This window comes from Pseudomonas sp. P7759 (assembly GCF_013386445.1).
Taxonomy (GTDB): Bacteria; Pseudomonadota; Gammaproteobacteria; order Pseudomonadales; family Pseudomonadaceae; genus Aquipseudomonas; species Aquipseudomonas azotoformans_A.
Genome location: NZ_JACART010000016.1, coordinates 112035 through 205694, shown reverse-complemented (window position 1 = coordinate 205694; position 93660 = coordinate 112035). Strand labels below are relative to the sequence as shown.

85 protein-coding genes, 4 tRNA genes and 1 pseudogene (1 of these 90 cut by a window edge) are annotated in these 93660 nt (G+C 61.7%); 50 read left to right on the top strand and 40 right to left on the bottom strand.

Annotation, left to right across the window (positions count from 1 at the left end; translation table 11 throughout):
• Positions 1–189: hypothetical protein (locus tag HX823_RS31835; protein WP_218169813.1), on the top strand; the 189-nt coding region annotated here is incomplete at its 5' end.
• On the opposite strand, the gene HX823_RS15625 is transcribed toward HX823_RS31835, so the two are convergent.
• Positions 176–484: a DUF6124 family protein gene (locus tag HX823_RS15625; protein WP_038849084.1), complete on the bottom strand. Its 309-nt coding sequence runs from the start codon at positions 482–484 to the stop codon at positions 176–178. The two genes, HX823_RS31835 and HX823_RS15625, sit on opposite strands and share 14 nt — an antisense overlap.
• Positions 485–1168: 684 nt before the next feature.
• Between HX823_RS15625 and HX823_RS15620 the strand changes: the two genes are divergently transcribed.
• From HX823_RS15620 to HX823_RS15610, 3 genes are all read left to right on the top strand, one after another.
• A complete protein-coding gene (locus tag HX823_RS15620; protein ID WP_177075417.1) occupies positions 1169–2098 on the top strand; it encodes an ATP-binding cassette domain-containing protein in 930 nt (309 codons plus the stop codon).
• A gap of 63 nt (positions 2099–2161) precedes the next feature.
• Complete coding sequence (locus HX823_RS15615) at positions 2162–2719, top strand: helix-turn-helix transcriptional regulator (RefSeq protein WP_177075416.1); 558 nt, start codon at positions 2162–2164, stop codon at positions 2717–2719.
• 105 nt (positions 2720–2824) lie between these two features.
• Positions 2825–3400 (top strand): HD domain-containing protein, encoded by a 576-nt coding sequence (locus HX823_RS15610; protein WP_038849079.1) that lies wholly within the window; start codon positions 2825–2827, stop codon positions 3398–3400.
• A gap of 9 nt (positions 3401–3409) precedes the next feature.
• Here HX823_RS15610 and HX823_RS15605 read toward each other — a convergent pair whose 3' ends face one another.
• The 3 genes from HX823_RS15605 to HX823_RS15595 form a co-directional block, all read right to left on the bottom strand.
• Positions 3410–4930 (bottom strand): glycosyltransferase family 39 protein, encoded by a 1521-nt coding sequence (locus HX823_RS15605; protein WP_177075415.1) that lies wholly within the window; start codon positions 4928–4930, stop codon positions 3410–3412.
• Complete coding sequence (gene arnT / locus HX823_RS15600) at positions 4930–6585, bottom strand: lipid IV(A) 4-amino-4-deoxy-L-arabinosyltransferase (protein WP_177075414.1); 1656 nt, start codon at positions 6583–6585, stop codon at positions 4930–4932. Before arnT ends, HX823_RS15605 begins: the two co-directional genes overlap by 1 nt.
• 177 nt (positions 6586–6762) lie before the next feature.
• Positions 6763–7437: a histidine phosphatase family protein gene (locus HX823_RS15595; RefSeq protein WP_038849073.1), complete on the bottom strand. Its 675-nt coding sequence runs from the start codon at positions 7435–7437 to the stop codon at positions 6763–6765.
• Positions 7438–7712: 275 nt separating this feature from the next.
• On the opposite strand from HX823_RS15595, the gene HX823_RS15590 reads away from it, so the two are divergent.
• From HX823_RS15590 to HX823_RS15565, 6 genes are all read left to right on the top strand, one after another.
• Entirely contained in the window at positions 7713–8381 is a 669-nt protein-coding gene (locus HX823_RS15590; protein WP_177075413.1) for an ABC transporter ATP-binding protein, read from the top strand.
• Between the two features lies 1 nt (position 8382).
• Entirely contained in the window at positions 8383–10845 is a 2463-nt protein-coding gene (locus HX823_RS15585; protein ID WP_177075412.1) for an ABC transporter permease, read from the top strand.
• On the top strand, positions 10835–11896 hold the full coding sequence (locus HX823_RS15580) for a lipocalin-like domain-containing protein (protein ID WP_177075411.1): 1062 nt from the start codon (positions 10835–10837) through the stop codon (positions 11894–11896). The genes HX823_RS15585 and HX823_RS15580 overlap by 11 nt, the downstream gene beginning before the upstream one ends.
• Positions 11897–12033: 137 nt before the next feature.
• The gene (locus HX823_RS15575; protein ID WP_177075409.1) at positions 12034–13029 is read left to right on the top strand and encodes a hypothetical protein; all 996 of its coding nucleotides are present in this window, start codon (positions 12034–12036) and stop codon (positions 13027–13029) included.
• 2 nt (positions 13030–13031) lie between these two features.
• A complete protein-coding gene (locus HX823_RS15570) occupies positions 13032–13412 on the top strand; it encodes a hypothetical protein (RefSeq protein WP_177075407.1) in 381 nt (126 codons plus the stop codon).
• Between the two features lie 113 nt (positions 13413–13525).
• Entirely contained in the window at positions 13526–14968 is a 1443-nt protein-coding gene (locus tag HX823_RS15565) for a hypothetical protein (protein WP_177075405.1), read from the top strand.
• A gap of 48 nt (positions 14969–15016) precedes the next feature.
• On the opposite strand, the gene HX823_RS15560 is transcribed toward HX823_RS15565, so the two are convergent.
• Together HX823_RS15560 and HX823_RS15555 are read right to left on the bottom strand one after the other, a co-directional pair.
• On the bottom strand, positions 15017–16117 hold the full coding sequence (locus tag HX823_RS15560) for an SMP-30/gluconolactonase/LRE family protein (protein WP_177075403.1): 1101 nt from the start codon (positions 16115–16117) through the stop codon (positions 15017–15019).
• Positions 16114–16791 (bottom strand): sterol desaturase family protein, encoded by a 678-nt coding sequence (locus tag HX823_RS15555; protein WP_177075401.1) that lies wholly within the window; start codon positions 16789–16791, stop codon positions 16114–16116. Before HX823_RS15555 ends, HX823_RS15560 begins: the two co-directional genes overlap by 4 nt.
• A 193-nt stretch (positions 16792–16984) precedes the next feature.
• Between HX823_RS15555 and HX823_RS15550 the strand changes: the two genes are divergently transcribed.
• From HX823_RS15550 to HX823_RS15525, 6 genes are all read left to right on the top strand, one after another.
• Positions 16985–17908, top strand: coding sequence for a substrate-binding domain-containing protein (locus HX823_RS15550; RefSeq protein WP_038849054.1), 924 nt, complete (start codon positions 16985–16987; stop codon positions 17906–17908).
• A 63-nt stretch (positions 17909–17971) separates the two neighbouring features.
• Entirely contained in the window at positions 17972–19480 is a 1509-nt protein-coding gene (locus HX823_RS15545; RefSeq protein ID WP_177075399.1) for a sugar ABC transporter ATP-binding protein, read from the top strand.
• Positions 19446–20438 (top strand): ABC transporter permease, encoded by a 993-nt coding sequence (locus HX823_RS15540; protein WP_177075397.1) that lies wholly within the window; start codon positions 19446–19448, stop codon positions 20436–20438. Before HX823_RS15545 ends, HX823_RS15540 begins: the two co-directional genes overlap by 35 nt.
• Before the next feature lie 28 nt (positions 20439–20466).
• Positions 20467–21546: an alcohol dehydrogenase catalytic domain-containing protein gene (locus tag HX823_RS15535; protein ID WP_038849047.1), complete on the top strand. Its 1080-nt coding sequence runs from the start codon at positions 20467–20469 to the stop codon at positions 21544–21546.
• Between the two features lie 2 nt (positions 21547–21548).
• Positions 21549–23081, top strand: a complete 1533-nt coding sequence (locus HX823_RS15530; protein WP_177075395.1) for an FGGY-family carbohydrate kinase — start codon at positions 21549–21551, stop codon at positions 23079–23081.
• The gene (locus HX823_RS15525) at positions 23082–23807 is read left to right on the top strand and encodes an SDR family oxidoreductase (RefSeq protein ID WP_177075393.1); all 726 of its coding nucleotides are present in this window, start codon (positions 23082–23084) and stop codon (positions 23805–23807) included.
• Here HX823_RS15525 and HX823_RS15520 read toward each other — a convergent pair.
• From HX823_RS15520 to HX823_RS15455, 14 genes are all read right to left on the bottom strand, one after another.
• Positions 23804–24808: a LacI family DNA-binding transcriptional regulator gene (locus tag HX823_RS15520; protein ID WP_038849041.1), complete on the bottom strand. Its 1005-nt coding sequence runs from the start codon at positions 24806–24808 to the stop codon at positions 23804–23806. The two genes, HX823_RS15525 and HX823_RS15520, sit on opposite strands and share 4 nt — an antisense overlap.
• A gap of 58 nt (positions 24809–24866) precedes the next feature.
• The gene (locus tag HX823_RS15515) at positions 24867–25730 is read right to left on the bottom strand and encodes a LysR family transcriptional regulator (protein ID WP_177075391.1); all 864 of its coding nucleotides are present in this window, start codon (positions 25728–25730) and stop codon (positions 24867–24869) included.
• A gap of 169 nt (positions 25731–25899) precedes the next feature.
• On the bottom strand, positions 25900–27306 hold the full coding sequence (locus HX823_RS15510) for an amidase (protein WP_177075389.1): 1407 nt from the start codon (positions 27304–27306) through the stop codon (positions 25900–25902).
• Positions 27303–28571, bottom strand: coding sequence for a Zn-dependent hydrolase (locus tag HX823_RS15505; RefSeq protein ID WP_177075387.1), 1269 nt, complete (start codon positions 28569–28571; stop codon positions 27303–27305). The genes HX823_RS15510 and HX823_RS15505 overlap by 4 nt, the downstream gene beginning before the upstream one ends.
• A gap of 13 nt (positions 28572–28584) precedes the next feature.
• Positions 28585–29280, bottom strand: coding sequence for an ABC transporter ATP-binding protein (locus HX823_RS15500; protein WP_028617000.1), 696 nt, complete (start codon positions 29278–29280; stop codon positions 28585–28587).
• A complete protein-coding gene (locus HX823_RS15495) occupies positions 29280–30029 on the bottom strand; it encodes an ABC transporter ATP-binding protein (protein WP_038849033.1) in 750 nt (249 codons plus the stop codon). Before HX823_RS15495 ends, HX823_RS15500 begins: the two co-directional genes overlap by 1 nt.
• A complete protein-coding gene (locus HX823_RS15490) occupies positions 30026–31036 on the bottom strand; it encodes a branched-chain amino acid ABC transporter permease (RefSeq protein WP_177075385.1) in 1011 nt (336 codons plus the stop codon). Before HX823_RS15490 ends, HX823_RS15495 begins: the two co-directional genes overlap by 4 nt.
• A gap of 1 nt (position 31037) precedes the next feature.
• A complete protein-coding gene (locus HX823_RS15485; RefSeq protein ID WP_016974865.1) occupies positions 31038–31898 on the bottom strand; it encodes a branched-chain amino acid ABC transporter permease in 861 nt (286 codons plus the stop codon).
• A 58-nt stretch (positions 31899–31956) separates the two neighbouring features.
• Positions 31957–33159 carry an ABC transporter substrate-binding protein gene (locus HX823_RS15480; RefSeq protein WP_177075383.1) on the bottom strand — a complete coding sequence of 401 codons (1203 nt, stop codon included), beginning with the start codon at positions 33157–33159 and terminating at the stop codon, positions 31957–31959.
• 212 nt (positions 33160–33371) lie between these two features.
• Positions 33372–34139 carry a FadR/GntR family transcriptional regulator gene (locus HX823_RS15475; RefSeq protein ID WP_177075381.1) on the bottom strand — a complete coding sequence of 256 codons (768 nt, stop codon included), beginning with the start codon at positions 34137–34139 and terminating at the stop codon, positions 33372–33374.
• 107 nt (positions 34140–34246) lie between these two features.
• Positions 34247–34990: an alpha/beta fold hydrolase gene (locus HX823_RS15470; RefSeq protein ID WP_038847679.1), complete on the bottom strand. Its 744-nt coding sequence runs from the start codon at positions 34988–34990 to the stop codon at positions 34247–34249.
• 104 nt (positions 34991–35094) lie between these two features.
• Positions 35095–36498 (bottom strand): efflux transporter outer membrane subunit, encoded by a 1404-nt coding sequence (locus tag HX823_RS15465; RefSeq protein WP_177075379.1) that lies wholly within the window; start codon positions 36496–36498, stop codon positions 35095–35097.
• Positions 36491–38461, bottom strand: coding sequence for a MacB family efflux pump subunit (locus tag HX823_RS15460; RefSeq protein ID WP_177075377.1), 1971 nt, complete (start codon positions 38459–38461; stop codon positions 36491–36493). The genes HX823_RS15465 and HX823_RS15460 overlap by 8 nt, the downstream gene beginning before the upstream one ends.
• A 1-nt stretch (position 38462) precedes the next feature.
• Positions 38463–39632: an efflux RND transporter periplasmic adaptor subunit gene (locus HX823_RS15455; protein WP_038847676.1), complete on the bottom strand. Its 1170-nt coding sequence runs from the start codon at positions 39630–39632 to the stop codon at positions 38463–38465.
• 255 nt (positions 39633–39887) lie between these two features.
• Between HX823_RS15455 and HX823_RS15450 the strand changes: the two genes are divergently transcribed.
• The 4 genes from HX823_RS15450 to HX823_RS15435 all read left to right on the top strand — a co-directional run bounded on the left by HX823_RS15450 (position 39888) and on the right by HX823_RS15435 (position 43950).
• The gene (locus tag HX823_RS15450; RefSeq protein WP_033903279.1) at positions 39888–40370 is read left to right on the top strand and encodes a sigma-70 family RNA polymerase sigma factor; all 483 of its coding nucleotides are present in this window, start codon (positions 39888–39890) and stop codon (positions 40368–40370) included.
• A 119-nt stretch (positions 40371–40489) separates the two neighbouring features.
• On the top strand, positions 40490–41827 hold the full coding sequence (locus HX823_RS15445) for a lysine N(6)-hydroxylase/L-ornithine N(5)-oxygenase family protein (protein ID WP_016974872.1): 1338 nt from the start codon (positions 40490–40492) through the stop codon (positions 41825–41827).
• Between the two features lie 66 nt (positions 41828–41893).
• Entirely contained in the window at positions 41894–43114 is a 1221-nt protein-coding gene (locus HX823_RS15440; RefSeq protein ID WP_038847671.1) for a putative DNA modification/repair radical SAM protein, read from the top strand.
• Positions 43111–43950: a TIGR03915 family putative DNA repair protein gene (locus HX823_RS15435; protein ID WP_177075375.1), complete on the top strand. Its 840-nt coding sequence runs from the start codon at positions 43111–43113 to the stop codon at positions 43948–43950. The genes HX823_RS15440 and HX823_RS15435 overlap by 4 nt, the downstream gene beginning before the upstream one ends.
• Here HX823_RS15435 and HX823_RS15430 read toward each other — a convergent pair.
• From HX823_RS15430 to HX823_RS15420, 3 genes and pseudogenes are all read right to left on the bottom strand, one after another.
• A pseudogene (locus HX823_RS15430) lies at positions 43919–45331 on the bottom strand (efflux transporter outer membrane subunit); the annotation flags it as partial. The gene HX823_RS15435 and the pseudogene HX823_RS15430 sit on opposite strands and share 32 nt — an antisense overlap.
• Complete coding sequence (locus HX823_RS15425; protein ID WP_177075373.1) at positions 45315–46481, bottom strand: efflux RND transporter periplasmic adaptor subunit; 1167 nt, start codon at positions 46479–46481, stop codon at positions 45315–45317. The gene HX823_RS15425 and the pseudogene HX823_RS15430, both read right to left, overlap by 17 nt.
• On the bottom strand, positions 46471–49692 hold the full coding sequence (locus HX823_RS15420) for an efflux RND transporter permease subunit (protein ID WP_177075371.1): 3222 nt from the start codon (positions 49690–49692) through the stop codon (positions 46471–46473). The genes HX823_RS15425 and HX823_RS15420 overlap by 11 nt, the downstream gene beginning before the upstream one ends.
• 201 nt (positions 49693–49893) lie before the next feature.
• Between HX823_RS15420 and HX823_RS15415 the strand changes: the two genes are divergently transcribed.
• Entirely contained in the window at positions 49894–50304 is a 411-nt protein-coding gene (locus HX823_RS15415) for a hypothetical protein (RefSeq protein ID WP_038847668.1), read from the top strand.
• On the opposite strand, the gene HX823_RS15410 is transcribed toward HX823_RS15415, so the two are convergent.
• On the bottom strand, positions 50301–50462 hold the full coding sequence (locus HX823_RS15410; protein WP_177075369.1) for a hypothetical protein: 162 nt from the start codon (positions 50460–50462) through the stop codon (positions 50301–50303). The genes HX823_RS15415 and HX823_RS15410 overlap by 4 nt on opposite strands.
• Before the next feature lie 210 nt (positions 50463–50672).
• On the opposite strand from HX823_RS15410, the gene HX823_RS15405 reads away from it, so the two are divergent.
• On the top strand, positions 50673–51335 hold the full coding sequence (locus HX823_RS15405; protein ID WP_177075367.1) for a C39 family peptidase: 663 nt from the start codon (positions 50673–50675) through the stop codon (positions 51333–51335).
• A 123-nt stretch (positions 51336–51458) separates the two neighbouring features.
• Here HX823_RS15405 and pbpG read toward each other — a convergent pair whose 3' ends face one another.
• Both pbpG and folD read right to left on the bottom strand, forming a co-directional pair.
• Entirely contained in the window at positions 51459–52382 is a 924-nt protein-coding gene (pbpG, locus tag HX823_RS15400) for a D-alanyl-D-alanine endopeptidase (protein ID WP_038848413.1), read from the bottom strand.
• 207 nt (positions 52383–52589) lie between these two features.
• On the bottom strand, positions 52590–53444 hold the full coding sequence (gene folD / locus HX823_RS15395) for a bifunctional methylenetetrahydrofolate dehydrogenase/methenyltetrahydrofolate cyclohydrolase FolD (RefSeq protein WP_061448970.1): 855 nt from the start codon (positions 53442–53444) through the stop codon (positions 52590–52592).
• Between the two features lie 279 nt (positions 53445–53723).
• Here folD and HX823_RS15390 point away from each other — a divergent pair.
• From HX823_RS15390 to HX823_RS15340, 11 genes are all read left to right on the top strand, one after another.
• Positions 53724–53800, top strand: a tRNA-Arg gene (locus tag HX823_RS15390).
• Between the two features lie 32 nt (positions 53801–53832).
• Positions 53833–53908: transfer RNA gene (locus tag HX823_RS15385), tRNA-His, on the top strand.
• A 56-nt stretch (positions 53909–53964) separates the two neighbouring features.
• Positions 53965–54049, top strand: a tRNA-Leu gene (locus tag HX823_RS15380).
• 77 nt (positions 54050–54126) lie between these two features.
• Positions 54127–54202 (top strand) — tRNA-His (locus HX823_RS15375).
• Between the two features lie 401 nt (positions 54203–54603).
• Positions 54604–55914 carry a trigger factor gene (gene tig / locus HX823_RS15370; RefSeq protein WP_038848420.1) on the top strand — a complete coding sequence of 437 codons (1311 nt, stop codon included), beginning with the start codon at positions 54604–54606 and terminating at the stop codon, positions 55912–55914.
• A 91-nt stretch (positions 55915–56005) separates the two neighbouring features.
• On the top strand, positions 56006–56641 hold the full coding sequence (gene clpP / locus HX823_RS15365) for an ATP-dependent Clp endopeptidase proteolytic subunit ClpP (protein WP_033903269.1): 636 nt from the start codon (positions 56006–56008) through the stop codon (positions 56639–56641).
• Positions 56642–56753: 112 nt separating this feature from the next.
• Positions 56754–58037 carry an ATP-dependent Clp protease ATP-binding subunit ClpX gene (clpX, locus tag HX823_RS15360; protein ID WP_010209414.1) on the top strand — a complete coding sequence of 428 codons (1284 nt, stop codon included), beginning with the start codon at positions 56754–56756 and terminating at the stop codon, positions 58035–58037.
• A 174-nt stretch (positions 58038–58211) separates the two neighbouring features.
• Positions 58212–60608, top strand: a complete 2397-nt coding sequence (gene lon / locus HX823_RS15355) for an endopeptidase La (RefSeq protein WP_177075365.1) — start codon at positions 58212–58214, stop codon at positions 60606–60608.
• A gap of 149 nt (positions 60609–60757) precedes the next feature.
• Positions 60758–61030 carry an HU family DNA-binding protein gene (locus tag HX823_RS15350; RefSeq protein ID WP_003174819.1) on the top strand — a complete coding sequence of 91 codons (273 nt, stop codon included), beginning with the start codon at positions 60758–60760 and terminating at the stop codon, positions 61028–61030.
• A gap of 231 nt (positions 61031–61261) precedes the next feature.
• Positions 61262–63136: a SurA N-terminal domain-containing protein gene (locus tag HX823_RS15345; protein WP_038848425.1), complete on the top strand. Its 1875-nt coding sequence runs from the start codon at positions 61262–61264 to the stop codon at positions 63134–63136.
• 99 nt (positions 63137–63235) lie between these two features.
• On the top strand, positions 63236–63760 hold the full coding sequence (locus HX823_RS15340) for a GNAT family N-acetyltransferase (RefSeq protein ID WP_177075363.1): 525 nt from the start codon (positions 63236–63238) through the stop codon (positions 63758–63760).
• On the opposite strand, the gene HX823_RS15335 is transcribed toward HX823_RS15340, so the two are convergent.
• Positions 63707–64912 (bottom strand): MFS transporter, encoded by a 1206-nt coding sequence (locus HX823_RS15335; RefSeq protein WP_177075361.1) that lies wholly within the window; start codon positions 64910–64912, stop codon positions 63707–63709. The two genes, HX823_RS15340 and HX823_RS15335, sit on opposite strands and share 54 nt — an antisense overlap.
• A 119-nt stretch (positions 64913–65031) precedes the next feature.
• On the opposite strand from HX823_RS15335, the gene HX823_RS15330 reads away from it, so the two are divergent.
• Positions 65032–65931 (top strand): LysR substrate-binding domain-containing protein, encoded by a 900-nt coding sequence (locus HX823_RS15330; protein ID WP_177075359.1) that lies wholly within the window; start codon positions 65032–65034, stop codon positions 65929–65931.
• Positions 65932–66020: 89 nt separating this feature from the next.
• Positions 66021–66794 (top strand): DUF2242 domain-containing protein, encoded by a 774-nt coding sequence (locus HX823_RS15325; RefSeq protein ID WP_038844054.1) that lies wholly within the window; start codon positions 66021–66023, stop codon positions 66792–66794.
• A 247-nt stretch (positions 66795–67041) separates the two neighbouring features.
• Here the strand turns inward: HX823_RS15325 and HX823_RS15320 are convergent, their stop codons facing one another.
• The gene (locus HX823_RS15320; protein ID WP_033903258.1) at positions 67042–68070 is read right to left on the bottom strand and encodes an AraC family transcriptional regulator; all 1029 of its coding nucleotides are present in this window, start codon (positions 68068–68070) and stop codon (positions 67042–67044) included.
• Positions 68067–69197, bottom strand: coding sequence for a carbon-nitrogen hydrolase family protein (locus HX823_RS15315; protein ID WP_177075357.1), 1131 nt, complete (start codon positions 69195–69197; stop codon positions 68067–68069). Before HX823_RS15315 ends, HX823_RS15320 begins: the two co-directional genes overlap by 4 nt.
• A gap of 211 nt (positions 69198–69408) precedes the next feature.
• On the opposite strand from HX823_RS15315, the gene HX823_RS15310 reads away from it, so the two are divergent.
• Both HX823_RS15310 and HX823_RS15305 read left to right on the top strand, forming a co-directional pair.
• Entirely contained in the window at positions 69409–71448 is a 2040-nt protein-coding gene (locus HX823_RS15310; RefSeq protein WP_177075355.1) for an NADPH-dependent 2,4-dienoyl-CoA reductase, read from the top strand.
• A 57-nt stretch (positions 71449–71505) separates the two neighbouring features.
• Positions 71506–72390 (top strand): 1-aminocyclopropane-1-carboxylate deaminase/D-cysteine desulfhydrase, encoded by an 885-nt coding sequence (locus tag HX823_RS15305; RefSeq protein ID WP_177075353.1) that lies wholly within the window; start codon positions 71506–71508, stop codon positions 72388–72390.
• Between the two features lie 44 nt (positions 72391–72434).
• On the opposite strand, the gene HX823_RS15300 is transcribed toward HX823_RS15305, so the two are convergent.
• The 3 genes from HX823_RS15300 to HX823_RS15290 form a co-directional block, all read right to left on the bottom strand.
• Positions 72435–73028 (bottom strand): cytochrome b, encoded by a 594-nt coding sequence (locus HX823_RS15300; protein ID WP_177075351.1) that lies wholly within the window; start codon positions 73026–73028, stop codon positions 72435–72437.
• 114 nt (positions 73029–73142) lie between these two features.
• The gene (phnX, locus tag HX823_RS15295) at positions 73143–73970 is read right to left on the bottom strand and encodes a phosphonoacetaldehyde hydrolase (protein WP_177075349.1); all 828 of its coding nucleotides are present in this window, start codon (positions 73968–73970) and stop codon (positions 73143–73145) included.
• On the bottom strand, positions 73967–75088 hold the full coding sequence (locus tag HX823_RS15290) for a 2-aminoethylphosphonate--pyruvate transaminase (RefSeq protein WP_177075347.1): 1122 nt from the start codon (positions 75086–75088) through the stop codon (positions 73967–73969). Before HX823_RS15290 ends, phnX begins: the two co-directional genes overlap by 4 nt.
• A gap of 110 nt (positions 75089–75198) precedes the next feature.
• On the opposite strand from HX823_RS15290, the gene HX823_RS15285 reads away from it, so the two are divergent.
• A complete protein-coding gene (locus tag HX823_RS15285) occupies positions 75199–76056 on the top strand; it encodes a LysR substrate-binding domain-containing protein (protein ID WP_016976135.1) in 858 nt (285 codons plus the stop codon).
• Positions 76057–76155: 99 nt separating this feature from the next.
• Complete coding sequence (locus HX823_RS15280) at positions 76156–76863, top strand: YebC/PmpR family DNA-binding transcriptional regulator (RefSeq protein WP_016976136.1); 708 nt, start codon at positions 76156–76158, stop codon at positions 76861–76863.
• 33 nt (positions 76864–76896) lie between these two features.
• On the opposite strand, the gene HX823_RS15275 is transcribed toward HX823_RS15280, so the two are convergent.
• Complete coding sequence (locus HX823_RS15275; RefSeq protein ID WP_177075345.1) at positions 76897–78180, bottom strand: protein kinase; 1284 nt, start codon at positions 78178–78180, stop codon at positions 76897–76899.
• Positions 78181–78219: 39 nt separating this feature from the next.
• Positions 78220–79314, bottom strand: a complete 1095-nt coding sequence (zapE, locus tag HX823_RS15270; RefSeq protein WP_177075343.1) for a cell division protein ZapE — start codon at positions 79312–79314, stop codon at positions 78220–78222.
• Between the two features lie 224 nt (positions 79315–79538).
• Here zapE and HX823_RS15265 point away from each other — a divergent pair, with 224 nt between their 5' ends.
• The 7 genes from HX823_RS15265 to HX823_RS15235 all read left to right on the top strand — a co-directional run bounded on the left by HX823_RS15265 (position 79539) and on the right by HX823_RS15235 (position 85837).
• Entirely contained in the window at positions 79539–80027 is a 489-nt protein-coding gene (locus tag HX823_RS15265) for a spore coat U domain-containing protein (protein ID WP_177075423.1), read from the top strand.
• Positions 80021–80563 (top strand): spore coat protein U domain-containing protein, encoded by a 543-nt coding sequence (locus HX823_RS15260; RefSeq protein WP_038844070.1) that lies wholly within the window; start codon positions 80021–80023, stop codon positions 80561–80563. Before HX823_RS15265 ends, HX823_RS15260 begins: the two co-directional genes overlap by 7 nt.
• A gap of 18 nt (positions 80564–80581) precedes the next feature.
• Complete coding sequence (locus tag HX823_RS15255) at positions 80582–81124, top strand: spore coat protein U domain-containing protein (RefSeq protein ID WP_025999725.1); 543 nt, start codon at positions 80582–80584, stop codon at positions 81122–81124.
• A 2-nt stretch (positions 81125–81126) separates the two neighbouring features.
• Positions 81127–81615, top strand: a complete 489-nt coding sequence (locus HX823_RS15250; protein WP_038844073.1) for a spore coat U domain-containing protein — start codon at positions 81127–81129, stop codon at positions 81613–81615.
• Between the two features lie 25 nt (positions 81616–81640).
• Positions 81641–82429 carry a molecular chaperone gene (locus HX823_RS15245; protein WP_038844075.1) on the top strand — a complete coding sequence of 263 codons (789 nt, stop codon included), beginning with the start codon at positions 81641–81643 and terminating at the stop codon, positions 82427–82429.
• Positions 82430–82568: 139 nt separating this feature from the next.
• The gene (locus tag HX823_RS15240; protein WP_152514698.1) at positions 82569–84863 is read left to right on the top strand and encodes a fimbria/pilus outer membrane usher protein; all 2295 of its coding nucleotides are present in this window, start codon (positions 82569–82571) and stop codon (positions 84861–84863) included.
• The gene (locus tag HX823_RS15235; protein ID WP_038844079.1) at positions 84860–85837 is read left to right on the top strand and encodes a spore coat U domain-containing protein; all 978 of its coding nucleotides are present in this window, start codon (positions 84860–84862) and stop codon (positions 85835–85837) included. Before HX823_RS15240 ends, HX823_RS15235 begins: the two co-directional genes overlap by 4 nt.
• On the opposite strand, the gene HX823_RS15230 is transcribed toward HX823_RS15235, so the two are convergent.
• Together HX823_RS15230 and HX823_RS15225 are read right to left on the bottom strand one after the other, a co-directional pair.
• Entirely contained in the window at positions 85834–86571 is a 738-nt protein-coding gene (locus HX823_RS15230; protein WP_177075342.1) for an anti-sigma factor, read from the bottom strand. The two genes, HX823_RS15235 and HX823_RS15230, sit on opposite strands and share 4 nt — an antisense overlap.
• On the bottom strand, positions 86568–87074 hold the full coding sequence (locus HX823_RS15225) for an RNA polymerase sigma factor (protein WP_016976147.1): 507 nt from the start codon (positions 87072–87074) through the stop codon (positions 86568–86570). Before HX823_RS15225 ends, HX823_RS15230 begins: the two co-directional genes overlap by 4 nt.
• 168 nt (positions 87075–87242) lie before the next feature.
• Between HX823_RS15225 and HX823_RS15220 the strand changes: the two genes are divergently transcribed.
• Positions 87243–88325, top strand: coding sequence for a catalase family peroxidase (locus HX823_RS15220; protein WP_038844084.1), 1083 nt, complete (start codon positions 87243–87245; stop codon positions 88323–88325).
• A complete protein-coding gene (locus HX823_RS15215) occupies positions 88322–88861 on the top strand; it encodes a cytochrome b (protein ID WP_177075340.1) in 540 nt (179 codons plus the stop codon). The genes HX823_RS15220 and HX823_RS15215 overlap by 4 nt, the downstream gene beginning before the upstream one ends.
• Here HX823_RS15215 and HX823_RS15210 read toward each other — a convergent pair.
• Positions 88763–90034 carry an MFS transporter gene (locus HX823_RS15210; protein WP_177075338.1) on the bottom strand — a complete coding sequence of 424 codons (1272 nt, stop codon included), beginning with the start codon at positions 90032–90034 and terminating at the stop codon, positions 88763–88765. The two genes, HX823_RS15215 and HX823_RS15210, sit on opposite strands and share 99 nt — an antisense overlap.
• A gap of 98 nt (positions 90035–90132) precedes the next feature.
• Between HX823_RS15210 and HX823_RS15205 the strand changes: the two genes are divergently transcribed.
• Complete coding sequence (locus tag HX823_RS15205; RefSeq protein ID WP_033903238.1) at positions 90133–90585, top strand: helix-turn-helix domain-containing protein; 453 nt, start codon at positions 90133–90135, stop codon at positions 90583–90585.
• Here the strand turns inward: HX823_RS15205 and HX823_RS15200 are convergent.
• The gene (locus HX823_RS15200) at positions 90582–91733 is read right to left on the bottom strand and encodes a carboxypeptidase family protein (protein WP_177075336.1); all 1152 of its coding nucleotides are present in this window, start codon (positions 91731–91733) and stop codon (positions 90582–90584) included. The genes HX823_RS15205 and HX823_RS15200 overlap by 4 nt on opposite strands.
• A gap of 466 nt (positions 91734–92199) precedes the next feature.
• Positions 92200–92550, bottom strand: a complete 351-nt coding sequence (locus HX823_RS15195; RefSeq protein ID WP_177075334.1) for a DUF6124 family protein — start codon at positions 92548–92550, stop codon at positions 92200–92202.
• Positions 92551–92682: 132 nt separating this feature from the next.
• On the opposite strand from HX823_RS15195, the gene HX823_RS15190 reads away from it, so the two are divergent.
• A complete protein-coding gene (locus HX823_RS15190; RefSeq protein ID WP_177075333.1) occupies positions 92683–93315 on the top strand; it encodes a LexA family transcriptional regulator in 633 nt (210 codons plus the stop codon).
• Here HX823_RS15190 and HX823_RS15185 read toward each other — a convergent pair.
• Positions 93312–93660, bottom strand: partial view of an acetyl/propionyl/methylcrotonyl-CoA carboxylase subunit alpha gene (locus tag HX823_RS15185; RefSeq protein ID WP_038844093.1) — the 3' portion only. It continues 1577 nt past the right edge of the window; only the last 349 of its 1926 coding nucleotides appear in the window; its start codon lies beyond the right edge, outside the window; the stop codon is at positions 93312–93314. The two genes, HX823_RS15190 and HX823_RS15185, sit on opposite strands and share 4 nt — an antisense overlap.

The window sequence follows — 93660 nt, the reverse complement described above, 5'->3', positions numbered from 1 at the left end:
GCGGCTAAACCGGCATCCCTGCCGGTTTACCCCCCAAATCCCTGTCGAATTCCGGCCAGCGTGTTTGACGGGGCGCCTGAGATCAAAATCAAGAGCGACTCGCTTCGCATCGTGGATGCGCTTTTTGGTTTCTGTAGATACCGGCTTGCCGGCGAAAAACGTGAGGACGCCGTGTTCAGGCAGTGGTAGGCGAAGGTTTCAGGCACGCGATGGAGCGATCCACCGTCGTCTTGGCCATTTCCAGTAAATGCCACACCGCCAGGATCTTAGCCCGCTCGGGGCTGGGCAGCAGCTCGCCGCAATCCAATGCAGTCGCTGAAGCGCTGTCGAGCAAACTGGCGGTGTAGAGCAGGGCGTCTTCGAAGCTGAGGTCTTCGTTGATGACGTGGAAACCCTGTGAAGGCAGGTAATGGTCGATGGCGCGGTTGAACGCGGCGCGGTCTTTTGCGGGGTCACAGGGTGGGTCGGGTAGGGCTTTGTTCATGGTGCAACTCCTATTGAGCAAAGGAGCTACCGCCGACGCTGCTAAACGCGGGTGGCAGCTGTACGCGGGTTAGCAGACCGGTCAATAGGAAAACCAGCGCACCCGAAGGTGCCCCGCGCACAGCCACCATAAACGCAGATGTGAACCGTGTGCCCATTGAAGTCAGGCTGCTAAACCCGATCACTGAAGTTCAGCGACGGAGCGAAGACTAGCCACCGATCCCGGCAGGCACAAGGCGGCGAGGATTGTCTAGGAAACGTCCTGCAATTAAAAGCGACACGCCTTGCTGGCCCTTTACAAACCATGACCAAATGCCATCTACCGCACTCTGCGTTTAATAAATTCAAGATGCTTACGCGATATCCTGTGGCGAGCGGGCTTGTCGAATCGTCGCACCGCCCGCGTTGGGCTGCGCAGCAGACCCAAAACCAGGCAGCGCGGTCAGATATGTAAACGATGTCCCCGGTTTGTACCTTCGCTGAGCATTGCCGGATGCCACGCTGAATGCATTCATCTAACTGCCGACAATCGCCTTATAACTCAAAAAAATTCGGCTATGCGATTCAGCTATTGGATTGTTCATGAGGTAATGCATTTAATTCGGGACCTAACTCATTGTTGTTCGGAATAAATCAGCGCCGTTAAGCGTTGTAATGAGTCACCGTTCCGCCTTAGAGATGAGCCATGAGCAACCTCGTTGCCCCCGCGCCCCTGATTCGCTTGCTTGGTCTATGCAAAACCTATGGTGCCCAACGGGCGCTGGATCAGGTCAGTCTGGATATTTATCCGGGTGAGGGCGTGGCGTTGCTCGGCGCCACGGGGGCGGGCAAATCGACCCTGGTAAAGATCCTCAGCGGCAGCCTGGCGCCGGACGCTGGTGAACTGTGGGTCGATGGCCAGCGCCAACGTTTCACCTCGCCGTTGTCGGCGCGGCGGGTTGGCATCGTGGCGGTGCACCAACGCCCCGACGATGGGATCGCCCCCGGCCTGAGTGTGGCCGAGAACTTGTTGCTCGATGAGCTGGGCCAACCCGACGCCGACTTCTTGCTCAATCGCAAAAACCTTCTGCAACGTGCCGGAGCCATCGCCGCCGGGCTGGGCCTGGAGCTGCCGCTGCAACACCCGGTCGAACGCCTCGGCCAGGCGGACCGCCAATTGCTGGTGCTGGCCCGCGCCTTTGCCCAGCAACCCCGATTCCTGATCCTCGACGAACCCACTGCCGCCCTGTCGGAAACCGACGCCGAACGCCTGCTTGGCTTGATCGACTGCCAGCGCGCACGGGGTGTGGCGATCCTCTACATTTCCCAGCGCCTGTCCGACCTGCAACGGGTCACCAACCGCGCGATTGTGTTGCAGGAAGGACGGCTGACCAGTGACCTCAATACCCGGCACTTGCCAAATGCCGCGTATACCCTGTTCGGTGATGTGGACGAGCAGCCGGCAGTGATACCGGGCAAGACCTTGCCGGTGCCGTTTCTGGAGCGATTTACCCGCGTTGGGTTCATCCGCAATCGGGCAGAGGGACGGGCGGTGCAGGAGCAGGTCGCAGGGTTGCGAGTGGGCACGGACGAGGCCGGTGTGCCACGCAAAAGCGGGATCAATCCCGAGAGTTGATTTGCAGGCGTGGGTGAACATCCATCAAACTGACCCGCCCCGTCGCCTCTCGAGAATCTCGACATGTCTGACACATTGTTACCGCTGGCCTTGCCTGGCGTTGCGCTGAGGCGCTGGCGCCTGCTGCACCGCGTCAAGCAATCCCATGCCGCGCAGGTGTTCGGTGTGACCCAATCGACCATTTCCCGCTGGGAAAGCGGCGTGCAGGCCATGGACCCGGTGGCGCACAAAAAGCTTGAGCAACTGCTGGCCGCTCGCCTCGACGCCGCCGCCGATCACGTCCTGGCCCGGCTGGTCAGCGAGAGCCCCCGGCCCATGCACCTTGTCTGCGACCTGACCCACCGTCTGCTGGCGTGCTCTCCGAGCCGAGCCGCCGAGTTCACGCACCCGATCAGTGAGTTGATGGGCTGCTCTCTTTGGCGTTTCGCCACCCCCGAGATCATGCGCAAGGAGCTGGCACTCAACGCATCCGGATGGCGCGAAACCCTGGCACCGCCTGCCGTGGAGTTTTCCACGGGCGCCAATGACTCGCTGCTCGTACCCATCACGCAAGGTGTTTGCCGCTGGACCCGTATCCCCCTCTCGGACGGAACGGCCGCGCGCCTGGTCGAGACACTCTGACACGGGCGCACGCATATCTTATGCGTGGACGCCAGATAGCCCTGGACCTAGTCTGGCCGCCTGTGCAGTCGCGCAGCCTGTCAGTCGACCGAGCCAGAGAACACCATGGACACCGAAGAGATCAAAGCGCGCCTTGCCTTCATTCGCGAGGCGGAAAAACTCAAGGACGTACTCCGCAGCGCCCACACCACCTCAGGGCGCACCGAAAGCACAGCGGAACATAGCTGGCGCCTGTGTCTGATGGCGATGGTTTTCGAGGATCAATTCCGCCATCTAGACAGGCTCAAACTGCTCCAGATGTGCGTCATCCATGACCTGGGAGAGGCCATCCATGGCGACATCCCGGCCATCCACAAAGCGTCATTTCCCGACAAGAGCGAGCAAGAAAGAAAAGACCTTCTACACCTGACCCGCGCACTCGACGGACCATTGCAAACGCAGATAATGGCGCTCTGGGAGGACTATGAAACCGCACAGTCTGCCGAGGCCAAGGCCGTCAAGGCGCTGGACAAACTGGAGACTCTTCTCCAGCACAATCAGGGCAAGAACCCGCCCGATTTCGACTATGGATTCAACCTGACCTACGGCAAGGGCTACACGGATGCCGATCCTTTGTTTGAGCGGCTTCGCGGGCTTATTGATGAGGGGACGCGGGAGAAGATCGACCTGTTGAACCGGTGAAACCTCTGTCTATCGACGCTCTGGCACAAACGCCACGCTCCCATCCTCACGCTTGTGAAACCACCGCTCGCCATTATCCGGCTGGGTGCCAATCACCCGATGATCCTTGCCCAGATAAGCCAGTGGCGCGGGATCGTCCTTGGCGTACTGCGCGACAATAATGGTGCGTTGCGGGTCGAAGGTCTTGCCGCTGGTTTTTTCCAGCCAGGCCAGGAACGCCGCGCTATCGCCCTGGCGGGGAAAGTCCTGGGTTTCGGCCACGTAGTAGAACGGCTTGCCGCCGTTTTGCAGGTACATCGGCACTTTGTTGTCCGCTTCCACCAGCACGAGTTGCCATTGCTCCCACGGCGCGATTTGGGTCGCTTCGGTTCGCACGTCTTCGGCAAAGCGGGTCACGCCGCCGTTGCTGTTGCTCCAGGGGTAGGCCACGCCGAGTATCAACAGCATCAGCGCGGCGGCGATGGCGAAGCCTTTGAACCAGCGTGACTGGCTGGCTGGCCGTGCCCGCAGGCGTTCGCTGACCCACCAGGCGCCGAGCAGTTGGGCGAAGGGCACCAATGGCAGTACGTAGTAGCTGCGTCGACTGCCGCTGGCGGTGAAGAACACGAACAACAGGCCCAGGCCCCACACCAGCCACCGCACGTTCGGCGGCGTGTGGCGCCAGTGCCGCAGCGCCAGCCACAGGCCGAGCAGCCAGCACGGCACCCAGGGCAGGGTGTAGGCGGGCAGGTAGATCAGGTAGGTGTAGATCGGGCCCATATGGTCGAACGGGTCGAAAAAGCGCACCACGTTTTCGCGGAACACCAACGCCAGGCCGCTGCTGCCATAGCTAGGGGCACCGTAGACATGGGACAGCACGAAGGGCACGGCATACACCGCCGCAGCGATCAGCAAGGCACACACCAGGCGCAGGTTGAGGTGGCGCTTGTAGCGATGTTCCGCCAGCAGGTGTGGCAGCAGCACCAGGCCGGGCAGTACAAAGCCGATCAGCCCTTTGAACAGCGATGTCACGGCCAGCAGCAGGAAGAACACCGTGTAGCGACCCAACCGCGTGTCCTCCGGCCCGCGCCAGTACCACCACACCGCCGCCAGCACACCACACACCGTCAGCACGTCGGCCGTGGCCACACGCGCCCAGAACAGGAAGTAGAAGGTGGTGGTGAGCATCCAAGCGGCAATCAGCCCGGTGCCCTTGCGTAGCAGTTGTTCGCCGATCAGGTAGACCAGCCACACGCTCAGCCAGGCGCCGATCACGGACGGCAAGCGCAGTGACCAGGGACCGAGGCCACCCAGTAAGTGGGCGCTGGCGGTGATCAACCAGTAGGAGGGCAGGGGTTTGTCGTAATAGGGCGCGCCCTTGAGGTAGGGATCGAAATAGTCGCCGCTCTGCAGCATCTGCAAGGCGATGTTCGCCCAACGGGTTTCCGGGCCCCACAGGTCGCGTGCGCCCAGGCCGGTCAGCAGCAGCACGGCGGTGACGCCCAGCAACAGCAGCAGGGCGCCGCGTTCGGTCTTCCAGAAAGCCGCCATCACGGCGATTTCGGGTAGATGATCAGTTCGAGGGAACCCTTGTAGTAGCGTTTGCCTCCGGGCGGCAGTTGCCCGGCTTCGCGCATTTCACTGGTGCTGTTGACGCGCATCAGTACGCCCACCGAGCCGAGTTGGCGCTGTTCCTTGAGCCAGGCCTGCACCGCTTCCAATTCCACTTTGCGATGCACCGAACCTGCGTACTGCAAGCCATATCGCAGCTCACCCTCGGTGTCGTACAGCGCCACTTCCGGGCGTTTCAGGCGCCAGGCCAAGGCACTGGCATTCCCCAGTTCGTTGCTCAGCAGGGCTTTTGTCTGTTGCAGTTGTTCCAGGTGTTCGAGCACAAACTGGTCGGGCATTTCGTTGTCCGCGATCCACTCCGGCATGCTCGCCGGCAGCAGGATCACCAGCAGGCCGATGCCCAGCGCTGGCATCGCCCACAGCGTCAGCGGGCGGAAGGCTTGCAGCAGGTTGGTGAGGATCCACCCCAGCAACACGATAAACGCCAGGGACAGGCTGAACATCTCCGCATGGCTGTTGCTGTACAAGGGTCGGGCGATTTGCAGGTAGATCAGCACGATCATGGCCGCCATGCCGATCACGAAGTTGAGCAGGCCATTGAGGCAGATCGTGCGGGCTTTATGCCGGTTGATCAGGTCGACCAGCGTATGCCCCATCAACAAGGCCAGGGGTAGCAGGCACGGCATGATGTAGGTCGGCAGCTTGCCGTTGCTCAGGCTGAAGAAACCCAGTGGCAACAGCAGCCACAGGGCCAGGAAGGCGATGGCCGGTTGGCGCTTTTCCTGCCAGGTCTTGCGCAGGGTGCTCGGCAGCAACCCTGCCCAAGGCAGACACGCTACAGCGATGATCGGCAGGAAGAACCACCACGGCCGCACGTGTTGCGCGTTGTCGGCGCTGAAGCGGCGGATGTGTTCATTCCAGAAAAAGAAGCGCCAGAAGTCCGGTTCCTGCAGATGGATCGCCAGCGCCCAAGGCAGGCACACCAACAAGCACACCAGCATGGCCAGCGGGCCATAGCGCAGCAGTTCGCCCAGGCGGCGTTGCCAGAGCATGTAAGGCACGGCGATCAACACCGGCAACGCCAGGGCCAGGAAGCCCTTGGTCAGGAAACCCAGGGCGCAGGCCAGGCCCACGACGGTCCACGCCCAAAGGCGGCCGCGCACTGTGTGGCTGTCGAGGGCAAACCACAGGGCCACCAGGCTCAGGTTGACCCACAAGGTGAATTGCGGATCCAGGTTGGAGTAGCCCGCTTGCCCGGCCACCAGGCCGAAGCTCAGGTAGAGCAGGGCGCAGGCGTAGCTTTTGAGCGGGTCATTCCACAGGCGGCGGGCCATCAGGTAGGCCAACAGCACGCTCAAGCCGGTCGTAAGCGCCGAGGCGATGCGCACGCCGAACAGGTTCTGGCCGAACACCGCTTGGCCCAAGGCGATCAACCAATAACCGCCAGCGGGTTTTTCAAAATAGCGGATGCCCATGAAATGCGGCGCTACCCAGTTGCCGCTCTGGAGCATTTCCTGGCTGATCTGGGCGTAGCGGGTTTCGTCCGGGATCCACAAGCCGTGCAGGCCCAGGGGCAACAGGTAAAACGCGATAAAGGCCAGTAATAAAAGTGGCAGAGGTTTTAATCGAGTCATGCAAACGTCACTCCCTGACGTTTAGTTGTGGGGATTTCAAGTAATGAGGTAATAGAAGAAAAAGTCACAGCATTCACTGAATTACGGAAAATAGTCATGATGTCCTTAGTTAAAAGGCGCAACTAAACATGCCAGAGCAGGGCTGTCTTTTTGCTGAACAAATGGACAGGAAAGTGTTTAAAGTTGTTTTAACGCGGCCGGCCAGTCCGGGCCATTGACGATGCCCAGCGTCTTGAATTTACCGTTGGGCAATACCTGCACGAACAAGGCGCTGCCGTATTTGGGGAAGGCGGCATGGGGAAAGCCCAGGGTGCTTTCGAAGTCGGCAATGCAGCCGCTGTGAGTGACGAAGACCAGGTTGCGTCCGGGGGTTTTGTGGCTGAGTAATTCTTCGCCCATGGCTGCGCCGCAGACGGCTTGCTGGCCGGAGGTCAGTTCGTTTTTACCAAACATGAAGCGCAAGGTCTGGGCGGTGCGGATGGCCGGGCTGGCCAGCACGTCGCTGCCGTCCATGCCCAGTGTTTTAAAGGCTTTGCCCAGTGTTTCGGCGTTCTGGCTGCCGTTGATCGTCAGGCCCTCCACGGGGCCCAGGCAAGGGTTGGTCGAGCGGTCGCACCGCTCTTCGTGGCGCACCAGCACGATCAGGTCGCCGTCGCGCCAGAGGGGTAGCACGTGGGAAGTCAGCAGGCGGTTGCCGACGCCGAGGTCCTTGGGCGAAGCGTGCCAGAGCAGGCTGGCAGCCAACAGCAAACCGACCACGAACAGCCCCAGCCACAGTCGTCGCAGGCGCTTGATAAAGGCCCATCGCGAGCGCGGTTTGGTCAGGGTAAGGTCAACCACTTCATTCACCATGGGCAGTGTTGGCAATGTTTTATTAATTAGGTGCAACGTGTTGGCGTATGCCCACAGTGAAGCCAGAGGCTGTCACAGGGAGGCTGTCTTTTCGCTGAACATGTTGCGGTTAAAAAGTTGTCAGGCATGGCAACTAACAAGTTGCCGACGAATGACCCATGGCCGGTAATCTAGAGTGCGTGGGGTGGTTAGCCGGTGAAATCCATGTGAAAAATTTGCATGGCCTGGATCGCCAGCCGTTATTCTCGATTGCCACCCCTCAAACGAGTGTTCTCATGCTGCAAGTGCAAGGTGTGTTCAAAAGCTATGCCACCCCCCAAGGGCCGTTGGCGGTGTTGGCCGGAGTGGACCTGCACCTGGCCGAGCGCAGCAGCCTGGCGTTGATGGGCGAGTCGGGCAGCGGCAAGAGCACTTTGCTGCATCTGGTGGCCGGCCTGGACCGGGTGGACGGTGGCAGCATCCAGGTCGGCGAGCAGCGCCTCGACCAACTCAGCGAAGCGCAACTGGCCCATTGGCGGCGCACGGAGATCGGGCTGGTGTTCCAGCAGTTCAACCTGATCGGCAGCCTGCGGGTCGAGGACAACCTGGCGTTCCAGGCGCGGTTGGCCGGGCGGTTTGATCCGCAGTGGCAGGCACAGCTGGTGGCGCGCCTGGGCCTGGGTGGTCTGCTCAAGCGTTATCCGGAACAGCTTTCCGGCGGCCAGCAGCAACGGGTCGCGGTGGGGCGCGCGTTGGCGTCAAGGCCGCGCCTGTTATTGGCCGATGAACCCACCGGCAACCTCGACGAAGCCACCAGCGACGAGGTGTTGCAACTGCTGCTGGACTTGCTGCGCGAAAGTCCCACCAGCTTGTTGATGGTCACCCATAGCCCACGCATCGCCGCACGCCTGGACCGGCAGGTGGTGTTGCATCGCGGCCATGTCGTGCCCGCGAGTGCTGTCTGAAATGGCTGTTTTTTATTGGACCTTGCGCGCGCTGCTCAGCCATTGGCGGCGCCATCCGGTGCAGTTTTTCAGCGTGCTCACCGGTTTGTGGCTGGCCACCGCGCTGCTGATCGGCGTACAGGCCCTCAACAGCCAGGCACGCGACAGCTATGCCCGCGCCAGCCAGTTGATCGGCGGCGAACCCCAGGCCAGCCTCGGCGCGGCGGACGGCGCCAGTTTCCCCCAAGCAGTCTTCGCCCAGTTGCGTCGGGCCGGTTGGCCGGTGTCGCCGGTGGTTCAAGGGCGGGTGCAGCTCAAGGAGCGGGAGGAGGTGCGCCTGCAATTGATGGGCATCGACCCGGTGTCGTTGCCCGGCAGTGGCGCGGTGGCAGGGCAGCGTTTGAGCCAGGCACAAATGCTGGCGTTTTTCGAACCGCCGGGGCGTACGTGGATTGCACCGCAGACCTTGGAGGCCTTGGGGCTGCATGAAGGTCAACAGCCCACCACCCTGAGCGGACACACCCTGCCGCCGCTGCAAACCCAGGCCGATATGGCCCCCGGAGTGTTGCTCACCGACATCGGCTTTGCCCAGCCTGTGCTGGAGATGCCTGAGCGCCTGTCGCGGCTGTTGGTGGACAAGACTTTCGCCGCTGGCCAGCCCACGCCGCCCGCCGGGCTGCAACTCAAGCAAGGCGAGGACAATAACCTCGCGCGTCTCACCGCAAGCTTTCACCTGAACCTCGATGCATTGGGCTTTCTATCCTTTGTGGTCGGGCTGTTTATCGTGCACGCCGCCATTGGGCTAGCCCTGGAGCAACGGCGCGGGCTGTTGCGCACCTTGCGTGCCTGTGGCGTCAGTGTGCGTCTGTTGATCGTCAGCCTGGGCGTCGAACTCGGTGTGCTTTCGTTGCTGGGTGGCGTGCTCGGCGTGGCCAGCGGCTACCTGTTGGCCAGCCTGTTGCTGCCGGATGTCGCCGCCAGCCTGCGTGGTTTGTATGGCGCCGAGGTGCCGGGGCAGTTGAGCCTGAGCCCTTGGTGGTGGGGTGCCGGGTTGGGCTTGAGTTTGCTCGGCGCGTTGCTGGCCGGTGCCAGCAGCCTGTGGCGGGCGGCGCGCTTGCCCTTGTTGGCGCTGGCCAATGCGCAGGCCTGGCATGAGGCCCATGGGCGTTGGTTGCAGCGGCAAGGGTGGGTGGCCGCTGCCGCGCTGGTGATCGCCGTGCTGGCGCTGGGGTTCGGTCATAGCCTGGCTGCTGGCTTCGTGCTGATGGCTGCGTTACTGCTCGGTGCGGCCCTGGGTTTGCCGGTGGTGCTCAATGCTTTGCTCAAGGCCGTTCTGGGACGCAGCCGTTCGGTGCTGGGCCAGTGGTTTCTGGCTGATTGCCGTCAGCAATTGCCGGCGTTGAGCCTGGCCCTGATGGCGCTGCTGTTGGCCCTGGCCGCGAATATCGGGGCAGGCTCCATGACGTCGGGGTTTCGTCATACGTTCAACAACTGGCTGGAGCAGCGTCTGACTGCCGAGCTGTACCTCAACCCACAAAACCCGGCCCAGGCCGAGCAACTGAGCCGATGGTTGGCGCAACAACCGCGAGTGCAGGCGGTGTTGCCCACCTGGCAAGTCGCGGTGCAATTGCAGGGCTGGCCGGCGGATCTGTTTGGCGTGGTCGACGACCCGACTTATCGCCAGCATTGGCCGCTGTTGGAGGCGTCGAGCGAGCCGTGGGACCAGTTGCAGCAAGGGGACACGCTGATGCTCAGCGAGCAACTGGCACGCAGGCTGGCGGTGAAGTTGGGCGATACCCTGAGCATCCCGACGCCTCAGGGCACCTGGACGCCGAAAATAGTCGGGATCTACGCCGATTACGGCAACCCCAAGGGCCATATTCTGGTCAATTCCAAGCACCTGCTGACCCATTGGCCGACGCTGTCACCGGCGCGTTTCAACCTGCGGGTGTCACCGGCAGACGTGGCACCGCTGACGCGTGAGGTGCAACGCGCCTTTGCCTTGGAAGACAGCCGTATCGTCGATCAACAGCAACTCAAAGGCTGGTCGAGCCAGGTATTCGAACGCACCTTCGCCGCCACCGCCGCCCTGAACAGCCTGACGCTGGGCGTGGCCGGTGTGGCGCTGTTCATCAGCCTGTTGACCCAGAGCCAGAGTCGCCTGGGCCAACTCGCACCGCTGTGGGCATTGGGCGTCACGCGTCGGCAATTGATGCTGCTCAACCTTGGCCAGACCTGGCTGCTGGCGGTACTCACGTTGGTCTTGGCCTTGCCGCTCGGCTTGCTGTTGGCCTGGTGCCTGGACGCGGTGATCAATGTGCAGGCCTTTGGTTGGCGCCTGCCGCTGCAGGTGTTCCCGTGGCAACTCGCGCAGTTGCTTGGGTTGGCGATGCTCGCGACCTTGCTGGCCTCGGCATGGCCGTTGTGGCAGTTGTATCGCAGTCGTCCGGCGGATTTGTTGAGGACGTTTGCCAATGAAGATTAAGTGGCTGTTGTGGATGTGCTGCTTGTTGGTCGCTTGTGACAAAGTCCCTGAGCCGCAGGAAAGCTTCGCCGGCCTGGGCAGTGACGCGGCGGACTTTGCCCAAGTGGTACCCGGCAAAGTGTTCAGTTTTCCCGAGGACCATGGCCCCCATCCGGGCTTTCGTATCGAGTGGTGGTACGTCACCGCCAACCTCAAGGACGCGCAGGGCAATGTCTTCGGCGTGCAGTGGACCTTGTTCCGCAATGCGCTCAAGGCCGGGCCGACCGAGGCGGGCTGGCGCGATTCGACGATCTGGCTTGGCCACGCCGCCGTGACGTCCGCCACTCACCACTATGCCGCCGAACGCTTTGCGCGCGGCGGCGTGGGCCAGGCCGGGGCCCAGGCGCAGCCGTTCAATGCCTGGATCGACGATTGGAATTTCGTCACCCGTCCCGGCGCCGTAAGCAGCCTGGCCGACATGCAACTCAAGGCCAGTGGTGCGCAATTCGCCTATGACCTACAGCTGACCTCCAGTCGCCCATTGGTGTTGCAGGGTGACGAGGGCTACAGCCGCAAGTCCGACCAGGGCCAGGCGTCGTACTACTACAGCCAGCCGTTTTTCAGTGCCAGTGGTAGCGTCACTGTCAATGGCAAGGTGTATCAAGTCACCGGCCCGGCCTGGCTCGACCGCGAGTGGAGCAGCCAGCCGCTGAGCGCCAGCCAGACCGGCTGGGACTGGTTCTCCCTGCACCTGGACCGTGGCGAGCAGTTGATGCTGTTTCGGGTGCGGCAAGCCGACGGCGCGGGTTATCTCACGGGGACCTGGATCGACGCGCAAGGCCAGACGCAGACGCTGCACAACGCGGATATCCAACTGGTGCCGTTGGAAACCACCACGATTGACGGTCGCAAGATTCCCACGCGCTGGTCGCTGAAAATCCCCGGCAAACAGCTGGATATCACCACCCAAGCCGTCAACCCGAACGCCTGGATGAACCTGAGTATTCCGTACTGGGAAGGGCCGGTGCGGTTTGATGGCGGGGTGGGTTACCTGGAAATGACCGGGTATTAGGGCGGTTTCTGTAGGCTCTATTTCACCGCTGCGTAGGCAGCTTCCCAAATGTAAAGCGACCCCCCTGGGCTTGTGTCCGGGGCGCAGGCGCTTGCTTATATTTCGACGCCATCTCAATTGCATCCTGGATGTGGGGCATGGCGCAGAGCTTTATCAACGACCGCGCAACGGACTACCCAAGCCTCAAATCCCGATTGATGGGTGGCGGGTTGAGTCGTTCGCGCTCGGATCATTTTGACGTGCTGAATCGGCACCTGCGGCCCGGCTTGGTGGCACCGGGGCAACTGGTGATTATTCCCGACAGCCACAGCCTGAATTGCTCGGTCGAGGAAGCGTGGTTGATGCGCCATGCCGAGGAAGTCCGTCGTCACCTGGCACTGAATGCGGCGACGGGTACGGCACTGCTCGGCAACTATGACTTGCTGCAGAGTTTCATGGCGAACGGCTCGATTGGCGTCGGCAGTGCGACTTCGGCCTGGGCGCGGCACCTGAATGAAGTGGCGCAAACGTTGGAGGAAATCGAGCGGTTGCATCAGCGGTTGAAAGACGGCGGGTTGGACAGGGCGGCGTTTATCCAGCAGCGCCAGGCGGTGTTTCGTCGCTTGGAGGTGCAGATGCAAGGGGCTGCGCGGTTGGGGACGGGATTGCAGGGTAATGAGTCGTTGAAGAAGGTGTTGGGGATTTCGACCAGGAGCTATCTGCATAAGGGGGAAATTGCGGGGTATGCGCAAAGGATTGGCGCTATTGCGCAGATGTCAAAGTGGTTGAGCAAAGGGACTTACATGGGATTGGCGTTGGACGTAGGCGTGGCGAGTTTGGAGATCAAGGAGGCGTGTATGACGGGAAGGGAAGCTCAATGCAGAAGGGCGAAGTATGTTGAGACGGGGAGAATGGCGGGTGGAGTCGCAGGAGCCGCCTTTCTGGGAAAAGTCGGTGCAGACGCAGCTCGTCGGGCATGCACAATGTTCTTAGGCATTCGAATGAAGGGAAAAGGTGAACTCGCCTGTGGCGTTATCGGAGGTGCAGCGGGAGGGTTTGTGGGAGGTGATGAGTTCGGCAGTTTTGGTTCATTTTTGGGAGGGAGGATCGTGGACGCCGATGGGGATTTGATTTTCCTGCCCGAGGGGACCTGACCATGGACCTTTTTCTCATCTACTCCATCGTGCTGTTTGCTGGAATGTTTGTAATCGTGGGACTGATGATTTTTGCGGAATATACAAAGCTTGACGAGGTGGAAAGCCACTTCAGTCAAAATGAAAGGGTTCGCGACAATAAGCGCTTCTGGTGCCGAAACCAGTGGATCGACAGGCAATATCGCATGTTGCTGATTCTAGCGTTTTTCTCAGATTCAAAACGCTATATGGCGGCCGGTGTTGTGACTGAAGCCGAACTGGCGTCTGTCCCTTTGGCGCTCAAGCGTTGGGTGGTGTGGCCCTATTACGTTGGGTACATTTGGGCCTTAGGGACCGTTGTGTGGATCGTCTGGCGCTGGTGGTACGACATCCCGATTCCATAGGAATGATTTTTTCATAAAAAAATACTGTACATATGTACAGTCATATTCTACATTCCATCCCAGGTGACCGGATGTCACCTGACCTTCAGTTTTTAACTATGGATGGATAAAAAATGAAATCGAAAAAAGCCTTTATGCTGGGCGCGGCCATGGCGGCCTCCTGCTTCGTTTCGGCCTTTGCCCTGGCTGAGCAAACACCTCAGAAACTCAGCGCCGAAGCGGTCAGGCAGGCCGTGGAAAAAGCGCTCAAATCCGGCGGCACGCTGGACGCGGCGAAGGTGCCGGCCAGCCTCAAGCAAAAACTCCTGGCGGCCAAGACCGGCCAGTCCAAGGCCGTCGCCCAGGCGGTCAAATCCGCGCCGTTCAACAGCGTAGTCAGCGAGTTGAAAAAACCGGGCCAGGTCGAGCCGAAAAGCGCTGCCGTCGCCGACTTTGTTCCGCTGTTCCCCACCCTGGATATCAATACCCTCTACACCATCGACGGTGTGGCCCAGGGTGAAGAGTTTGCCTACCACTTCAACCTCCCACAGAACGCGCGGGTCCAGGTGCAACTGGTCAACCAGAGCGCGGGCACCGACATGTCGCTGACCCTGTTCCAGGACGACGGCCAGGGCAACCTGAGCGTGGTGGGCTCCTCGGATGCCGCTGGCAATGCCGATGAGTATCTCAACGGCGTGCTACCGGCCGGTGATTACTACTGGTACATGGTCGCCAAGGTCGCCAATAACTCGCAATTCAGCTTTGGCGTGGCGGTGGATACCAACATCGACGCCTACGAACCGAATGACACGCCGCAAACCGCCTTTGTACTGCCGGACTCGATGAACAAGGTGACCGGTAACCTCGACAACGCCAACGATGTCGATTACTTCGACTTCAAGGCGGTGCGTGGCCAAAGCGTGAGCATGTACCTGGCCGGTGACGCGAACGGCAGTCGCAACCAGTGGATTTTCGATCGTTTTGACGGCGTCAATTGGGTCACCATCCCGGCCGGGTCGACCTCGACCTACCCGAGCGTTACACCAGGTACTACGGTGAAGGTGCGTGTGCAGGCCAACCCGGCCGTGGTCCAGGATCCGACCAAGCAATACCAGTTGAGCCTGGGGTCCACGCCGCGCCTGAACACCTCGGATGTGAAGGGTGACAATATCGTGCGTGTACCTGCGTCGATCTTCTGGATGGCGACCCAGGCGGGACGTACGGTGAACTGGACCACCAACTGGTCCGACTCCACAGGCGCACCGCTGTTGGGTGTCACACCGGTCCTGCGCATCGACAAGCGCTTTGACGGTGCCGAGTTCCACTGGACCGACTTCAAGGCCACCACCAACAGTGCGGGCACTTCCCAGGCCAGCGCCGGCATCGGTGACTGCTTCGGCGAATACCGTGTGCAGTATCCGGATAACAGCACCGGCGTGACGTATAACTGGGACACCACCTTCAACTTCGGTGGCTGGCGTATCGAGCTGGACGAGTTCCCCGGTGTGGGCGTGGGTGGCGAGAACGTGCCTTACGTGACCTTCGGGCACATTTGCACCCAGAACATCGTTCACTGATCCCACAGCGTGAGTGAGAAGGGGCAGCCTGACGAGGCTGCCCCTTTTTTATTCGCCCGCCAATGCCAGGTCCAACGATAGCCGCGCCATGCTCGTGCCTTTCAACGAGCCCAGGTACAACCAGTTTCCATACTCCCGCGCGGTGGTGATCGGCGAATAATTCCCCGGGCTGCCATCCTGCAGGTTGGCGATGACCTTGCCCTCGGTATCCAGCCCCAGCACGAAGGCTTTGCGTTCGATAGGCTTGGGCACCACCATCAGCGCCCGCACCATCACCTTGCGCAACATCGGATAGCCGGCAAAGCTGTCCAGCAAGGGATTGCGTGGCGAATACAGCGCCACCCAGAAACGGTCCTGGCCGTTGAAGCTGAGGTTGTCCGGCAGGCCGGGCAGGTTGTCGATAAACAGGTCATGGGTGCCGGCGCGCTCGCCTTTGAGCCAGTAACGGCTGATGCGGTACGCGCCGGTTTCATTCACCAGCACGAAGGTTTCGTCCGGTCCTAATGCAACGCCGTTAGCGAATTGCAGTTGGTCGAGCAGCACATCGGTGCTGCCATTGCCGAAGTCATAACGCAACAGCCGACCGTCGCCGCCATGCTCGATCACCGCTTCGCCATCCTGCCCATAGCCCCAGCGACTCGACGCATCGCTGAAGTAGGCATAACGCCCGCTGGCGTCCACGGTGACGTCATCGGTAAAGCCAAAGGGCACGCCGTTGGCGCGGGTGCTCAACGTCGTGAGTTGATGTTTTGCATCCAGGGCGAGCAAGCCCTTGATCCCGTCGGCAATGATCAGGCGCCCATCCGGGTGCAACGCCAGGCCCAGGGGCCGCCCACCGGTATTGGCCAATACTTCCAGGCTGCGGCTGTCGGGCGAGGTGCGGATGATGCGTCCGTCATGTAAACCACTGATCAAAAAGCCCTGGGCATCCAGCAGCAAGGCTTCGGGCCCGGCGATGTCCTGGGCGCCGATTTTCTGCACGCCCTTGAGGCGCTGGTTCTCGGCGTAAGGGCCGCTCTTCATCGACGGCGCCTTGGGTGGCGTCCAATTCACCGGTTGCACCTTTGTGGGCATCAACAGCAGAAAGGCGACCACCGCCAGCAACAGGACAAACAACAGATGACGCAGTTTTTTGGGACGGGTACTCATGACGATTCCTGGTTGTCGTGGGGGCTCGGCTCCCAGTGCAGGGTGCCGAACAGGTAATCCATCAGGGGAAGGACGATGTTGAAGTTGCGCCCCTGCATCAGTTCACGGCGGTGATGCAGGGCGTGCAGTTGATGCATCTGGCGGATCCATGGCAGCCGTGCCACCGGGTGGCTGGCGGGCAGGTGCTCGCAGGCGTGAAACACTTCGTAAAGTAAATATCCGAGGATCATGCACCCGGCGAACAGCCCGGCGACATTGGGGCTCACTTGCTTGAGCAACCACCAGGCGGGCAGGGTGATTACCAGGCTGTGCAGCACGATCAGCCAGGCCGGGAACAGGATGACGCGCCAGTCGCGGGGGCTGTCATAGGTCATGTGGCCGGGGGTGAAAAAACTGTGATGATCGCCGGTGTGGCGTGCGTAGAACAGCCGGGCCAAGGCGTGCTTGTGGTGGCCGAGGTGACGGTGCACGAGGTAGATGCAGAGGTTGAAGAACACCAGGGTCAGCGGCACGGTCAGCCATTGCACAGCGCTGATCTGATGCGTGGAAGACCAGGCCAGGGCGATGCACACAAGGCCGTAGCCGAACACGAAACCGGCGTGCAGCCAAGGGTTGTAGCGGGGCGCGACAGCGGCGCGGTAGCGCGCGCGAAACGTCTCGGTGGGGTGGGCCATGGCGGGTTGCTCGGTGTTTTTTTGTTGGAAAGTGAGCTTAGTTGGCGCCAGGGAATGTGCGAGTTTTGCAGTGACCGGCTTATCCGAAGCGACCAATGGGGGCTTGCACACCCCCCATTTCCTTGTTAGCTTCTCGCAAAATGTTAACGATAACATTTGCTCTAACAATAAAAACAAAACAGAGAACCACGCCATGAAAATGCTCCCGAAAACCCTGTGTTTATTGGCTGTAAGCATCACCCTCGGCACTGTCTCCCCGGCATTTGCCGACGCTGCCAAGCCGATCCGCATCGGCGCGTCCTTCCAGGAAATCAACAACCCCTATTTCGTCACCATGAAAAACGCCCTCGAAGAAGCCGGGGCGACCATCGGCGCGAAACTGATCATCACCGACGCCCGTCACGACGTGTCCAAGCAGGTCAGTGACGTCGAAGACATGCTGCAAAAAGGCATCGATATCCTGCTGATCAACCCCACAGACTCGGTCGGCGTGCAATCGGCGGTCAAGTCTGCTCACGCTGCCGGTGTCGTGGTCGTCGCGGTAGACGCCCAGGCCGACGGCCCGCTGGACTCCTTCGTCGGCTCGAAAAACTTCGACGCCGGCTTCCAGGCCTGCGAATACTTGGCCAAGAACATCGGCGACAAAGGCAATATCGCGATCCTCGACGGCATCGCCGTGGTGCCGATCCTGGAGCGTGTACGCGGTTGCAAAGAGGCCGTGGCCAAGCACCCGGACATCAAGATTGTCAGCATCCAGAACGGCAAGCAGGAACGTGACCAGGCGCTGACCGTCACCGAAAACATGTTGCAGGCCCAGCCCACCCTCAAGGGCATTTTCAGCGTGAATGACAACGGCTCCCTCGGTGCACTCTCGGCCATCGAAGCCAGTGGCCTGGACGTGAAGCTGGTCAGCGTCGATGGCGCGCCGGAAGCGATCAAGGCGATCCAGAAACCCGGCAGCAAATTCATCGCCACCTCGGCGCAGTACCCGCGCGACCAGATCCGCTTGGCCCTGGGCATCGCCCTGGCCAAGAAGTGGGGCTCGCAAGTGCCGGCCACCATTCCAGTGGACATCACCCTGATCGACCAGGCCAAGGCCAAGGACTTCAGCTGGTAAATCACCCAGGCCCCACGCTGTCCGTGGGGCCCAGGTCATCCTTCTGAATATGAGGTCGGCGGTATGAGCAGTCTTCTGAAGTTGGAAAACATCTGTAAGCGCTACCCGGGCGTACAGGCCCTCAAGTCCATCAACCTGCAAGTCGAGCGCGGTGAGATTCATGCCTTGCTCGGCGAAAATGGCGCGGGCAAATCGACGCTGATGAAGATCCTCGGCGGCGTCGAACATCAAGACGAAGGCCAGATCCTGATCGATGGCCAGGCGCAGCAGTTCGCGACCTATCGCGACGCAATCGCCGCCGGCATCGGCATCGTGTTCCAGGAATTCAGCCTGATTCCCTACCTCACGGCGGTGGAAAACATCTTCCTCGGCCATGAGCTGAGTAACCGTTTCGGCCTGTTGCGCAAGCGCGAAATGGTCGAGGCCAGCGAGGCCTTGTTCAAGCGCCTGGGCGTGACCATCGACCTGCAATGCGCGGTCAAGCACCTGAGCGTGGCCGAGCAGCAGTTTGTCGAAATCGCCAAGGCGTTGGCCCTGGATGCGCGCCTGCTGGTGCTCGACGAACCCACCGCCACCCTCACGCCCAGCGAGGCCGAGCTGCTGTTCGAGATCATGCGCGAACTCAAGCGCCAGGGCGTGGCGGTGATTTTCATTTCCCATCACCTGGAGGAGATTTTCCAGGTGTGCGACCGCATCAGCGTGTTGCGCGACGGCGGCAATGTCGGCGTCACCGATGTGGCTGACAGTGATATCGACCGGCTGGTCGAGATGATGGTCGGGCGCCGCCTGGAATGCAGTTTTCCACCCAAACCCAGCACCGAGCGCGGCCCGCTGTTGCTGGAGGTCAAAGATATTCAGCTGGTGCGCAACGGCCCTCATAACAGCTTCCAACTGCACAAGGGCGAGATCCTCGGCTTTGCCGGGCTGGTCGGCTCCGGTCGTACCGAGTTGGCCCTGGGCATGATGGGCGCGCTGCCGTCGGTGAGCAAAGACGTGTGGCTACGTGGCGAGAAAATCACCCTAGACGACCCGGCCCAGGCCCTGGCCCACGGCATCGGCCTGCTGCCGGAAAGCCGCAAGAGCGAAGGGCTGATCACCGACTTCAGCATTCGCGAAAACATCTCGCTGAACAACCTGCCCAAATACCAGAACGCCTCGGGGCTGATCGACAAAAACCGCGAATGCGCCAGCGTCGAAGGCCTGATGACGCAACTGTCGATCAAGGCCCCCAGCAGCGAAAGCCGGGTGTTCAACCTCAGCGGCGGCAACCAGCAAAAGGTGGTGATCGCCCGTTGGATCAACCATCACTGCGACGTGCTGGTGTTCGACGAACCCACCCGTGGCATCGACGTGGGGGCCAAGGCGCAGATCTATGCGCTGATGCGCAGCCTCACCGAACAGGGCTACGCAATCATCATGATTTCCTCCGAATTGCCGGAAGTCATCGGCATGTGCGACCGCGTCGCCGTGTTCCACAAGGGCGCCATCGTCAAGGTACTCGAGGCGTCTGCCGTCAATCCTCAAGAGGTCATGCGCCATGCAACAGGGGGCTCAAGTGAATACGTCCATTAGGACCGGCGACAGCAGCCGGTTGCGCCTGAACCTGGCGCGACTGGTGCGCTCGCCGGCGTTTTATCCGTTCGTGGGGCTGGTGGTGGTGACCCTGGTGATGATCCTCGCCAGCGACACCTTCCTCACCGCCAGCAACCTGTCGAACATCGCCCGCCAGGTGTCGATCAACGCGATCATCGCGGTGGGCATGACCTGCGTGATCCTCACCGGCGGCATCGACTTGTCGGTCGGGCCGGTGATGGCCTTGTCCGGCACGCTTACGGCCGGGTTGATGGTCGCGGGCCTGCCGCCCGGCCTGGCGATTGGCGCAGGCATGTTGGTCGGCGTGGCCTTCGGTATCGGCAACGGTCTGTTCGTGGCCTACCTGCACATGCCGCCGATCATCGTGACCCTGGCGACCATGGGTATCGCCCGTGGCCTGGGCCTGATGTACACCGATGGCTATCCGATTTCCGGGCTGCCGGACTGGTTTGCGTTCTTTGGCCGCGAAAGCCTGTTCGGCATCCAGGTGCCGATCCTGATCATGTTGCTCACCTACCTGGCCGCCTACGTGCTGCTGCAACACACACGCATCGGTCGCTACATCTACGCCATTGGCGGCAATGAAGAAGCGGTGCGCTTGTCCGGCGTGCGCGCGGCGCGTTTCAAGTTGCTGGTGTACGGCATCAGTGGCCTCACGGCGGCGATTGCCGGGTTGGTCCTCACCTCACGCCTGATGAGCGGCCAGCCGAATGCCGGCGTGTCGTTCGAGCTGGACGCGATTGCCGCCGTGGTACTCGGCGGCGCCTCGATTGCCGGTGGGCGCGGGGTGATCGTCGGTACGTTGCTCGGCGCCATGCTGCTCGGCGTGTTGAACAACGGCCTGAACATGCTGGGCGTGTCGCCCTACGTCCAGAGCGTGATCAAGGGCGCAATCATTTTGCTGGCGATTTTTATCAGCCGTCAGCGCCACAAATAAATACCTAACAAGAACAGGACCCGACACCATGGACAAGCACACCGAAATGCAAGCCGTCGTCTGCCACGGCCCGAAAGACTATCGCCTGGAACGCATCGGCAAACCCCAGGCGCGCGCCAATGAGCTGGTGATCCGCATCGCCGCCTGCGGCATCTGTGCCAGTGACTGCAAGTGCCACTCGGGCGCCGCAATGTTCTGGGGCGGCGATAACCCGTGGGTCAAGGCGCCGGTGGTACCGGGGCACGAATTTTTTGGCTATGTGGTGGAAGTGGGCGAGGGCGCCGAAGAGCACTTCGAAGTCGCGGTGGGCGACAAGGTGATCGCCGAGCAGATCGTGCCGTGCGGCAAGTGCCGTTTCTGCAAGTCAGGCAAGTACTGGATGTGCGAAGTGCACAATATCTTCGGCTTCCAGCGTGAAGTGGCCGAAGGTGGCATGGCCCAGTACATGCGCATTCCCAAGACCGCCATCGTGCACAAGATCCCCGAGTCGGTGTCGCTGGAAGACTCGGCGCTGGTGGAACCGATGGCCTGCTCAATCCATACGGTCAACCGTGGCGATGTCCAGCTCGACGACGTGGTGGTGATCGCCGGCGCCGGCACCCTCGGCCTGTGCATGGTCCAAGTCGCTGCGTTGAAAACCCCGAAGAAACTGGTGGTGATCGACATGGTCGACGAGCGCCTGGAACTGGCGAAAAAATTCGGCGCCGATGTGGTGATCAACCCGTCGCGCGACAACGCCCGCGAAATCATCAACGGCCTGACCGACAACTACGGCTGCGACGTCTACATCGAAACCACCGGCGTGCCGGCGGGCGTGACCCAGGGCCTGGACCTGATCCGCAAGCTCGGGCGTTTTGTCGAGTTCAGCGTGTTTGGTGCCGAGACCAGCGTCGACTGGTCGATCATCGGCGACCGCAAGGAGCTGGACGTACGCGGCGCCCATCTCGGCCCGTATTGCTACCCGATCGCTATCGACCTGTTCGAACGCGGCCTGGTCACCTCTAAGGGCATCGTCACCCATGACTTCCCGCTGGACGACTTTGCCGAGGCCTTCGCGTTGGCCAATTCGACTAAGTCGATCAAGGTGCTGTTGAAGCCGGTGGCCTGAAAATGAACTACGTGATGGGTGTCGATATAGGAACCCAGAGCACCAAGGCGCTGCTGGTGGATGGTCAAGGCACGATCATCGCCCAGCACTGCCAGGGGTATCGCGTGGATACCCCAAAAGTGCGCTGGGCCGAACAATGGCCGCAGGTCTGGCTCGATGCCGTCGAGGCCTGTGTGGCGCAGTGCATGGCCAAGGCCGGCGTGGCGACGGAGCAGGTCAAGGCGCTGTGCATCAGCAGCTTGTACGGCGGCTCGGGGATTGCGGTGGATGCGCACATCACGCCGCTGCACCCGTGCCTGATCTGGATGGACCGCCGCGCTGGTGAGCAGGTGGCCTGGGTGCGCGAGCAGGTGGACCTGGAGCGGCTGTTCGCGATCACCGGCAACTCGGTGGACAGCTACTACGGCTTTACCAAGATGCTCTGGCTCAAGCAGCACCAGCCTGAGGTGTGGGCCAAGACCCGCTACCTGCTGCCGCCCAACAGCTACATCAACTGGTGCCTCACCGGGGCGTTGGCGGTGGACCATAGCAGCGCCGGCAACATCGGTGGCGTCTACGACGTGAAGGCGCGTGGCTGGTCTGGCGAAATGCTCGATGCGCTGGGCATACCGCAGGCGATGATGCCGGAGCGCCTGGTGTATTCCGGGGAAGTCGTCGGTGGGTTGCTGGAGGAGTGGGCGGCGCGCCTGGGCCTGCAGGCGGGCACACCGATTCTGGCCGGTGGCGTCGATGCGGCCATGGCAACCTTGGCGGCGGGTGTGACGCAGCCAGGCAACCACGTGGCAATGATCGGCACCAGCATGTGCTGGGGTTACCTCAACCAGCAAGGGGATGCGCACCATGGTTTGGTGAGCATGCCCCACGTCTACAACGGCCACCGCGACCTGTACATCTTCGGCGGCGCGATCACCGCCGGTGCCTCGGTCAGCTGGTTTCGCGAGCAGTTCTGCCAGGCCGAAGAACAGCAAGCCAAGGCCACCGGCCAGGACAGCCTGGTGCTGCTGGAACAGCGCGCGATGAACATCCCGGCGGGCAGCGAAGGCCTGTTGTTCCTGCCTTACTTGATGGGCGAGCGCAGCCCGGTGTGGGATGACCGCGCCAGTGGCAGTTTTGTCGGCTTGAACCTCTACCACAGCCGTATTCATCTGTATCGCGCCGTGCTGGAGGGGGTGAGTTTTGCCCTGCGACACAACATCGAAGCGGGCACCCGTGGCGCGCATTCCCTGGACCCACGCTTGATCGTGGTGGGCGGGGCGAGCCATTCGGATCTGTGGATGCAGATCATCGCGGATGTCACGCGCTACCCGGTGTACACCATTGTCCAGGAGGTGGAAGCGGCGTTGGGGGCGGCGTTGTTGGCGGCGCACACGGTGGGGTTGGTGAGTGACGGAGAAATGGACAAGGGCTGGGTGCAGCTGGAGTTACGGGCTGAGCCCAAGGCGGAAAATGTCGAGGCGTATGACCGGGCGTTTGCCGAGTACCTGAAGCTGTATCCCGCCCTGAAACCGATCATGCACAGCCTGCAGGAGAACTGAATGAACGCAGCCTTCGACTTCACCCACCACCGCATCCTCGTCACCGGCGCCAGCAGCGGCATCGGCCGCGAAATTGCCTTGCAACTCATCGCCAGCGGCGCCGATGTCTTTGCCCTCGGCCGCGACGCCCAAGCCTTGGCCGAACTCGGCTGCCACACTTTGTGCCTGGACATCGCCGACAGCGTCGCCCTCGACAAGACCCTGAACGACCTGCCGCCCCTGCATGGCCTGGTCAACTGCGCCGGTATCTCGCGCCTGGAGCCGGCTGCCGCCATCAGCGCCGAGGCTTTCGACCAAGTGATGCAAGTCAACGCCCGCGCCGCTGCGCAAGTCGCCAGCCGTGTAGCGGCCAAAATGATCGAAGCACAGATCGCTGGCAGCATCGTCAATGTCTCCAGTCAGGCCTCGCTGGTCGCCCTGGACGATCACCTCGGCTACTGCGCCTCCAAGGCCGCGCTGGATGCGATCACCCGTGTGCAATGCGCCGAGTGGGGCCGTTTTGGGATTCGCGTCAACAGCGTCAACCCCACGGTGACGCTCACGCCGATGGCGGCCATGGCCTGGTCCGAACCGGCCAAGCGTGACCCGGCGCTGGCGGCGATACCCTTGGGGCGCTTTGCCGAAACGGTGGAAGTGGCATTACCGGTGCTGTTTCTGCTGAGCCGAGCCGCCAGCATGATCAGCGGCGTCAGCTTGCCCATCGACGGCGGCTACACCAGCCGCTAGCCGTTCTCCAACTGACCGGCGATCACCACCTTGTCCCGTGGCTTGAACGGGTCTTCCAGGCGGTCGAGCAACAGGCGCACCGCGCTGCTGCCGGCCAGGGACGCATCGTGGGCCACGCAGGCGATGGGCACGCCGAAAATGTCGGCGAAGGGCAGGCGGTCGATGCCGCAGATGGTCAGGCTGTCATGGGCGATGTTGTGCATGCGCAGTGCGCGCAAGGCGCCGAGGGTGATCAACTGGTTGAAGCCCATGATCGCGTCCGGCGCCGAGTGTTCGGCCAGGTAGTCGAGGGTGTGCAGGTAGGACGGCATCAGCGTGTAGTCGCCGGCCTGCACTTCGACCTGCACCTGCGGGTGCTCGGCCAGCACTTCGCGCAGGCCCTTGAGCCGTTCGACGGTGATGCGTGAGTGCTCGGGGCCGGTCAGCACCAGCAAGCGCTTGAGGTTCGGGGTCTGGCGCAGCAGGTAGTGCGCGGCCTGGATGCCACTGTGGTAGTTGTCGAGCACCACGCGGCTGAACGGGCTGTCGTGGAGCGTGCGATCGAGCAGCACCACTGGGGTTTTGCCGTTGCCCAGGCGTTCGAGGTAGTCGGGCTGATAGCTCGGTTCATCCGAGACCGGCGACAGGATGATCCCCGCCACGCGGTAGCCCAACAGGGTGTCCACGGCCTTGCTTTCCAGCTCTTCCAGCTCATCGGTGTCCACCAGCATGATGGTGTAGCCATGCTGTTTGGCCTCGCGGGAAATCGCCTTGATCATTTCGCTGTAGAACGGGTTGTCCACGGAAGCGGTGATCACGCCGATGATCAGGCTTTCACTGCGCTTGAGCCCGCGCGCGAAGGCGTTGGGCACGTAATCCATCTCCCGCGCCACTTCGAGGATGCGCGCCAGGGTGGCCGGTTTGACCAGGTCGGGTTTGCTCAGTGCGCGGGACACCGTGATGGTGGTCATGCCGACCCGCTTGGCGATGTCGCTGATGGTGACGGACTTTTTCTTGTTCATCGGTCAGGCTGCTAAAGGAAACACCCGCAGGCTAGCATGCGCGGTGCAGATTGTTGCTTCAAATCAGTGGGTCCCAACGCTGCGACCAGTCGCTTTCGGCCTTGACCACTTCACGCAGCAACCCCAGCGCCTGCTGCAACACCGCCGAATCCCGCGCCCGTGAGTACACCAGGTACGTCGGGAAGCTGAATTCCGGCGCCTTGGGCACGCGCTGCATCACGCCGCTGTCCAGGTAACTCTGTACCACGCGGGTGCGGAAATAGCCGGCGCCGCCGTTCTCAAGGATGTATTGCAATGCCAGCGGGCCCAGGTTGAAACTCAATGCGGCACGGGCCTTGTCGGGCAGGGCGGCGTCGTGTTGTTGGCGAAAGCCCGGTCCCCAATCGATATACACGTAGGGCGCTGGGTTGCTCACCAGTTGCACCAGGATCAGTTTTTCTTCCAGCACCTGTTCCACCTGCAAGCCTGGCCAGTATTGCGGTTGGAACACCAATGCAGCGTCGAGTACGCCCAGTTCCAGCTGGCGCAACAGGTGGTCGCCTTCGCGCACTTCGGTACGCAGGGCATGGCCGGGGATGTGTTGGCGTAACGCTTGGGCCCAGCCGAGCATCAACGGGTTGCACAGGCTGACTTCGCCGCCGATGTGCAGCACGTTGCGATAGCCGTCCGGCAGCGGCAGGTCGCGTTTTGCGGCTTCCCAGGTTTGCAGCAATTGGTTGGCGTACACCACGAAGGCCTCGCCGTCGGCGGTCAGCCTGGCGCCTGCGCGGTTGCGCACGAACAGTGTGCTGCCTAGTTGGCTTTCGAGGCTCTTGACCCGTGCGGTGATGGCGGTCTGGGTGACGTGCAGTTTCTCGGCGGCTGCGGCCAGGCTGCCGCAGCGGGTGATTTCGAGGAAGGTGCGTGCCAGTTCGATGTCCATGAAGGCCCCTGGGAATGAATGGGGGACAGTGTAATGGAATGTGGTTGAAACTGTGGGAGCTGGCTTGCCTGCGAAGGTGGCCTGATACCCTCCCATTAAGGACGAACACTGCAACTGTGGCGAGCGGGACAAGCCCGCTCGCCACAATAAGCCCTTCCTACATCAGGTACTACGGTGTTTTGGTGATTGGGGCTTGTAAGTGCGTTGTGGGAAATGCTTTTGCATACGCCTGGCACACCCGCAACACCTGCTCGTCGGCAAATCGCGCGCCTACTACATGCAACCCCACGGGTAAGCCATTTGCCGCCAACCCACACGGCACCGATGCCGCCGGTTGCTGCGTGAGGTTGAAGGGATAGGTAAACGGCGTCCACTCGGTCCACTCCTGCAAATCCGAGCCCGGTGGCACATCGTGCCCGGCAGTGAACGCGGTAATCGGCATCATCGGCGACACCAGTACATCGTAGTGCTCATGGAATGCCGCCATGCGTGCTACCAATGCGGCGCGGGCTTCGAGGGCTGCGTTGAAGTCGTCCAGGCTCAAGCGTTCGCCGCGTTGGGCGATGCGCAGCAGGCCGGGGTCGAGCAGTTGTTTTTGTGCCTCGCTCATGGCGCCGGTCAGGCGTGCCGCGCCGGCTGCCCACAAGGTGCTGAAGACGTCCAGCGGGTCGCTGAAACCGGGGTCGATCTGCTCGACGTGGGCGCCCAGTTGTTCCAGGCCTCGCACCGCCTCCGCGACCACCTTGGCCACTTGTGGGTCGACCTTCACGTAACCGAAGTTCGGACTGTAGGCCACGCGCAACCCTTTCAAATCCGTACCCGGCGTCAGCCATGGTGTGGTGCGTGGCGCACCGATCAAGCCATCCCGTGCGTCCGGCTGGGCGATGGTTTGCAGCATCAAGACGCTGTCTTCCACCGTACGGGTCATCGGCCCCAGGTGCGACAGGATGGTCATGGAACTGGCCGGCCATTGCGGCACATAACCGAAGGTCGGCTTGATGCCGAAGGTGCCGGTAAAGGCACAGGGGATCCGGATCGAACCGCCCGCATCGCTGCCTTGGTGCAGCACCCCCAGGTTCAGCGCTGCCGCTGCCCCCGCGCCGCCGGACGAACCGCCGGCCGTGGTGCGGGTATCCCAGGGGTTGCGGGTGATGCCATACAACGGGTTGTCGGTGACGCCTTTCCAGCCGAATTCCGGGGTGGTGGTTTTGCCCAGCAGCACCGCACCGGCCTTGCGCATAAAGGCCGGGAAGGGCGCGTCCACCTCCCACGGCCCGTCGGCGGACGAGGTGCGCGAGCCCTTGCGGGTTGGCATGCCGATGGTCAGCGTCAGGTCCTTGATCGAAGACGGCACGCCGTCCAACGGGCCGCAGGGCTGGCCGTCGAGCCAGCGTTGTTCCGAGGCGCGCGCGGCGTTCAGCGCACCTTGCGGGTCCACGTGGCAATAGGCGTTCACCACCGGATTGAAGCGTTCGATACGCAGCAGGGCATCCTCGGTGACTTCCACCGGCGACAAGGTCTTGTCGCGAAAATGCTGCAGCAGTTGCACCGCCGTCAGTTGACCGATCTCGCTCATGCGATTTCCCCCTGTGCCGCATTGACCATGGCGCGCAGCAATACCGCGCAGCCCGCCGCCAGGTCATCCGGCGCGGCGTTTTCGATTTCGTTATGGCTGATGCCGCCTTCGCACGGCACGAAGATCATCCCGGCCGGGCCCAGTTCAGCGACGAAAATCGCGTCGTGGCCGGCACCGCTGACGATGTCCATATGGCTCAAGCCCAAGGCTTCGGCGCCCTCGCGCACGGCGTTGACGCAGGCTGGGGCGAAGTCCAGCGGTGGGAAGTCGGCGGTTGGCGTCAGTTCATACGCCAACCCGTGCCTGGCGGCGGTGGCTTCGATCACTCCTCGCACTTCATCGACCATGGCGTGTAGTTTGTCTGCATGCAGGTGACGCAGGTCGAGGGTCATGTGCACCTGGCCGGGAATCACGTTGCGCGAACCGGGGTGCAGGCTCAGGCAACCGACGGTGCCGCAGGCGTGGGGTTGCTGTTGATGGGCGATGCGGTTGACCGCGCTGATTACCTCGGCAGCGCCGACCAGGGCGTCCTTGCGCAGGTGCATCGGCGTCGGGCCGGCGTGGGCTTCGACGCCGGTGAAGGTCAGGTCGAACCACTTCTGGCCCAGGCAGCCCATGACCACGCCGATGGTAGTGGCCTGGTCTTCCAGCACCGGGCCCTGTTCGATATGTGCTTCGAAGTAAGCGCCGACCGGGTGGCCGAGCACGGCGCGGGAGCCTGCATACCCAATGCGTTGCAGTTCGGCACCCACCGACAGGCCCTGGTCATCGACTTTGTCGAGGGTGTCCTGCAAATCGAACTTACCGGCAAACACCCCGGAGCCCATCATGCACGGCGGAAAACGCGAGCCTTCTTCGTTGGTCCACACCACCACTTCAATCGGCGCTTGGGTTTCGATGTTCAAATCATTCAGGGTGCGGATCACTTCTAGTCCGGCCATTACCCCATAACAGCCGTCGAACTTGCCGCCCGTGGGTTGGGTGTCGATATGGCTGCCGGTCATCACCGGGGGCAGGGCCGGGTTTTGCCCGGCGCGGCGCGCAAAGATATTGCCGATGGCGTCGACCGTGACGCTGCACCCGGCGGCCTCGCACCACTGCACAAACAGGTCGCGGGCCTGGCGATCCAGGTCGGTGAGGGCCAGGCGGCATACGCCGCCTTTGGCGGTGGCGCCGAGTCGGGCCAGGTCCATCAGCGACTGCCACAGGCGGTCGCGGTTGATCAGCGGGGCGTTGCTCTTGAGCGGTTGCGCAAAACTATTCATCAGCAGTCTCCGGTCAGGCACTGAGGGCCAAATAGCGGTTTTTGATGGTCGGGTCGGCGCGGAAGGCTTCGGCGCTGCCCTCGTAGACCACGCGGCCCTGTTCAAGCACGTAATGGCGGTCGGCGAGCTTGTCGCAGACCATCAGGTTCTGTTCCACCAGCAGCACCGGCAGGCCATCGTCCTTGACCTTGCGCAGGATCTTCACCAACTCGTCGACGATCACCGGGGCCAGGCCTTCGGTGGGTTCATCGAGGATCAATAGCTTGGGATCGTTGAGCAGGGCACGGGCGATGGCGAGCATCTGCTGCTCGCCGCCGGACAACGCGTGGCCGGCGTTTTTGCGCCGCTCCTTGAGGCGCGGGAACATGGCGTACACGTCTTCCAGCTGCCAGCGGCTGGTCTTGCGTGCGGCGATGCGCAGGTTTTCTTCGACGGTGAGCAGGCGGAAAATCCCACGGTTTTCCGGCACCAGCGCCAGGCCCTGGCGGGCGATTTCGAAGATCTTCTGGCCCACCAAGGCCTGGCCGTTGAAATGGATCTGGCCCTGGCGCGGGCAGATGATGCCGAGGATGCTGCGCAAGGTGGTGGTCTTACCGGCGCCATTGCGCCCCAGCAGCGTCACCAGTTCGCCAGGGTTGACGGTCAGCGACACGCCTTCCAGCACGTGGCTCTTGTCGTAGTAGGAATGGATGTTCTCGACGATCAGCATCAGGCAGCCTCCCCAAGATAAGCGGTGCGCACGCGTTCATCGGCGCGCACGAATTCCGGCGTGCCTTCCACCAGGATCTGGCCGTGGCTCATCACCGTGATGCGTTGGCTGATGGACATGACGATGCTCATGTTGTGTTCGATCAGCAGCACCGTGTGGTCGCGACCGAGGTCGCTGATCAGCTGGGTCATGATCGGGATGTCATCGATGCCCATGCCCGAGGTGGGTTCGTCGAGCATCAACAGTTTCGGTTTGGAGCAGATCGACATGCCCACCTCCAGCACCCGCTGCTGGCCGTGGGACAACTCGCCGGCCAGGGTGTCGGCACGGGCGGTGAGTTGCAGGCGTTCCAGCACCTGGTCGGCCATCTCCAGGTGTTCGCGCTTGCTGTCGACGCGGCGCCAGAAATTCAAGGCGCGTGCGCCGTCACGTCCCTGGGCGGCCAGGCGCAGGTTTTCGCGCACGCTGAGGTTCTGGAACAGGCTGGTGAGCTGGAACGAGCGCGCCATGCCCAGGCCGACGCGGCCGTGGGCGGGCTTGCGCATCAGGTTCTTGCCGTCGAAATGAATCGCCCCTGCGGTGGCCTGGCGTTCGCCCGTGAGGCAGTGGAACAGGCTGGTCTTGCCCGCGCCGTTAGGGCCGATGATGGTGTGGATGGTGCCGGCCTCGACCTTGAGGTTCACGCCGTTCACCGCGTGGAACGCGCCATAGGCCAGTTCCAGGTCTCTGGTTTCCAAAAGGATGCTCATAGCCCTTCCTCCTTGGCGACAGCGGCCGTGTTGCGATGGCCGCGTACCTTTTCGAACAGCGACGCCAGGCCGCCCCACAAACCACCGCGCATGAAGATCACCACCAGGATCAGGATCACCCCCAGCAGCATCAGCCAGCGTGGCCACAGGTCGGAGAGGAAATCCCCGAGCAGCACGATGGAACCGGCGCCGAGCAGCGAGCCGAACAATGAGCCGGTGCCGCCGACGATGGTCATGATCAGGATGTTCTCGGACATCGCCAGGTCGATATTCGACAGCGGCACAAAGTGCAGCAGCATGGCGTACAGCGCGCCGGCAATCCCGGTGACGGCGCCGGACAGCACAAACACCAGGATCTTGAAGTGCCGCGTGTCGTAGCCGATGGCCGAGGCGCGGGTTTCGTTTTCGCGGATCGCCATCAAGGTGCTGCCGAATGGCGAGGCGATCACCCGGCGGGCGCCGATGAAGATCAACAGGAACAGCACCGCGACAAAGCCGTAGAAGGCGCGGGCGTCGGCCAGTGACAGCAGCACGGTTTCACCTATGCGGATCTCCGGGCGCGGCACGCTGAGCAGGCCGTTGTCGCCACCGGTCCAGTCGCTGAGGGTGTAGGCGACAAAGTAGGCCATCTGGCTGAACGCCAGGGTCAGCATCACGAAGTAGATGCCGGTGCGACGGATCGCCAGGGCACCCACCAGCAACGCCAGGAAACCACCGGCCACGGCGGCGCCGAACAACGCCGTGAACAGGCCCAGTTGCAGGTGGATCATCAGCAACGCCGCGCAATAGGCGCCGGCCCCGAAGAAGATGCCTTGGCCGAACGACAGCAGGCCGGTGTAGCCCAGCAGCAGGTTGCAGGCCAGGGCCGCCATCGCAAAGATCAGGATCTCGGTGGCCAGGGTCGCCGACGGCAGTATCAAGGGCAGGCCGATCAGCACCGCCAACACCCACAGCAACATCGCGCGCGATTGCGTCTTGGCAAACGGCAGGGGATTTTTCTCGCTCATGTCAGGCTCTCCCAAACAGGCCGTAGGGACGGACCAGAATCACCACGGCCATGGCGCCGTAGATCATCAAGCTCGCACCCTGGGGCCAGAGTGTGGTCATCAGGCTTTGCACCACGCCCACCAGCAAACCGCCGACCAGCGCACCGCTGAACGAGCCCATGCCGCCGATCACCACCACCACGAAGGCCACCCCGAGAATTTCCGGGCCGACAAAGGGCTGCGCGCCGCGCAACGGGGCGAACAGCACGCCCGCGACACCGGCCAGGGCCACGCCGAGGGCGAAGGTCATGGAGAACAGGCGGAAAATATTGGTGCCCAGCAGCGACACGGTTTCGGTGCTTTCACTGCCGGCCCGCACCAGGGCGCCGAAGCGCGTGCGTTCCAGCAGCAGCCACAGGCCCAGGCCGACCAGCCCGGAAAACACGATGAGAAACAGGCGGTAGTAGGGGTAGACGAAGTCACCCACCACCAGCACGCCGCGCAGCAGTTCCGGCACGGCGACGCTTTTGCCCACCGGGCCCCAGATCATCACGCTGGCTTCCTGGATGATCAGCGCGATGCCCAGGGTCACCAGGATCTGGAACATGTGCGGTAAGTGATAGATGCGCTGGATCAACAACCGCTCGATGGCCCAGGCCAGCGCGGCCACCACCAGCGGCGCAATCAGCAACGCCAGCCAGAAGTTGCCGGTGAGGCTGACGGCGGTGTAGCAGATGTAGGCACCCAGCAGGAAAAACGCGCCGTGGGCGAAGTTGACGAAGTTGAGCAGGCCGAAAATGATCGTCAGCCCGACCGCGATCAGGAAGTAGATCATCCCCAGCCCAAGGCCGTTGAGGATCTGGAACAGGTAAAGATTAAGCATGCAGGAACCCTCTGCAGGAGGCCGCTTGCACGGCCCTGCGCTACCAAATTCAGGGGGATCAGCCGAGCGTGCAGCCCGTGGCTTCCACCGGCGGGAACGACTGGCCGGCGCTGAGCACCTTGGCCAGGTCGTCCTTGTCGGCCATGTCGGCGGTGGCCTTGCCGATCAGCAGGTAGTAATCCTTGATCACCTGGTGGTCGCCGGCGCGGATCGATTCCTTGCCGGTGGGCCCTTCGTAGCTCAGGCCCTGCAGGGCCTTGGCCACGGTCGGTCCGTCGAAACTGCCGGTGCAGATGATGGCTTCGAGCATGACCTTGGTGCTGATGTAATCGGCGGCCAGCGGGTAGGTAGGGTTGATGCCGTATTTGGCTTGGGTGAGCTTGACCAGTTCACGGTTGAGCGGGGTGTCGACCTGGTGCCAGTACTGTGCGCCGAGGTACACGCCTTCCAGCACGTCGCTGCCCAGTTCCTGGAACTGGTCGAGGCCGGCGGACCACACCAGCAGCACCTTCATGCGTTCCTTGATGCCGAAGTTCACCGCCTGGCGCAGGGTGTTGGACGACTGGCTGCCGAAGTTGAGCAGCACCAGCACATCGGGTTTGGCGGCGATGGCGTTGGTCAGGTAGCCGGAGAATTCCTGCTCCTGCAACGAGTGGTAGCTGTTGCAGATGTGTTCCAGGCCGTTTTCCTTGAGCACATTCTTCGCACCTTCGAGCAGCGCTTCGCCGAACACGTATTGCGGGGTGATGGTGTACCAACGCTTGGCGTCCGGCAGCAGCTTGATCAGCGGCACCATGGTTTCGCGGATCGCGCCGTAGGTAGGCACCGACCAGCGGAAGGTTGCCTTGTTGCAGTCCTTGCCGGTGACTTCATCGGCGCCCACCGGGGTCATGAACACACCCCCGACCTTGTCCACTTCCTTGGCCACCGCCAGTGCCGAGGACGACAGGGTGCAGCCCTGGAAGAACCGCGCGCCGTCCTGCTGGATGGCTTCCTGCACCTTGCGCACAGCCTTGCCGGCGTTGCCCTCGGTGTCGATCACCTTGTAGTTCAGCGGGCGGCCGAGCAGTTCGGGGTGCTGCTCCACCGCCAGGCGCGAACCCATGTCGGCAAACTTGCCATAGCTGGCAAAGGCGCCAGACATGGACTTTAGGCCGTAAAAGGTAAAGGGCTCGGCGGCGAATGCAGACCGCATGCTCAGCGGGAGGCTGAGGGCGGCGGCTGCGGTAAGACTGGCTTTCAACAACGTACGACGCTGCATGGGGTGACTCCCTGGTTTAGTTATTGGCAGGAGTGGCAATGGCGATACGGTGGAGCAAGGGCCTGTGGGCAGGCCTTTTTATTGAGGTGAAACGCGGACAGAAACTGTGGGAGCGGGCTTGCTCGCGAATGCGGTGCATCAGCCACCGGATGCTTTGCTGACTCACCGCCTTCGCGAGCAAGCCCGCTCCCACGTTGGGTCTGTGGTGTTTTTTAAGAGTGATCGAACTCCAGTAGAAAATGCGGGCTGACCTGGCCTTCAAGGGCGGTCATGTGGTGTTCGGCATCGCACATGTGTTCATGCATCAAGCTGCGCACCGCGGTTTCATCCCCGGCACGAAAGGCGATCAGCAATTGCTTGTGATAGTCGAGGTTGGCGGCGTCGAACTGCTTGCGCTTGGGCTTGTAGGCTTTTTTCAGCACCACCAGGTCGCGCAGCAGATCGTTGAGGAACTGCGCCATGAAACTCAGCAAAGGGTTGGGACAGGCCTTGGCCAGCAGGTTATGGAACTCCAGCTCCGCCAGGCGCTGTTCACGCTGGCCGGCTTCACTGTCTTCGGGGGCGCTGCAAAAGTCCACGTTGTCCTGCAGCGCCTGGTAGTCGTCTTCGCTCAAGCGCCCGAGTACCGATACCGCCAGTTCCACTTCGATGACTTTGCGCAGTTGGTACACCTGTTCGCCGTCCAGATGCTGGAAGTGCAGGTAGTTGCGCAACGCGCGGCTGGCCGGTTCGGTGCCGGCCTGGTTCAGGTAGGCGCCGCCGCTGGGCCCGGTGCGAGTGCTCACCAGGCCTTCCACTTCCAGCGCCTTGAGCGCTTCGCGGGCCGAACCTTTGGAGCACTGGAAGCTTTCCATCAGCTCGCGTTCGGTGGGCAGGCGGTCGCCGGGCTTCAAGGCGTCGGTGACGATGGAGCGCTTGACCGACTCGACAATCACATCGGACAGCTTCTGGCGTTTGCGTCGTAGCGGGCGGCTTAGCATAAGTTTGATTTATCGTATTAATGCGGATTAATAGCACTTAATAACGATCGAGGTGCAGCGTCAACGGCGGGTGTCGTTTTCGATGGCAACAGGTCGCAATCGAGTGGTTACTCGTCGTTGCCCGAATCCAGGCAGCGTGTGGATGGCGGAGGCTGCTTGCCGAAGACCAGGAAGTCGCCCACCCAGCGGTTGATGCAGCTGCTGGCATCCTGTTTGGCCAACTCTTTCAGGCGCAGTTGTTCGACCTGCGGTGAGGCCGATTCGGGCTGTGGCGCATTGACCAGCACCATGCGCGCCACTCGTTCGGGAAACAGCGCCGCGTACCGGTTGCCCAGGCGGGCAGCATCGGCATTGCCCAGGTAGAGCAGTTGGGCGTCGCCCAGTTGGGTGCGCACAAACTCCAGGTCCTGGGCGGCCTGTTCGACGCCATTGTCGTTGCCGAGGTCGCGGGGGCTGAGTTCGATGACGTCGTAGCGGTTGACCAGCGTGCGATACGCCGGGTTGGAGTAGGAGCCCCAGAGGCTGGTCAGGTGAATGACAAAGGTGCCGCCCTGGTTCCTTTTGGGGGCATCGCCAGCTTGGGCGAACACCACGCCTTCGCGGTTCAGCGGGTCACGGGCGCCGACGCGGGTCAGGTAGAGACGCAGATTGCCTTGCCGAGGCGCGGCGTAATTGCGCGGCACGCTCACGACCCCGCATTGGGTGCGTTGCAGCACTTCAGGGTCCAGGCGTTCAACGGTGGGCAGGGGGCAATCCAGCAGCCAGTCGATGGCGGTGGGGGGAATCAGCTCTTGGGCAGCACTGGCTGTTACCCAGAGACAGGCGCACGTCAGGTATTTTGCGACAGTCATCAAGAGGTCCTGGGCAACCGTGTGAGTGCGGTTTTTTTACCAAGGACCTTTGGTCGAAGAATGTAGGGCGAGAAGACAGCTGATGTACGAAAGCGGAGTTTTGTTTATCGGATCTGTGTCTGCCAGCCGCCGCCCAATGCCTTGTACAACGCGATGCTGGCCTGTAGGCGCGACAGCCGCAGTTGCACATTCTGGTCTTGGGCCGCGTACAGGGTGCGTTGGGTTTCCAGTACTGTGAGCAGGTCTTCGGCACCGGCCTGGTAGCGGCTTTCAGCAATTTGGAAGGCGGTCTGGGCCTGTTGCAGTTCTTCGCTTTGCCATTCGCGCTGCTGGTCGAGACGCGTGATGCTGCTGAGGGATTTTTCTACGTCGGCAAAGCCGTTGATGATCGCACCGCGATAGGTTTGCAGCAGTTCATCCTGGCGCGCGCGGGCCTTGTCACGTTCAGCACTTAAACGGCCGTTGTTGAAGATCGGCGCCACCAGCCCGGCGGTCAGCGTGTAGTAGGGGCTGCGCAGGACATCCACGGCCTTGTAGGCGTCGGAGCCCAGGGTCGCGCCGAGGGTGATGGCGGGCAGCATGGCCGCGCGGGCCACGGTGACGTCGGCCTGTGCGGCCGCTAACTGAGCCTCGGCCTTGGCGATATCAGGACGGCGGCTGAGCAATTGGCTCGGCATACCGGCACCGATCGTTGGCCAAGTGAGTGCCTGGAACGGCTCTGCGCCCAGGTCCAACGTCTGGACCGGTTGGCCGAGGAGGGCGGCCAGCGTGATCTGCGACTCTTCGGCCAGTTGCTGGATCAGCGGCAGTTGACGTTGCTGGCTGGCCACCAGGCTTTTTTGCTGGGCCAATTCCAGGGCGGTGGCGGAGCCGGCGTCATAGCGGGTCTGCACCAGGTCGAGCACGTTGCGCGCGTTGGCCAGGTTCAGCTCGGCAATCTGCTGGCGCTGCTGCGCGGCCAGGGTTTGCGCGTAGCGGTCGGCCACGCTGCTGAGCAAGGTCAGCTCCACGGTGGCTTGGTCAAATTCGCTGGCGCGCAGGCTATGCAGGGCGCTGTCGCGGGCGGCGGCGCGGCCACCCCAGAAGTCCACTTCGTAGCTGGCGCTGAGGTTGGCGCCAAAGTTGTCGACGGCGTCATCGCTTTGCGTTGCGTCAAGGTCCGGTCCACCCGGGCCGCGCAACAGCTTCTGGCGGCTGGTGGTGAGGTTAAGCTTCACTTCCGGCAACAGCGGCGCGCCGGCAATCACTGCACTGGCTTGGGCCTGGCGCACGCGTGCGGTGGCGGCGGCCACGTCGAAACTGTCACGCCGGGCCTGTTCGACCAGACGGTTGAGCTGCGGGCTGCCAAACTGCGTCCACCATTGCTGGTTGGTGGCTTGGGCAGCGTCGCGTTCGGCAAATTGCCAGGCGGCAGGCGCTGCAATCCCGCTGTCGAGCGCGGGCGGGTTGCCGGTGCAGGCGCTGAGTAACACGCACAAGGCAGGCAGGTAGAAGGACTGTTTATTCACTGGTCAACGCCTTAACCGGATCGAGCCGGGCAGCTTTACGGGCCGGCATGAAGCCGAATACGACGCCGGTGACGAGTGCGCAACCAAATGCGCCAAACACCGCCAAGAGGGAGAACTGCACCGCCACCTTGGCCAGTACCAACACGCCGCCGACCAACAAGGCGAGGGCGATGCCACACAAACCGCCGACCACTGAAAGCATCACCGCTTCTGTGAGGAACTGGCGCAGGATGTCGCGCTGGCGTGCGCCGGTGGCCATGCGGATGCCGATTTCACGGGTGCGTTCGCGCACGGTCATCAACATGATGTTCATCACGCCGATCCCGCCCACCAGCAGGGAAATCGCCGCAATCGAACCGAGCATCAATGACAGCGTGTTCTGCGTGCGGGCCTCGGCCTGGATCATCGCGGCGTTGTTGGTCAGCTCGTAGTCGCGCTTGCCGTTGTGCAGTTTTTGCATCAACTGATCAATGGCGACCTCGGCTTCGTGGACCTTGCGCGCATCCGCCGCCGCGATCACCACATATTCGGGGTTGTAGCTGCCGAACAGGCGCACGCTGGCGGCGGTGTAAGGGATGGCGACGCGGTCGTCACTGTCCTTGTTACCGGAGGCGGCACCTTTTTCCGCCAGTACACCGATCACCTGGAACGGTACGTTTTCAATCAGGATGTACTGGCCGATCGGGTTGACCTCGCCCTTGAACAGCTTTTCGCGCACGCGATGCCCGATCACCGCCACGGTGGCGGCGGCGCGCTCGTCGGCGGCCGTGAAGTAACTGCCCTCGACCACCGGCCAATTGAAAATCTCCGGGAAATTGGTGTCATTGCCGCCCACATACGCCATGTAGTCCACGTTGCCGTAACGCACCCCGGCTTCGCTGCCGTTGACCGGCATGATGCGCTGGACCTGGGGCAGGGCCGCCAGCGCGTGGACGTCATCGAGGGTAACAATGCCCAGCGGCGTACGCGGGTTCGGCGACGAGCCGCTGAGGTAGATGATGTTGGAGCCGAACGCGCCCATTTGCGCCATGACCTGGCGCTTGCTGCCTTCGCCCACCGCCAGCATCACCACCACCGAGGCTACGCCGATGATGATCCCCAGCAGGGTCAGCGCGGTGCGGAAGCGGTTGATCCACATCACCCGCCAGGCGGCTTGCACCGCATCCACCAGCTCGGCTTTCCACGCGCCATTGTGCTCGGCGCCGTCGGCCAGGCGCTGGCGCAGGTCCACGGCTTGCAGGGCGCCGTTCGCCAATGCCGGTGCAACGTCGCTGCCGTCGGCTGAATCGCTGATGATCAAACCATCGCGGATCTCGATGATGCGATTGGCCCGCGCCGCCACTTCGCGGTCGTGGGTAATCAGGATCACCACGTGGCCCTGGCTGGCGAGTTCGTCGAGCAGCGTCATGACCTCGGCGCCACTGTGGCTGTCGAGGGCGCCGGTGGGTTCGTCGGCGAGGATGATATGGCCGCCGTTCATCAACGCGCGGGCAATGGACACCCGCTGTTGCTGGCCACCGGAAAGCTGGTGTGGACGGTTGCCGGTGCGCTCCGCCAGGCCCAGGCGGGTGAGCAGGGCATGGGCGCGGGCATGGCGCTCGGCGGCGCTGATACCGGCATAGATCGCCGGCATCTCGACGTTTTCCTGGGCCGAGCCCGACGGGATCAGGTGGTAGCCCTGGAACACGAAGCCGAAGGCTTCGCGACGCAGCCAGGCGAGTTCGTCGCTGTCCAGGTGGGCGACGTTCTCCCCGGCGAACAGGTAGTCGCCGGTGCTTGGACGGTCCAGGCAGCCGAGGATATTCATCAACGTGGACTTGCCGGAGCCCGAGGCGCCGACGATGGCGACGAATTCCCCGGCATGGATCGACAGGTCGATGCCGCGCAACACGTCGACCTGCGGGCTGTCGCCGCCGCCGTAGGACTTGCGGATGTTCTTGAGTTCGATCAGGGGCGTGGTCAACTCAACCCCCGTTGCCGTTGGCCGGGCCGATCAGCAGTTGATCACCTTCGTTCAGGCCGTCGAGCACCTGGACGCGCAGGCGGTCGCTGATGCCCACCTGCACCTGGCGTTGTTCGATGCGGCCATTCTTGCCCACGACTTGGGCGATCTGTTGGTTGGCATTGGCCGTGCCCGACAACGCGGCGACCGGCGCGGTGAGGGCGTCCTTGACCTGGCTGGCGACGAAAAATACCTGGGTGGTCATTTCGGCCATCAAGGCGTTGTCGCTGTTGTCCACGTCCAGCAGCACGGTATACAGCACCACGCGGCCGCTGCCACTTTTGCTGGTGCTGTTGGGGCTGCCGCTGCCCTGGGTTTCATTCAACGGCTTGGGCGGGATCGGCAGGATCTGGCGCACCGTGCTGGTCCAGCGCCGGTTACCGCCGCTCAGGGTAGTGAAATAGGCGGTCATGCCCGGTTTGACGTGGCCGATGTCGGCTTCCGAGACTTCCGCCCACACGGTCATCGGCGACAACTTGGCGATGCGCAGGATCAGCGGCGTCTGCTGCTGTGCGTTGAGGGTCTGGCCGACCCGCGCGTCTACCGCCACCACGGTACCGGTCATCGGCGCGTAGATGCGCGTGTAGCCCAATTCCGCTTCGTCACTGCGCAGGCTGGCCTGGGCTTGCTGGATCTGCGCCTGGAACATGTCGACCCGCGCCTGGGTGGCGCTCAGTTCGGCCTTGGCGGTTTGCACGTCTTCTTCGCGGGTGGCGTTGCCGGCGGCCAGGCGTTGCTGGCGCTGGTACTTCTGGCGCGCCAGTTCGTGCTGGGCCTTTTGCTCCTGCAACTGGGCCTTGAGGTTTTCGATGGCGTAGCGGCTGGCATCCAGCTTGGCTTTTTGCGTGGAAGGGTCGATCTCCACTAGCAGTTGGCCTTCCTGGACCTGGTCGCCCGCCTCGACGTGGATCTTGCGGATCTGTCCGGAGGCCTGGGCGCCCACGTCCACGTAACGGCGCGGCTGCAGGGTGCCCAGGGCGGTCACGCTGTTTTCGATACTGCCGCGGGTGACGGTGACGGTGGTGAGGGTGTCACGCCCCGGTGGCAGCACTTGCCAGGCCGCGATGGCGATAATGGGGATCAGGCACGCGATAACAAGCAAGGCGCGTCGGGCAGGTCGAGGGCGTTTCATGCTTTGGTTCCAGCCAGGAAAGTTCGGACCGCAGTTGCGGGGAGCTGACAAGTAAACGAGGGAATTGCGCGGGGATTTAGGCAGTTACATAAGCAGTTACAGCTCCTTTGAAGAAAAAAATCGTCCGTTGATGCAAGTCTGCTTTAAAAGTAGATGAGAATTACTATAAATTGCACGCACTCAAACTGCCATCACCTGAAGGCTGTCTTTATTTGCACCCAAGGACCTAATGCCGCCACCCGGCGGTCGGGAGTCATGTTGGAAAACTACTATCGCGAGCTGGTGTGTTTCCTCAACGCCAAGCTGGGCAACCGTCAGGTGGCCGAGGATGTGGTGCATGACGCTTATGTCCGGGTGCTGGAGCGTTCCAGCGATACGCCGATCGAACAACCCCGTGCCTTTTTGTACCGCACCGCGCTCAACCTGGTGATCGACGGCCATCGGCGCAACGCCTTGCGCCAGGTCGAACCCCTGGACGTGCTGGATGCGCAAGAGTGCTTCGCCAGCAGTTCGCCCCATACCAGTCACGACCACGGCCAGCGCCTGGAACTGCTCGAACGCGCGCTGGCCGAGCTGCCGGCGGCCTGTCGCGACAGCTTCCTGCTGCGCAAGCTCGAAGGCCTGACCCACCTGCAGATCGCCGAACGCCTGTGCATTTCCCGCGCCCTGGTGGAAAAACACATCGTCAACGCCATGAAGCACTGCCGGGTGCGGATGCGCGAGTGGGAAGCGCACTGATCAATGATCAGTTAAATTTTATTTCACTGTCCTCGTTTCCTATCAACACACGGCCTGTTGTTCAGGTCTTGAAGGTATTCCCGCCCCACCGCCAAGGGGCTTATCCAGAGGACACTGGAATGACACAGGCAATTGCTTCGCCCGCGGTTCACGACCTGATCGGTATCGGTTTCGGCCCTTCGAACCTGGCGCTGGCCATCGCCCTGCAGGAGCGCGAAAAGGCCCAGGGCAAACTGGACGTGCTGTTTCTCGACAAACAGGCTGACTACCGCTGGCACGGCAATACCCTGGTGACCCAGAGCGAACTGCAGATCTCGTTCCTCAAGGACCTGGTGACCTTGCGCAATCCCACCAGCCCGTATTCCTTCGTCAACTACCTCAAAGCCCACGACCGCCTGGTGGACTTCATCAACCTGGGCACCTTCTACCCGTGCCGCATGGAGTACAACGACTACCTGCGCTGGGTCGCCGGGCAGTTCCAGGCCCAGGCGCGCTATGGCGAGGAAGTGCTGGCCATCGAGCCGATCCTGCACCAGCAGCAGGTTGAAGCGCTGCGCGTGATTTCCCGCGATGCGCTGGGTGAGCAACATGTGCGCACCACCCGTTCGGTGGTGGTCAGCGCTGGCGGCACGCCGCGCATTCCTGAAGCATTCAAGGCGCTCAAGGGCGACAGTCGGGTGTTCCACCATTCCCAATACCTGGAGCGCATGGCCAGCCAGCCGTGTGTCGAGGGCAAGGCCATGCGCATCGCCATCATCGGCGGTGGCCAGAGCGCGGCAGAAGCCTTCATCGACCTGAACGACAGCTTCCCGTCGGTGCAGGTCGACATGATCCTGCGCGGTTCGGCGCTCAAGCCCGCCGACGACAGCCCGTTCGTCAACGAAGTGTTCTCGCCGGCCTTCACCGACCTGGTTTTCCAGCAAGAGGGCGCCGAGCGTGAGCGTCTGGTCGCCGAATACCAGAACACCAACTATTCGGTGGTGGACCTGGACCTGATCGAGCGCATCTACGGCATCTTCTACCGCCAGAAAGTCTCCGGCATCGCGCGCCAGGCGTTCCGCACCATGACCGTGGTCGAGAAGGCCACCCCAGGCCCGCTGGGCATCGAACTGGTGCTGCGCAACAACGCCAACGGCGATACCAGCATCAATCACTACGACGCGGTGATCCTGGCCACTGGCTACGAGCGCCAGACGCACCGCGCCTTGCTCGCGCCGCTGGAAGATTACCTGGGTGACTTCGAGGTGGCGCGTGACTACCGCATCGTCACTGACGAGCGTTGCAACGCCGGTATCTACATCCAAGGCTTCAGCCAGGCCAGCCACGGCTTGAGCGATACTTTGCTGTCGGTATTGCCGATTCGTGCGGATGAGATTGCGGCGTCGTTATATGCGCTGGACCGTGGGCGCGGCAAGGGGCGCTCGGTGCAGGACCTGTTGCTCGCCACGGCAAGCTGACAGGCTGCACTTGTGACCCGGAGGGTTGGCTGATACTGTACAAAAAACCAGTATCGGTAACCCTCCATGCAGTTGATCGAAAAACTCAGCATCCTCGCCGACGCCGCCAAGTACGATGCTTCGTGCGCCAGCAGTGGCGCGCCCAAGCGTAGCTCCGAGGGCAAGGCGGGGCTGGGTTCCACCGATGGCATGGGCATCTGCCACAGCTATACGCCGGACGGGCGTTGTGTGTCGCTGCTCAAGGTGTTGCTCACCAACTTCTGTCTGTACGACTGCCAGTACTGCGTCAACCGCCGCTCCAGCGACGTGCCCCGTGCGCGTTTCAGCCCGGAGGAGGTGGTTACCCTGACCCTGGATTTCTACCGGCGCAATTGCGTCAGCGGGCTGTTTCTCAGTTCCGGCATCATCCGTTCGTCCGACTACACCATGGAACAGCTGGTGCGGGTCGCAAAATTGCTGCGCGAAGAGCATGACTTTCGCGGCTACATCCATCTCAAGACCATTCCCGACGCCGATCCGGCGCTGATCGCCGAAGCCGGAAAGTATGCCGATCGCCTGAGCGTGAACATCGAACTGCCTACCGAGGCCAGCCTGCAGACCCTGGCGCCGGAAAAAAAGATCGTGTCGATCAAGCAGGCCATGCAGACCATCTACACCGGCGAGCAGACGGTCCGCAACGAACCGCGCGCGCCGCGTTTTGCCCCGGCCGGGCAGAGCACGCAACTGATCGTGGGTGCCGATGACACCGATGACAGCACGATCCTCCACGGCGCCGAGGCGTTGTACGGCAACTTCAAGCTGCGCCGCGTCTACTACTCGGCGTTCAGCCCCATTCCCAACAGCCCGAAAAGCGTGCCCCTGGCAGCACCGCCCTTGATGCGCGAGCACCGCTTGTACCAGGCGGATTTTTTGCTGCGCAGTTATGGCTTCAGCGCCAACGAGCTTTTCCAAGGCCCCGGCCACCTGGCCCTGGATATCGACCCCAAGCTGGCCTGGGCCCTGGAAAACCGTGAGGTGTTCCCCCTGGACCTGAACCGCGCCGAACCGACCTTGATCGCGCGTATCCCAGGCATTGGCCTGCGCACTACCCAGCGCCTGGTGGACCTGCGCCGCGAGCGCAAGATCCGCTTCGAAGACCTGGCGCGCATGCGGTGTGTGCTGGCCAAGGCCAAGCCGTTTTTCATCACCAGCGACTACCATCCGCAACAGGCCGACAGCACCAGCGTGTTGTTGCGCGAGCAATTGCGCGACCGTCCGCAGCCGCAGCAAATGGGCTTGTGGGGATGATCAGCCTGGAGTGCAACAACCTGTTCAGCACCTGGCGCGAGCAGGCGCGCTGGCTGCTGAGTCATCAGGTCGACCCCAGCCAGGTGAGCTGGGGCGAGGCTGAGGTGGCGGACCTGTTTGCCACCGACGAACCGATTCCCGAAGGCTTGGGGCCTTACCAGACGCGGGTGCCCAAGGCCCTGCTGGAATTGCTGGAGTCGGCGGCCTGCTACCACGGGGACCAGCGCTGGAGCCTGTTGTATGAAGTGTTGTGGCGCGTCAGTCATGGTGACCGCACGGCGATGCTGGCGGGGGACAAGCTGGGCAGTGAGTTGCAGCGGCGGATCAAGCAGGTCAGTCGCGAGGCGCACCATCTGCATGCGTTTGTGCGATTTGTCGCGCTACCGGCTGGGGCGGGGCTGGAGTTGCCGGAATATGTGGCCTGGCATGAGCCGGCCCACGACATCCTGAAATCGGCCAGCCAGCATTTTGTCGGGCGAATGGGGCGTCATCGCTGGATGATCGCCACGCCGTTGGATGGGGTGTATTACGACGGCGAGCAGCTTGTTCATCAGCGCGAGTGCCCCGAGGCGTGGCGCCAGCTGGCACAGAATGTCGAGGACCCCCACAGTGCGATGTGGCTGACCTATTACAGCCACATCTTCAACCCGGCGCGCTTGAACCCCAAGGTGATGGAGGGGCATCTGCCGATCCGGTTCTGGAAAAACCTGCCCGAGGGCAAGTTGATTCCGGGTTTGATCACTGAGGCGCGGACGGGGAAGCAGAAGGACGGGCAGGCAAAATTGATTGGGGCAAAGCCGGGTCGCCAGATTGCCAACCCCCACCGAGCGCGGTGACCAACCCCACGCTCGCCTGCAACTGACGGGTCTGTACCGCCTGCAACGTGCGTTGTGCCTGCAGGGCTGCCGTCTGTGCGGTGACCACGTCCAGGTAGCTTACCGCGCCGGCCTCGTAGCTGTTCATCGCCAGCGTTTGTGTGTGTTGCGCTGCATCCGCCGCCGCTTGCTCATCCTGGGCTTCCTGTTGCAGGTCTCGTAGTTGCGCCAGGTTGTCCTCGACTTCGCGCACGGCTTTCAACACATGGCTGCGGTAGTGCGCCGAGGCTTCTTCAAACTCGGCTTTGGCTTGGCGTTCATTGGCGCTCAAGCGGCCGCCATCAAAGATCGGCAAATTGACCAGTGGACCCAGCGCCCAATAGCGATTGCCCGCCGACAGCAGATTGCCGACGCCTTGCGTCTGCCCACCGATGAGCCCGGTCAGGCTGAAGTCCGGGTACCACGCGGCCTTGGCTACGCCGATATTGGCATTGGCTGCAAACACCCGGCGTTCCGCCGACGCGATATCTGGCCGACGTTGCAGCAGGTGGCTCGGTAGCTGCGAAGGAATCCCCGGCAGCGCAATCAACCTCTCGCTTGGCGACAAACTGAAATTGCTGGCGGCCACGCCCACCAATTCGCCTATCGCATGTTCGGTGAGGTTGCGTTGGCCCTGCACTTCATCCCATTGCGCCTTGGCTTCGGCCAACTGATTCTGCGCGCGCGTCAGGTCGAGCTCCGACGCAATCTGGCCCTCATATCGGCTGCGAGTCAGTTGCAATGCCTGGCTGAAATCATCCAGCGAAGTGCTCAGAATCCGCGCTTGGGCATCCAGCCCGTTGAGCTGCACGTACAAGGTCGCCAACTGATGTTGCAGGCTCAAGCGCGCCACCGCCAAATCATCGCCGGACGCCTGTGCCTGTGCATCACCGGCCGCCACCTGGTTGCGGATTTTGCCCCACAGGTCCAGGTCGTAGCTCAGTGAAAACCCTGCGGTGTTGCTGTTGTACACCGATGGCTGCGTATCCCCTCGCAGCGGCCGCGAGTCCGATTGCCGCTGGCGCAATGGCTGCGCGCTGGCGGTGATCTGCGGGAACAACCCCGCATGCAATTGGCTGGCATAGGCCTGGGACGCATCGAAGTGCGCGAGTGCCGCCGCCAAGTCGGGGTTGGCCTTGAGCAGTTGCTGTTGCAGGTCGTTCAGGCGCGAATCCTGGTAGAGCGTCCACCATTCGGGGGCCAATTGATCGGACGGTTGCGCGCTGTGCCAGGGACCCTCGCTGGTCTGTTCGCGGTAGGCGGTCGGTAGGTCAACGTTAGGCACCTTGTAGGTCGGCGCCATCGAGCAGCCCTGCAACGCCAGCAGCATCAGCGCTGCCAGGGGTTTAAGCCTTAGGCGCATGCGCACCTCCGGCGGCGGCCAGTTGTACCGGATCGCCCTCACGCAGGGCGTCTGGAGGGTTGTCGACCACACGGTCTGCGGGTTTCAGGCCTTGGTCGATGACCAGGCGTTCGCCCAGGTCCAGGCCGATGTGAATGTCCTGCAGGTGCACGTGATTCTGCGCGTCCAATACCGCTACTTCGGTGCCTTGGGCACGGAAGATCAACGCGCTGGCCGGAATGCTCACGCCATGGGTATCCGCCGGAATCGGCAAGGTGGCTTCGGCGTAGTCACCGGGGAGCAATTCGCCATTAGGGTTGTCGGCCACGAACTGCGCAAGCAGGGTGCCGGAACGGCGGTCGATGGCGGTGGAATCACCGATCAGGCGCGCCTTGAAGTGTTCTCCGGGGTGTTCGGGCACGGTCAGCTCGGCTTCAAGGCCGGGGTGGATGACCGCCGCGTAGTTCTGCGGCACGGGCACATACAGGCGCAATTGATGGGTGTCGGCGATGTTGAACAGCTCGGGATCGCTGTCGGTGTCGGCCTTGATCAATTGGCCGATATCGGTGTTGCGTGCGGTGATGGTGCCGGCGAACGGCGCGCGGATCGTCTTGTAGCTTTCCAGTGCGGACAGCCGCGCATAGTCGGCAGCGGCGGCTTCGGCGTTGGCTTTTGCGGCGGCGGCGTTGGAGGTTTTTTCATCGGCCTCCTGGCGCGATACCGAATGGCTGGCGAGCAGGTTTTGCCAGCGCGTCGCGGTGGTTTCGGCCAGGCGTGCGTTGGCCTGTTCCTGTATCAGCCGTGCATGGGTTTGCGCCAGTTGCTGGTCCAGGTCGGGGCTGTCGATCTCGGCAAGGATTTGCCCGGCTTTGACCTGGGTGCCGATGTCGGCTTTCCAGTCTTTCAAGTAGCCGTTGACGCGGGCGTGAATCGGCGCCTTGCTCCAGGCTTCCAGGTGCGCCGGCAAGCGCAGGGTGTCGCCGGCGGCATTCTGCTGCGGTTGGAACACCATCACCTGCGGGACGGCGGCGGTTTCGGTCCAGGCGGTGACCGATTGTTCGTGCAGCGTGCGGGCGTGCAGGCCGTTGGCGACCAACAGGGCGGCCAGGGTCAGGCCGCCGACACCCATGAGCATCAGACGCTTGCGCGAGGGTTTGTGATCAGACGACATGAGACGTTTCTCCAGCAGTGGCGCGAGTAGGGTGACGGCCGTGGACCAGGCTGAAGACCACGGGGACAAATAACAGAGTGGCGGTGGTGGCGAGGATCAGGCCGCCGATCACCGCGCGGCCGAGCGGGGCGTTTTGCTCCTCGGAAATCGCCAGGGGCAACATGCCGATGATCATCGCCAGGGCGGTCATGCACACCGGGCGAAAGCGCGTGTAACCGGCTTCCAGCGCGGCCTTGAGCGCATCGCCATGTTCGGCCAGACGTTCACGGCAGAAGCTCACCACCAGGATCGAGTTGGCGGTGGCCACGCCCATGCACAGGATCGCGCCGGTCAAGGCGGGCACCGACAACGAGGTGCCGCTGAGGAACAGCATCCACACGATCCCCGCCAGTGCGGCCGGCAAGGCGGTGATGATCACGAACGGATCGACCCACGACTGGAAGTTGACCACGATCAGCAGGTAGATCAGCACCACCGCGCCAAGCAAGCCAAAGCTCAAGCCGCTGAAGGCTTCGTGCAACGCATCGATCTGCCCGTGCAGGCTGATCACCGCGCCTTTGGGGCGCATGGACGCCGTGTCATCCAGCACTTTCTGCACATCACGGGCCACGCCGCCGAGGTCACGACCTTGCACGTTGGAGTACAGGTCCAGGGTCGGTTCGATGTTGTAATGGGTCACCACTGCCGGGCTTTGCACACGGGAGATGGTGGCCACGCCGCCAAGGATCTGCGACTGGCCATCGGCGCCGGTCACCGGCAGCGCTTCCAGCGAAGGCAGGCTGTCGAGGCGATATTGCGGGGTGGCGGCGACGATCGAGTAGGACACGCCGTTGGCGGGGTTGAGCCAGAAGGTCGGTGCCACTTGGGAACTGCCGGCGAGGGAGGCGACCATGCTGTTGGTCACATCACGCTCGGTAATGCCCAGGCCGTTGGCGCGCAGGCGGTCGACGTTGACCTGCAAGGATGGGTAGCCGGTGGACTGCTGGATGCGCAGGTCGGCGATACCGGGTACGTGTTGCAGGCGTCGCTCCAGTTCCACCGCATACGCGCGGTTTTCTTCATCGCTGCGTCCGGAGATTTTCACGTCCAGCGGGGCCGGGGCGCCGAAGTTGAGGATCTGGCTGCTGATGTCGGCTGGCAGGAATGCGAAGTGGCTGCCGGGGAAGCTTTCCGGCAGGGCTTCGCGCAGTTTCTTCACGTAATCGGCGGTGGGCGCGTGGTCTTTTTTCAGGGTGACCTGGATGTCGCCGTCCTGCGGGCCGATGGTGCCGCTGCTGCTGTAGGCCATGTCGATACCGCTGAGCGGGATGCCGATGTTGTCGACGATGGTGTCGAGTTCTTCGGCGGGAATCACCTCGCGAATCCGCGCTTCGATACGGTCGAAGGCGGCGGCGCTTTCTTCGATGCGCGTGCCCAGTGGCAGGCGCACGTGCAGGGCCAATGCACCCGCGTCGGTGGCCGGGAAGAAGTCCTGGCCGAGGCTCGGCAGCAACAGGAACGACGCCAGCACGCAAGCCAGGAAACCGACGATAAAGCCCTTGCGATTACCCAAGGCCAAGGTCAGCAGACCATGGTAGGTGTCGCGGATGTTCGAGAAGTGCCGTTCAAAGCCCTGCTGGAAATTCAGCACCGATTGCAGCACGCGATTGCGCGGTTTCTTGTGCTGCTCGCCCTCGTGGTGGTTGATGAATGCATCTTCCGGATGATGCCCGGCGCCTGGCTCCGGCGTGTGCGGCTTGAGCAGGAACATCGCCAGGGTCGGCACCAGCGTACGCGAAAGAATGAACGAACTGGCCATGGCAAAGATCACCGCCAGGGCCATCGGCCGGAACAGGTAACCGGCGATGCCTTGCAGCAAAAACATCGGCACGAACACGATGCAGATACACAGCAGCGAGACGAACGCCGGGCCGACGATCTGTGCGGCGCCGTCGAGGATCGCGGTCTTCACCGCCTTGCCTTGCTCAAGGTGCCAGTTGATGTTTTCGATGGTCACCGTGGCGTCGTCCACCAGGATCCCCACCGCCAACGCCAGCCCGCCGAGGGTCATCACGTTGAGGGTTTGCCCGCTGACCGCCAGCAGTGCAATCGCCGACAGCACGGCCAGGGGAATCGAGGCGGCAATAATGATCGTGGAACGCCAACTGCCGAGGAACAGCAGGATCATCGCACTGGTCAGCAGCGCGGCAATGATGCCTTCCTGGGCCACGCTGCCCACCGACTGTTTGACGAACACCGAGGCATCACCCAGCAGCGAGGTCTTCAGCGACGGCGGCAGGGTCTCGTTGATGCGCGGCAGCATCTGGCGGATGCCGTCGATGATCGACAGGGTGGAGATGCTGCCGTTTTTCAGCGCTGGCATGAGGACCGCACGGTGGCCGTCGACGCGCACGATATTGGTCTGCGGCGGCGAGCCGTCGCGCACGTGGGCGACTTGGCCGATGGTGATCAAGGCTCCGTCGACGGTCTTGATCGGCAGGTCATTCAGCTCATCGATGGCCTTGGGGCTGTTGTTGAGCAGGATCGTGTATTCGTTGGGGCCGAGTTTGGCGGTGCCCACCGGGATGATCTGGTTCTGCAGGGCCAAGGCGTTGCCCACGTCCTGGGCCGACAGGCCTTTGGCGGCCAGCGCCTGTGGGTCAAGGTCCAACGTGATCTGGCGCTGCTTGCCGCCCATGGGCGTCGGCATGGCCAAGCCGGGCAGGGCGCTCAGGGGCAGTCGGATGTTGTTCTGCACCAGGTCGCGGATCTTGGCTTCCGAGAGGCTGGGGCTGGAGAACGCCATCTGCAAAATCGGCACCGTGGAGGCGCTGTAGTTGAGGATCAGCGGCGGCGTGATGCCCGGTGGCATCTGCTTGAGTACGGTTTGTGACACCGCTGTCACCTGGGCGTTGGCGGTGCGGATATCCACGCCGGGTTGGAAGAAGATCTTGACGATGCCCATGCCGGGCAGGGATTGCGATTCGATATGCTCGATGTCGTTGACGGTGGTGCTCAGGGAGCGTTCATAGGTGTAGATCACCCGACCGGCCATGGCGTCCGGCGACAGGCCATTGTACTGCCAGACCACGGCAACCACGGGGATGCCGATGTCCGGGAAAACGTCAGTGGGGGTGCGCAGGGCCGCCATCGGCCCGATGATGCAGATGAATATAGCCAACACGATAAACGTGTACGGCTTTTGCAGTGCGGTCTTTACCAGCCCGAGCATGCGTGAAACCTCCGGAGGGAGCAGGATTGCAAACCCCGGCAGTCTTGCCCGACCCACCTAACACGCACCTTTCAGCCAGGTGAAGGAACATTTAGGAAGGGGCTGAAGATCGTTTCATATGTATTCATTTGTTCTACAAAGGGTGGCTCCTCAAGCTTGTAGCCCATCGGACGCATCGTCCCTATTTGTTGGAGCCCTGCCATGTCACTCAAACCTCTGTTATTGATTCCCGCCCTCGGTGCTGTGCTGTTGTTGTCGGCGTGCGCCGGCCCGGTCCCCAAGGCCGACCCGAGCGAAGCGTGGATCGGTCTGAAAGAAGAGGCCCCCAACGACCTGATGGCCGAACGCGTTGACGGCAAGCGCGTGGATGACGGACGTTTCTTTGAAGTGACGCCTGGAGACCATCGCCTGGATGTGACGCTGTTCGAAGAAGAGCCCGGCGACGACAACCAGCAGGACTGCCAAGGCCGGGTCGAGTACAAGGATTTCAAGGCAGGTGAGCACTACACCCTGGTGGAATCGAGCCTGGGCACCACCGTGCGCGCATCCTTGATGGATGGTCACGGCAAGGAAGTCGCGGCGACTCAGGACTTCAATTGCATGCCGGGCTAGGCGTGATGTACCGCCACCTTATGGGGTTTGGCGGGTGCAGCGGGTTTGACGTGGGGGTGATGGTGCCGACGGGTGATGCGCAACACCCCCCACAACATGGCGCCGGCTACCGCCAGCCAACCGCAGATCAACAGGATAATCGTTGTTGCAAGGCTCATTCGGGCCTCCTTTCGCCCCGCAGGGGGCACACACAGTCTTCTCAATGGACAGTCTAGCTACCTGGCGGTTGCCTGCTATTGACCAATGGTCGTGTCTGTCCAACTTCTTTGCTCTATCCGCGTCCTTTACTAAGCCTGCGGGCTATACCCGCGTGGCAGAGCGTCCTATGATCAGGGCCCTTACCGGCAGTTGATCAAGAGAGTAGAAAATTGCGGTTACGGTCGAACCTGAAAACATCCTTGTTCCTCGCGTGTGCCTTGGGCCTTGCGGCGTGTTCCTCCACCCCGTCGAGACTGGCCGGCCTGCCGGAGCGCGTCGAACTCAATGGCGTGCCGACCTTTCGCAGCGAGGCTTACCAGAGCGGTCCTACGTCTTTAGCCAGCATGCTGTCGCAACAAGGCATTGTCATGACACCGGGGCTGTTGGATAAGCCGCTGCATCTGCCGGGCGGTGAAGCCGACCTTGAGCGCAACATGCAGGTGCTGGCGCGTGAGTACGGGCTGATGGTGTATCCGCTGGAGGCCAAGCTGACGGCAGTGCTGGCCCAGGTGGCGGCGGGCTATCCGGTGATGGCGCGGATTGACGGCGGGCTGTGGTCGGACGCGCACTACGTGGTCGTGGTGGGGTTCAACCAGCAGAAAAGCACGGTGTTGTTGCGCTCGGGGATGGATCGGCGCTTGCCGATGAGCTTCAGCGACTTTGAGTCCAAATGGAAAAGCGCCGGCAGTTGGGCAATCCTCACCCAGCGCCCGAGCCAGTTGCCGGCGAATGTGGATGCACAACGGTGGCGGGACTCGGCGAATGCGACGGCCCAAGCCGGGCAGGAGCGGGCGGCGGCGCAGGCGCTGAAGGTGTTGGCGGAACGCAAATAAATAAACACCCGCTATCCAGTGTGGGAGCGGGCTTGCTCGCGAAAGCGCAGTGTCAGTCAGCGAATGTGTTAACTGGTACACCGCATTCGCGAGCAAGCCCGCTCCCACATTAAGGCATTGTGTTTAGCGACGGGCTTCCGCAGCGTTGGGGCGATTCTTCAGGTTCTTGTCGGCCTTGTAGCGCAGCGCCACATCCGGCACCGAACCGCTCTTGCCGGTCTCGACCCAATTGCGGATACGGCTTGCATCGGCAAAGTGAGTGAATTTGCCGAAGGCATCCAGGATCACCAACGATACCGGACGGTTGCCCATGCTGGTCACCAGCACCAGGCAGTGGCCGGCCTGGTTGGTGAAACCGGTCTTGGTCAGCTTGATATCCCAGTTGGCGCGGTTGATCAGGTGATCGGTGTTGGAGAAGCCCAGGGTGTAGTTGGGCTTGCGGAACGACACGGTCTTTTCCTTGGTGGTGCTCAACTGGCTCAGCAACGGGTAGTGACGCGCGGCGGCCAGCAGCTTGCTCAGGTCACGGGCGGTGGACACGTTGTGGATCGACAGGCCCGTGGGTTCTACATAATGAGTGCTGGTCATGCCCAGCGCCTTGGCCTTGGCGTTCATCGCCGCGATAAACGCCGGGTAGCCGCCTGGGTAGTGGTGGGCCAGGCTGGCGGCGGCGCGGTTTTCCGAGGACATCAGGGCGATCAGCAGCATCTCTTTGCGCGGCATTTCACTGCCGATTTTCACGCGGGAGAACACGCCTTTCATTTCCGGCGTGTCCTTGATGTTGATATCGATGTACTCATCCATGTTCTGCTTGGCTTCCAGCACGATCAGGCCAGTCATCAACTTGCTCACCGAGGCGATGGGCACCACCACGTCAGGGTTGCTGGAGTAGATGACCTTATTGGTCTGCAGGTCCACCAGCATGGCGCTGCCGGAAGCGATTTGCAGTTTGGACGTGTCACGCGGGGCCTGGGTGGTTTCGGCGGCGTGCGCGAAGGTGCCTGTGATAGCAAAAAATAGGCTGACGAGAGAAAGACGAATTTTCACGCGGATGAACTCGCTAAAAAGTAAGGAAATACCGTTCAAGAACGGGTTTTTGATAAATGCCGTTACATTTTAGGAGTATGGATCAGAAACTGTCGAATGTTCTTCTAGAACCCGATGAAAGTTCTTAAAAACTAAGAAAAAACAGGATTTATCGCGGGCAATAAAAAGCCCTGCGCTAAAGCAGGGCTTTTTAAGTACGCCGGGTTATTAAGCGTGCAGGGTCTCTGCGGCGTACAGGGTATTTTCCAGCAGGCAAGCACGCGTCATCGGGCCGACGCCGCCCGGTACTGGGGTGATCCAGCCGGCGCGGGGCAGGGCGGTTTCGTACACCACATCGCCCACCAGCTTACCGTCGTCCTGGCGGTTGATGCCCACGTCGATGACGATGGCGCCTTCCTTGATCCATTCACCTTTGACCAGTCCTGGCTTGCCGGCAGCAACCACAACCAGGTCGGCGCGGCCAACGTGGCCGGCGAGGTCTTTGGTGAAGCGGTGGGTGACGGTCACGGTGCAACCGGCCAGCAACAATTCCATGGCCATCGGGCGGCCGACGATGTTGGAGGCGCCGACCACAACTGCATCGAGGCCGTACAGGTCGACACCGGTGCTTTCCAGCAGGGTCATGATGCCTTTTGGCGTGCACGGGCGCAGCAGCGGGATGCGCTGGGCCAGGCGGCCGACGTTATAAGGGTGGAAACCGTCGACGTCTTTGTCGGGGCGAATGCGCTCCAGCAATTTGGAGGCGTCCAGATGCTCGGGCAATGGCAGTTGCAGCAGGATGCCATCGATCTTCGGGTCGTCGTTGAGGCTGTCGATCAGGTCGGTCAGGGCCTGCTGGGTGGTTTCGGAAGGCAAGTCGTAGGCCTTGGAAATAAAGCCGACCTCTTCACAGTCTTTACGCTTGTGCGAGACATAAACCTGAGAGGCAGGATCGCTGCCGACCAGGATCACCGCGAGGCCAGGCGTGCGCAGGCCTTGCTGGCTGCGCTCGGTGACTCGTTTGGCGATCTGCTGGCGCAGGCTGGCGGCGATTGATTTGCCGTCGATAAGTTGTGCAGTCATTACGCGTGATTAACCATCGAGAGGGGGAAGAAAAGTGCGCGCATTCTCGCATGCCAGGACGTGAGGGCAAAGGCGCTTGGTCTGCAAATTGCCCTAACCCCTTAAATAAAATCAGTTTTTTTCAAAAAAGATTTGACGGGTTTCGAGGGCGTCTATACTATTCGTCGCACTTGTCGGGCACAGCCTAGCACTGGTTAAGAAGGTCGAGCAGAATAGCGTGTTGTTCTGCAAGGCTGGAAGCACTTAGTTTGTAATCCTCCAAGAGTACAGATTAATCAGGCGCCCGTAGCTCAGCTGGATAGAGCATCCGCCTTCTAAGCGGATGGTCGCAGGTTCGAGTCCTGCCGGGTGCGCCATTAGGCAGCTTTGGCACAAGTAGCGCTATATGGTGGGCGTAGCTCAGTTGGTAGAGCACGGGATTGTGACTCCCGTTGTCGAGGGTTCGATCCCCTTCGTCCACCCCATATTTTAAAAGGCGCCAGATTAATCGTCTGGCGCCTTTGCTTTAAGAGCTTCAAGCGCGGATGTGGTGGAATTGGTAGACACACTGGATTTAGGTTCCAGCGCCGCGAGGCGTAAGAGTTCGAGTCTCTTCATCCGCACCAAATAAAGCTTGGTCCCGTCGAAAGGCAGGGCAGGGCTCGACAAAGAAGTGGTTTGGTTTCTTTGTTAACGCAATATGGTGGGCGTAGCTCAGTTGGTAGAGCACGGGATTGTGACTCCCGTTGTCGAGGGTTCGATCCCCTTCGTCCACCCCATATTCGAAAGGCGCCAGATTTAACAGTCTGGCGCCTTTTTTGGTTTCAGCGGTTCGAAATATCCAGCGGCTGCAGGTAATGGGGCGCGATGGCAGGGCGTTTCGTCGTATTTATGTATCTCGATGATGCTGCGCTGCCTGCCAGCCCTGTTTGCGGGGTTGGCCGTCAGGGAGATGGATGACGACTTCTTCTATATATAGAAGGGGCGGCGCAGAGCCCTGGCGTGATGGGTTGTATTTGTCACCGGGGCGAGGTGCATCCGTGCCTTCGTACCGATAAATTGCCGGCTGTTTTCGGGCGTATTTGCAGTAGGGTGACTTCTTGAGTTTGACCCACTAGAATGCATGCCCTTGATTGGGGTCGGAAATGGCCGGCTAACGTCTGTGCAACGAGGAATATCCATGCAAGTTTCTGTTGAAAATACTACTGCTATCGAGCGTCGCCTGAGCATCACCGTGCCGGCTGAGCGCATCGAAACTGCGGTCAACAAGCGTCTGCAGCAGACTGCCCAGAAGGCCAAGATCGCTGGTTTCCGTCCAGGCAAAGTGCCAATGAGCGAAATCAAGCGCCGTTTTGGTGCCGATGCGCGCCAGGAAGCTGTCGGTGACGTGATCCAGGCTTCGTTCTACGAAGCTGTTGTCGAGCACAAGCTGAACCCAGCAGGTTCGCCTTCGATCGAGCCTAAGTCCCTGGAAGCTGGCAAGGACCTGGAATACGTTGCTGTATTCGAAGTGTTCCCTGAATTTGAAGTGGCCGGTTTCGAAGGTATCGAAATCGAGCGTCTGAGCGCCGAAGTGGCTGATTCGGACCTGGACAACATGCTGGAAATCCTGCGCAAGCAGAACACCCGTTTCGAAGTGGCCGACCGCGCTGCCCAGAACGAAGACCAGCTGAACATCGATTTCGTTGGCAAGGTTGACGGCGAAGTGTTCGCTGGCGGCTCCGCCAAGGGTACTCAGCTGGTGCTGGGTTCCAACCGCATGATCCCAGGCTTCGAAGACGGTCTGGTTGGCGCCAAAGCCGGCGAAGAGCGCGTTCTGAACCTGACCTTCCCTGCTGACTACCAGAACCTGGACCTGGCTGGCAAAGCCGCCGAGTTCACCGTGACCGTCAACAGCGTTTCCGAGCCTAAGCTGCCAGAGCTGAACGAAGAATTCTTCGCTCAATTCGGCATCAAGGAAACCGGCATCGAAGGCTTCCGCACCGAAGTTCGCAAGAACATGGAGCGCGAGCTGCGTCAGGCCATCAAGTCCAAGGTCAAGAACCAGGTCATGGACGGTCTGCTGGCCGCCAACCCGATCGAAGTGCCTAAGGCCCTGCTGTCCAACGAAGTGGATCGTCTGCGCGTTCAAGCTGTTCAGCAGTTTGGTGGCAACATCAAGCCTGACCAACTGCCGGCCGAGCTGTTCGAAGAGCAAGCCAAGCGCCGCGTCGTGCTGGGCCTGATCGTGGCTGAAGTGGTCAAGCAGTTCGACCTGAAACCCGACGAAGACCGCGTTCGCGAAATGATCCAGGAAATGGCTTCGGCCTACCAGGAGCCAGAGCAGGTCGTGGCTTGGTACTACAAGAACGATCAGCAACTGAACGAAGTGCGTTCGGTTGTGCTGGAAGAACAAGTTGTGGATACTGTTCTGCAGAAGGCTAAGGTGACCGATAAAGCGGTCTCTTACGAAGAAGCAGTCAAACCGGCGGAAGCAGCACAAGCCGACTGATTGTCCAACTCGTTGGAAATACAACCATAAGCCAGCCTCGCGCTGGCTTATGCGTTTTCAAGACATGACTATTTGGGAGTAACTGCAGAGCATGTTCCGTAATTCCTATATTCAGCAGAACTCTGATGTCCAGGCCGCTGGCGGCCTGGTCCCGATGGTTGTCGAGCAGTCCGCTCGTGGCGAACGCGCCTACGACATCTACTCGCGCCTGCTCAAGGAGCGAGTGATCTTTCTGGTGGGCCCCGTAGAGGACTACATGGCCAACCTGATCTGTGCGCAGCTGCTGTTCCTTGAAGCGGAAAACCCGGACAAGGACATCCATCTCTATATCAACTCGCCGGGCGGTTCGGTGACAGCAGGTATGTCGATCTACGACACCATGCAGTTCATCAAGCCGAACGTCTCGACCACGTGCATTGGCCAGGCCTGCAGCATGGGTGCATTCCTGCTGACCGCCGGTGCCGAAGGCAAGCGTTTCTGCCTGCCGAATTCGCGCGTGATGATTCACCAGCCACTGGGCGGTTTCCAGGGCCAGGCGTCGGACATCGAAATCCACGCCAAGGAAATCCTGTTTATTCGCGAGCGCCTCAATACGTTGATGGCCAAGCACAGCGGGCACACCTTGGAAGAAATCGAGCGCGATACCAACCGCGACAACTTCATGAGTGCCGAAGCTGCGAAAGCATACGGGTTGATCGACGACGTGATCAGCCAGCGCCCCGCTTAATATAAGCTGCTCAAAATAGGGCTGGTCGGCATGTCCGACCACTGGCGGGCTTGAAAAAGCCCGCATAAGCCTTCATCTTGTGTTGCAAGCCTATCGGATTTGGATCGAACGAATGACTGACACCCGCAACGGCGAGGACAACGGCAAGCTGCTCTATTGCTCCTTCTGTGGCAAAAGCCAGCATGAAGTGCGCAAATTGATTGCCGGCCCCTCGGTCTTTATCTGCGACGAGTGCGTCGACCTGTGCAATGACATCATCCGTGAGGAGGTGCAGGAAGCCCAGGCCGAAAGCAGCGCGCATAAATTGCCTTCGCCTAAAGAAATCAGCGGCATCCTTGACCAGTACGTGATTGGTCAAGAGCGTGCAAAGAAGGTTCTGGCCGTAGCGGTGTACAACCACTACAAACGCTTGAACCAGCGTGACAAGAAAGGCGACGAAGTTGAACTCGGCAAGAGCAACATCTTGCTGATCGGTCCTACAGGCTCGGGTAAGACCCTGCTGGCAGAGACCCTCGCTCGCCTGCTGAACGTTCCGTTCACCATCGCCGACGCTACCACCCTCACCGAGGCTGGCTACGTGGGTGAAGACGTCGAGAACATCATTCAGAAACTGCTGCAGAAGTGCGACTACGACGTAGAGAAGGCCCAGATGGGTATTGTCTACATCGACGAAATCGACAAGATCTCGCGCAAGTCGGACAACCCGTCGATCACCCGGGACGTTTCCGGTGAAGGCGTGCAGCAAGCCCTGTTGAAACTGATCGAAGGCACGGTCGCTTCCGTACCGCCACAAGGCGGCCGCAAGCACCCGCAGCAGGAATTCCTTCAGGTTGATACGCGCAACATCCTGTTTATCTGTGGTGGTGCGTTCTCCGGCCTGGAAAAAGTCATCCAGCAGCGTTCGACTCGTGGCGGCATCGGCTTCAGTGCCGAAGTGCGCAGCAAGGAAGAAGGCAAGAAGGTTGGCGAGTCCCTGCGTGAAGTCGAGCCAGACGATCTGGTCAAGTTCGGTCTGATCCCGGAATTCGTGGGTCGTCTGCCAGTCCTGGCGACGTTGGACGAGTTGGATGAGGCTGCTCTGATTCAGATCCTCACCGAGCCGAAAAACGCCCTGACCAAGCAGTACGCCAAGTTGTTCGAGATGGAAGGTGTAGACCTCGAGTTCCGTACCGATGCCCTCAAATCGGTGGCCAAGCGGGCACTGGAGCGCAAGACCGGTGCACGTGGCCTGCGTTCGATTCTGGAAGGCGTGTTGCTCGACACCATGTACGAAATCCCCTCGCAGTCCGAGGTGAGTAAAGTGGTGATCGACGAAAGCGTCATAGAAGGTAAGTCCAAGCCACTGTATATCTACGAAAACAGTGAGCCGGCTGCCAAGGCTGCGCCTGACGCGTAAGCGTTCCGCAGTTTCGGTATAAACAAGGGGCCTCCAGGGGCCCCTTTGTTTTTACGACGTTTTTTACCCCATGGCGTTTACTGCGTTTAACTGCTGGCAATAAGCTTGTTTTTTTTGCATGCAGCCCCCATCTTGGTTTCAAGCTTATTTTTCATCTGTCATAGAGGCGAAATCATGAAGACCACCATTGAATTGCCTCTCCTGCCGTTGCGTGATGTCGTCGTCTATCCGCACATGGTTATCCCGCTGTTCGTGGGGCGCGAGAAGTCTATCGAAGCCCTCGAGGCCGCGATGACGGGCGACAAGCAAATCCTGCTGTTGGCCCAGAAGAATCCTGCTGACGATGATCCAGGCGAAGAAGCCCTGTATCGCGTCGGTACCATTGCGACCGTGCTGCAACTGCTCAAGCTGCCAGATGGCACCGTCAAGGTGCTGGTGGAAGGTGAGCAGCGTGGTGCGGTCGAGCGTTTCATGGAGGTGGATGGCCACCTGCGCGCTGAAGTGGCGCTGATCGACGAAGTCGAGGCCCCTGAGCGCGAGTCCGAAGTTTTTGTACGCAGCTTGCTCTCGCAATTCGAGCAGTATGTGCAGCTGGGCAAGAAAGTCCCGGCTGAAGTCCTGTCTTCCCTCAACAGCATCGATGAGCCAAGCCGCCTGGTCGACACCATGGCCGCGCACATGGCGCTGAAGATCGAGCAGAAGCAAGACATCCTCGAAATCATCGACCTGTCGGCGCGTGTCGAACACGTGCTGGCGCTGCTGGATGCCGAAATCGACCTGTTGCAGGTCGAGAAGCGCATCCGTGGTCGCGTGAAGAAACAAATGGAGCGCAGCCAGCGCGAGTACTACCTGAATGAGCAGATGAAGGCCATTCAGAAAGAACTCGGCGAGAGCGAGGAAGGCCACAACGAAATCGAAGAGCTGAAAAAACGCATCGACGCCGCCGGCCTGCCGAAAGACGCCCTGACCAAAGCCACTGCCGAGTTGAACAAGCTCAAGCAGATGTCACCGATGTCGGCCGAAGCCACCGTGGTGCGCTCCTACATCGACTGGCTGGTGCAAGTGCCGTGGAAGGCGCAGACCAAAGTGCGCCTGGACCTGGCACGTGCCGAAGACATTCTTGACGCCGACCACTATGGCCTCGAAGAAGTCAAAGAACGCATCCTCGAATACCTCGCTGTGCAAAAGCGCGTGAAGAAGATTCGCGGTCCGGTGTTGTGCCTGGTGGGTCCGCCTGGCGTGGGTAAAACCTCGCTGGCTGAGTCGATTGCCAATGCCACCAACCGTAAATTCGTGCGCATGGCCCTCGGTGGTGTGCGTGATGAAGCGGAAATCCGTGGTCATCGCCGCACTTACATCGGTTCGATGCCAGGAAGATTGATTCAAAAGATGACAAAAGTGGGTGTGCGCAACCCGCTGTTCCTGCTCGATGAAATCGACAAAATGGGCAGCGACATGCGTGGCGATCCAGCTTCGGCGTTGCTGGAAGTGCTCGACCCCGAGCAAAACCACAATTTCAACGACCATTACCTGGAAGTCGACTACGACCTGTCCGACGTAATGTTCCTGTGCACCTCCAACTCCATGAACATCCCGCCGGCGCTGCTGGACCGGATGGAGGTGATTCGTCTGCCGGGCTACACCGAGGACGAGAAGATCAACATCGCCGTCAAATACCTCGCGCCCAAGCAGATTTCGGCCAACGGCCTGAAGAAGGGCGAGATCGAATTTGAGGTCGAGACGATCCGCGATATCGTGCGCTACTACACCCGCGAGGCCGGTGTACGGGGCCTGGAGCGCCAGATCGCGAAGATCTGCCGTAAGGCGGTCAAGGAGCACGCACTGGAAAAACGCTTCTCGGTGAAGGTCACGGCCGACTCCCTGGAACATTTCCTGGGCGTGCGTAAATTCAGCTACGGCCTCGCCGAGCAGCAGGATCAGGTAGGGCAGGTGACTGGCCTGGCGTGGACCCAGGTGGGTGGCGAATTGCTGACCATCGAAGCCGCGGTGATCCCTGGCAAAGGTCAACTGATCAAGACCGGCTCCCTGGGTGACGTGATGGTTGAATCCATCACCGCCGCGCAGACCGTGGTGCGCAGCCGCGCCAAGAGCCTGGGGATCCCCCTGGACTTCCACGAGAAGCACGACACGCACATCCACATGCCGGAAGGGGCGACCCCGAAAGACGGCCCTAGCGCTGGCGTAGGCATGTGCACGGCCCTGGTGTCGGCATTGACGGGCATTCCGGTGCGCGCCGATGTGGCCATGACCGGGGAAATCACCCTGCGTGGTCAGGTATTGGCCATCGGTGGCTTGAAAGAGAAATTGCTTGCTGCACACCGGGGTGGTATCAAGACGGTGATCATTCCTGAAGAGAATGTTCGCGACTTGAAGGAAATTCCTGACAACATCAAGCAGGATCTGCAGATTAAACCGGTTAAATGGATTGACGAGGTCCTGCAAATTGCGCTGCAATACGCGCCGGAGCCCTTGCCGGATGTGGCTCCGGAGATAGTTGCCAAGGACGAAAAACGCGAGTCTGATTCCAAGGAAAGAATTAGCACGCATTAATGTGTTAAAGCCTGGGGGGCTTCCTTGACAGCTTTTTAGAGCCCTTGTTATAAAGCGGCTCTTAAGTGTCTGTAGGCCATTCAGCACTGGTTTTTGCTTTCACCAAAAAACTTAGAATCATACTCAATAGATATATAAGGGGACTTAGAGTGAACAAGTCGGAACTGATTGATGCTATCGCTGCATCCGCTGATATCCCGAAAGCTGCTGCTGGCCGTGCGCTGGATGCAGTAATCGAATCCGTCACTGGCGCTCTGAAGGCCGGCGACTCCGTGGTCCTGGTAGGCTTCGGTACTTTCTCTGTGACTGACCGCCCAGCTCGCACTGGCCGTAACCCACAGACTGGCAAAGCACTGCAGATCGCTGCTGCCAAGAAACCAGGTTTCAAAGCCGGTAAAGCCCTGAAAGAAGCTGTTAACTAAGCCTCGATCCAGCCTTTACCTACCCGGGACGAACGTAGGTTCGACCTGGGAGCGGAGCGGCAGCAGACCCACGTATGCATCGGGTCGCGAAGCCGGGGGGGAGAACCAAAGCCCCCGTCCGCTCCGCCAGTTGCGAGAAGGCGCATCCTTGGATGCGCCTTTCTTATATCCGTACTCTACCCACGCTCCACGGTTGCCTATTCTTGAAGTTCAACCGTTTCTGGGGGACGCATGCTGCAAAATATCAGGGACAATTCACAAGGCTGGATTGCCAAGACCATTATCGGGATCATCGTCGCATTGATGGCGTTCACCGGTATCGAGGCCATTTTCCAGGCTTCGGGTAACAGTAAGCAGGACGTGGCCAAGGTCAACGGTGAAGAAATCACCCAGACCGAACTGAGCCAGGCCGTCGACATGCAACGTCGCCAGCTGATGCAACAGCTGGGCAAGGATTTCGATGCCTCCCTGCTGGATGAAAAACTGCTGCGCGAAGCGGCCCTCAAGGGTCTGATCGATCGCAAGCTGTTGCTGCAAGGTGCGGCTGACTCCAAGTTTGGCTTTTCTGAAGCTGCGCTGGACCAGGTAATCCTGCAGACACCGGAATTCCAGGTGGACGGCAAGTTCAACGCCGAACGCTTTGACCAGGTGATCCGTCAACTGGGCTACAGCCGTATGCAGTTCCGTCAGATGCTGACCCAGGAAATGCTGATCGGTCAGGTTCGCGCAGGTATTGCTGGCAGCGGTTTCGTCACCGATGCCGAAGTGCTGGCATTTGCGCGTCTGGAAAAACAGACCCGCGACTTCGCGACCGTCAACATCAAGGCCAACCCTGACGCGGTGAAACTCACCGACGAGGAGGTCAAGGCTTACTACGACCAGCACGCCAAAGAGTTCATGACCCCGGACCAAGTGGTCATCGACTATCTGGAACTGAAGAAGTCTTCCTTCTTCGACCAGGTTGCCGTGAAGGACGAAGAGCTGCAGGCGGCCTATCAGAAAGAAACCGCCAACCTCGCTGAACAGCGTCGTGCCGCGCACATCCTGATCGAAGTCAACGACAAGGTCACCGACGCGCAAGCCAAGGCCAAGATCGAAGAAATCCAGGCGCGCCTGGCCAAGGGTGAGAAGTTCGAAGCCCTGGCCAAGGAGTTCTCCCAGGATCCGGGTTCGGCCAACAGTGGCGGCGATCTCGGCTTTGCCGGCCCTGGCGTCTATGACCCAGACTTCGAAACTGCCTTGTACGCGTTGAACAAAGACCAGGTCTCGGCACCGGTACGCAGCACCTTCGGTTGGCACTTGATCAAGCTGTTGGGCGTTGAAGCACCGCAAGTGCCGACGTTTGCCAGCCTGAAAGACAAGCTGACCAAAGAGCTCAAGACCCAGCAGGTTGAGCAACGTTTTGTCGAAGCGACCAAGCAATTGGAAGATGCGGCATTCGAAGCGTCTGACCTGGCCCAGCCGGCATCTGACCTGAAACTGACCGTTCACACCTCCGCGCCGTTTGGCCGTGAAGGTGGCGAAGGTGTTGCGGCCAACCGTGCCGTGGTCACCGCAGCGTTCAGCCCGGAAGTACTGGATGAAGGTGCCAACAGCACCGCCATCGAACTGGACCCGGAAACCATCATCGTGCTGCGTGCCAAGGAGCATCTGAAGCCTTCGCAACTGCCGCTGGAAAGCGTCAATGCGGCGATTCGCACGCAGATGGCCAAGGAGCGCGCCAGCGCGGCTGCCAAGGCTCATGCTGACGAATTGATCGCCAGCCTGCGTGATGGCAAGACTGCGCTGAATCAGCCGGTCGACGGCCAGGCGTGGAAAGTCACTGAAGCGGCCACCCGTGGCCAGGAAGCGATCGACCCTGCGGTGCTGCAAGCCCTGTTCCGCATGCCCAAGCCTGCGGCCAAGGACAAGCCGACCTTCACCACTGTGACCCTGGCAGATGGTAGCCTGGTGATCGTGCGCTTGAACGGTGTCAACGAAGCTGCTGCCCCAACGGACGAAGAAAAGGCGCAATACCGCCGCTTCCTCGCCTCCCGTGTTGGCCAGCAGGACTTCGCGGCCTACCGCAAGCAGTTGGAAACCAAGGCTGACATCAAGAAGTTCTGATGTCGGTTTGAACAAAAAGCCCCCGGCCTGAAAAGACCGGGGGCTTTTTTATGTGCGCTAGACTCGTCGCTCGTTAACGCCAGCCAGGGAGTTTCAAGCGTGTCGATTCAAGGAATAGAAGCGTGGGTGATCCGTCGCGCGAGTGCAGCGGATGTCCCGGCAGTGTTGCAGGTGTTTGATGGTGTGATCGCCTGGTTCGTGAGTAGGGGCAATACCGCTCAATGGGGCACTGAGCCCTGGTCGGCACTGCCACGGCGAGTCGAGCAAGTCACGCAGGCTTGCGTGTTGCCGGGTGCTTGGGTAGTCGAGGCGCCAGACGGGCTTATCCTGGCGGCACTGGTGCTGGGCGAGCCGATGCCTTACGTGCCGGCAGCCTGCGAGCCGGAAGTCTATGTGCGATTGCTGATCGCCGCGCGTGACGTGCGTGCCCGTGGGCTGGGTCGACGGCTGCTGGCCTTCGCTGACGACCAAGCCCGTGCTGCTGGAGCGAGGCGCCTGCGAGTGGACTGCTATGCCGGTGGCACGGGGGAGCTTGTGCGGTTTTATGAAGCGTGCGGGTATCAGCGTCTCTCAACGTTCGAGCTGGAAGGATGGCCGGGCCAGTTGTTGGGACGCGACCTGTGAGGCCCCGATCAGTGCCAGTAGCATCAGTAGCACAATTGCCCACGGAAATGCGGTGACGCCCCAGCCCTGAAGCAACACGCCGCCCGCCAGCCCACCACCTGCTATCCCGAGGTTCCACACGGTCACCAGCATCGACTGGGCGGCGTCCGCCGACTCACCTGCTGATTTGGCTAGCGCTGTTTGCAGCAAGGCAGGCAGCCCGCCGAACGCCAGGCCCCACAACGCGACGGCGAGATAGATGACAGCGGGCACGTTCATCCAGAAGGCCAGTGCCAAGGCAATCACGCCAAACAGTGCGCAACTGATCAGCAGCAGTGCGCGCAGCCATCGATCAATCAGCACGCCGGCCAGCCAGATGCTCAACAAAGCGGCGAGGCCGAACACCAACAGCACTCGGTCGATATCCGCAGCAATGCCGGCTGGCACCAGCAGCGGCGCGATATAGGTGTACAGAACGTTGTGGGCCAATACGTAGGTCAAGGTCACCCACAGCACCGGACGAATCCCCGGCAAGGCCAGCACTTGGTGCAGGCCCAGGCGTTTTCCAGCCGGTTCGCCCGCGAAATCCGGCAGTTGCCAACGCGCCCATACCAAGAGCACTAATGTCAGCCCTGTCATGATCGCAAAGCTCAGGCGCCAGCCGACCGTGGCCCCCAGAAAGGTGCCGGCGGGCACGCCCAGTGACAGCGCCAACGGTGCCCCAAGCATGGCCACCGCAATCGCGCGACCTTGCAGATGAGGTGCCACCATCCGGCTGGCATAACCCGCCAGAAGTGCCCACAGCAGCCCGGCAAACACGCCGGCGAAGAAGCGTGCGACGAGGGTCAGCCCGTAGTGGCTGGAAAGGGCGGTCACGCTGTTGACCAAAGCAAAGCCGGCAATGGCGATAAGCAGCAGAGGGCGGCGTCGCCAGCCTCGGGTCAACAGCGTCAGCGGGATGGCCGCCAGCAGTGATCCGAGGGCGTACAGCGTGACCAATTGTCCAACCAGTGCGGGTGACACGTCCAAGCCTTCGCCCATTTGTGGCAAGAGACCGGCGGGCATGGCTTCGGTGAGGATGGTTATGAAACCGGCGCTGGCCAAGGCCAGCAGGCCACCCAATGGCAGCGTTTCCCGCTGGACGTTCACGGGGGAATCGGTAAGGGAGGTCATCGTGCTCTATCCATGCAAAAGGGCAAGCAGGCAGGGTAGGGGGCTGTGGTCGGCGGAAAAACAGGCTAAGGTTCCGAACTTATCGGACTTCAACGTCCGCAATCATCGAGGACTTTTTCATGGACAGCCTGGGTAGCCTTTCCGTCTTCGTGCAGGTGGCGGAGACCCGCAGCTTCACCGCTGCCGGGCGTGTGCTGGGCGTATCGTCTTCAGCCATCGGCAAAAGCATTGCGCGGATGGAAGAGCGCCTGGGCGTGCGGTTGTTTCACCGCAGCACCCGCAGCATCACCTTGACCGGCGAAGGTGCGCTGTTCCTTGAGCGCTCGCGGCGCATCCTGGCTGAGGTCGAGGCCGCCGAGCGGGAGCTGACCGAAGCCAGTGCCACGCCGCGCGGCAAGTTGCGCATCAGCGTGCCGCAAGTGCGTGGCCTGTTGATGCCGGTGATCAGCGACTTCATGCGCGCCTATCCTGAGATTGAGTTGGATGTGGATTTTTCCGACCGCATGGTGGATGTGATCGAGGAAGGGTTCGACGCGGTGATTCGCACCGGCAAGCCAGAAGACTCTCGGCTGATGGCTCGTCACCTGGGGCATTACCAGTTGGTGCTGGTGGGAACACCAGGGTATTTTCGCCAGCACGGCACACCGCAGCAGCCGCAGCAGTTGAGCGAGCATGCCTGCCTGCGCCACAAGTTTTGCGCGACCGGCAAACTGGAGCACTGGCCGCTGCGACTTGTCCCCGGCACCTCGGATCCCGTTTTGCGCGCCCCGCTGGTAAGCACCACGATTGAATCCCTCAACCACGTGGTGCACGAAGGCCTGGGTATCGCCTGTCTGCCGGACTACATGGTCAATCAGGCGGTGAACGAAGGACGTCTGCAGCGGGTGCTGGATGATTACCTGGAGCACCGGGGTAGTTTCTGGATGTTATGGCCATCAAGTCGCCATGCCTCGGCCAAACTGCGCGTGTTTATTGATCATATGTGTGCTGGGCTGTTTCCTACGGGCGGCGTCGTGTAAGGCTGTGACGTTTTACCGACAGGAATGCGCGCGCCAAGGCAGCGTTCTGTTGCACAATACCGCCCGGACCGTTTTCCTCAGGATTTTCAATGTCGACATCATTTCACTTGCGTAGCCTCGGGCTGGCGCTGGTGCTGGCGGGCGCCGCGGGCTGCTCGTCACCCAAGACCGCCATTTATGAACATGAGAATTTCGACGACTCCGGTACGTTTTCCCGGGATTACCCGGTCACTGACGTCGCAGCGTGCGAAGCCGCGCGACGTGCCTTGCTGAGCCAGGGCTACATCATCACCAGCAGCGATCCGAAACTGGTGGTGGGCAACAAGAGCTTCCAGCAGACCGGCGAGACCCATCTGCAGATCAGCTTCAACGTGGTGTGTGCCGATGATGGCAAAGGCACCCAGCATTCGACGATGTTCGCCAACGCCCTGCAGGATCGCTATGCGCTGAAGAAGGTCAACAACTCCGCGAGCCTGGGGGTGGGCGTGCTGGGTTCGGTGTCGATGCCGATCGGCTCCACCGATGACTCCATGGTGAAGGTGGCCAGCGAGACGGTGTCGGCGCCGAAGTTCTACGAGCGTTACTTCGCGCTGGTGGACGTGTTCCTGCCGCAAGAGGTGAAGAAGGCCGAGAACATTCCCGAGAAGCCCAAGGCTGAGCTCGGCGTGCCGGAACCTAAAGCCGCACCCGCCGCCGAGAAGGTCGAGCCTGCGAAGGAAGAGCCCGCTGTTTCACAGCCGGTAGCACCACCCGTCGAGGCTGCGCCGATTGCGCCGCAGGCCGAGCCTGCACCGGCCACCAGCAACCCGGACCTGCCACCGCCGACGGAAGCGATTCCACCGCTGCCGACACCCGCGCAGTAATTCGGTGAGGCTAAATCCGCACAACGCTGCTACGTTTGATACTTGAGTGCAGGAACGTCATGACGCCGACATTTTTTCGTCATGACGGCACTTTAGGCTGGTGATGCAGGTCATTTACCTGCAGCCACTCTTAACTCAAGAAGGAGTCCACCATGGACGATTATCAGGAAGAACTGCTGGAGTACCACGCGATTGAGTTGGACCCGCTGGAACCGGCTGACGACGCTACAGAGCTGTAATACCGACTTCAGGCGGAATGCCGCTGACTGCGGCGAAATTCCCCTGGGGTCTGGTTGTTCCATCGCCTGAAGGCCCGTTGAAACGCCTGGGCCGAGGCAAAACCGAGCAAGTAGGCGATCTCGCCGAACGCCAGTTCCGTATCGCGGATGTAGGTCATGGCCAGGTCGCGGCGGGTGTCATTGAGAATCGCGCGGAACTGAGTGCCTTCGTCGGCCAGTTTGCGGCGCAGCGTCCAGGTGGGCAGCTTCAAGCGTGCCGCCACTTCTTCCAGGTCGGGTTCCCGGCCGCCATTGAGCATGGGCCCGAGCAAGCGGGTAATGCGCTCGCGCAGGCTGCGGGTGCGGGTCAATTGCTCCAACTCTCTCTCACAAAGTTGTAACAACAGGTTCCAGGTGCTGGGGCAATGCTGTGGGTTGCGCAGGGCCAACGTCTGCTGGTTGAGGCGCAGTTGGTTGGCCTCGGCACCGAAGTGGATGTCTCCCAGCACGCTGTACTGATCGCTGTATTCCGGTGCCTCGAACTCGATGTCGATGCGCTGCGCCTGCACCGGTTGCTGGGCCAGGCTCGACAGTTGATGCAGCCAGCCGGCGATGATCGAGTCCACCACAAAGCGGTTGTAGGCGTTGTAGGGGCTGATGGAATAGAACCGCAACCAGGCGCCTTCGGCATCTTCGGCAAAGCTCGACTGCCCTCGATAATTGGAGCCGTACAGCGCTTCGAAGCGAGTCAATGCGCGCGCCGCCTCGCGTACGTTAGGCGCTTGCGCGGCAGTGACGCCCGCCAGCCCGGCCTGGCTCAAACGGCTGAGCTGGCCCATGCGCAGGCCCAGGCCCGCGTCGCCGGTCAGTTGGATGGCGGCATGGCCCAGGCGCATATAGCGCGGGATCGACAGGCGGGCACCCGCTTCAGCGAGGCGTGCCGGGTCGAGGCCGTATTGCAGCAGCAGCGGTTGCGGGTCCAGGCCGTGGCTGTGAATGGCATCCGCCAGGGTGTGCACGAAGCCCACCGACAAATCTCCCAGCCGTACGGGCTTCACAGCCAGATATTCAACAGGCGCGCGCCACGGGCTTCGCCATCGGCGTTGACTTGCCCGTTGCTGCTGAGAAAACTGTGCCCGGCCGTGCCCAGGTCCCAGAACTGGCCCCGCAGGAACACACTCATGCCGGCGCTGGCCTGGCTGACCGGGGGCTGGCTGATCAGGGTCAAGCGACGCCAGGCTTCGCCCTCACTGAGTTCTTCGGGCTTGAGGCTGATTTCGGTCGGCGTGGACACGCTTTTGAAGCCGCGCCAAGGGCGGTTCCAGGTATCGCGGCCCAGCACAAAGGCCGGCACTGCAATCAGCTGGGCGCCTTGTTCGTTGAGTTTGCGGTAGTTGTCCGGGTACCAGCTGTCGCTGCCCACCAGTACACCCAAGCGGCCAGCCGGGGTATCGACCACGCTGACGACGTTTTCATCACCCGGCTCGATAAAGCCGCGCTCGTCATAGATCGGGTAAAGCTGGCGCTGCGGATCGCCGATCGGCAAGCCATCGGCGGCAAACACCACGCTGGCGTTGTACAAGGCGCCATGGCCGACGCGCAGTTGGCCCTGGCTGACACTCGGGTTGGGCAGGGTGATGGAACCGGCCACCAACGTGACCCCGAACTCCTTGGCCAGGCCACCGAACAAGACTTGGTAGTCCCGCGCCATGCCGTCGGCTTTCATGCGCAGATAGGCGTCGTCCGTGCGGTTGTCGCCGGTGGCGCTTATCCAGGCGCGGGCGAACAGCAGCGGGTTACTCACCGACAGCCAGTTCATCGCATCCTTGGCGTGGAGGGCTTGGTACACCTCGTTCTTTTCGCCGGTGAGCATCAGCCAGGTGCCGATGTGTTCAGGCAGCACCACGATGGTCTTGTCGTTGATCAGCCCCTGGTCGCGGGCTTTTTGCAGGTAGGCCGCGAGCTTCAAGTGCAGCCGTTCCAGGCTCTGGTAATCGGCGGGGAACAGCTCCGGCTGGATGCCCAGCAGGTTGCCTCGGTCGGCCGGCAGGCCTTCGTTGACGGCGAGGGTGATGCGCAGGTCCGACAGGTAATGCGCCACGGGGCGCTCCTGGGTCCAGACCAGATACGCGGCGACGGCGGCAACCAGGGCCATGGTGACGGTAAAAGCGAGAAGTTTACGCATGGGGCAACAGACAACAGACCGTGTGCAGGGTTCGCCACTAGGGTAGGGCCCATGGACGGGCTTGCCAAGGGGCGCTGTGCATTTGGATCAATAACTTGTCAGTTTCGGTCATTGAGCCGTCGTCCACCGCCTCTTAGTCTGTGGGACATAAACCGATGGCAGGCCATTCGAGCCTTCCACGTCCCGTGATGATCCGTTGTGGAGCTTGACCATGACCGCTGCTGCCTACCCGCACCTGCTGGCCCCGTTGGACCTGGGTTTTACCACCTTGCGCAACCGTACCCTGATGGGTTCGATGCACACCGGCCTGGAAGAAAAGCCCGGCGGTTTCGAACGCATGGCGGCTTACTTTGCCGAGCGCGCCCGTGGCGGCGTGGGCTTGATGGTCACTGGCGGCATCGGCCCGAATGATGAGGGCGGTGTGTATGCCGGTGCGGCCAAGCTGACCTCTGACGAAGAAGCGCAGAAACATAAGATCGTGACCCAGGCCGTGCACGAAGCCGGCGGCAAGATCTGCATGCAGATCCTCCACGCCGGCCGGTATGCCTACAGCCCCAAGCAGGTAGCACCGAGCGCGATCCAGGCGCCGATCAACCCGTTCAAGCCCAAGGAGCTGGACGAAGAGGGCATCGAAAAGCAGATCCGGGATTTCGTTACCTGCTCGCTGCTGGCCCAGGTGGCTGAGTATGACGGCGTGGAAATCATGGGTTCCGAAGGTTATTTCATTAACCAATTCCTCGCGGCCCACACCAACCACCGCACCGACCGTTGGGGTGGCAGCTACGAAAACCGCATGCGCCTGGCCGTGGACATCGTGCGTCGTGTGCGTGAGGCCGTGGGCCCGAACTTCATCATTATCTTCCGCCTGTCGATGCTCGACCTGGTGGAAGGCGGCAGCACCTGGGAAGAAATCGTGCAACTGGCCAAGGCCATCGAAGGTGCCGGCGCGACCATCATCAACACCGGGATCGGCTGGCACGAAGCACGCATTCCGACCATCGCGACCAAGGTGCCCCGTGGCGCATTCAGCAAAGTCACCGCCAAGCTGCGCGGTGCGGTGCAGATTCCGCTGATCACCACCAACCGTATCAACACCCCGGAAATCGCCGAGCAAATCCTTGCCGAAGGCGACGCCGACATGGTCTCCATGGCGCGGCCATTCCTGGCCGACCCGGACTTCGTCAACAAGGCTGCCGCCGGGCGTGCCGATGAGATCAACACCTGCATCGGTTGCAACCAGGCCTGTCTGGACCATACCTTCGGCGGCAAGTTGACCACCTGCCTGGTCAACCCTCGGGCGTGCTACGAGACTGAACTCAATTACCTGCCGGTCAAACAGATCAAGAAGATCGCCGTGGTGGGTGCCGGTCCTGCGGGCCTGGCGGCTGCCACGGTGGCGGCAGAGCGCGGGCATCAGGTGACCCTGTTCGATTCCGCCAGTGAAATCGGCGGCCAGTTCAACATCGCCAAGCGTGTGCCGGGCAAGGAAGAGTTCTTCGAAACCCTGCGCTACTTCAAGCGCAAATTGCAGACCACCCACGTCGAACTGTGCCTCGACACCCGTGTGGATGTGGCGCAACTCACGGCAGGTGGTTATGACGAGATCATCCTCGCCACCGGCATTGCGCCGCGTACCCCGGCGATTCCAGGCATCGACAATGCCAAGGTGCTGAGCTACCTGGATGTGATCCTGGAGCGCAAGCCGGTGGGCAAGCGCGTCGCGGTGATCGGTGCCGGCGGCATCGGTTTCGACGTCTCGGAATTCCTCGTGCACCAGGGCGTGTCCACCAGCCTGGACCGCGAAGCGTTCTGGAAGGAATGGGGCATCGACACCCAGCTGCAAGCGCGAGGCGGCGTGGCCGGGATCAAGGCCCATGTGCATGCCCCGGCGCGTGAAGTGTTCCTGCTGCAGCGCAAGGCCTCCAAGGTCGGCGACGGCCTGGGCAAGACCACCGGTTGGATCCACCGCACCGGCTTGAAGAACAAACAGGTACAGATGCTCAACAGTGTCGAGTACCTGAAGATCGATGATGAAGGCCTGCACATCCGCATTGGCGCCGAAGGCGAACCCCAGGTGCTGGCGGTGGACAACATCGTCATCTGCGCCGGCCAGGACCCGCTGCGCGAATTGCAGGACGGCCTGGTCGCGGCCGGCCAGAACGTGCACCTGATCGGCGGCGCCGACGTGGCGGCCGAGCTGGACGCCAAGCGCGCCATCAACCAGGGCTCGCGCCTCGCCGCCGAGCTGTAAGACCCGAAGCGGGGCGGTGTTAGACTACCGCCCCGTTTTTCATGCAGGTCCCTCCCAATGGGTCCCTTCGATTGGCTGCCCCACGCACCGCTTGAACCTTTGCGCCTGGATTGGCTGGGAGGTGTCGAGCTGGCCGTGTTGCGCCTGGACCGCATCGACCCGCTCATCAGCGGCAACAAGTGGTTCAAGCTCACCGGGCACTTGGCGCGGGCGCAAAACGCTCGCGGCGTCATCAGCCTGGGCGGTGCCTACTCCAACCATTTGCATGCGCTGGCGGCGGCGGGCAAACGTTTCGGTTTTCCCACGGTTGGCCTGCTGCGCGGGCATCCTCAAGACACTCCCACAATCCAAGACCTGAAAGCCTTCGGCATGCAGCTGCATTGGCTGGGGTATGGCGGCTATCGTGCGCGGCATGAGCCGGGCTTTTGGCAACCTTGGCGCGAGCAATATCCCGATCTCCATCCCGTGCCCGAAGGCGGTGGCGGGCTTGCCGGTGCCATAGGCTGTGGTGTGCTGGTCGAGCAGGCTCGCGCGCAGTTACCCACGCTGGGCTGGGCGGATTACGACGCGTGGTGGTTGGCGGTGGGTACGGGGACGACCTTGGCCGGTTTGGTGCTGGCGGAAGCGGGCGCGCACCCGGTGTATGGCGCCATGGCGGTGCCGGATGACCACGGCGTGGCACAGAACGTCGACGCCCTTGTGCAGGGCGGCTATGAGCTGCTGGACGCCAGCCGAGGTGGCTTCGCCAACGTCGACCCGGTACTGCTCGACTTCATCGACGCCACGCAACAAGCCTGCGGCTTGCCCTTGGAGCCGCTCTACACCGGCAAGGCCTTACTCGCATTGAAGCAACAGATCGAGGCCGGGCGCTTCACCCCCGGCACTCGCCTGATCTTCGTCCACACCGGCGGCCTTCAGGGCAACCGGGGTATCACAGCCTAGCGCAGATCCCCTGTGGGAGCGGGCTTGCTCGCGAATGCGGTGTGTCAGTCGACATATTTTTTGACTGATACGCCGCCTTCGCGAGCAAGCCCGCTCCCACCTGGCATCATTCTCAAGGCAGTGTTATCGCGCAACACATAGTGGTGGGCAATCCCCGCCAGCGCATGCAGCCCGATCAGCCAATAACCGACCTTGCCGAACCACACATGCCAGCCTTCGATCTCCTTGGCCAGTGCCTTGTTCTCACCAATCAACGGCGGCAATTCCATCCCGTAGAACATCACCGAATGCCCCTCGGCACTGACGATCAGCCAACCGGCAATCGGCATGCCGATCATCAACGCGTAGAGCGCGACGTGCATTAGGGTCGCCAACAGGCTCTGCCATTGCGGCGGTGCCGGTACGATCTTCGGCGCCACGCCAAGGCTGCGTGCGAACAACCGCAACCACACCAGCACAAACACCGTGAGGCCGAACATAAAGTGCATCTCGACGATCAACGTCCGCGCACCGCTGCCTTTGGGAAACTGGCCGCGTAATTCAATGCAGGCGTAGACCACCGCCAGCAGCACCACCATCAACCAGTGCAACGCGATCGACATGGTGCTGTAACGTGTATCGGAGTTTTTCCACGGCATCGCTGGTTTCCTCACTCATCAGGGCAAACCTCCATTCTTTGGTGATGGAGTCCTTTAACTGTATGCCGGTTTTGAGCGGTTTGCCTGGCGTAAATGCCGTGGTTTTGACCTCGGTCAGTGGCTCTGCGGCATTTCCCCACGGGCCAGTCGTGCGTTGATGTCGCTGATGACCGCAGGCAGGTCATTGAGAGTGTCGATCAGGTAGTGCGGGCGCGAGCCTTCGAACATCGCCTCGACGCGTTGGCGCTCGCTGGCCAGGGTCGCGGTGTCCAAGCTGCGGAACTGTTCGTAGGTCAGGCCCAGCGCATTGCCGGAGCAGGTCAGGGCCACGGTCCACATGCCGGCGCGACGGCCTTCGAGGATACCCGGCACGGTGTCGTCGACCTTCACGCACGCCGCCACATCATCGATACCCAGCGCGATCACGTTGGCCAGGGCCTGGGCCGGCCAGGGGCGACCGTTGGGCACTTCATCGGTGGCAACCACGTGGTCGGCGATGTAGCCGTTGGTGGCGGCCAGGGCGACGACTTTATCCATGACTTGCTTGGGGTAGCCGGAGCAGGAACCGATCTTGATGCCTTGCACACGCAGCCGGGCAATGGTGTCGAGGGCGCCGGGGATCAGCGCCGAGTGTTCGGCGATCTTCTCGATCTGCAACGGCATGAAGCGCTGGTAGATGGCGGTAACGTCGTCATCGGTCGGCGTGCGGCCAAAGGCCTTGCGGTAGCGTTCGGCAACCTGCGGTTGGTCGCAAAGGGTGCGGATGTGGTCCCACTTGCCCATGCCCATCGGGCCACGGGCTTCTTCGATGGAGACTTGCACGTCGAACTCGGCAAAAGCCTCGACGAAGATCTGCGTGGGAGCGAAAGAGCCGAAATCGACCACGGTGCCGGCCCAGTCGAGGATCACCGCTTGCAGGGTGTTGGGGTTCTGATAGTTCATGCGTGTGCTCCGGAAGAAGAAAGGGTGATGCCCATGGCGTGCAGTACGTCGGCGATGGCGGTGACGGCGGCGTGCATGTCGGCTGCATCCACATGCCCGATGCAGCCCACGCGGAAGGTTTCCACCTGAGTCAACTTGCCCGGATACAGGATGAAGCCCTTGGCCTTGACCCGTTCGTAGAAGTCCTTGAACTGGTAGCGCGGGTGTTGTGGGGCGTGGAAGGTGACGATGATCGGCGCCTGGATTTGCGCCGGCAGGAAGCTGCGCAGGCCCAATTCGGCCATGCCGTCGAGCAGTGCCTGGCAGTTGCGTGCATAGCGTTGATGACGGGCGGGCAAGCCGCCTTCCTCGGCGTATTGCAGCAGTGCTTCGTGCAGGGCCGCCACCACATGGGTCGGCGGGGTGAAACGCCATTGGCCGGTCTTGGCCATGTAGGCGTGCTGGTCGAACAGGTCCATCGCCAGGGAGTGGCAATTGCCTTGGGCCGCCGCCAGTGCCTGTTTATCGGTGAAGACAAAACCCATTCCCGGTACGCCTTCCAGGCACTTGCCTGACGCGGCGATCAGCGCATCGAACGGCACGTCGCGGGCATTGATCGGCAGCGCACCAAAGGAACTCATGGCATCGATGATCAGGCGCTTGCCGTGGGTTTTCACGACCTGGGCGATCTCGGCCAGGGGGTTGAGGATGCCGGTGCTGGTTTCGCAGTGGATCAGCGCGACGTGGGTGATGGCCGGGTCGGCTTGCAGCAGACCGTCCACATCGGCGGCGGTGGTGGGTTGGTCCTCGGCGGTTTCAAAGGTGCTGAACTCGCGACCCAACACTTCGCAGATTTTCGCCAGGCGCTTGCCGTAGGCGCCGTTGACCAACACCAACACCTTGCCGTTGCGCGGCACCAGGGTGCCGATGGCGGCTTCAACGGCGAAGGTGCCGCTGCCTTGCAACGGTACGCAGTGGTGGCTGGCCGCGCCGTCGATGATTGCCAGCAACTGCTCGCAGACGCTGGCGGTGAGCTGGTTGAAGCGGTCGTCCCAGGAGCCCCAATCCACCATCATGGCCTGGCGTGTGCGGGCGGAGGTGGTCAGCGGGCCGGGCGTGAGCAGGATGGGCGTCGTCATTACAAGTCCTCGCGAAGCATCGGATGAATCTACGGCGCCTAAATTGCAGTTTGGCTTGTCATCAATCAAATTGTTTGTTGTTATGCGAGCTATCAGTGAGGCCGATAGCTATGAACCTGTTTCAATTGCGTGCGTTCGATGCCGTGGCCCGCGAGGGCAGTTTTACCCGTGCGGCGGCGCGGCTGTTCATCAGCCAGCCGGCGGTGACCGGGCATATCAAGGCGCTGGAAGAGCACTACCAGATTCCGTTGCTGCGCCGCACCGCCAGGCGCGTGGAGTTGACCGAAGAGGGCGCGCGGTTGGCGGCGATCACCCGGGCCATCTTCGGCCTGGTGGACGAAGCGCAAACGATGCTGGAGGCCAATCGCCAATTGCTCACCGGGCGTCTCGAAGTTGCAGCGGATGGCCCGCATCTGGTCATGCCGATGATCGCCAGCTTGCGCGCGCGCTACCCCGGCATCACCGTGAACCTGCGCTTGGGCAATGCCCAGGAAACCTTGGCGGCGCTGTTGTCCGAGCATGCGGATGTGGCAGTGCTTACCGAGGTGGAGCCGCGCAACGGCCTGCATCTGCAACCCTTGAACGAATCGCGGATTTGCGCGCTGGTGCCGGCCAGTCACCCGTGGGCGGCGCTGCCCAAGGGGATCCGCCTGGAGCAGCTCAATGAGGTGATCATGGTGCTGCGCGAGCCCAGTTCCATCACCCGGCGTACGTTCGATGACGCCTGTGCCGCAACCGGCGTACAGCCCAAGGTGCTACTGGAGTTGGACAGCCGTGAAGCGGTGACCGAAGCCGTCGCCGCTGAGTTGGGCGTAGGCGTGGTGTCGTCCATGGAGGTCAGTCCGGACCCGCGCGTGCGTGCGGTGCCGGTCCAGGGCGATGGGCTGGTGAACCGGCACATGCTCGGCTGCATGGAGCGGCGCCGCTCGCTGCGCCTGATTCAGGCGTTTTTCGAGTTGGCGCCCTGACGGTTTTTTGGTGGAACGTTGCGTTTTTGCGCTATAAACTCTGCCCCCAAAGCGCCGGCCAGTAGACGTTTGGGCGCGATGGACAAAAGAGAGTGAGTCATGGGCGCACAGTGGAAAGTCAAACATAAAGAAGCGGCAGCCAATGCCAAGGGCAAGATCTTCGGCAAGCTGGTGAAAGAAATCACCATCGCCGCCCGCAACGGCGCCGACACCTCCACCAACGCCCACCTGCGTCTGGTGGTGGAACAGGCCAAAAAGGCCTCGATGCCCAAGGAAACCCTGGACCGCGCCATCAAGAAAGGCGCCGGTCTGCTCGGCGAAACCGTGCAATACCACCGCGTCACCTATGAAGGCTTCGCGCCGCACCAGGTGCCGCTGATCGTCGAGTGCGTGACCGACAACATCAACCGCACCGTGGCGGAAATCCGCGTGGCCTTCCGCAAGGGCCAACTGGGCGCTTCCGGCTCCGTGGCCTGGGACTTCAACCACGTCGGCCTGATCGAAGCCTCGCCGGACAGCCCGGACGCCGATCCGGAAATGGCCGCCATCGAAGCCGGTGCCCAGGATTTCGAAGAGGGTGAAGAAGAAGGCACTACCCTGTTCATCACCGAGACCACCGACCTCGACGCCGTACAAAAAGCCTTGCCGGAGCAGGGTTTCACCGTGCTGTCGGCCAAGCTGGGCTACCTCTCGAAAAACCCGGTGAGCGGTTTGAGCGATGAGCAGATGGCCGAGGTTGAAGCCTTCCTCGAAGGCTTGGACAACCATGATGACGTGCAGGATATGTTTGTCGGGTTGGCGGGCTAAAAAATCCTCTCGGGAGTCCGGCCCGCCGGGCTCCTACAGGGTCTGCGTTATTTCGTCGAACCCCGGCCGCGCCAACACATCGGGCTGACAGCAGCGTATTTGCAGCGCGACCAGCCCATCACTTACCTGATCCTCAACCCGCTCCAACAACTCCCCCAGCAAAATCCCAAACGCCCGCACTTCAATCCGCTGCAACGCCCTGGTTTCCACGCTATCCGCCGTGGCATGGAACGACGCCGCGCCAAAATCCCCCAGCAAACAGTCGCCGGCTGCATTCCACAGAATGTTGTGGCCATACAGGTCGCCATGGGTGATGCCGTGCCGGTGCAAGTGCGCGGCAACCGACGCGATACCTCGCGCTATGCGCAGTGCCACTTCCAGGCTGAAGCGCGTAGCCGGTTCATAGATGTCGCGGGTGCACGACGCCAGGCTCGGCAGGGCCGCGAGGTTGTGGTAGCTCGGGTCGATCAGGTCCATGACCAGTGCGGCCTGTTCATCCGGGTGGCCGACCACGCGGCCCTCTACCCTGATCAGGTTGGGGTGCAGCCCGGCGGCGATGCAGGCCTGCATTTCATGCAGCGGCGAGCCGTCGCTGGTGATGCTGCCTTTATAGAGTTTGACCGCAACGGGCTGGCCTGACGGTTTCCACAGGGCTTTGCGGATAACGCCGGAAGCGCCTTCGCCGAGGACTTCGGCCAGTTCCAGTTCGGACCAGGGAATATTCGGCGTGGCGTCATCGGTCGTTACGTCCACGGCCATTTCCACGGGGTTACCGGCATAGGCCAGCCAGGTCAGGCTCGGCAGTGCCAGCAGCCAATCCGGCAATTGGGTGAAGCGGTTGGAGGCGATGCGCAGCAATTCAAGATTGTGGCAGTCGGCCAGACTTGCCGGCAGGTGCGCCAGTTGGTTGCCGGCCAGCATCAGTTTTTGCAGGAGCGGTCGCTTGCCCAGTTCTTCGGGAAGTTCGCTGATATGGTTGTCGGTCAGGATCAACCAGCGCAACAACGGCGGCAACGCGGCGGGGGGCACGTAGCTGATCTGGTTGGCCTTGAAGCCGATCATGCTCAGCTTGGCGCATTGGCCAAGGCTTGCCGGCAATTCGGTGAACCGGTTGTCCGAGCAGAACAGCACGCGCAGGTGGGGCAGGCGGTGCAAGTCGTCGGGCAGTTGGCTCAGGGCGTTACCGCTGAGGTTGAGGATCTCCAGGGAGTCGGCCAGTTCGAAGATTTCCCGAGGGAATTCAGTCAGCCCGCAGGACAGATCCAGGCGGGTGATACCGGCCAATTGGCCGGCCTTGAGTTGGGCGAGGGTATGCATGAACGGCGCGGTCACTCGGCTAGAAGGCGTAAATGACGCTCATGATACCGGTTCGTGCGCGGGTTGCGGGTCAGCCTGTTGCAATTGTCCCAGACGGCTGGCGGTGCGGGCGAGGTCGATAGCCTGGCCGCCCAGGGCAATCGTGAGGGGCTGCTCGCCGATCAATATCAGGTGCTTGTCGCGGTCGTAGAGCACATCCACCAGGTTGATAAAGCGTTGCTGCACGGCGATCGGGCAGTCCGCCAGTTGCGGCAGGCCGTCGATCATCCAGTGATCGTAGTCCTGGCACAGCAGCAGGTAGTCCATGACTGCGGTCAATTGCTCGCAAAGATCGCTGAAGGTGAACGCGATGGAGCGGCCTGCGTGGCGGCGGCAGATCAAGGTCCGGTTGCCGACGGCCAGGGGCTGCGGCGGGCAGTCGGCAGCGGGAAGACCCAAGGCTTCGCGCTGGCTCGCCTTGCCTGGCCAAACGTACTGACCGCTGGTGAAGCGTTGTGCGCTCTGGGCCTGGGGCAGGCTGCGAAAATCCTGGGGCGAACTGACTTCCAGCACCTCCATGCGTGCATCGATCAGGTCGATCACCGGTTTGAAGCGCTCGTGGTACAGCGGGTTGGGCAGAAGCCCCTGTGGCGCATAGTTGGACGTTACCAGCACCAGCACGCCGCGTTGGAACAAGGCTTTGAACAGCCGCGTGATCAGCATGGCGTCGCCGATGTCGTGGACGTGAAACTCGTCAAAACACAGCACTCGGCAATCCGTCAGCAGTTCATCGAGGGTCACGGCCAGCGCATCGTTGTGCTCACGATGCGTGAACATGCCGCGATGCAGTTGGGCGAAAAAATCATGGAAGTGCACGCGCTGCTTCTCGGCCATTGGTAACGCCTGGAAGAACCCGTCCAGCAACCAGCTTTTGCCGCGTCCCACCGGCCCGTGCAGGTACAGGCTCCGGGTGGGCTGGCCGGCGAGCAGGAGGCGGGTTTCTCGGGCCAGGGCAGCGATGGCTCGGGTTTGCCCTGCGCTGAGGGTATACCCCTGTTGCTCGGCTCTTTGCTGGAAGAACGCGGGGATGGGCGAGGCGTCGAGGGCGTCGGTTTTCTTACCGAGCAGGCGACGGATCAGGGAAAACGCGGCCAATGCAAATCACTCTGTGTTTCGGTGGTCGCCCACTTTAGGGCGATGGCTGCGTTTTGACCAATAGAGAAGGGCGCTGCATGCCATCTCGAAAAGGCATGTCACGGTTGTAAACCTGCCCAGACTGGCAGTTTCTCGCTGAGTGACTAACCTCCTACACAGCAGTCACCCCTGTACAAGGATTTGGGGCAGTGAAGGGACGAGCAGTATTGGCAGTCATGGGCGCGATGCTCTGCAGCACGGCTTTAGGTGCACAACTCCAGGTGGAGGTGCGTATCGACGTGCAGCGGGGCTGCCAGCTGGTGGGCACCACCCGCAGCGCTGGCATCGAGCAACTTGGCGTATTGGATTTCGGCAGCGGCGCGCGTCTGGATGACCCGGCCGGGCCCCTGAGTGCGGCACTGATCAGCCAGCGCCAGCCGCGCCTGGAGTGCAACCCCGACACGCCGTATCAGGTGCGTGTGGATGGCGGCCTGCACGGCGGCACCGGAGAAGTGCGTTACCTCAGCGCCACCCCTTCGATCAAACCCATTCCCTATCGTATTTATGCCGACGCCGCGCGGCGCGTGCCGTTGCCGGTGGATGTGCCGATCAGTGGTCGCGTGCCGGACGCAGGCTTCGTTGACCTGCCGCTGTATGGCCGCATCGAGCCGCTCAAGGACATCCCCGCCGTCGGCCGCTACACCGACCTGCTCAAGGTCACGGTCACATGGTAAGCCGCTATCTGGCCGTTGTGGCCATGGGTGGCCTGCTGGTGCTGGCGGATGACGCGCAGGCGGCTGTCGCGACCGGGTTTATCCAGGCGCGGCTGGTGATCACCGCCAGTTGCGAAGTGAGCAAAGGCGTCGAGAGCGCGCCGGTCAACCCCACGGGCGGTACGGCGATGCTCGACTTCGGCAGCCAGGGCCCGACCTGGAACAACACGCTGGGCGCAGGCGTCACCGATGGCGAAAAAGCGCCGTTGGCGGTGTCGTGCAACCCGTCCGTATCGAGCTTTACCGTGACTATCGACGGCGGCACCAACGGCGATGGCACCACGCGGCGCCTGAGCAATGGGCGTCAGATGATTCCGTATCGGCTGTCCGCCGATCCACAGGGCCGCAGCACCTACAGCATCGGCCAGCAACGCAATTTTGTCGTGGCCAAGGGCACCCAGATACCGATCCCGGTGTTTGGCTCCGTGGTGGCAAATACCAGTGCCTTACCGGCAGGGATCTACACCGACACGTTGACGGTGACACTGGACTGGTAACTCAAGAGGATGAACACCATGCATGTACTTGTTTCGCGATTAGGCGCTTGCGCGCTGGGGCTGGCGATGGCCTCCAACCTCAATGCGGCAACCACGGTCACCGGGCAGATCACCTCCAGCCTGATATTGATCGCCAGTTGCCAGGTCAACGGTTCCGGGGCGGCGACCGGGCTGAACTTCGGTAGCTTGAACTTCGGCACCACCAACAGCCTGTTCACCAACGCCGATGCCCAATTGCTTGGCGGCACCGGCACCGGCGGGGCGCTGTCGATCCTGTGTTCGAGCGGCACCACGCCAGCGGTCAAGGTGCGCGCGGGTGCGCATGACGGTGCCTCTCCCGGTGGTAGCCGTGCATTGGCCGACGGTGCGGGCAACTTCGTGCCCTACGACTTCTACACCGACAGCGGCCACTCCGCGCTGCTCGCGATTGACGGCGTGATCACCCTCGCCACCAGTACCGGCGTGGCGCAGACCGTCAACCTCTACGGTCGGGCGGTGGGCAAGGCGGGGCTGCCAGCCGGCACCTACACCGACACCGTGGCTGTGGAACTGACGTTCTAGCGATGTGGCTCAGAGCGTTGCTGGCCTGTGCGCTGGCGGTGCCGCTGCCGTTGTCGGCGGTGACCAGCCAGAGCTTTCAGGTGAGCGCGACCATCACACCGGGTTGCCTGATTGTGGGCGGGGGCTCCAATTACGGCGCGCTGACCTACGGCAGTTATTCGGCCCTGGCCACCAGTACAGTCACGGCGGCGCTGACCGGGGGCGTCACCTTGCAATGCACGCCGGGGGTGACGCTGAGCATGAGCGTCGACGGCGGCCTGCACAGCAGCACCGGGCGCAATTTGCAGCTCAACAGCGGCAGCGCGCGGGTGGCTTACCAGCTGTTTCGGGACGCGGCGTTCAGCCAAAGCCTGGGGATTGGCCAGAGCGTCAACGTGGCCTACAGCGATGCCAATAACATCAACCTGCCCATTTACGGGCGGGTGCAATTGCCGGGCAATCAGCCTGGGGGGACATACAGCGACACGCTGCAGGTGCAGCTGACGTGGTAAGGCTATCGGTATAAGGAGTGGGGTTATGCGTTCACCTTCCCGGCGGTTGTGGGCCGCGGGTATTGCCTTGAGTGCCGCGTGCACGGCGGGGTTTGTGCAGGCGGCCAGCTCGGTGTTGATCTGGCCCATTGACCCGGTGCTGGAGGCTGACCAACAGGCCAGCGCGCTGTGGTTGGAAAACCGTGGGAGCGAAACCGCGAGCCTGCAGATTCGTGTATTTGCGTGGAGCCAGAGCGGCTACGACGAGCAATACCAGAACCAGCGCGATGTGATCGGCAGCCCGCCCGTGGCACGCATCGAGCCGGGGCAAAAACAACTGGTACGCCTGACCCGCACCCGTGAAGTGCCACCGGGGCAAGAGTTGGCCTACCGCATCATCATCGATGAAATTCCTTCACCGTTGCAGGTGCCCACGCCGCCTGAAGGCAAGAACACCGCAGCAGCCATTCGCTTTCAGATGCGTTATTCGGTGCCGCTGTTCGCCTATGGCGCGGGGCTGTGGAGCAAAGAGGACAGCACACGCCAACGTGATCCCAAGGGCGCCGGCAAGCCGGACTTGAGTTGGCAGAAAGTGACGGTGGCGGGGCGCAACTATCTCGAAGTACGCAACCAGGGCGCCGTGCATGCGCGCCTCACCGATGCTTCATTCAAGCAGGGCGGGCAGACACGGCCCTTGGTGGACGGCCTGCTCGGCTATGTCTTGCCAGGCGCAACCATGCGCTGGCCGGTGCCGGATGGGCTGTCGGCAGACCAGCCCCTGCAGGTCAGGATCAACGGTGCGCAACAGCTGGAGAACCTCGCGCCAAAGCGGTAGCCGGGTGTAGCGGGGCGGGAAGCGCCGGGATTTAAGCGGATGGAGATGTCCATTGAAGGACACAACGCCATGTGTGAGTCGTGGTCGGGCTCGTCGTCTATGGCCGTCGGTAGCAGTGGTAAGCGGGCTATGGGCCGCAATGGTTGCGCCCCAGGGCGTGGCTGGCGACCTGCCACCGCCGCCGAGCAGTATGGAGGCTGTCGCCGATGCACAGTTGTTTCTGGAGCTGGTGGTCAATCAGATGGACACCGGCCGCGTCATCGCGGTCGATCAACGCGCCGGTCAGCTCTATGTGCCCGCCAGTGCGTTGCAGGATGTGGGCATGACGCTGCCCGGTGAACTGAGCGGCAGCGTGGCGCTGGACCGGATCCCCGGCCTGCACAGTGATTACGACAGCAACGGCCAGCGGCTGCTGCTGGATGTGCCGCCGGCGTGGTTGAAGGAGCAATTCATCGGCAACCGCAACACCTATCCCCGTACCCAGGCGATGAGCAGTTTCGGCGCCTTGCTCAACTATGACCTGTACTTCAACGACACTGACGAAGGCGGCAGCTACCTCGCCGCCTGGAACGAAGTGCGACTGTTCGACAACTGGGGTACCTTGTCCAATACCGGCCAGTATCGCCAGACCCTGGCCGAGGGTGTCAGCAGCAGTACCTTCAACAATGGCTACCGGCGTTACGACACAACCTGGCGTTTCTCCGATGATGAGCGGCTACTGACCTACGAGGCCGGTGACGTGATCAGCGGTGCTTTGCCCTGGAGCAGCTCGGTACGCCTGGGCGGTGTGCAGTTTTCACGGGACTTCGCCGTGCGCCCGGACCTGGTGACCTACCCCTTGCCGCAATTTGCCGGTGAAGCTGCCGTGCCGTCCTCGGTGGACCTGTTTATCAACGGCTACAAATCCGACAGTGCACTGCTGCAACCAGGGCCTTACACCCTGACCAACGTGCCGTTTATCAATGGTGCGGGTGAGGCAGTGGTGGTGACCACCGACGCGTTGGGTCGCCAGGTGTCAACCACGGTGCCGTTTTATGTGACGAGTTCGCTGCTGCAAAAAGGCCTGACGGATTTCTCGGTGGCCGCCGGTTCCTTGCGTCGGGAATACACCTTGAAAGATTTTGCCTACGGGCCTGGCGTGGCCAGCGGCACCTTTCGTTATGGTTATTCCGACAACCTGACCCTGGAAAGCCATGCCGAGGCGTCCAGTGACCTGACCCTCGGCGGCCTGGGTGGCAACTTGCGGCTGGGCAACTTCGGCGTGCTCAACACCGCCGTCAGCCAAAGCCAGTTCGAAGGGCGCAGCGGCCAGCAACTGAGCCTGGGGTATTCATACAACAGCACGCGCTACAGCCTGTCGTACCAGCGGGTCGAGCGGCGCGATGAGTACGCCGACCTGACCCTGGTCGACACCCCTTACGCCAGTCTCAGCAAGCGCAGTGAGCAGGTGACCTTGAGCCTCAACCTTGAGCGTTTCGGCAGTCTGGGCGTAGGTTACTTCGACGTGCAGGCAGCGGACGATTCGCGCACGCGCTTGCTCAACCTGAGTTGGAGCAAGCCGCTGTGGCACAACACCAGTTTCTACCTGTCGGCCAACCGTGAGATCGGCGACAGCAACTGGGCGATGCAGGCGCAGCTGGTAATCCCGTTCGACCTCAACGGCAGCCTGGCCGTGAGTACCGAGCGCAGCAAAGATGGCGCCAGCCGCCAGCGCCTCAACTACAGCCGTGCGGTGCCGAGCGAAGGTGGGGTGGGCTACAACCTCGGTTATGCCCAGGGCGATGGCCCGACCTACCGGCAGGCCGACCTGACCTGGCGCTTGCAGTCGGTGCAGTTGCAGGCCGGCGTATATGGCAGCAGCGACGCCGAGACGCGCTGGGCGGATGCCAGTGGCTCGCTGGTGTGGATGGGCGGCGATATGTTTGCCGCCAACCGTATCAACGACGCCTTTGTGGTGGTGAGTACCCAGGGTTTCGCTGGGATTCCGGTGCGCTATGAAAACCAGTTGGTCGGCGAGACCGATCGCAACGGCCACTTGCTGGTGCCCTGGAGCAGTGCGTATTACCGCGGCAAATATGAAATCGATCCGCTGAACCTCCCGCTCAACGTGCAGAGCCCGAATGTGGAGCAGCGTGTGTCGGTGCGCCGTGGCAGCGGCTACTTGCTGGAGTTTCCATTGCGTCGAGTGCTCGCGGCCAGTGTCACGCTGGTGGACACCCAGCATCAGGAGTTGCCCCTGGGCAGTCTGGTGGTGCATGAGCAAAGCGGCCAGCAGGCGGTGGTGGGCTGGGATGGCCTGGTGTACCTGGAAAACCTCTCGGCCCATAACACGTTGCAGGTCACGTTGGGTGAAGGGCGTACGTGCCAGGCGCGGTTCGAGATGGACGAGCAACAACAGGGCGTGCCGTTGATTGGGCCGTTGGTGTGCCAATGAGAGGGCGCCGCATTGCGTTGATAGGCAGTTTGCTGCTCTGCGGTAGTGCGTCGGCCGCTTGCTCGGTGGTGGCGACCGCGCCGGTCAGTTTTGGCTCCGTCAGCTCAATGGCGGTGAACACGACGGTGCAAGGCAGTTCCACTGCCAATGCCGGGCTGCGCTGCACACCGACCCTGATCGCGCTGGTGCCGGGCAGCGACCACTTCGTTGCCACTATTACCTCTGCCACGTCAGGTATGGTGGGACCGACCGGAGACGTGATCGGTTACACGATCTATGGCAATAACAGCGCCAGTTTCCCTATCAATCGCGGGGTGGCTTTCGATTTTGGTACCAATGGCATTGCCTCGTCCTTTGGCTTGGTCGCCGGGCCCGGTGCCAAAACCCTGCCGTTATATGTCGGCAGTATTACCGGCAGCAACGTGGCGGCGGGGGTCTATACCGAGACCTTGAACATTGTCTGGAGTTGGGATTACTGCTCACTCCTGAGCCTGGGCAATGCGTGCCTGGCGCGCGACAAGAGTTCCAACCCGCCGGTGGCGAGCCTGACAGTGAGCATGACGGTCACCAACGACTGCCAGATCACCGCGCCGAATATCAGCTTTGGCAGCGCCCCGGTCATCAGCGGATTTACCGCCGTAACCGGGCAGACCATCAATATCGCCTGCACCAAGGGCAGTGCCTACACCGTAGGCTTGAGCGACGGCCAAAACGCCGCCAGCGTGGGCGGTCGGCGGCGAATGATCTCGGGCAGCAACTACCTGGCCTATGACATCTTCAAAAGCGCCGGCACGACCCGGTGGGGCAGTGTCGGTTCAGCTCGTCGGGCCAGCAGTACAGCCGAGATCAACCCCGGCAATGGTCTGGGCACCGGCAGCCAGGTGTTCAACTACAACGCCCGGATCTACACCGACCAGACCACGCCTCCCGGCGGCACCTACGTGGACAACGTGGTGCTCGACGTCGGTTTCTAGAACTTCAGCTGCGGCGGGCCAGGCTGATCCACCGGACTGACCACCGCATAGTTGTAGCCAGCACCCGACCAGTATTGCGCCTGTAAGCCATCGGCACTGCGGCTGCCCCTTGGCAGGAAACCGTTTTCCGGTCCCGGTGGGCGGATGTAGAAACTGATGCGCCGGCCTTGCGGGTCTTCATACAGCACCATGGCGGCGGCGCCTTGTTCGGTGGTGAGCAGGCGCCCGCTGACCGGCGTGTATCCTGAGGCGCTCAAGTCGGGCAGGCGATGCGCTTGGTTGAAATAGCGGTCGAGCCAGGCTTGCATCGTGCCGCCGCCCTGCACCTTATAGTCGGCGGGCATGATGCCGTCCTGGGCAAACAGGCGGAACGCCTGCATCGCATCGGCCATGGGCAGTTGGGCAGGCTGGGTGGCCTCACGGACGTGCCAGCCACCGACTCCCCCGAGGCTGACGGCGATCAGCAGCACGGCGGCCGTCGCCAGATGGCGGCGCGATTGGCGCTTGATGCGCTGGCGGATCAGTGCCGGGTCCAGGTCCGGGTTGGCCGGCTGTTGCAGGGCACCGCTCAGCGCAGCGCGCAGTAACTGCGCGTCGTGTTGCCAGGCGTGGACCTGGGCGGCGACGTCCGGGTGGGCCGCCAAGTAGGTTTCAAGCACGCGGCGATCACTCTCCAGCAGTTGGTGATCGACGTAGGCATGCAAATCGCGTTCGCTGGGGGGCAGGCTGATCATTTGAGTATCCGCAGGGAAGGGCTGGCAATTTCGCCATCACTGAGTTGACGCAGGGCTTGGCGTGCCCGGGACAGGCGCGACATCACGGTGCCGATGGGCACCTCGAGGATCTCGGCGATTTCCTTGTAGCTCAGGCCTTCGACCGAAACCCACAGCAGCAGCGCACGCTGCTCGGTGTTGAGTTGATCGAAGGCTTGCAGGGTCGACTGGGCGATCACCGTGCGTTCCACCGACGGCTGTGCATCGTCACGCCCGGTGAAGAACTCCAGCATGCGCGCATAGCGGCGGGTGCGGCGGTGGGCGTCGAGGAACTGCCGGTAGAGGATCGAAAACAGCCAGGCGCGCAAGTCGCCTTCGACGCGTTTGTCGGCCCAACTGATGATCGCCCGTTCCAGGGTCGACTGCACCAGGTCGTCGGCGCTGCTGGCGTTACGGGTCAGGGACACGGCAAAGCGCCGTAGCCTTGGGATGAGTTCACGTAACTGTTCGTCGAGTTCATGCATGGGAATCTGGCTGGTCACTACGCTGGGACTAGAGAGACGTGCGGCGTTGAAGGTTATTCCCGATCCAGGGAAATAAATCAAAGGCCAGGGAATAGAGCCGATCGGCGTTCGTCTTAATGCTCCGACCTTATGTTTACCCCCTAAGGCCTTTGGCCCTGGAGTTCCTTCATGGTAGATCACTCATCACCGCCCCGTCCTCCGCTGAGCACTGCGAGCCTGATCGCGCGCCTGGCAGGTATCGGTGCCGTGGTTGCGGTTATGGCGGGGGCTTTTGCCTACGTCAACGGCACCCTCGACCCACAGCGCTTGCGCCCGAAAACCCTGGTCAATGCCCTGGAAACCAACAACGGCGTGCACCCAGGCTTTCGGCGTAACCACGCCAAGGGCGTGTGCGTGGCCGGGTATTTCGAGAGCAGTGCAGAAGCCCGCGCCTACTCCAGCGCCCAGGTGTTCAGCGAGTCCAAGACGCCGTTGATCGGACGGTTCGCCTTGCCGAGCGGTAACCCCTACGCGCCGGACAGCAGTGTGCCGATCCGCAGTTTTGCCGTGCAGTTCAGCCAGGCCAACGGCCAGCAATGGCGCACCGGCATGAACAGCATGCCGGTGTTCCCGGTGGGCACGCCCGAGGCGTTCTACCAAATGCTCAAGGCCGGTGCGCCGCAGCCTGCCACCGGCAAGCCGGACCCTGCGAGCATGCCGGCATTTTTTGCTGCTCATCCCGAGACGGCGCCGTTCCTGGCGTGGGTCAAGACCGCCAAGCCTTCGGCCAGTTATGCGACCGAAACCTACAACGGCATTAACGCGTTCTTCCTGGTAGGGGCCGATGGCAAGCGCCAGGCCGTGCGTTGGGGCGTGGTGCCGCAGAGCCAGGATGCGGCGGGCGATACCGCGCCTGCGGGCGGTGATTTCCTGGAAAAGGACCTGGTCCAGCGCCTGTCGAGCGGGCCGCTGCGCTGGCAGTTGAACATGACCCTGGCCAACCCCGGCGACCCCGTGGACGATGCAAGCAAGGCCTGGACCGGCGAGCATAAAGTCATCAACGCCGGCACCCTGGTGCTGCAAAGCAGCCAGCCGCAGGCGGATGGCGATTGCCGCGATATCAACTTTGATCCACTGATTCTGCCCAGCGGCATCGAAGCCTCCAATGACCCGTTGCTGGCAGCCCGTTCGGCGGCGTACGCCAGCTCGTACCTGCGTCGTGCTGGTGAAGTCAGCCCGTTGCACAGCGCCCCTCAGGAGTCGAAGCCATGAATACCCAACCCCGGTTTTTTGCGCCCCTGGCGCGCCTGCTGCACTGGCTGATGGCGCTGATGGTCATCGCCATGCTGTTTATCGGCGCGGGTCTGGCGGCCTCGGTTTCGGAGCGGCATGAGTGGTTGATCCACCTGCACAAGCCGTTGGGTATCGCGATCCTGGCCTTGGTGATCGTGCGTTTGGTCGTGCGCTTCTCTACGCGCCAACCGCCGTTGCCTGCTGACTTGCCGCTGTGGCAAGCGCTGGCGGCCAAGGCGTCCCATCTGGTGTTGTATGCGTTGATGCTGGCATTGCCACTGCTGGGCTGGGCGATGATTTCGGCGGCGGGCGACCCGGTGATGCTCAGCAGTTCGGTACAGTTGCCGGCACTGGTGGGGGCGAACGCGCCGTTGTTCGCGGTGCTGCGCAGGGCACACGGGTTTCTGGCCTATTTGCTATTCCTGACAGTGCTGTTGCACCTGGCGGCGGCGTTGTTCCATGGCTTGATCCGCCGCGACGACGTGCTGCAAAGCATGACCGGCAGCAAGGACTGAAACAGGTTTGGCGGGCAGTGTGGCCAGCCAGTAGATCAGCGCCAGCAGGTTGATGGCGGCGCCGAGGCCACACACACCGATCCAACCGCCCCAGGCATACAGTGCGGTTACGCTGATGGAGCCCAGCGCACTGCCCACCGAGTAAAACAGCATGTAGCCGGCCACCAATCGACTCTGGGCATCAGGGCGCACGGCGTAGATCAGGCTTTGGCTGGTGACATGCACGGCTTGCAGGCCCAAGTCGAACACAATCACGCCGAGCACCAATGCCCACAGCGACGATTGGGTAAAGCCGATGGCAACCCAGGACAGCAGCATCAGCAGCAATGCCGTGCCGCTGGTCCACTGGGCAAAGCCTTTGTCGGCCAAGCGACCGGCGCGGGCAGCACCGAGCGCTCCGGCGGCGCCAGCAAGTCCGAACAGGCCGATTTCTGTGTGGGAAAGCGACAGCGGCGGGGCGCTCAAGGGCAGTACCAGTGGCGTCCACAAGACGGTGCCGGCGGCGAAAATCAACATCGCCAGCACAGCGCGGTCACGCAGGACCTTTTCCTCCTTGAACAGGCTGAAGACCGAGCGGATCAACGCGCCATAAGTGCCGGCGGCGCGCGGTTGTTCGGTGCTTGGCAATACGCGCCACAGCAAGACGGCCATCAATAGCGTCATGCCCGCTGACAGCAGGTAAACCGAGCGCCATCCCGCCAGGTCGGCCATCACGCCGGACACCGAGCGAGCCAGTAGCAAACCGACCACGATACCGCTGGTGACCAACCCCACCACCTGCCCGCGCTGTTCGGGCGACGCCAGATGTGCGGCCAGAGCCACCAGCACTTGGGCGACCACCGCCAACAGGCCGGTCAGTGCCATGCCGGCCAACAGCCAGAAACTGTTTGAGGACAATCCCACCATCAGCACGGCCAGCGTGGAGAGCAGCAGTTGGCTGACGATCAGCTTGCGCCGGTTGAGCAAGTCCCCGAGCGGCACCAGCAATAACAGGCCCACGCCATAACCGACCTGGGTGAGGGCGATGATGATGCCGACAGTGGCGTGGTCCATGGCAAAGGTTTGCGCCATGGCGTCGAGCAACGGCTGTGCGTAGTAGACATTGGCCACTGACAGGCCACAGGCGATGGCGAACAGCATCACCACTTTGTTACTCAAGGGGGAGGAAGGCATGGGGATAACCTTTGTGGTTTTAAAATGAAACCAGTTGTACCGTAAGGATTCCGGTTTTATATTGCAACTACATTTTTGATCGACGACAGGCAGCCCCGATGGTCAAGCTCACCCGCTTTGAAAGCGCCGAATGCCCGGTGGCGCGCTCACTGGATGCGATTGGCGATGGCTGGTCGCTGCTGATCATTCGCGATGCGTTTGATGGGATTCGCCGTTTTGGTGAGTTTCAGCGCAGCCTGGGAATGGCCAAGAACATCTTGTCCACGCGCTTGCGCAGTTTGGTGGCCCATGGGGTATTGGAAATCGTGCCGGCGTCGGATGGCAGTGCGTACCAGGAGTACGTACTGACGGAAAAGGGGCGGGGCCTGTTCAACGTGATCATCGGATTGCGGCAGTGGGGCGAGGGGTTTTTCTATGGGGCAGGCGAGGCGCACTCGGTGATGGTGGACAGCGCCAACGGCGAGCCGCTGCGAGCGCTGGAGTTGCGCTCGGCGGATGGGCGGTTGCTGGGGCCTGAGGATTGTCGGCGGGTGCCCACCGACTCGGTTTAGCGCAAGACGTCGACGATATCGGCCACGCTGCTCAACACATCCTTGCCCAGTTGCATCGAGCGTTTACCTGACCAACCGGTGAGCGGGTTGGGGGCGTCGTCGTTGTCCTTGAAGGGCATTTCCAGGGTCAGGGACAGGCAGTCGAACTGCTGGCCGACGGCATTGCACGCCAGGGTCATGTTGGCTTCGCCCGGCAGGTCGCGGGTGTAGCCATAGGTGGTCTGGAAATCGCGGGTCAGGCCGCTCAAGTGGCTGCGGAAGTGTTTTTCCAGGGCCTCGATGCGCGGCGTGTAGCCGGGGTTGCCTTCGCAGCCGGCGGTGAAGACGTAGGGGATTTCCTCGTCGCCGTGGATATCGAGGAACAGGTCGACGCCGTATTGTTCCATCTGTTGCTGCACGAACAACACTTCCGGGCTGATCGCCTGGCTGGCGCTCTGCCAGGCGCGGTTGAGGTCCTGGCCCGCGGCGTTGGTGCGCAGGTGGCCGTGGAACGCGCCGTCCGGGTTCATGTTGGGCACCAGGTACAGATCGGCGGCTTTCAGCAGTTTTTTCAGCTCGGCGTCACCGTCCTGTTGCAGGCGTTCAATGATGCCTTCCATAAACCATTCGGCCATGTGCTCGCCGGGATGCTGTTGGGCGATGATCCAGACCTTGCGGCGGCCTTCGCCACCTTTGCCGCGACGCAGCAGTTGGATATCACGTCCTTCGACACTTTTACCGGTGGCCAGCAGTTGAGTCCCGGCGCGGGTCAAGGCTTGCTCGATCAGCCAGTCGTGGCGCTCACGGCTGTAGGGTTCGAAGTAGGCAATCCAGGCGTGCTTCTCGCGGGTCTCAAGGCTGATATGCAGGATTTCACCATCAAAGCGCGAAGGCACACGGAACCAGTTGATATGGTCGTAGGACGCCACGGCGTTGTAGCCGCTCCACGCGTGTGGGTAGGACGATTTGCTCGCGTTGCTCAGGCGAAAGACATGGGTGTGGCCCACGTGCATGCCTTCGGCCTTGAAGTGGAACCACTGGAAGTGTTGGCTACGGGTGTCGGGTTTGATAGCGAGCAACAACCGATGGGAATCGTGGGCATCCAGAACCTGGATATTGCCACTGTCGAAGTCGGTGCTGATCCTGATGGAGGTCAAGGCCACGGTCATAGTCTGTTTGCCTGAATATGAGTGTTGTGGCGGCTATAGTACACAGGAGTCTGGTAAAGACTGGATGCAAAAATTGTTGCACGGGGGAGGGGGCGTCATCCTTGACGCCGCAGCAGCTTAGAATCTATGAGATTGATTCTCAAGCGCTATTTCGCAAAGGTTTGGACTAGAGCGTCCGACTGGCTTTCTTTTGGCGATGCTCTTTTGCTACCATGCGCGCCATTGAGCAACACACAGTCTTCATTAGCCTGAAGCCATGCCAGGGAAACTGGCAAAAAAAAGACCCGGCCAAAGAGCCGGGTCAAAAACCGTGATTAGCCTGATGAGGAGATATTCCAAGAGTCCGACCTAAGGTCCCTTGGTCTATCGACTGATCTCGCGATCAGCTGGGTCCAATAATAATCATTATCATTTGCAAGTCAAATGTTTTTATCCATGAGATAGAAATATTTTTCTTCTGCGTCGGTTATCCGTTCGCTTGAGCCGTTGGCGCCTGCAACGACCGCTCTACCATCGCCTTCGCCATATCAATCAAATACACCACCGAAAACGCCAGGTCGCGATGATTGCCTTGATGGCTGCTCGCGGATTCATAGGCCGTGGCTGCGGCGCTGCGCAACAGGTCTGAGGCGTGTACGAGGGCTTCCTCCTGGCTGATGCCCGGCTTGATGGCGAACAGCGCGCCGTCAGGGGCTGCTGCCGACATTTCTTCTTTCAAGTAAAAGTCCAACGCGCGCTGGGCTGCACCGCTGCTGCGCAGGTCGTGCATTTCGGTGTCTTCAGGGAGTTCAGGCAGGAGATACGGGCTGGTCGTCATAAGGGGCGGTACTCTGTTGTGGGTGTCGGAAACCTTATGTTCGATGATAGTACGTATCGTATTTATGTCGTTTTATGGATTACTACAAACTGTTTATTGCCCTGAAAACTACGTGACGTATTGTCAGCTCCCATGGATAACTGGATTGCGTTGGTCAAGGCCAACATGGAAGACCGCAAGGTCACGCAGGGTGAATTGGCTGAGCGCCTGGGCATGTCCCAAGGCGGCGTTGGTCACTGGCTAAACAAACGCCGTGCACCCAGCGTGGTGGACATGAACCGGGTGTTGGCGGCGCTGGGGTTGGGGTACCTGGAAGTCGCGCTGGACATTCGCGAACGGCCCGATGAGGCGCCTGCGCAGAAGAACTACAACCCGTATTTCCGCTACCCGGTCAGCGATTGGAAAGGGTTGTGCGAGGTCCGCGAAGAGCGTGCGACCTATGGCGCTGTGCGCTTCGAACTCACGGATTACCCTGCTCAGGGGGACGCGTTCTGGCTGCCAGTCACAGGCGACGCCATGACCGCGCCTAGCGGCTTGAGCGTCAGTGCGGGCATGATGATCCTGGTCGACCCGGCCATCAAGGCCGAGCCTGGCAAGCTGGTGGTCGCCCAACGAGCCGGGAGCCCTCAGGCGACCTTCCGCCAGTTGCTGGAAGAAAGCGGCCAGCTTTACCTGGTACCGCTCAATCCCACCTACCCCAAGCAGCCATTCACCGACGATTGCCAGATCCTGGGGGTTGTTGTTCAAGCCACGGCGAAGTTCTAGTCGACCGTTTCGAGCGCCACCAACGCGCAGCCTTCTGCAACCATTTCACCTTCCTGGCAGAACAGCGCCTTGACCACCCCGGCGTGAGGCGCACGGATGCTGTGCTCCATCTTCATGGCCTCCAGCACTACCAGTTGCGTGCCGGCTTCGACAGGCTGCCCGACCTCCACCAGCACCCGCACGATGCTGCCGTTCATCGGCGCCATGAGGCCGCCTTGGTGAGACTGGTTGGCCTCAACCGCCGCAATCGGGTCGAACAATGTGACGGCCTGCATCTCGCCGTCCCAGCGCAAAAACAGACTGCCGTCGCTGCGGATCGCCAGATGGCTGTGACGCACGCCGTGT

Bases quoted from the DNA above. Each gene is read 5' to 3' on its own strand.
- HX823_RS15315 (WP_177075357.1), bottom strand. From the start codon at position 69,197: ATGCGTAAACTTCTCGCTTTTACCGTCACCATGGCCCTGGTTGCCGCC.
- HX823_RS15520 (WP_038849041.1), bottom strand. From the start codon at position 24,808: ATGAACAAGAAAAAGTCCGTCACCATCAGCGACATCGCCAAGCGGGTC.
- HX823_RS15575 (WP_177075409.1), top strand. From the start codon at position 12,034: ATGGCGCAGAGCTTTATCAACGACCGCGCAACGGACTACCCAAGCCTC.
- HX823_RS15580 (WP_177075411.1), top strand. From the start codon at position 10,835: ATGAAGATTAAGTGGCTGTTGTGGATGTGCTGCTTGTTGGTCGCTTGT.
- HX823_RS15305 (WP_177075353.1), top strand. From the start codon at position 71,506: ATGGGTCCCTTCGATTGGCTGCCCCACGCACCGCTTGAACCTTTGCGC.
- folD (WP_061448970.1), bottom strand. From the start codon at position 53,444: ATGACTGCACAACTTATCGACGGCAAATCAATCGCCGCCAGCCTGCGC.
- HX823_RS15235 (WP_038844079.1), top strand. From the start codon at position 84,860: ATGAGAGGGCGCCGCATTGCGTTGATAGGCAGTTTGCTGCTCTGCGGT.
- HX823_RS15325 (WP_038844054.1), top strand. From the start codon at position 66,021: ATGTCGACATCATTTCACTTGCGTAGCCTCGGGCTGGCGCTGGTGCTG.
- HX823_RS15260 (WP_038844070.1), top strand. From the start codon at position 80,021: ATGGTAAGCCGCTATCTGGCCGTTGTGGCCATGGGTGGCCTGCTGGTG.
- HX823_RS15480 (WP_177075383.1), bottom strand. From the start codon at position 33,159: ATGCAGCGTCGTACGTTGTTGAAAGCCAGTCTTACCGCAGCCGCCGCC.
- HX823_RS15445 (WP_016974872.1), top strand. From the start codon at position 40,490: ATGACACAGGCAATTGCTTCGCCCGCGGTTCACGACCTGATCGGTATC.
- HX823_RS15500 (WP_028617000.1), bottom strand. From the start codon at position 29,280: ATGCTGATCGTCGAGAACATCCATTCCTACTACGACAAGAGCCACGTG.
- clpX (WP_010209414.1), top strand. From the start codon at position 56,754: ATGACTGACACCCGCAACGGCGAGGACAACGGCAAGCTGCTCTATTGC.
- HX823_RS15275 (WP_177075345.1), bottom strand. From the start codon at position 78,180: ATGCATACCCTCGCCCAACTCAAGGCCGGCCAATTGGCCGGTATCACC.
- HX823_RS15585 (WP_177075412.1), top strand. From the start codon at position 8,383: ATGGCTGTTTTTTATTGGACCTTGCGCGCGCTGCTCAGCCATTGGCGG.
- HX823_RS15620 (WP_177075417.1), top strand. From the start codon at position 1,169: ATGAGCAACCTCGTTGCCCCCGCGCCCCTGATTCGCTTGCTTGGTCTA.
- HX823_RS15225 (WP_016976147.1), bottom strand. From the start codon at position 87,074: ATGCATGAACTCGACGAACAGTTACGTGAACTCATCCCAAGGCTACGG.
- HX823_RS15590 (WP_177075413.1), top strand. From the start codon at position 7,713: ATGCTGCAAGTGCAAGGTGTGTTCAAAAGCTATGCCACCCCCCAAGGG.
- HX823_RS15250 (WP_038844073.1), top strand. From the start codon at position 81,127: ATGTGGCTCAGAGCGTTGCTGGCCTGTGCGCTGGCGGTGCCGCTGCCG.
- HX823_RS15555 (WP_177075401.1), bottom strand. From the start codon at position 16,791: ATGGCCCACCCCACCGAGACGTTTCGCGCGCGCTACCGCGCCGCTGTC.
- HX823_RS15345 (WP_038848425.1), top strand. From the start codon at position 61,262: ATGCTGCAAAATATCAGGGACAATTCACAAGGCTGGATTGCCAAGACC.
- HX823_RS15505 (WP_177075387.1), bottom strand. From the start codon at position 28,571: ATGAATAGTTTTGCGCAACCGCTCAAGAGCAACGCCCCGCTGATCAAC.
- HX823_RS15625 (WP_038849084.1), bottom strand. From the start codon at position 484: ATGAACAAAGCCCTACCCGACCCACCCTGTGACCCCGCAAAAGACCGC.
- HX823_RS15530 (WP_177075395.1), top strand. From the start codon at position 21,549: ATGAACTACGTGATGGGTGTCGATATAGGAACCCAGAGCACCAAGGCG.
- HX823_RS15605 (WP_177075415.1), bottom strand. From the start codon at position 4,930: ATGGCGGCTTTCTGGAAGACCGAACGCGGCGCCCTGCTGCTGTTGCTG.
- HX823_RS15455 (WP_038847676.1), bottom strand. From the start codon at position 39,632: ATGAAACGCCCTCGACCTGCCCGACGCGCCTTGCTTGTTATCGCGTGC.
- HX823_RS15300 (WP_177075351.1), bottom strand. From the start codon at position 73,028: ATGCCGTGGAAAAACTCCGATACACGTTACAGCACCATGTCGATCGCG.
- HX823_RS15285 (WP_016976135.1), top strand. From the start codon at position 75,199: ATGAACCTGTTTCAATTGCGTGCGTTCGATGCCGTGGCCCGCGAGGGC.
- HX823_RS15535 (WP_038849047.1), top strand. From the start codon at position 20,467: ATGGACAAGCACACCGAAATGCAAGCCGTCGTCTGCCACGGCCCGAAA.
- HX823_RS15540 (WP_177075397.1), top strand. From the start codon at position 19,446: ATGCAACAGGGGGCTCAAGTGAATACGTCCATTAGGACCGGCGACAGC.
- HX823_RS15470 (WP_038847679.1), bottom strand. From the start codon at position 34,990: ATGACTGTCGCAAAATACCTGACGTGCGCCTGTCTCTGGGTAACAGCC.
- HX823_RS15525 (WP_177075393.1), top strand. From the start codon at position 23,082: ATGAACGCAGCCTTCGACTTCACCCACCACCGCATCCTCGTCACCGGC.
- HX823_RS15220 (WP_038844084.1), top strand. From the start codon at position 87,243: ATGGTAGATCACTCATCACCGCCCCGTCCTCCGCTGAGCACTGCGAGC.
- HX823_RS15290 (WP_177075347.1), bottom strand. From the start codon at position 75,088: ATGACGACGCCCATCCTGCTCACGCCCGGCCCGCTGACCACCTCCGCC.
- HX823_RS15450 (WP_033903279.1), top strand. From the start codon at position 39,888: ATGTTGGAAAACTACTATCGCGAGCTGGTGTGTTTCCTCAACGCCAAG.
- HX823_RS15255 (WP_025999725.1), top strand. From the start codon at position 80,582: ATGCATGTACTTGTTTCGCGATTAGGCGCTTGCGCGCTGGGGCTGGCG.
- HX823_RS15420 (WP_177075371.1), bottom strand. From the start codon at position 49,692: ATGCTCGGGCTGGTAAAGACCGCACTGCAAAAGCCGTACACGTTTATC.
- clpP (WP_033903269.1), top strand. From the start codon at position 56,006: ATGTTCCGTAATTCCTATATTCAGCAGAACTCTGATGTCCAGGCCGCT.
- HX823_RS15475 (WP_177075381.1), bottom strand. From the start codon at position 34,139: ATGCTAAGCCGCCCGCTACGACGCAAACGCCAGAAGCTGTCCGATGTG.
- HX823_RS15490 (WP_177075385.1), bottom strand. From the start codon at position 31,036: ATGAGCGAGAAAAATCCCCTGCCGTTTGCCAAGACGCAATCGCGCGCG.
- HX823_RS15215 (WP_177075340.1), top strand. From the start codon at position 88,322: ATGAATACCCAACCCCGGTTTTTTGCGCCCCTGGCGCGCCTGCTGCAC.
- HX823_RS15560 (WP_177075403.1), bottom strand. From the start codon at position 16,117: ATGAGTACCCGTCCCAAAAAACTGCGTCATCTGTTGTTTGTCCTGTTG.
- HX823_RS15210 (WP_177075338.1), bottom strand. From the start codon at position 90,034: ATGCCTTCCTCCCCCTTGAGTAACAAAGTGGTGATGCTGTTCGCCATC.
- HX823_RS15515 (WP_177075391.1), bottom strand. From the start codon at position 25,730: ATGGACATCGAACTGGCACGCACCTTCCTCGAAATCACCCGCTGCGGC.
- HX823_RS15440 (WP_038847671.1), top strand. From the start codon at position 41,894: ATGCAGTTGATCGAAAAACTCAGCATCCTCGCCGACGCCGCCAAGTAC.
- HX823_RS15610 (WP_038849079.1), top strand. From the start codon at position 2,825: ATGGACACCGAAGAGATCAAAGCGCGCCTTGCCTTCATTCGCGAGGCG.
- HX823_RS15415 (WP_038847668.1), top strand. From the start codon at position 49,894: ATGTCACTCAAACCTCTGTTATTGATTCCCGCCCTCGGTGCTGTGCTG.
- tig (WP_038848420.1), top strand. From the start codon at position 54,604: ATGCAAGTTTCTGTTGAAAATACTACTGCTATCGAGCGTCGCCTGAGC.
- HX823_RS15240 (WP_152514698.1), top strand. From the start codon at position 82,569: ATGGTTGCGCCCCAGGGCGTGGCTGGCGACCTGCCACCGCCGCCGAGC.
- HX823_RS15410 (WP_177075369.1), bottom strand. From the start codon at position 50,462: ATGAGCCTTGCAACAACGATTATCCTGTTGATCTGCGGTTGGCTGGCG.
- HX823_RS15205 (WP_033903238.1), top strand. From the start codon at position 90,133: ATGGTCAAGCTCACCCGCTTTGAAAGCGCCGAATGCCCGGTGGCGCGC.
- HX823_RS15245 (WP_038844075.1), top strand. From the start codon at position 81,641: ATGCGTTCACCTTCCCGGCGGTTGTGGGCCGCGGGTATTGCCTTGAGT.
- lon (WP_177075365.1), top strand. From the start codon at position 58,212: ATGAAGACCACCATTGAATTGCCTCTCCTGCCGTTGCGTGATGTCGTC.
- HX823_RS15495 (WP_038849033.1), bottom strand. From the start codon at position 30,029: ATGAGCATCCTTTTGGAAACCAGAGACCTGGAACTGGCCTATGGCGCG.
- HX823_RS15425 (WP_177075373.1), bottom strand. From the start codon at position 46,481: ATGTCGTCTGATCACAAACCCTCGCGCAAGCGTCTGATGCTCATGGGT.
- HX823_RS15310 (WP_177075355.1), top strand. From the start codon at position 69,409: ATGACCGCTGCTGCCTACCCGCACCTGCTGGCCCCGTTGGACCTGGGT.
- HX823_RS15615 (WP_177075416.1), top strand. From the start codon at position 2,162: ATGTCTGACACATTGTTACCGCTGGCCTTGCCTGGCGTTGCGCTGAGG.
- HX823_RS15330 (WP_177075359.1), top strand. From the start codon at position 65,032: ATGGACAGCCTGGGTAGCCTTTCCGTCTTCGTGCAGGTGGCGGAGACC.
- HX823_RS15265 (WP_177075423.1), top strand. From the start codon at position 79,539: ATGCTCTGCAGCACGGCTTTAGGTGCACAACTCCAGGTGGAGGTGCGT.
- HX823_RS15565 (WP_177075405.1), top strand. From the start codon at position 13,526: ATGAAATCGAAAAAAGCCTTTATGCTGGGCGCGGCCATGGCGGCCTCC.
- HX823_RS15510 (WP_177075389.1), bottom strand. From the start codon at position 27,306: ATGAGCGAGATCGGTCAACTGACGGCGGTGCAACTGCTGCAGCATTTT.
- HX823_RS15595 (WP_038849073.1), bottom strand. From the start codon at position 7,437: ATGGTGAATGAAGTGGTTGACCTTACCCTGACCAAACCGCGCTCGCGA.
- HX823_RS15280 (WP_016976136.1), top strand. From the start codon at position 76,156: ATGGGCGCACAGTGGAAAGTCAAACATAAAGAAGCGGCAGCCAATGCC.
- HX823_RS15195 (WP_177075334.1), bottom strand. From the start codon at position 92,550: ATGACGACCAGCCCGTATCTCCTGCCTGAACTCCCTGAAGACACCGAA.
- HX823_RS15335 (WP_177075361.1), bottom strand. From the start codon at position 64,912: ATGACCTCCCTTACCGATTCCCCCGTGAACGTCCAGCGGGAAACGCTG.
- HX823_RS15570 (WP_177075407.1), top strand. From the start codon at position 13,032: ATGGACCTTTTTCTCATCTACTCCATCGTGCTGTTTGCTGGAATGTTT.
- HX823_RS15435 (WP_177075375.1), top strand. From the start codon at position 43,111: ATGATCAGCCTGGAGTGCAACAACCTGTTCAGCACCTGGCGCGAGCAG.
- arnT (WP_177075414.1), bottom strand. From the start codon at position 6,585: ATGACTCGATTAAAACCTCTGCCACTTTTATTACTGGCCTTTATCGCG.
- HX823_RS15200 (WP_177075336.1), bottom strand. From the start codon at position 91,733: ATGACCGTGGCCTTGACCTCCATCAGGATCAGCACCGACTTCGACAGT.
- HX823_RS15550 (WP_038849054.1), top strand. From the start codon at position 16,985: ATGAAAATGCTCCCGAAAACCCTGTGTTTATTGGCTGTAAGCATCACC.
- HX823_RS15485 (WP_016974865.1), bottom strand. From the start codon at position 31,898: ATGCTTAATCTTTACCTGTTCCAGATCCTCAACGGCCTTGGGCTGGGG.
- HX823_RS15545 (WP_177075399.1), top strand. From the start codon at position 17,972: ATGAGCAGTCTTCTGAAGTTGGAAAACATCTGTAAGCGCTACCCGGGC.
- phnX (WP_177075349.1), bottom strand. From the start codon at position 73,970: ATGAACTATCAGAACCCCAACACCCTGCAAGCGGTGATCCTCGACTGG.
- HX823_RS15230 (WP_177075342.1), bottom strand. From the start codon at position 86,571: ATGATCAGCCTGCCCCCCAGCGAACGCGATTTGCATGCCTACGTCGAT.
- HX823_RS15190 (WP_177075333.1), top strand. From the start codon at position 92,683: ATGGATAACTGGATTGCGTTGGTCAAGGCCAACATGGAAGACCGCAAG.